The organism is Marivivens sp. JLT3646, from assembly GCF_001908835.1.
Taxonomy (GTDB): domain Bacteria; phylum Pseudomonadota; class Alphaproteobacteria; order Rhodobacterales; family Rhodobacteraceae; genus Marivivens; species Marivivens geojensis.
On record NZ_CP018572.1, the window covers coordinates 1667884 to 1779908 of the forward strand.

Below are 112025 nucleotides of genomic sequence, written 5' to 3' on the forward strand. Positions count from 1 at the left end.
CTGTCCGCAAGCGTCCGGGCATGTATATTGGCGGCACGGATGAACGGGCGCTGCACCACATGGTCGCAGAAATCCTCGACAACTCTATGGACGAGGCCGTTGCAGGTCACGCCAATCGGATCGAGGTCGAACTACATGCGGACTACTCGATTTCGGTGCGCGATAACGGTCGCGGGATGCCCGTCGATCCCCACCCGAAGTTCCCTAGTAAATCCGCGCTCGAAGTGATCCTGACCGTTCTGCACGCGGGCGGTAAATTTTCGAACAAGGCCTATTCGACCTCTGGTGGTTTGAACGGCGTTGGCTCTTCGGTCGTGAACGCATTGTCGGATTCAATGATTGTGCAGGTCGCGCGAAACAAAGAACTCTACGAACAGAAGTTCTCGCGCGGGGTGCCACTTGGCCCTATCGAGAAGATCGGTGCAGCCCCAAATCGCCGCGGCACGACTGTGACCTTCCACGCAGACCCTGACATCTTTGGCTCGCAGAAATTGAAACCTGCTCGCCTGTTCAAGATGACGCGGTCCAAGGCCTACCTGTTCTCTGGCGTTGAAATCCGCTGGAAATCTGAAATCGACGACGGGGAAACCCCGACCGAGGCCACGTTCCGTTTCCCGAACGGCCTGTCGGACTTCCTCAATGAATCGCTCGAAGGGGTCAGCACCTATTCCGAAAAACCCTTCGCTGGTAAAGTCAGCTTTGAAGAGAAATTCGGCGTGCCGGGGTCGGTCGAATGGGCGATCAACTGGACGCCGTCGCGCGATGGCTACCTCCATTCCTACACCAACACCGTTCCCACGCCCGAAGGCGGCACCCATGAAACGGGGTTCTGGGCTGCGATCCTCAAGGGCATCCGCGCCTACGGAGACCTAGTGAGTAACAAAAAAGCCGCGCAAATCACCCGTGAGGACCTGATCACCGGCGGCTGTGCTCTCTTATCTATCTTTATCCGAGAGCCCTCTTTCGTCGGCCAGACCAAAGACCGACTGTCGACTGAAGAAGCTGCGAAATGGGTGGAAAACTCTGTTCGCGACCACTTTGACAACTGGCTTGCGGCCGATACCAAATCGGCGGGCGCGATCCTTGATTTTCTGGTTCTACGTGCCGAAGAACGTCTGCGCCGCCGTCAGGAAAAAGAGACACAGCGCAAAACGGCGACCAAAAAACTCCGCCTACCGGGGAAACTCGTCGATTGTTCGGCGACCAACCGCGAGGGCACCGAGCTGTTCATCGTGGAAGGTGACTCTGCGGGGGGCTCTGCGAAAATGGCGCGGGATCGCAAGACCCAAGCGCTCCTGCCGCTGCGTGGTAAAATCCTGAACGTCCTTGGCGCCGCGTCGAACAAACTCGGCACAAACCAAGAGATCAGCGACCTGACCCAAGCGCTCGGCGTTGGGCTGGGCACGAAATTCAACGTCGATGATCTGCGGTATGACAAGGTCATCATCATGACCGACGCGGACGTGGACGGGGCGCACATTGCCTCGCTCTTGATGACGTTCTTCTTTACCCAGATGCGTCCGATGATTGACCACGGGCACCTCTACCTCGCTTGCCCGCCGCTGTTCCGCGTCACCCAAGGGGCAAAGCGCGTCTACTGTCTGGACGAGGCCGAAAAGAACGCCGTGCTGGAAAAAGGGCTTGGCGGTAAGGGCAAAATGGATGTGTCCCGCTTTAAAGGCTTAGGCGAAATGGACGCCAAAGACCTCAAAGAGACCACCATGGACCCCGCGTCCCGCAAACTCATCCGCGTCACCATCGACGAGGACGAACCGGGCGAAACCGGCGATCTGGTCGAACGCCTCATGGGCAAAAAACCAGAACTACGGTTCCAGTATATTCAGGAGAATGCGCGGTTTGTTGAAGAGTTGGATGTTTGATTAAGGAGTTGCCAAAACACCCTGAGGTTGCGTAACATCACTAAAAAATTAACTTAGAGTGATGCATGACAACTGTATTTTTAAGCTGGAGCGGCGAAAAAAGCCAAAAAATTGCGAATGAACTCAAGCAATGGATACCATCCGTTCTGCAATTTGCTCGACCATACTTTACCCCATCTGACATTGAAAAAGGCAGAAAATGGAGTGAAGAGATTTCTACGAAACTAGCTGAAACAAATGTAGGCATTATTTGCCTAACCTCCGATAATTTAAATAAACCCTGGTTGCTTTTTGAAGCAGGGGCTCTTTCTAAAAACTTGGATGCGGCAAAAGTAAGTTCGCTAAAGTTTGGCGTTTCAGACGCCGATTTACCGGGCCCTCTCGGAACCTTGCAAAATACTAACTTCGAAAAAGAAGATTTCAAAAGGTTGATGTCTAGCATTAACCGAACTGGTGGCGAGCATGCTTTACCAACAGAGACGTTTTCAATCGTATTCGAAAAATGGTGGCCAGATCTTGATGAAAAAATCAACGAAATACTTAATTTAAAAAGCGCCTCTGAACCTACAGAAATTAGAAGCGATCGCGATATACTAGAAGAAATTCTCGCGATGACCCGCAAAAATTTCAAGTCATCTCCAAGAAATACTGGCATCGAAACGGATGCGCTTGATGATCTATTTGAAAACATCACGCTCATTGCGCTCGAAAACACAACAATTCAAAACACACAAATTCAACAATCAGTTCGCCAATCGATGCCAGTCCTGCATCATATGGCTCGAAGAAGCAGCAATTTTGAATACTATGCCGAACGTATTTCCGAGTTATCCAAAATTAACGAGTCCTATATCCCATTCTAAGGATATTTCACTCCTGAATGCTCTCCAGATACCCTGCAAGGGCCAGCAACTCGGCGGGCACGGGGGTGCGGTCGACCATGATGATCTCGCCCATGTCGCCCGCTCCGAACTCTGGCATCGGGTTGTCGGGGGAGTGGTGCAGGCCGTCGATGGTGCTCATCACCGCGTTCACGTCAAAAATGCCACCGTTACGGGCTGCAATCTGGGTCAAATCGGGCGGCATTTTCGCGAGGCCAGCGGCGGCAAAGCCGTTCCCCTTGGCATCCTCACCATGGCAGGCGGCACATTCGTCGGCGAATATCTTGCGGCCATCCGCGACCTCTTCGACGCAGGCGGACAGACCAAAAGCGGCAAGAAGGATAATGGCGGGTTTCATGACTGCTCTCCCCTGTGTTTGTTACCCCTATTGTCCCAAAGCGCGGGGCAAAGGTAAACAGGAATTGCACGCCCCTGTCCGATCGGTCTAACGTCCCGCAGGGGCAGGAGGAATTTTCATGAACAGTTCGTATATTGTGATGCTATTCGCAGGGATCGGCGTCCCCGTTTTGGCAGCTTTAAACGCGGCTCTGGGGCGCACAATCGGGTCACCTGCGGCGGCGGGCTCGGTGCTGTTCATTGTCGCGTTCTGCGTCGCGCTGGTGGTGGCCTTGTTCACGGGGCCAGAGGGCTACGGCAAACTGTTGAGCGCACCGAAACATTTGTTCCTCGCAGGGTTCCTGATCGCCTTTTACCTGCTGTCGATCACGTGGATCGCGCCAAAGATCGGCATCGGCAACGCTGTATTTCTTGTGCTGATCGGCCAGTTGATTTCGGCCGCGGCGATTGACCATTTTGGGCTGTTTGGCGCGAACCAGACGCCGATCTCCCTGACCCGCGCGGCAGGGATCGCGATCATGGCTGTGGGTGTTTTCGTTACACAGAAGGTGTAACAGCACCCGCGTCGAGGCGCACAATACGGTCCATCCGCGCCGCGAGGTCGTGGTTGTGCGTGGCGATGAGGGCCGAGAGGCCCGTCGCACGAACGAGCGTCATCAGCGCCTCAAATACGCGATCAGAGGTGTCAGGGTCGAGGTTCCCCGTCGGCTCATCCGCGAGAAGCAGCGCAGGCCCATTGGCGAGCGCCCGACAAAACGCGACACGCTGCTGTTCGCCACCCGAGAGTGCCGCAGGACGATGAGACGCACGTTCGGCAATCCCGACAGTATCGAGAAGCTCCAGCGCTCGCGCCTTGGCCGCGCGTTCGCTGACACCATTGGCCAGCTGCGGAAGGGTGATGTTTTCGAGAGCGGTGAATTCCGGCAGCAGATGGTGAAATTGATAGATAAAGCCGACCCCAGCCCGACGGATCGCGGTGCGCCGCCGATCAGAGAGGCCCGTCATATCTTCGCCCCCGATCATCACGGTACCCGTATCAGGCGTGTCGAGAAGCCCCGCGATATGCAGGAGCGTTGATTTCCCCGCACCGGAGGGCGCGACAAGGGCAACCACCTCGCCCTCGCGCACCGTCAGATCAACGCCGCGCAGGACCTGCACTTCGTTCGGTTTTCCGTGGTTGTAGCCCTTGGTGATGCCCGAAAGTGCGAGGGTGTTATTCATAGCGCAGCGCCTCCACCGGGTTCATGCGGGCTGCACGGCGTGCAGGCAAAAGGGTGATCGTCCACGACAGACCGAGCGATAGCGCGACCGCCGAGACGACATTCGACAGGCGCAGTTCGGCGGGAAGATGATAAATGCCGCGGATCGACGGGTCCCAGACACCACCGCCAGAGACATAGTTAATCAGGCTAAATATCGGATCGATGTAGATCGCAAAGAGACACCCAAGGATCACGCCCGCAATGGTGCCAACGGTCCCAATGCTCGCCCCGCAGATAAAGAACACGCGCAGGACGGACCCTTCGGTCAGGCCCATGGTGCGCAGGATGCCGATATCGCGGCCCTTGTTTTTCACCAGCATAATCAGGCCCGAAATGATGTTCATGGAGGCGATCAAAACGAGGATCGCCATGAGGACGAACATCACGTTATCCTCGACCGTGAGGGCGCGCAGGAATGCCCCCGCACTGTCGCGCCACGTCCAGATCAACGCGCGATCCCCTGCCGCAATCAGGATCGGGGCCAGCAGATCATCGACGGATTCTGGGTTCTCGACCATCACTTCGATTTCGTCTGCGACACCGTCCTTGTTAAAGAACAACTGCGCCTGCGCCATCGGCAGATAGACCCGCGTGCGGTCGATGTCCCAACGGCCCGCGGTAAAGATATAAACCACCTCATAGGCGCTCACCCGTGGGCTGGTGCCAAAGGCGGTGCGGGTGCCATTCGGGGAAATCAGCTTTATCGTGTCACCAATGGTCACGCCAAGTTCGCGCGCCACGCCAGACCCAATCGCGATACCATCCTCAAAGCGGGATATATCACCCAAAGCGACTTCAGGTTCGACGATGCGCGGAATGGTCAGCAGATCGTCGTAGGAGATGCCATAAACCTCTACCCCTGCGTTTGCGTTGGTAAAGTTCGCCATGACCTGACCGCGCACCAACGGCGCAGCACGGGTCACGCCCTCCACGCCTCGAAGGGCCGCGGCCATATCGGCGGCGTTTGAAATCGTGCGGCTCACCTGCCCGTTCTGATCGACCTCCATCGTTTGATAGACGGTCACATGGGCATTCGCGCCAAGGATCGTATCCACGAAATCAGAACGGAATCCCGACCGGATCGCCATAGTCGCAACCAGCGCAAAAACAGCAAGCATGATGCCAATGAGGCTGATCCACGTCATCACCGAAACGCCACCCTCTGCACGGCGGGCGCGGATGTAGCGCCACGCGATCATCCACTCAAAGCGGGAAAACGGTGCGGTGGATCGTGCCTTTGGCAGTTCGGTCATAACGGCTCCTGTCTGTCGGAACGGACCTTATGGAAAGGGCACAAAGGGTCAAGTCACTCTCCCGTGGCTTGCGCGCCTTTGTGCCCAAAATAGTCAGAATAGCGCGGGGACAGTGCCCCCGCCCCAGATTACGCGCCTTTCGGGTGCGGATGCTTTGCGTAGATCTCTTTGATCTTCGCGATAGCCTCAGCGGGCGCCATCTCAACGCTTTCGCCGGTACGACGCGATGTCAGTTCGACAACGCCATTCGCCAGACCACGCGGACCAACAGTGATGCGCCATGGCAGACCGATCAGGTCCATCGTCGCGAATTTGCCACCAGCGCGTTCGTTGCGGTCGTCATAGAGCGGCTCGAACCCAGCAGCGGTCAGCTCAGCATAGAGGCTCTCACAGGCCGAATCCGCCGCATCGTCACCCTGTTTCAGGTTCACGATACCAACGTGGAACGGGGTCACGCCTTCAGGCCAGATGATGCCCTTTTCGTCGTGGCTCGCCTCAATGATCGCACCCAGCAGACGCGATACGCCGATGCCATGTGACCCCATGTGAACTGGAACCTTGTTGCCTTCGTTGTCGACAACGGTTGCGCCCATGGCGTCCGAATATTTGGTGCCAAAGTAGAAAATCTGCCCCACTTCGATACCACGAGCCACACGACGACGTTCTTCTGGCACCTCGTTAAAGGCAGCCTCATCGTGGGTCTCATCGGTGCGGGCGTAACGGCTGGTGAATTCTTCCAGAACCGCCTGACACTCTTCACGGCTATCGTAGTCAATCGCACGATCGCCAAAGGTCAGATCGGTGATTTGGCTATCGTAGAACACCTCGGACTCACCCGTTTCCGCGAGAACGAGGAACTCGTGGGTGTCATCGCCACCAATCGGACCAGAGTCCGCACGCATCGGGATCGCCTGCAGGCCCATACGCTCGTAAGTGCGCAGGTAGCTGACGAGGTGACGGTTATACGCGTGCAGCGCGTCCTCTTTGGTGAGGTCAAAGTTGTAACCGTCTTTCATGTAGAATTCGCGGCCACGCATCACGCCGAACCGCGGGCGGACTTCGTCGCGGAACTTCCACTGGATCTGGTAGATGGTCAGCGGCAGGTCCTTGTAGCTGTTCACATGGGCGCGGAACACGTCGGTGAACATCTCTTCCGCGGTGGGCGAGAACAGCATGTCACGGTCATGACGGTCCTTCATCCGCAGCATTTCAGGGCCGTATGCGTCATAGCGCCCAGACTCGCGCCACAGATCCGCCGGCTGAAGCGTCGGCATCTGCATCGGGATGTGACCCGCTTTGATCTGTTCATCATGAACGATGTTCTCGATCTTACGAAGAACTTTGAACCCGAGGGGCAGCCAAGAATAAATCCCCGCGGCCTGCTGCTTGATCATACCGGCACGCAGCATCAGGCGGTGCGATACAATCTGCGCTTCGGCAGGGTTTTCTTTCAGAACAGGAAGGAAGTAGCGGGAAAGGCGCATATCACGGTCCAGCAATTTAATGACAAGGTTACCCCTTCCGCTATCGGAAACCGCCCCCATGGGCAAGTCAGACCTCGCGATCCCTGCCTTTGTGCCGCAAATATCCCGGGGGAGGCCACCGCAGGTGGACGGGGGCAGCGCCCCATACCCCGCATCTAACCCCGCGCAGGACTTGATTTATCTGGCCAGAAAGCTGACATAGACGGTAGCGTGGATGAGGGGCGTGGCATGGGACTTCCAGTCAAAGAACAGGTGAAATACTGGGGCATCGCCACAGCTATTTTGGTGTTTTTGCTCTATTTTCTCGGCAACGTGATCCTGCCCTTCGTTTTAGGCGGCGCGGTCGCCTACATGCTCGACCCCGTTGCGGATCGGTTGGAGCGGGCGGGCTTTAGCCGCGCGGCCTCTGTCGGGGTGATTAGTATCGGCGCAACGATCCTCTTTGTCATCGCGGCTCTCTTGATCATACCCGTGCTGATCCAACAAACCGCGTCGCTCTTTAATTTCATTGGTACATCGGTCGATACTGCCCCCACAGTTCTGCGTGACCTCGACAAATGGCTGACCGATACCTTCCCTGCCCTCGCGCAGAATGACATCACCTTGTCCGGCAGCCTCAAAAACGTGGCCGCCACCGTGCAGAGCAAAGGCGGCGATTTCCTGAATGGTGTGCTCTCTTCAGCGATGAGCCTCATCAACGTAATCGTCCTCTTGGTCGTCGTGCCCGTTGTGGCGGTCTATTTGCTCTATGATTGGGACAATATGGTGGCCCAGATCGACAGCCTTTTGCCGCGCGATCATTTGAGCCAAATCCGCGGCATCGCGACCGAGATCGACAAAACGCTTGCTTCTTTCATCCGTGGGCAAGGCACCGTCTGCCTGATCCTCGGCATTTTCTACGCAGTAGGCCTCATGGTCGTGGGCCTTCAGTTTGGCCTCGTCGCAGGTGCGATTGCGGGGCTTTTGACTTTTATCCCTTACGTCGGCGCTCTGGTCGGTGGCCTTTTGTCGATCGGCCTCGCGCTGTTTCAGTTCTGGAATAGCGTTGAAGTGATCGACGGCGCGACCACGACATTTGCCACCGATTGGCTGCGGATCGGAATTGTCGCTGTGATCTTTGGCGTCGGCCAGTTCCTTGAGGGGAACTTCCTAACGCCGAAACTCGTCGGGAGCTCAGTCGGCTTGCACCCTGTTTGGCTGATCTTTGCGCTGTCGGTCTTCGGTACATTGTTCGGTTTCGTCGGGATGCTCGTCGCAGTGCCGGTGGCTGCGGTCATCGGCGTTGTGGCTCGTCACGCCATCCGAAGCTACAAAAATGGACGCCTCTATCGGGGCTTTAGCGATACTGAATGACCCCACGCCAACTGTCCTTTGATCTGCCCCCTAACGTGGCGTTGGGCCCTGACGACTATTTCGTGTCAGAGGCCAATGCCCACGCCTATGTTATGGTCACGAACCCTGACGGCTGGGCCGATGGCAAGCTTGCCCTGATCGGCCCTAAGGGAAGCGGCAAAAGCCACCTTTCGCGGGTGTTTCAGCACCTCACAGGTGCCACGGTTTGGAAGGCTGGGGACATTGGCGCGACGCTCGACCTACCCTCGTGCCCGATAGTTGTTGAGGACATGGAGGCCCTGCCTCCCCAGTCCGAAGAACCTCTGTTTCACCTGCACAATCACCTGCGCGCGCAGCGGTTACCCCTGCTGCTGACCGCGACAACACCGCCGAGCCGTTGGAGCATCTCCCTCCCCGACCTTGCTAGCCGTATGCAAGCAGCACCCACCGTCCACATCGCGGACCCCGATGATCGTCTGCTGAGCGCCGTGTTGATGAAGCATTTTGCCGATCGCCAACTGACCCCGAAACCGGCGCTGATCTCATACCTCGCGGGTCGGATTGAACGGTCGTTTTCTGCCGCTGACGACATCGTTTCTGCCCTCGACAAAGAGGCTCTTGCGACGGGGCAACCGATTGGAATTAAACTAGCTGGTAGGCTGCTGGACAATCCATCAGAATAGGCGCGATAATGGTCACATAATCGTTGCAATTGCGCAGCATAAGGCCGCCATGACACTCGCAAATTTTCTGACCGCAAAGTTCCCCGAAGCCGTTGAGGCCGATTTTGACCTCACCAGCCCATCGCGTTTCTATAACCGAGAGTTAAGCTGGCTTGGCTTCAACTGGCGTGTTTTGGAAGAGGCCGAAAACCTGCGTGTTCCGCTGTTGGAACGCCTGCGGTTCTTGTCCATTTCGGCAACCAACCTCGACGAGTTTTATACCGTGCGCGTGGCGGGTCTGCGGGAACTCGCGCATGCGGGCAACATGACCCCTGCGCTGGACGGTCTGACACCTGTCGAACAACTCGCGCTGATCAACGCGGACGCCCGCGATCTGATGATGCGCCAACAGTCGACGTTCAACGCGCTCAAAGGCGAACTGGCCCAAGAGAAAATCCATATCCTGTCGCGAACTGACCTGATCGAAGGTGACGCAGAGTTTCTGGAAAATGTGTTCCTGAACAACGTGTTCCCTGTGCTTTCTCCACTAGCCGTTGACCCCGCGCACCCCTTCCCGTTCATCCCCAACACGGGCTTTGCGCTGGCGCTGCAGCTGGAACGGACAGCAGACAAACGGTCCATGCGGGCACTCTTGCCTGTACCGCATCAAATCGACCGCTTTATCGCGCTGCCGACGGTTGACGGGGATCGGTTCCTGCCGCTCGAAGAACTACTGCTGTTGCATATTCACCGCCTTTTCCCAGGCTATAAGGTCAAAGGCGACTGTGCGTTCCGCGTGCTTCGTGACAGCGACCTTGAAGTCGAAGAAGAAGCCGAAGATCTGGTGCGCGAATTTGAGGTCGCCCTCAAACGCCGTCGCCGCGGCGAGGTCGTTCGAATGAAGATGACCGCGGGCGCGCCCGACGGGCTGCGCAACATGATCATGCACGAACTTCACGTCGACGAATCCGAGGTGGTGATCGTGGACGGTATGCTCGGTATGGCCGACCTCAAACAGCTAGTCCTCGACAGCCGTCCCGACCTCTTGTGGTCGCCATACACGCCACGCGTTCCCGAACGGGTTCAGGACCACGGCGGTGACATGTTCAAGTCAATCAAACAAAAGGACATGCTGCTGCACCACCCCTACGAAACCTTCGACATGGTGGTGCGGTTCCTGAAACAAGCCGCTGCCGACCCGAATGTGGTCGCGATCAAACAGACGCTGTACCGCACGTCCAAGAACTCCCCAATTGTTGAGGCGCTTTGCGAGGCGGCAGAGGACGGCAAATCCGTCACAGCGCTGGTCGAACTCAAGGCCCGCTTTGACGAGGCTGCGAACATTCGCCAGTCACGCCGTTTGGAACGGGCTGGTGCGCATGTTGTGTATGGTTTTACCACACTGAAAACACACGCGAAAATTTCGACAGTGGTGCGTCGTGAGGGGGATCAACTGGTCACCTATACCCACTACGGTACGGGCAACTATCACCCGATCACCGCAAAGATTTACACCGATCTGTCGTTCTTTACCTGCGATGCGGCCTTGGGTCGGGACGCGACCAAGGTGTTCAATTACCTGTCAGGCTATGTGCAGCCAGACGGGCTAGAGAACCTGACGATTGCGCCGATGGGTCTCAAGCAGCGCCTCATCGAAATGATCGACCTAGAGATCGAACATGCCCGCGCGGGCCGCCCTGCTGCGATCTGGGCCAAGATGAACAGCCTCATCGAAGAAGACGTTATGAACGCGCTTTACCGCGCAAGCCAAGAGGGGGTGAAGATCAGCCTCGTCGTGCGTGGCATCTGCGGCATTCGTCCAGGTATCAAAGGACTGTCGGAAAACATCCGCGTCAAATCCATCGTCGGTCGGTTCCTCGAACATTCACGCATCGTCTGTTTTGGCAATGGCGGCGGGCTTCCGGGCAAAGAGGCACGGGTATTTTTCTCGTCTGCGGATTGGATGGGGCGTAACCTCAACCGTCGTGTTGAGACACTGGTCGAAGCCAAGAACCCAACCGTCAAAGCGCAGATCGTCGATCAGATCATGTCGGCCAACATGGCGGACATCGCGCAGAGCTGGATCATGGGACCGGATGGTAAATTTACGCGGGTCGCCGTGCCCGAGGATAGATTCGCCTTTAGCTGCCATAAGTTCTTTATGGAGAACCCGTCGCTGTCTGGTCGCGGATCGGCTGGGGCCACGGGTGTCGTGCAACTAACGCACACCGAAGATTGACACCGCCCCCCTCCCCGTCCAAAGGTCGGGGAGGACCGGAGAATCCATGACGACCACGACCCAGACAGACGACACCGACTGGGGCCCCTTTGGGCGGCCTTTGTTTGACGATCCTCAAGCCAAAGCGCTCGCGCGTGTCGGCGTGTTGGACGTTGGCTCTAACTCTGTTCGTATGGTGGTCTTTGACGGCGCTGCCCGTAGCCCTGCCTATTTCTACAACGAAAAGGTTATGTGCGCTCTCGGTGCTGGACTTCGTGAAACGGGACGGTTGAACCCGACAGGCCGCGCCCGTGCGCTCGCCGCGATCCGACGCTTTGCCGCTCTTGCCGAAAGCATGGATGCACCCTTGACCGCCGTTGCCACGGCTGCCGTGCGCGAAGCCGAAGATGGCGATGAATTCAGTCGCGAAGTACTGGAAAAAGCAGGCGTCAAGCTGCACATCATCGATGGTCGCGAAGAGGCCCGCCTGTCAGCGCAAGGCGTTCTTCTAGGGTGGCCGGGCAGTTTCGGGATGGTCTGTGATATTGGCGGCTCGTCAATGGAGTTGGCGGATATCAAAGATGGCAAGGTTGGCCACCGCCTCACGTCGCCCCTCGGTCCGCTGCGGCTCAAGGGGTTCACGTCGAAACGCGACCTAAAGGCCCATGTCAAAGAGATCATGCAGGGTATGCATGCCGAGATGGACTATGAGACAGGGATGCGCCTGTTTCTGGTCGGCGGCTCATGGCGTGCGATTGCGCGCATCGACATGGAGCGGCGCGGCTATCCCCTGACCGTTCAACATGAATACCGAATGACCGCCCGCAACGTCTCCACGACGGCGGATTACATTGGCTCTGCAAACCTCGACGACCTGCGCAGCCGTTGTGGTATTTCGTCCGAGCGTATGGCGCTGGTGCCTATCGCGATCCACGTGCTCAAGGAACTGGTAAAAACCTTCCGCCCCAAAGATATCGCTGTGTCGTCCTATGGTATCCGCGAGGGTCTTTTGTACGAACAGATGCCCCAAGAGCTACGCGACCGCGATCCGTTGATTGAAGCCAGTCGTTATGCGGAATCAAAAGACGCGCGTTTGCCCGGATTTGGTAAAGTTCTCTATGATTTCGTGACGCCGCTGTTCCCCAATGCAAATTGGCAGAAATTGCGCATCATCAAAGCCGCCTGTCTGTTGCACGATGTGACATGGCGCGCCCACCCTGATTACCGAGATGAGGTGGCATTCGATAACGCGACGCGCGCTAATTTGGGCGGGCTGAAACACGAAGAACGGGTGTTACTCGGCCTCTCGCTGTTCCATCGCTATTCCAGCAAACGTCAGGGTTCGCGTCTGGAACCTCTATTTGCCCTGCTCGATGAACAGCAAATCCGTGAGGCAGAGATCCTAGGTCGCGCGATGCGCTTGGGCGCAATGCTGTGGCTCAAGGCCGAGGGAAATCCGGGACAGTTTATTTGGAAGCCCAAGAAGCGCGAATTGGAACTGGTGCTGAACGCAGAGACAGAGCCGCTCTGGGGTGAGGTTTCTGAGGCCCGTTATAACTCTCTAGCCAAGGCGATGGACGCGGTGTCTGCAACCGTCCGCATCCTGCCCAAAACGTCATAAATTAAGGTCGATCGTCACGGGGAAATGGTCAGACGCGGTCAATAAGGCCTCGCGCAGTTCTGGCGTGCCGTAGCAGACAGGGTTATCGAACGGATGCCAAATCCGCCACCGCGGGCTATGGTCCAGTAACTCTGGCGACACCATGACATAGTCGAGCAAAGCACAGAGGTAGTTGTCATCCCCACCCATCCGAAACCGCGAAGTCGTCGGCACAGCGCCTAGTTTTTGCGTAAGCGCTGCCCGCGCGTGGGGATCAAACAGGCGTGGCTGATCACCTTCGCCTATAACGATCTCAATACTCGACCGACCAAAGAGTTTTTCATATTCGTCCAGCCCAGGTCCGTCGTTGAAATCGCCCAGCACGATTAAGTTATCGCCCTGCGCCAAATGGTGATCAATCCGACGCCGCAGCCAGAGACATTGAGCCAATTGCTTGCGCCTGTTCTCAATCGCAATCCGCATTTGTTCGTGGATATTGCGGGCTCCGTGAGGCGCTTTTGATTTCGCATGAACGCCGATCAGCCGCAACTCGTGCCCCGCCTTAGTCCGCAATGCGACCTCGTTCGGGGGCTTGGACCATTGCACGAGATCGAGATCGGCATCGACGTCCAGATCAATCTCAAACGCCGCATCGAACCTCGGGGCGTCGGGATGAGATAACGGATCGTGCCGCGCCTCAAACACATCAGGATCATAGAGCAGAGTGATCTCTTGCTGGGTGTCGTTCGAAAACCCGATCAGTGCCTTTCGCGCCCGTAACCCATATTCGACGGCAAAGTTCTGGAGGGCGATCACTCCGCTGCGTCGACGATTGTCGTCTGGGGCCTCAATCACCATCACGGCATCGGCGTCTAGCGCAGTGAACACGATCCCCAAGGCATCGAGCTGTTCGCCCCGTTTCACATTCAATCGTCCCGACCAACGCTGATCGTGCAAAAGCCGCCCTTCATCATCAAACAGGTTGGTAAACCATTCGACGTTGTAGGTGGCTATCCTCATGCGGCTTTGCCGTTGATCTGATCCCACGCGGTATTCACGGCGATGAGACGCGCTTCGGCGAGTTTGATCGCCTCTTCGGGGAGGCCCCGCGCCATCAGACGGTCAGGATGGCTTTCGCGCACGGCATCGCGCCAGACCTTGCGAATGTCGTCGAGTGGCATATCAGGCGAAACGCCCAGCACGTCATAGGGATCACGCTCTGCATCGGGCACGAACTGCGCGCGGATGGTGCGAAACCGACGGTCATCAAACCCAAGGATCTCTGCCACACGCTGCAAAAACGCATCCTCGGCTTCGTGATATTCGCCATCGGCCATCGCGATATGGAACAAACCTTCCATAAGGTCGCAGAGCGGTGCGCGATCATCACCGAACATCTTTGCGACGCGAGCAGCATAGTCCTCAAACCCTGCAACGTCTTGTCGGGCAAGGTTAAATAGCTTTGCCGCTTGCGCCTCGTCCTCGGGCGCGATGGTGAACACCTCGCGGAATGCGGCCACCTCGTCACGGGTCACGAGTCCATCGGCCTTGGCCATTTTGGCGCCCAAGGCAATCACCGCGATGGTAAAGGCTACCGACCGTTCGGGCGGCGTGCGGAATTGTTCAAACACAGCCGCCAACCCCTCGCCCTTGCGAAGAGCGGCCAGAGCATCAGCGATACGTGTCCAGATCGACATCGACGGGTTTCCCGTTGTGCTAGAATCGACAAAGTCACCTGCAATTATGCACAGACAAACCGTGTTCAACTGGTTGATGCAAGCGCCTGAGTGCTTACTTGACCTTAAATTAACTATAATTGTCGGGAATTACCATGTCTCTTGCCTCTGCCCTCGATCGCTTTTTCCGCCATGAAGCGGCGGGAGGGATCGTTCTCATGCTGTCCGCAGCCTTGGCGCTTATCGTCGCCAATTCTGGATTAACGGACCTCTACCACGGTGTTCTCAATACATATTTCGCCATCACCTTTGACGGTGAGGGGCTGCAAAAACCGCTGATCCTTTGGATCAACGACGGTTTGATGGCGGTATTCTTCTTCCTGATCGGGCTAGAGCTGAAGCGCGAGATGTTAGAGGGCAAGCTGAAAAACCCACGCGACGTGATCCTGCCAGGGATGGCGGCGGTCGGCGGCATGGTTGTGCCTGCGGCGATCTATGCGGCAATCAACTGGGGCAATCCTGAAACCATCCGTGGCTGGGCAATCCCTGCGGCCACCGACATTGCCTTTGCGGTCGGCGTGCTTGCGCTTTTGGGCACGCGGGTGCCGTCCGCGCTCAAGGTGTTCCTGCTGACGCTCGCTATCCTCGATGACCTTGGTGCGATTATCATCATCGCGTTGTTCTACACGGCGGACTTGAAAATCGACTACCTCTGGCTGGCGCTGATCCCGCTCGCGGGTCTGTGGTTCCGCAACTACATGGGCTTCCACCGCGTTGCACCGTCGGTCCTGCTGGGCATCATCCTGTGGTTCTTCGTTCTGAAATCGGGCGTGCATGCGACGCTGGCTGGCGTGATTACCGCGTTCTTTATCCCGCTCAAAGATAAGTACGGAAAATCGCCGCTGCATTCGGTCGAACATGGCTTGTCGGACTATGTGTTTTTCCTGATCGTGCCGATCTTTGCCTTTGCGAACGCTGGTGTTGTCCTCAAAGGGATCACGATTGACCAGATGTTCGCGCCGCTTCCTATCGGCATCGCGCTCGGCCTCTATCTGGGTAAGAAGATCGGTGTGTTTGGCCTGACGTGGCTGATGGTGAAATCTGGCATCGCTAAACTACCCTACGGCGTCAACTGGCGGCATATCTACGGTGTCAGCTGCCTTGCGGGCATCGGGTTTACCATGTCGCTCTTTATCGGTGGCCTGAGCTTTGGCGAAGGTGGCGTCCTGATGAACGAGGTCCGGATCGGCGTTCTGCTCGGTTCGATCCTCTCGGCGATCACGGGTTATCTGGTGCTGCGCAACGCAGGCAATCCAGAGGCCGAAAAAGCCTAACGCAAAAGGGGGCCTCGCGGCCCCCTTTTTTCAGTCTGATCGCTGATCTTAGCCGCGGACGTCGCGGATGATCTGCAGGATATCTTCGGCAGCTTTGGGGATGTTTGTCCCCGGACCAAAGATCGCCTTAACACCAGCTTTGTAGAGGTAGTCGTAGTCCTGCTGCGGGATAACGCCGCCGCAGATCACGATGATATCTTCGGCACCAGCGGCCTTGAGTTCCTCAATCAACTGCGGTGCGAGGGTCTTGTGACCTGCAGCCTGCGACGAAATCCCGATCACGTGCACGTCGTTGTCGATCGCGTCCTGTGCAGCCTCGGCAGGGGTTTGGAACAGCGGGCCTACATCCACGTCAAAACCAATGTCCGCAAAGGCGGTCGCGATGACCTTGGCGCCACGGTCGTGACCGTCCTGACCCATTTTCACGACGAGCATACGCGGGCGACGGCCTTCTTCTTCGGCGAATTGTTCGACCGATTTCTGAATAGCGGCAAAGCCTTCGTCGCCTTCGTACGCTGCGCCATAAACACCGGCGAGCGTCTTTACTTCGGCGCGGTGACGACCGAATTCTTTTTCCATAGCCATGCTGATCTCCCCTACGGATGCACGGGCGCGTGCGGCTTCGACCGCAGCAGCGAGAAGGTTTCCACCCTCTTTTGCGCGGCGGGTCAGTTCGGTCAAAGCAGCCTGACAGGCGGCCTCATCACGGGTGCCACGGATTTTTTCAAGACGCGCAACCTGCGATGCACGCACCGCGTTGTTGTCGATGTCCAGAATGTCGATCGGGTCTTCTTTGGCGAGGCGGTATTTATTCACGCCGACGATCACTTCGTCGCCACGGTCGATCATCGCCTGACGTTTCGCAGCCGACTCTTCGATGCGGAGTTTAGGCATACCCGAGGCCACAGCCTTGGTCATGCCGCCCATTTCCTCGACCTCTTCGATGAGCTTCCACGCCTCTTCGGCGAGCTGAGCGGTAAGGCTTTCGACGTAATATGAACCAGCGAGCGGATCGACGACCTTGGTCACGCCAGTTTCCTCTTGGAGGATCAACTGGGTGTTGCGCGCGATACGAGCCGAGAATTCGGTCGGCAGTGCAATCGCTTCGTCGAGCGCGTTGGTATGAAGCGACTGCGTGCCGCCCAGTGCCGCCGCCATCGCCTCGTATGCGGTGCGGACTACGTTGTTATACGGGTCTTGCTCTTGGAGCGACACACCAGAGGTCTGGCAGTGTGTGCGGAGCATCAGCGAACCCGGTTTCTGCGGGTTGAATTCCTTCATGATGCGGGTCCAAAGCAGACGCGCAGCCCGCAGTTTCGCGGCTTCCATGAAGAAGTTCATACCGATCGCAAAGAAGAACGACAGGCGCGGTGCGAACTGGTCTACATCCATGCCCGCCGCAATCGCGGTGCGCACATATTCACGACCATCAGCCAGCGTGTAGGCAAGTTCCTGAACAAGGTTCGCGCCCGCCTCTTGCATGTGGTAGCCAGAGATCGAGATCGAGTTGAACTTTGGCATCTCGGTCGAAGTATATTCGATGATGTCCGAAATGATCCGCATCGATGGCTCTGGGGGATAGATGTAGGTGTTGCGCACCATGAATTCTTTCAGAATGTCGTTCTGAATGGTGCCCGACAGAACCGATTTATCATGGCCCTGCTCTTCACCCGTGACGATAAAGTTCGCCAAAACGGGGATAACGGCACCGTTCATGGTCATCGACACAGAGACTTTATCCAGCGGGATGCCATCAAAAAGGATCTTCATGTCCTCAACGCTGTCAATGGCAACGCCAGCCTTGCCCACATCGCCGACAACGCGCGGGTGATCCGAGTCATAGCCACGGTGCGTCGCGAGATCGAACGCCACCGACACGCCCTGCTGACCCGCAGCGAGAGCCTTGCGGTAGAACGCGTTCGATTCCTCAGCGGTCGAGAAACCCGCGTATTGGCGGATGGTCCACGGACGGCCTGCATACATGGTTGCACGAGGGCCACGGGTGAACGGTTCGATACCGGGCAGTGAGCCGAGGTGCGGCAGATCTGCGGTGTCCTCTTGGGTATAAAGAGGTTTGACCGTGATGCCTTCGAGCGTGGTCCAGTTCAGGTCATCTAGTGGGCGATCGCGCAGTTCTTTCTGCGCGAGCTTAGACCAGGTATCTTTGTCTGCCATGATCGGGTCCTCCGATTGCCGAACGCCAATAGGCGTTGGTCACTTCTGTCTGTCTTGAATGGGTCGTGTCCAACCCATGCTGGGTTGGTATTTCGATAAGCCGCGCCTGTGCGATTGCGCCCTCGCGCAACTCCGTCAGATCGTCAGCATATGTGCGTTGCATCGCGGCGCGTTGATCGGCATCAAACGGCATCCAAGCGCCGCTGCCCTGCCCCAATCGGATCGCCCCGTCGAGGTCGCCACGGTTCACCAGTTCCTCGCGCAGTTTGCGCAGGCGCGGAGATGGGTTGCGCCAATCGTCTGCCTCAGACAGCGAAACGCGCTGGCCGATTAAATGCGACAGTTCCGCGTCGGGATGGCTGACCATCGCCTCAAACGGGAACACAACGATGTCAGTCTGCGGGAACACCCGTGCGACATCGCGGATCACATCACCCCAAGTGCGCGACTGAGACGCCAGACGGCAGATCAGATCGGTCTGCGGCATCGAATGGCCGTTCATCACCGCATAGGCGAGGACAGAGGCCCAATAGCTGTCGTAGCTACGAAGGCTGATCGCGATACGGGCAACGGGCACAGCCAGTGCCGCACGAAACCGCAACAACCGTTCGAGGACATCGGAATAGAGTGCACCATCACGCAGGTTATTGCGGGCCGACCCGAGGAGGTTCTCTTCGGTGATCATCAGGCGGTCATAGCCAGCTTCGGTCAAACGTCCGACCTCGCGGCGAATGGCAACGCGGGACCGTTCAGAGCGGCGTGCGATCTCAGCCGTCACGCGGTCGGGACGATGAACCAAACCATCGAACAGCCCTGCCCGCGTTTGTTTCGGTGTCCAAACGGCAGTACCACCGTGGGACAGTGTCCCGCGATGACGTTGGACATGACATTGGAACGATGTTGTGCCCGTACGATGGGCCCCCAAATGAAGACAGATTTCCACGGCGCGATCACCTTTTCGGCGTTGGGCCGCGCGTTGGTGCGCGGGATGGACGATAGCGATCATGCTGCGTCCCCCAATCTCACCAGAGGCTTAATGCTAAAATTGTTCGCACCGAGGGCGTCTGCCCCCTTAGAAACCTGAATTTCACACCCTATATTGAGAGGTATGAAACCAATTCTTCGCGCCAGTTTTACGTTCATATTCATGACTTTGGCAGGCATTCCTGCCGCAGCGCAGTCCGTCACGCCTGACGATTGGATTGCCGCGCCCGACCAATTTGTCGACGCATCAGAGATAAATTTGAACGATTTTCTGTGGCGCGCGCGGGCCATCGTTGTCTTTGCCGACACACCCTTTGATCCGCGATACATCGAACAGATGGACAATCTTGGCGCGGACATCCCTGCGCTCGTCGAACGCGATGTCATCGTCATCACAGACACCGACCCCGCTTCTGAGACCGCGTTACGCGAGCGGCTGCGACCACATGGTTTCATGCTTGTGTTGATCGACAAGGACGGCACAGTTGCGTTCCGCAAACCTGCCCCTTGGGACATGCGCGAAATCGGGAGGTCGATTGATAAATCCCCTCTCCGCCAGCAAGAGATCAACGCGCGGCGCATCACGCAATAATCCCCTCAACTAGGGCATAAAGCCCAACTGCCAATGCAGGTGCCCCAAGGGCGATCACAGGGGCGACATCGCCGCCCCCATGCAGCACAACCGCCCACCAGCCCGCATAGGCGACCACAAAGGCCGCCATCTGCGTAAGAACTGTTTGAGCGTCGCGCATCATTATTCGAACTCAATGATGACTTCGTCGACGGCCATGCTATCGCCAGCCGCTGCTTTCACCGCTTTGACGATGCCCTTGCGTTCAGCGCGGAGGATGTTTTCCATCTTCATCGCTTCAACAGTGCAGAGCGCTTGACCCTCTTGGACTTCGTCCCCTTCGGCCACGTTGACCTTAACGATCAGACCCGGCATCGGGCAGAGCAGCAGTTTCGAGGTATCTGGCGGCAGTTTCTCAGGCATCAGTTTCGCGAGTTCAGCCTGACGCGGGGTGCGTACGTGAACTTTGATGTCTGCACCGCGGAAACGAATGCGGAAGCCGTGGGTGATCTTATCGACCTTCAGAACCAGCGGTTCGCCACCAACGCTCAGACGCGCAAGGCTGTCACCCGGTGTCCAGTCGCTCTCGACCCGCAGCACAGTGCCGTCGATGGTGACGTTCGACCCATCGCGGTCTGCCGCGATTGTGGTCGCAAAATCTTCGCCCTGTAGCGACACAACCCAATCAGTGCCAACGCGACGTTCGTGGTTACCCAGACGGCCCGACACTTGGGTCCGACGGATTTCGGCCACGCGGTTCATCGCAGAGGCAGCCGCAGCAACCTTAACCAGCGCATCTTTCGGCAGGGTCACACCGTCGAAACCTTCGGGGTATTCTTCGGCGATGAACGCGGTGGTCATGTTGCCCGAGGTGAAACGCTCGTGGTCCATCACAGCCGCAACGAACGGCAGGTTGTGACCGATGCCTTCGACCTCGAATGTGTCGAGAGCAACGCGCATCTCTTCGATCGCAGCCGCACGGGTTTCACCCCATGTGCAGAGTTTCGCGATCATCGGGTCGTAATACATGCTGATCTCGCCGCCTTCGTAGACGCCGGTATCGTTACGCACGATGCCACCAGTGTTGGTTTGGCCTTCCACCGGCGGGCGGTAGCGGGTCAAGCGACCAATCGACGGCAGGAAGTTGCGATATGGGTCTTCTGCATAAAGACGGTTCTCAATCGCCCAACCGTTGATTTTCAGGTCTTTCTGTTCGAACGGCAGCTTTTCACCAGCAGCCACACGGATCATCTGTTCAACAAGGTCGATGCCCGTGATCAGCTCTGTCACAGGGTGTTCCACCTGCAGACGGGTGTTCATTTCGAGGAAGTAGAAGTTCCGTTCGCCATCGACGATGAATTCCACAGTACCCGCGGATGCGTAGCCCACAGCCTTGGCCAGCGCGACCGACTGTTCGCCCATCGCCTTGCGGGTTTCCTCATCGAGGAACGGCGACGGAGCCTCTTCGACCACCTTCTGGTTACGACGCTGGATCGAACACTCACGTTCGTGCAGGTATACGGCGTTGCCGTGGCTGTCAGCGAGAACCTGAATTTCGATGTGACGCGGCTGCGTGACGAATTTCTCGATAAAGATACGGTCGTCGCCGAAAGAGTTTGCCGCTTCGTTCTTTGAGGACTCGAACCCTTCGCGGGCTTCGGTGTCGTTCCACGCGATGCGCATACCCTTACCACCGCCACCAGCGGAGGCTTTGATCATGACCGGATAACCGATCTGGTTCGAGATTTTGACGGCCTCTTCGGCGTCTTCGATCAGACCCATGTAACCGGGAACAGTGTTCACCTGAGCGTCCTGAGCGATCTTTTTCGAGGTGATCTTGTCGCCCATTGCTTCGATGGCGCCAACCGGCGGTCCAATGAACGCAACGCCAGCCGCCGACAGGGCCTCGGCGAATTTCGAGTTCTCAGAGAGGAAGCCATAGCCCGGGTGAACCGCTTCGGCGCCCGTTGCCTTGATCGCTTCCATGATCTTGTCGATCACGATGTAGGACTGGTTCGCGGGCGGCGGGCCGATGTGGTAGGCTTCGTCCGCCATCTGCACATGCAGGGCGTGACGGTCAGCGTCCGAATAGACAGCAACCGTTTTGATGCCCATCTTGCGGGCGGTCTTAATGACACGGCATGCGATCTCGCCACGGTTGGCGATCAGGATCTTCTTGAACATGTGCTGGGGTCCTTTGAATGCAAAACCGCCGTGGGGGCGCAATGCACCCCACGGCGGTTCAGGTGGTTTAGACGCCCCGAAGGGCAGAATGGGTTAGCGGCAGGCCGAGGCGTAGCTGTCGCAGGTTGCGCCAGCGAGGCCGCCCGCTGCTGCGCCAATGACCGGATCGACACCGAGCGCATCTGCCGTGATCGCACCAGCGGCAGCGCCGGCAAGCCCACGTTCGAGGTCGGTATCAAGGCAGGCCGAGAGACCTGCAAATGCGACGAATGCGACGATCCAAATTTTGTTGACCATGAGTGACTGCCCTTTTCGTTTTTATTCTGCGCCAAAAGACCACGAGCAATGCGCGGCGAGGCCAAAGTAAGAAATAGGTCGAGACGGTCCTCTCCCGAAGTCGATCCGGTCTGGGGAAAGCCGGACCGACAAGGGGAAGGGTAACAGTCTTGACTGCTTGCCTTGGACGACCTGCTGGTTACGTCCTCAACACAGGCAGCGTGGCACGAAGTTTCGCCAGAGCCAAAGGCGAAATTTGTCAGGGCAGCCGCATGGGCTGTTTCCTGCCAAATCGCTGCCTTCATGGGCAAAATCGTGCCGATCCGTGTCATCTAACCCAGCACCCTCACTCAAAGAAATCGCTGTCAGGGTCAAAGACCGCTGGGAAACTGACCATCGCCTTATCGACGTCGATACGCAGAACGGCGTCATAGCTCTCTGGATCAAAGTCTTCGGGATATGCAGCGACGACCTCGCGGCCAAAGAGCCAGCTCAGACGGCCAGCATCCAGATTGCCGCGCTCAAACGGTTGGTCGCCGAAGTGGTGCCAGAGGGCAGCCATAAACGCCTCGTCCACGCGTTTATCCATGGCCTTACGGTCACGGAAACGTTCGCGGCGGGTCAGAGGGGTCACGCCACGCGGGTTGGCACGGCGAATAACAAATTGGAATTCCGAACCAGGGAAACGACCTGGGAAACCACGATGTTTCAGCATCACACGCGCCCTCCAACGACGGGCGCGAGGGTCAGGACAGCCCCGTGGGACTGTCCCGTTTGCGCATTAGTTGCCGTATTTGCCGGTGAAAACAGGCTCTGTTGAGAGCGGTGCTGGCTCAACATAGACGGTTTCAGTGGGGTGTTGGCGGGCAGAACAGGCTGCGACGACAACGAGTAATCCAAGCGCACAGAGCGCTTTGATGGAATGAGACATGATATGCTCCAGACACTGCCTATGGGGTTTGTCCGGTATTTGTTCCGGCTTTCCCCTAACTTGTTACGGGCTACCATTTGGTAACCTGCTGTCAGGATAGCAGAAATGCCGTTTCCAGCATATCGGGAGCCATGCAGATTTGCGCCCTGTGTCGGGCCTGCATCAATTCGGGTCATGATGAGTTCGAGCCTCGCAAGATATTGTGGAGTCATCAGAATGGCTCCCACATGCAGCGACCGTCTTCAATCACGAAAGGGTCAAAGAACTGGGTTATTTCGGGTGCGGTCTCTCCAAACGGGACAATTTCCGCCGAAAGTGAGATCACAACCTGCTCTACACCCTCGTCAAGTGAGGGAATCGCGACCGTCTCGCAGAGCGTCGCAATGTCAGCGGAGACATCAGCGTAATCGAGGTCGGCAATCGCAGGCGCGATAAAGCGGAACCGCGTCAGGCCCTCTTCGGCAATCACCTCATGCAAGGTCACAGACAGGCCAGACGGCATAGCGAAGTCTTCCGCTACCGCTGGAACAGCCAAGTTCCCTGCTAGAATGAGTGCACCAATGATCACCTGTGTCCCTCCCATGGTCGGATCACACCTCCGACTGAGTGATTTGCGACCGCGCCACCCAGCGCGCTCTTTTCGTCGTATCGGCCAGCAGATCAGCAATGACCGATTGAGTGGTGGTGGCAGGAAACGGTCCCGCCACCGATCCTCCGGCCCGCACAACAAGTCCTCCCTCTTGTGTGCGGACCTCGACAACCGGGGAAAAGCCGCGAAGCCCTTTCAGCGCGCGCCACAAATCCTGACGGATTTGAGTGGCAAGCCGGCCTCGTCTCAGCAACGGGAACGTCGTCTCTGCCGATACATCGAAATGTGCAGGCAGGCGGCGGGTGTGAGTAACCACACCCTCGTTGCGGATCGTATGCCAGCGGCTTTGCGCCATATCCCCTACTTCCGCCCTGAAATCAGAGCGGAATGTTGTCGTGTTTCTTCCACGGGTTCGTCAGCTTCTTATTACGAAGCGAAGCGAACGCGCGGGTCACGCGGCGGCGGGTCGAACGGGGCTGGATGACCTCGTCGATAAAGCCTTTTTCTGCAGCCACGAATGGGTTTGCAAAACGGTCCTCATAGTCTTTGGTCCGTGCCGCGATTTTATCAGGATCACCAAGTTCGTTGCGATACAGGATCTCAACTGCGCCCTTAGCACCCATCACCGCGATTTCCGCAGTCGGCCATGCGTAGTTGAAGTCACCGCGCAGGTGTTTCGACGCCATAACGTCATAAGCACCGCCGTAGGCTTTACGCGTGATAACGGTCACTTTCGGGACGGTCGCTTCGCCGTATGCGAACAGCAGTTTCGCGCCGTGTTTGATGACGCCGTTGTATTCTTGGCTGGTGCCCGGCAAGAAGCCCGGAACGTCGACCAGCGTCAGGATCGGAATTTCAAACGCATCACAGAAGCGCACAAAACGCGCAGCTTTGCGGGACGAGTCGATGTCGAGGCAGCCCGCCAGAACCATCGGCTGGTTCGCAACAACGCCCACGGTCTGACCTTCCATGCGGATAAAGCCCGTCAGGATGTTCTTTGCGTAATCGGCCTGAATTTCGAAGAAGTCGCCTTCGTCCGCGATTTTGCCGATCAGCTCTTTCATGTCGTAAGGCGTGTTCGGGTTATCGGGGATAAGAGTATCCAGCGATTCCTCCACACGGTCCACTTCGTCAAAGAACGGACGAACGGGCGGCTTTTCGCGGTTGTTGAGCGGCAGGAAGTCTACCAGACGACGCACTTCGGCCAATGCCTCAACATCGTTTTCAAACGCGCCATCCGCGACCGACGATTTCTTGGTGTGAGTCGATGCACCGCCAAGCTCTTCTGCGGTCACAACTTCATTCGTCACGGTCTTAACCACGTCAGGGCCGGTTACGAACATGTACGAGCTGTCACGCACCATAAAGATGAAGTCGGTCATCGCAGGCGAATACACCGCACCACCCGCGCACGGCCCCATGATCACAGAGATCTGCGGAACAACACCCGACGCCATAATGTTACGCTGGAACACGTCCGCATAACCAGCGAGCGAGGCAACACCCTCTTGGATACGTGCACCGCCAGAATCGTTCAGACCGATAACTGGCGCGCCGTTTTGCATCGCCATATCCATGATTTTGCAGATCTTTTCAGCGTGAGTTTCAGAGAGTGAGCCGCCAAATACGGTGAAGTCCTGAGAGAACACATAGACCATACGGCCATTGATGGTGCCCCAGCCCGTAACAACGCCGTCACCCGGCATTTGCTGTTCCTGCATACCGAAGTCGGTGCAGCGGTGCGCTTTGAACATGTCAAATTCTTCAAAGCTACCTTCGTCTAGCAGCAACTCGATACGCTCGCGCGCGGTCAACTTGCCTTTAGAATGTTGTGCATCAATCCGCTTTTGACCACCACCAAGCCGCGCAACTTCGCGACGGCCTTCGAGTTCTTGCAGGATATCTTTCATCTGGGGTCCCCTCCGACAGGTCGTTAGCGGGACCGTATGTGAAAGATTATTGCGCGACAAATGAAATCGGGCAAATTTGCAAATAGTTGGATTAGCAAGACTTTGCATTTGCAAATCAGCTAACTTTTCTCAACCGATCTGCTCGTCCCTTTCGCACAGATCATCCGTCAACTTTGCAGATAGACAGGGGCGGGTTTTGGGCGTAGCCAATCCACCATGAGCATTGATCAATCGGTCAAGATTTTGGACCGCACCACCCCGCCCCATACGCTGACGCTGGTTTTATTGGCTGGCATGTCCGCGCTCACCATGTCGATCTTTCTGCCATCCCTGAACGGTATGACAGTGTATTTCGGCACAGATTACAGCGTGATGCAGTTCGCCGTTTCCGGCTACTTTATCATGACAGCGCTTTTGCAGCTGATCATCGGCCCGATGTCGGATCGCTACGGGCGGCGGCCCGTCCTTCTCATCTCACTCGGCCTGTTTGTCATCGCGACCTTCGGCGGTATCCTTGCCTCGAACGTCTGGGTGTTCTTAGGCTTCCGTATGCTCCAAGCCTCTGTCGCATCCTGCATGGCACTTAGCCGCGCAGTCGTACGTGACATATATCCTGCAGATCAGGCGGCATCGAAACTTGGCTATGTGACAATGGGTATGGCGCTCGTGCCGATGCTCGGCCCTGTGATTGGCGGTGTTTTGGATCAAGCCTTTGGCTGGCAATCGGCCTTTGCCTTCCTCCTTGCCGCTGGCATCGGCGTCTTTGCCCTGACCTATTTCGACCTAGGCGAAACCGCCAAAGGCACCGGGATGAAGTTCCGCGACCAGATCAAAACCTATCCTGAACTGTTCCGCTCAGTACGGTTTTGGGGCTACGTCGCATGCACCGCGTTTTGCTCGGGTGCGTTCTATGCACTCCTTGGCGGGGCGTCGTTTGTAGCGGGAACCGTGTTTGAACTGTCGCCCTCCATGACGGGGGTTGCCCTCGGTGCGCCGTCGATCGGGTATCTCTTTGGGAACTTCTTGTCGGGTCGCTACTCGGTCAAACTGGGGATCAACAAACTCGCGCTCTTTGGCTGCTCGATCACAGTCACAGGCCTCATCGCCGCGTTGATCGTTACAACGACAGTCGTATCGCATCCTTTCGTGTTCTTCGGCTTCACCACCGTTATGGGCCTCGGCAACGGCCTGACGATGCCGAACGCCACATCGGGATCGCTCTCGGTGCGTCCGCACCTCGCAGGAACAGCGTCTGGCCTTGGTGCTGCTATTATGATGGCAGGCGGTGCGGGACTGTCGGCACTTGCGGGATCGCTCCTCGACCCTGCGCAACGCGAAGTGCCCCTACTCATCATCATGCTGATCAGCGCTTCGCTTTCACTTCTGTCGATCATCCTCGTGATTTATCGTGACCGCCGCATCGGTTCGGACTTGCTGGATTGAGTTTGCAAACGTAACTTTGCAGGAACTCTATTCTGCAAAGGTGCCCTATGGCTGTCCAGAAACTCTATGCTGGTGTGAAACTGCGTGAATTGCGCGGGCGACTGGGGCTGACGCAAAAGACCTTTGCCGAAAAACTGGGCGTGTCCCTGCCCTATCTGAACCAGATGGAAAACAACAATCGCCCCGTATCGACGGCGGTGGTTCTGTCACTGGCCCAAGAGTTCGGCTTTGACGTGACCGAATTGCAATCTGGCGACGAGGCGCGCCTGATCTCTGACATGCGCGAGGCCTTGGCTGACCCTGTATTCACGGGCTCTGCCCCATCGGTCGCGGACCTACGCTTGGTGGCCTCCAATGCGCCGACAATGGCGCGGGCGCTGTTGGACCTGCACGCGGCTTACCGTCAGACCCACGAACGGCTTGCCTCATTGGATGAGGCTTTGGGCCGCGAAGATGCCCGCCTGCAACCTTCCCCTTGGGAAGAAGTGCGAGACTTCTTTCACTACTGCGACAACTACATCGACGCCGTGGACCGCGCGGCAGAGAACTTTGCTCTCAATTCTGGCGACCTGCCAATCCGCGAGTCCGCCGTCAAAACGCTTGACGGGCGCGGCGTCACCGTGCGGTTCGATGATACCGAGGTTATTCGTCATTACGATGCGGCCACCCGCACTCTGACCCTGTCGCGTCGCGCAGCCGAAGGCACGCAGACGTTCCAACTGCTCTTACAGCTCGCGCTTCTGACCAAAGATCAACTGATCGAGGCCACACTCGACCTTGCGCGGTTCCAATCGCCAGAGGCACGATCCATCGCCAAAGTTGGCCTTGCGAACTATTTCGCGGGCGCGGCGCTCATGCCTTACGGACGGTTCCTTGAGGCGGCCCAAGAAACGCGGCACGACCTCGAACGGTTGGCGGATTGGTTTGGCGCTTCGCTCGAACAGGTGGCGCACCGACTATCGACCCTGCAAAGACCGGGGGCCAAGGGCATCCCGTTCTTCTTTGTCCGTGTGGACCCCGCAGGCACGATCACCAAACGCCACTCTGCCACCACACTGCAATTCGCACGATACGGTGGGGCCTGCCCGTTGTGGAACGTGCACCGCGCGTTTGAAAACCCGAACCGCTGGCTGCGCCAGTTGGCCGAGACACCCGACGGTGTTCGCTATTTCTGCCTCGCCCGCGACACGACGAAATCGGGGGGATCGTTCCACGCGCCCACACGCCGCTTTGCAATCGGTCTGGGGTGCGAGGTGAAACATGCGCGCGCGCTGGTCTATGCCGATCACATGGACATCGACACAGCCGCCGCCTTTGAGCCTATCGGGATTTCCTGCCGGATTTGTGACCGTCGCGATTGTCACCAGCGATCCGTGCCACCGCTTGAACGTCGCCTGACGGTCGATCCGGACCATCGCGCCGTTCTACCCTATCAGGTCGAATAAAAAGGGCGGCACCCTCGCGCCGCCCCATCTGATTAGGCTGTTGCCGCAGCTTTGAGCGCCGCTGCGATCTCGTCCTTGAGCTTCATGCGTTCTTTGCGCATTTCGATGATGAACATGTCATCCGCGGGTTCGACGTTGGTCTCTGCGAGGTGGATTTTGTCATTCACCTCTTCATAGCGATCAACGGTTTTCGCGAAATGCGCATCAGATTGTTTCAGCGCGTGCAGCGCATCAATCTGGGCTGGGAATTCTTCGTTCAGGCGGTGCGGAGTGTTCGACATAGTGGTCCCTTTCCTCAGGTTTCGATTCAACCTAGGCCCCGCGCAGCCGCCTCACTTTGACTAAAATCAATAAACGGGGGCGAGTTTAACATTCTGCTGCACTTTGCAATCTCAAGCTGCTTAGTGATAATTATTTTGGTCCTTTTGATTGAAATCACTGCAAAATAAAGAATTATCGCGTAGAGTTGTCCCATGGATGGAATTGACCCTCGTGAGGTCCAACAGACGGAGAAGACCTGTGCAACACCTTGGAACGCTTATCAGCGCCGCGATCTTCATGGCCATGTCGACTGCTGCTTCGGCATGTCCGGACTATAACCAATACGGCGCCGAATATCGGTATTCAGGTTCGGATCTTTATTCCGCGCGTCAATTCAGCGTTGTCGCAGGTGGTGACAACAACCTGCAATCCTGCGGTTTCAAGAACAACTCTGGCTATGTGATGACCGCGCCAGACTTTAGCTTCGACCTCTATAAAATGGGCGGCTTCGACGTTGAAATCAGCGTGCTCAGCAACTGCGACGCGATGCTATTGGTCAATGATGCCAATGCGAACTGGTATTATGACGACGACAGCAACGGTCAGGCTGATCCCAAAATCCGCATCAGCGGCAGCGATGGCTACCTCGACGTTTGGGTCGGCACCTATAACGGGGAATATTGCGACGCGACGCTCTACCTCGAAACCTTCTAAGACAAAGGGCCGCATGATGCGGCCCTTTCCTTTTATCGCTGGGATGTTTCCCAATTCGGATTGATCCAAGGCTCTGCGTTCTCAGCAGGGAGCGGTGTCCGACCAAGGATATGATCCGCGGCCTTTTCGCCTGTCATAATCGACGGAGAGTTCAGGTTTCCGTTGGTGATCCGCGGGAAGATCGAACTGTCAGCCACGCGCAAACCTTCTACGCCGATGACACGACATTCATGGTCCACAACCGCCATCGGATCGTTTCGGTCACCCATCTTACAGGTACCACAGGGATGGTAGGCCGATTCAACGTGTTCGCGGGTGAACCCGTCCAATTCATCATCGGTCTGACAGTCTTTGCCTGGTTGGATTTCCTTGCCTGCGTAGGGTTTGAACGCATCCTGAGCAAAAATCTCGCGCGTGAGGCGGATCGCGGTACGGAAATCGGCCCAATCCTTTTCGTGCGACATGTAGTTGAACAGGATTTTCGGCTTATCCTTCGGGTCCGCCGACCGCAGCGTCACCGACCCGCGTGACGGTGACCGCATTGGGCCAACGTGCGCTTGGAACCCGTGCCCTTCGGCAGCGGCCTTACCATCGTAGCGAACGGCGATGGGCAGGAAGTGATACTGGATATCGGGGTAATCCACGCCAGCAGCCGACCGCACAAAGGCCGCGCTTTCAAACTGGTTCGACGCGCCAAGGCCCTTTTTCGTCAGCAGCCACTGCGCGCCAATGATCCCTTTCCAGAACAGGTTCCAGTATTTGTAGAGGCTCACGGGTTGGGTCGCCGCCACCTGAATATACATTTCAAGGTGGTCCTGCAGGTTCTGACCAACGCCCGCACGATCCGCAACCACATCAATACCATGCTCGGCAAGGTGCGCGGCAGGCCCGATACCCGACAACATCAACAGCTTTGGCGAGTTGATCGACGAGGCCGCAATAATCACCTCGTTCGTGGCAGAGATCACTTCGGACCCGTTGCCTTTGTTGATCTGAACGCCCGTCGCCCGACCATTTTCGATCACGACCTTTTCGGCCAGTCCTTTGACGACCGTCACACGCCCCGTTGCAATCGCGGGTTTGAGGTAGGCGTTTGCAGCCGACCAGCGGCGCCCTTGCCAGATAGTGCTGTCGAACGGGCCAAAGCCCTCTTGTTGTTCGCCGTTATAATCGCCCGTCACAGGATAACCCGCCTGACGACCAGCCTCGACAAAGGCGCGGGTCAGTGGGTTCGTGCGCGGACCACGGGTCACATGGAGCGGGCCAGAGTTCCCGCGCCATGACGCGTCACCACCATGACCACCGTCATGCCAGTTCTCCATCCGCTTAAAATAGGGCAGCACATCGGCATAGGACCATCCATGCGCACCGCTTTCAGCCCAATGATCGTAGTCTTTGGCGTGACCGCGCACGTAGATCATCCCATTGATCGAGGACGATCCACCAATGACCTTACCACGCGGCGTCGCCATGACGCGCCCACCCAGATGCGGTTCAGGCTCTGTCTGGAAACCCCAGTCATAGAGTCCCATGTTCATTGGATAGGACAGCGCTGCGGGCATCTGAATGAACGGGCCAGCATCGGTGCCGCCGAATTCTACGACGATGACCGACTTGCCTGCCTCGGCCAATCGATAGGCCATGGCGCAGCCAGCGCTGCCCGCGCCAACGATTACATATTCAGCCTGCATTAGAATGGAGCCTCGCATTTGTTCATGGACACGTAGACGGTCTTCACTTCGGAATAGTGATTGATCGCCACTTTGGAGTTCTCGCGCCCAACGCCAGACAGTTTAGAACCGCCGAACGGGGCCTCCACTGGTGCGAGATTGTAGGTGTTGATGTAGCAGGTGCCTGCCTCGAACCCAGCGACGACGCGGTGCGCACGGGTCAGATCAGACGTAAAGACGCCTGCCGCCAACCCGAATTCGGTGTCGTTGGCACGGGCCATGACGTCTTCCTCAGTCTCGAAATCAAGGACCGACAGAACAGGACCAAAGATTTCCTCGCGGGCGATGGTCATATCGTCGGTCACATCCGCAAAGAGCGCGGGTTCGATATAAAACCCTTCGTTGCCGATACGTTTGCCACCTTTGACCAGACGCGCACCCTCTTCGATGCCTTTCTGAATGTAGCCTTCGACGATACCCAATTGGCGTTCGTTCGACATGGGCCCGATCGTCGTTTCGATTTGCAGCGGGTCACCAATGACAGCGTCATCCATGCGTTCCGCCAGACGTTTCAGAAACGCCTCTTTGATGCCCTTCTGGACGAACACACGGGTGCCATTCGAACAGACCTGCCCTGTCGAATAAAAGTTCGCATTGATCGCGCCGGAAATTGCGCTTTCCAGATCGGCATCGTCAAAGATGATGAGAGGGGATTTCCCGCCCAACTCCATCGTGACATGCTTCATACCTGCGGCAGCGGCGGCATAGACTTTTTGCCCTGTCGGCACCGACCCTGTGAGCGAAACTTTGGCCACGCGCGGGTCAGTGACCAGTTGCGCACCGACGGCGCCCAGACCTTGGATCACGTTATAGACGCCTGCAGGTGCGCCCGCCTCATGCAGGATTTCCGCAACTTTGAGTGCGCAGAGCGGCGTGGTTTCGGACGGCTTAAAGACCATCGTGTTGCCACATGCCAATGCAGGTGCGCCCTTCCAGCAGGCGATTTGGGTCGGATAGTTCCATGCGCCGATGCCAACGCAAACGCCCAGAGCCTCGCGGCGGGTATAGACGAAATCGCCACCGCCAAGAGGAATATGTTCGCCCGTCAGCGACCCAGCCAAACCGCCGAAATATTCCAACGCATCCGCGCCAGAGGTCGCGTCAGCAATCGTCGTCTCGGACAGGGGTTTGCCCGTGTCATAGGTTTCCAGAACAGACAGATCGTAGTTCCGATCCCGCATGATATCCGCCGCACGGCGCAGAATACGTCCGCGCTCTGTGCCCGTCATCGCGGCCCACTCTGCCTGCGCCCGTTTTGCCGAGGCAATCGCACGTTCGACGATCTCTGGCGTAGCCGCATGGACACGGGCAATCACCTTACCTGTCGCGGGATAGATGACTTCGATCAGCTCGCCTGCGGTGTCTTCGACATATTGACCATCGATGAAATGGCTTGCGGTGGGTTGGGTATCATAGGGCATCATTCGGCCTCCATTGGGAGTATTTCGGTAGCAAAGAAAAAGCGGTCATTCCCCACGGGGGAAGCGCTTGTTCTCTTCAAGAACGTTCAGGTCCATGTGGTTGCGCATGTATTGTTCAGACGCGAGCCGCAGCGGTTGGTAATCCCATGGGAAGTAGGCCCCATTACGAAGCGCTTCATAGACGACCCAACGGCGGGCTTGGCTTTCGCGCACAGCCGCGTCAAAGCGATCAAGGTCCCAACGCGCCAGCGATTTCGCCTTTAGATCCGCAAGGACGTCGGCGTGAGCGGGATCATCGGCGAGGTTGGTCAATTCGTTCGGATCGGTCGCGAGGTTGAACAGCTGATCTGGGTCCAGTGCACAACGGGTGTATTTGTAGTCGCCTTCACGAATGGACACGAGGGGCGCATAGGACCCTTCGGCGGCGTATTCCATAAGAACGGGTTCGGTGCGCTGACCACCCTGCCCCAAGGACACAAGGCTCTGCCCATCGGTCCACGGCATCACCTCATCCATGCTGACGCCTGCGAGGTCACACATGGTCGGGCAAACGTCGATGGTGGAAACGGGCGTTTCGACCAGACCCGGTTCCATCTGCGGGGCAGCGATCATCAGGGGCACGCGGGCGGACCCTTCGAAGAAGGACATCTTGAACCACATACCGCGTTCGCCCAGCATATCCCCGTGATCCGAGACAAAGAACACGATGGTGTTGTCGTCCATGCGAGTGCGTTTGAGCACGTCGAGAATTTCGCCAATCTTATCGTCTAGATAAGAGATGTTCGCGAAATACGCCCGACGCGAGCGGCGTACGTTCTCGTCAGTGATGTCAAAGTTGCGCCAATCGTTTGCGTCCATCAGACGTTTATTGTGCGGGTCGAGGTCCTCGTAGGGGATCGTCGGAACCGTCGGTTCCAGATGCTCGCAATCCTCGTAGAGGTCCCAGTATTTCTTACGTGCAACATAGGGGTCGTGCGGGTGGGTGAACGACACGGTCATCATCCACGGACGATCATCGAGCCCCCGCGACAGATCATAGAGTTTCTTGGTCGCGTTAAAGGCAACTTCGTCGTCGTATTCCATCTGGTTGGAAATCTCGGCAACGCCAGCGCCCGTGACGGAACCCATGTTGTGATACCACCAGTCAATCCGCTCACCGGGTTTGCGGTAGTCAGGGGTCCAGCCAAAATCGGCTGGATAGATGTCCGTGGTCAGGCGTTCTTCAAACCCGTGCATCTGGTCGGGACCGACAAAGTGCATTTTGCCCGACAATGTCGTTTGATAGCCCGCGCGACGCAGGTGGTGCGCATAGGTCGGGATGTCCGACGCATATTCGGCGGCGTTGTCATAGACGCGGGTGCGGCTCGGCAATTGGCCCGCCATGAACGAGGCCCGCGCAGGCGCACAGAGCGGAGAGCCCGTATAAGTGTTTTTGAAACGCGTGGACCGCGCAGCGAGCGCCTTGAGGTTCGGCGCATGGAGCCACTCTGCAGGGCCGTCAGGGAACAAAGTACCGTTTAACTGGTCGACCATAATGATCAAAATATTCGGCTTGGTCATTTCGTTTTCCCTAGTTCGAGATCAAGTGCAGCAAGCACATGTTTGGTCGCGGCTTTGCTGCTGGTTTTCGTTATGGTGAGGGCTTCGCGCAGATATATACCGTCGATCAATCCGCCGATCCGATAGGCTGCATCCTGCGCGTCATCGCCCAAAAGCGGGCGCAGGTTAAACATGAGATTCGCGTGCAAACGGCGCTGGTAGATCGTCAGCAGCCTTTTCGCTTCGCTCGAAGTTTGGGCAAGAACGTAAAAATTAAGCCAAGCCGCAATCACCTCGCGGCGGAAGTTAGACGTTCCGAATCCGGCCCGAATGATCGCCTCCAGCCGTTCGCGCGGCGTATCAGCCATAATCAGCGCACCGCGAACTTCCGCGGCGTAAACGGATAAAGTGTGTCGCATTGCAGCCAGAAATATCTGTTCTTTTCCACCGAAGTAGTGGTGTGCAAGTGCCGATGACATACCCGCACGTTTCGCGATCTGGCTAACCGTTACATCCAACGACCCGTTTGCCCCGATTTCATCAATCGTGGCTTTAACCAAAGCGGCGCGGCGTATAGGTTCCATCCCGAGCTTGGGCATCTTTTCATCCAAAATAGCTTGCCAAGTGAAACTAGGTGGTTGTTTATTGACTCGTCAATCAACAAAAAACCATCACCAACGGGAGACCAACATGAAACTCAAATCTGCTCTGTCCGTGCTTGCCATTTGTGCAGCAGCACCTGTGCTTGCTGATTGCGGCACCGTAAACATGTCCGATGTGGGCTGGACCGACATCACCACCACCACCTCTGCGTCCAAGCACGTGCTCGAAGCACTGGGCTACGACGTAGACGTAAAGATTCTCTCGGTTCCAGTGACCTACGCGTCGCTGTCCTCGGGTGATCTGGACATCTTCCTCGGTGCTTGGATCCCTGCTCAGTCGGGCGTTCTGGACCCATATCTGGCTGACAAAACCATCGACGTTCTTGCAACGAACCTCGAAGGCACCGTCTACACGCTGGCCGTTCCGACCTACACCTTTGAAAAAGGTCTGCAGTCTTTCGCTGACATCAACAAATTCGCTGAGTCGCTCGACGGCAAAATCTACGGCATCGAGCCGGGCAACGAAGGTAACACTTACCTCGTCTCGCTGACCGAAAAAGCGGGTTCTGGCCTCGAAGGCATGGAAGTCATCGAATCGTCCGAACAGGGCATGCTGGCTCAGGTTGCTCGCGCTTATGACAAGCAAGAAGACGTTGTCTTCCTCGGCTGGGCACCGCACCCGATGAACGCAAACTTTGAACTGTCCTACCTGCCGGGTGGTGAAGAGTTCTTTGGCGGCATCGGTACCGTTCAGACCCTCGCACGCGCTGGCTATGCCGAAGAGTGCCCGAACACTGGCAAACTCTTCAGCCAGATTTCGTTCACCCTCGACATGGAAAACGGCATCATGGGCCAGATCCTCGACGAAGGCGCTGATCCGGATGAAGCAACCATGGCTTGGCTGCAGGCAAACAAAGATGCCGTTATGGCATGGGTTGACGGTGTGACCACCGCTGACGGCGGCGACGCTGCTGCAGCTGTTTCGGCTGCATTCGGCTACTAATCCCGACCAAACGAAAGGCCCCGTTGATCGGGGCCTTTCTGTTTCCCTCAAACAGGCAAAGACCTGTCGCTGCATTTCAAAGGAGGTTTGGGTGATTAGTTTAGGTGAGTTTTGGCAATCGATGGCGGACGGAGAGCTGGGCAGCAAAATCCCTGTAGGGAAAGCTGCGAAGACCGTTTTCGATTGGCTACAAGATAATTTCGAATTCGTATTTGACTGGATTTCTGCGGTGATGGATTGGTTGATTGAATCCATCCTTGCCGTTCTGGAATACCCGCACCCTATCGTGATCATCGGTGCCTTTGTCGCGCTGACATGGGTGCTTCAACGCAATTGGAAGACCTGTGTTCTGATCGCTGTCGGGTTCCTCTTTATTCTGAACCAAGAATATTGGGACGAAACCCTTGAGAGCCTCACGCTGGTCTTATCATCTTGCCTCGTCTGTATGGCGATTGGTGTGCCGCTTGGCATTTTCGCTGCCCACAACCCCAAATCCTACCGTTTCATGACGCCTGTGCTCGACCTGATGCAGACGCTGCCTGCATTCGTCTATCTAATCCCCGCGATCGTGTTCTTTGGCATCGGCACCGTTCCGGGTCTCTTGGCGACCGTGATCTTTGTTCTGCCTGCACCGATCCGTCTGACCCACCTTGGCATTTCGTCGACCCCGCAAGCGCTCCTCGAAGCGGCGCGTGCCTTTGGCGCGACGAACCGTCAGGTTCTGTGGAAGGTCGAACTCCCCTCTGCCCTGCCGCAGATCATGGCAGGTCTGAACCAAACCATCATGCTGTCACTGTCGATGGTTGTTGTTGCCGCGCTCGTGGGCGCAAATGGTCTGGGCGTTCCAGTGCTGCGTGCGCTGGGTCAGGTGCGCACCGACCTCGGCTTTGAATCTGGGTTCGTGATTGTGGTCGTGGCCATCATCCTAGACCGCATGCTGCGGATGGAGCGTAAATAATGGCTAAAACCGCAGTAGAATTCGACAACGTTTCCATCGTTTTCGGCGATCAACCCGACCGTGCCCTCCCCCTCATGGACCAAGGTCAGACCCGCGGCGACATTCAGGCCAGCACGGGTCAGGTCCTCGGCGTGCATAACTGCTCGCTCACCGTAGCTGAGGGTGAAATCCTCGTCCTGATGGGCCTCTCTGGGTCCGGCAAGTCCACGCTTCTGCGCGCTGTGAACGGGTTGAACCCCGTGGTGCGCGGCTGTGTTCGGGTGTCGGACGGCAATGGCCTCGTTGATGTGACCCACGCCAAACCGGCAGACCTGCGCCATATCCGCCAGACCCGCGTTGCGATGGTGTTCCAGCAGTTCGGCCTTCTGCCGTGGCGGACCGTTCGTGAAAACGTCGGCCTAGGGCTGGAGCTTGCTGGGCAAACGCCTGCACAGCGCAAAGCGGCCGTCGATGCGCAACTCGAACTTGTCGGTCTGGCGGACTGGGCTGAACGCAAGGTAGGCGAACTATCGGGCGGTATGCAGCAGCGCGTCGGCCTCGCCCGCGCCTTTGCGACCGAAGCCCCGATCCTGTTGATGGACGAACCCTTCTCGGCGCTCGATCCGCTGATCCGTGCAAAGCTGCAGGACGAACTCCTCGACCTACAGGCCAAGCTGAAGCGGACTATCATCTTTGTGTCGCACGACCTTGATGAAGCGTTCAAAATCGGGAACCGCATCGCCCTGATGGAGGGTGGCCGCATCGTTCAGATCGGCACCGCCCGCGAGATCATCGCGAACCCTGTCGACGATTACGTGCAAGACTTTGTCGCGCATATGAACCCGCTCGGCGTTCTGACCGCACGTGATGTGATGACCACTGGATCGGGCGACGGCGTTGAAATCGACGCTGAGCTGCCAATCCGCCAGATCATCGCGCAGCTTCAAACGGACAAGGTCCTCACGGTCGTTGAGAATGGCACCGCCATTGGGCAAGTGACCGAAGCTTCGGTTCTAACGCGCCTGAGCCGCTAAGAGCCTCTGCAAGACAGCAAAACGCCGGTCCATTGGGCCGGCGTTTTTCGTTTAAACCTTTGTCTGGTTCACAACTGGCGTCACCTTGCGCCGTAATTGCGCCTCGCGCCATGTCATATAGCTGATCGCCCCGATGATGAGCGCACCACCTGCCAGAACAAAGGGATCAACTGCCTCACCAAAGAGAACCGCACCAAAGATGCTCGCCCAGACAAGCTGGAGGAAGGTCACAGGCTGCGTGACCGTCATGGGGGCAGAGGCAAATGCCTTGGTCATGCAGTAGTGCGCCGCAGAGGCAAATACAGCGACGCCACCGAGCCACATGACCTGATGCAGCTCTACGGGTTCCCAGACAACAATTGCGATCGGTGCGAGGCAGATCGTCACCACACCCGACAGCATCGCCACAACGACACCCGCAGGGGCGATCCCGCTCAGCTGTTTGGCCACAAGATAGGATAGGCCAAACGAGAACGCTGCGCCCAGCTGGGACAGGTGGCCGATTTGGATTTCGCGCATGCCAGGGCGGATCACGATCAACGCCCCGATCAACGCCACACCAATCGCGATCATACGACGTCGCGCAAATCCTTCGCCTAAGAGAAGCGCCGCACCTACCGTCACCACAATCGGGTTCAGATAGCCAATCGCCGTAACTTCGGCCATCGGGATACGTGCCATGGCAAAGAACCACAGGATAATCGCGACCGTATGCAGAGCCCCGCGCAGACCAAAGAGCTGCCATGCCCGCGCACCGATTCCGCCCTTGAGGTAAGGCCCGAGCGTTGGGACGAGGAATACAAAGCTCCACGCAAAACGGATGAATGCACTTTGCGCGGCGGGAAGGTCCTCGCCCAGATAGCGCACGATCACGTTCACCACGACAAAGCAAAAGCCCGTGGCAAGCATCCACAACACGCCCTGAACGGGCCGATCCTGAGAGGGTGATGAAACTGTCATTTCACCTTCATGAACCTGCGCGCTGACCGCCGCAAGTGGATTTGATCACATGTCTGCGAAGATCAATGTTGCGGCCACAGACCACATCAAAAGCCCCACGCAGGTATCAAGGATACGCCACGCCATGGGTCGCTCAAACACAGGCGCTAATAGCCGTGCGCCATAGCCAAGCGTGGTGAAAAAGAGGACAGACCCCGACATCGCGCCCGCCCCAAAGACCCATTCGCGGCCTTCGAATTGCGCCGATAGGCTGCCGATCAGCACCACCGTGTCGAGGTAGACATGCGGGTTCAACCACGTGAACGCGAGGCAGGTCAGCATGACCTTTGCCAGCGGAACGCGGTCGCCTTCGCCCGCGGTCATGACCGCCCCGCCACGCCATGCGGACAGGAACGAACGCGCGCCATACCATCCCAGAAACGCGACACCACCCCAGCGCAACAGCGGCATAAGCCACGGTAGGGCATCCACCGCTGCGCCGATCCCTGCAACGCCCGCCGCGATTAACACAGCGTCCGACAAGGCGCAGGTCGCAACCACCGCCAAGACATGTTCCCGCCGCAGTCCTTGCCGCAGCACAAACGCATTCTGCGCCCCAATTACGAGGATGAGCGCGATACCTGTTCGAAGTCCGATCCAATATTCCATGGGGTTGACCTAGCGCGGCACAACAGGATTAATCAAATTAAATAATCTGAGTTAGAATTAGTATTGCTAATGTATGATCCTGCCCAACTCTCCGCGCTCTCTGCCGTGATCCGATTGGGTGCCTTTGACGCCGCGGCCCATACGTTGGGCGTCACGCCATCCGCAATTTCGCAACGGATCAAGGCACTTGAGGACCGTATTGGAACCACATTGATCCAACGCGGCACTCCCTGCACCGCGACGCCGACGGGCGCGCGATTGGCGCGGCACTTTGATGACCTCACGATTTTGGAGACGGCGTTGGCTGCCGACATCGGACAAACGGCGGCCCCCGCGCGGCTGCGGGTTGCAGTTAACGCGGATAGCCTCGCCACGTGGTTTTTGCCTGCTATTGCCGACCATCCCATGCTGTTCGACCTCTTGATTGACGATCAGGACCACTCTGCCGATTGGCTGCGCAAAGGCGAAGTCTCTGCCGCCATCACAGGCGAGGCTGGCCCAGTTCAGGGCTGCGATAGTTTTCCCCTCGGCGCGTTGACCTACCGCGCAACTGCGAGCCCATCCTTTGTCCTTCAGCATTTCCCGAACGGCGTCACGGCCGAGGCGCTCGCGACCGCCCCTGCCCTGACATTCAACGCCAAGGACGCGCTGCAAAACCGCTGGGTGGAGATGATGGTCGGGAAACGGGTGCCGTTGAACACCCACCTCGTCCCATCGTCGAGCGCCTTTGTTGACGCGAGCCTGTTGGGCATGGGGTGGGGCATGAACCCTGCGGCGTTGGTTGATGGGTTGATCGCTGAGGGTAAACTGATTGACCTCTCGCCAGAGCGCCCCCTTCTCACCCCGCTACATTGGCAAGTGAACCGTCTGGTTGCGAAACCGCTGGCTGGTCTGACGGTTTCGATCCGCACGGCGGCGAAACAGACGGTCTAAATGAAAACGGCGCCCGAAGGCGCCGTAAATCAGGGATGATCCCAAGGATTAACCGAGCTGAGCAGCCACATCTTCTGGCACGTCAAAGTTCGCAGTGACGGTCTGAACGTCATCGTCGTCTTCGAGCGTGTCGATCAACTTCATCAGCTTCTGAGCCGTTTCGAGATCCACATCGGTTCGGTTCTGCGGTTTCCAGATCAGTTTCGCTTCGGTCGCTTCGCCGAGTTCGGCCTCAAGAGCTTCGGACACCTCAGAGAGGTTTTCCATCGCGCAATAGACCCAGTGGCCGTCCTCATCGGATTCCACGTCGTCAGCGCCAGCCTCAATCGCGGCCATCATCACGGTGTCCGCATCGCCGACGGATGCCGGATAGGTGATTTCGCCCACGCGGTCGAACATAAAGGATACCGAACCCGTGGTGCCGAGGTTGCCGCCACCTTTGGTGAAGGTCGAACGCACGTTCGATGCGGTGCGGTTCACGTTGTCGGTCAGCGCCTCAACAATGATCGCGATGCCGTTCGGGCCGTAGCCTTCGTAACGGATTTCGGTGTAATCGTCGCCATCACCCATTTGCGATTTCTTAATCGCGCGTTCGATTACGTCCTTTGGCATGGACTGCGATTTCGCAGCTTTGATCGCTAGACGCAGACGCGGGTTTTTATCAGGATCAGGGTCGCCCATCTTTGCGGCTACGGTGATCTCTTTGGAAAATTTGGAGAACATTTTGGACCGCGCAGCGTCTTGACGCCCTTTGCGGTGTTGGATGTTAGCCCATTTACTATGGCCGGCCATGGGGACCTCTTTTCAGTCTATCGGACAGTTCGCGTCTCTATATGTCAGTCAGGCGGCTGGCTGCAAGCCTCAGAGCGGCCAGATCAACGGGATGATCGCGGAACATAAGAACGCAAGCGATGCGTTAAGGGGCACACCGACCTTTAGGAAGTCCGAAAACTTGTAGCCACCGGGGCCGTAAACGAGCGTGTTGGTCTGGTACCCGATGGGTGTCGAGAAACTCGCCGAGGCGGCGACCATGACCGCAACGACCAAGGGCCGAGGGTCCACACCGATCGCGTTTGCAAGCCCGATCGCAATGGGCGTCATCACCACACCAACCGCATTATTCGACACCAATTCCGTCAGAACCATCGACAGCGTGTAGACTGCAAAGACGACGACATAGGGCGGCAGATCGGTCATAAACGGCGCAAGACCATTGCCAATGAGCGCAACAGCCCCCGAATGATCCAAGGCAGCGCCGACAGCCAGCATCCCAAAGATCAGCGCCAAGAGACTGCCATCGACGTGTTCGAACGCCTCTTCTGCATCAATACATCCCGTGAGCAAAACCACAGCCACAGCAACAATGGCCAACAACAAGATCGGCGCCACGTTGAACGCCGCCAAAATCACCACGCCAAACATCGCAGCAATCGCAATCGGCGCATGGCTACGACGATAAGCGCGGACCGAGGGTTTCGACACATCGCCGAGGCTCATGTCCGCAGCAAGTTTCTGAATGTCCTCAGGTGCACCTTCAAGAAGGAGCGTATCCCCCACACGCACGATCAAATCTTCGATCTGGTTGCCGATGTTTTTGTCACGACGGTGCACCGCCAGCGGATAGACACCATACCGACGACGCAGGCGCATCTGCCCCAGCTTGCGCCCAACCATCCGCGATTCAGGGGTAATCAGAACTTCGACCGTGGTGGTTTCAACGGCTGACAACTGGTCCATCCGGCGCAGTTCTTTGTTCCGCTGGAGGCCCAGCAGCTCTGCCATCGGTGTCCGCAGTACAACACGGTCCCCGACCTGAAGGGTAATGCCCGTCAGATCGCGCCGCAGCGACTGGTCGCCACGCACCACATCGATCAACCGCACGCCTTCGCGTTTGAACAACTGAACGTCTAGCACCTCACGACCAACAAGGTTCGATTCAGGTGGAATGACCGCTTCGGTAAAGAACCGCATCCGCGACCGATCCGACAAGAGCGAAGCCATGCTTGTGCGATCAGGCAGCAGCTTGCGCCCGAAAATCAAAAGATAAGCCATCGTCCAGAGTGAGATCACGATGCCAATAGGCGTGATTTCAAAGATTGAAAACGGCTCCATCCCCGACTGACGGGCCACACCATCCACCAACAGGTTGGTCGACGTGCCGATCAGCGTCATCGTGCCGCCCACAATCGCGCCATAAGACAAAGGGATCAGCAGTTTAGAAGCCGAGACGCCCAAGGTCCGCGACAACTGCACAAAGACGGGCAGCATCACAACGACCACAGGGGTGTTATTCACAAAGGCCGAGGAAACAATGACAAAGCCCATCAAACCCGCCAGCGCCAACTTGGGCCGCTCTTCAGCATGAGCTTGGGCGAATTCCGTCATCCGCGCGAGAGCCCCCGTCCGCACAAGCGCCCCCATGACGATAAACATTGCTGCAATCGTCCAAGGTGCGGGGTTCGACAACGACGACACGGCCACATCATAGGGCAAAATGCCCAAGGCCAGCATGATCGCAACACCCGTGATCGCCACAACTTCGGTCGGGTAGGTTTCCCGCAAGAACATGACAAACATGCCGACAACGATCAACAACGCGACGATGGCCTGACCTGTCTGTGACAGGTGTATTAGGTCGACCATGAAATTCCCCAAGCTATTGGCACTCTATAGTTGCCGCGCCGCATGTTCGGACGCAAGCCCCCTCAACTCAGAGGTGACGGACCGCTTTGTGACAACCGGCCTCCATGGCGCACCATTTCCACGCGGGTGGCTTTGCCTGTGCGATCATCAGTCTCCACATATAGACCCGATACAGTCACATCGCCCATCGCCGGTTCAAAACGGTTCTTCGCCATGCCCGTTATGAACCGACGCAGCGGCTCCGCCTTAGTCATACCGATCACGCTGTCATAATCGCCGCACATGCCCGCATCAGACTGAAACGCCGTGCCAGCAGGCAAAATCTGCGCGTCGCCTGTCGGCACGTGAGTATGCGTCCCCACCACGACCGAAGCCTTCCCATCGCAAAAATGACCCATCGCCATTTTCTCTGATGTCGCTTCGCAGTGCACATCAACCAATGTCGCCTGCACCAACCCACCTAACGGGAACTGACGCAATACCTGATCCACGGCAGAGAACGGGTCATCAAACGGGCGCTTCATGAACACTTGACCCAGTACTTGGGTCACGAGAACCTTTTGGCCCCGACGCGCGGTAAACACCCGCGCCCCTTTGCCAGGAGCCACCTTGGAAAAATTCAACGGACGAATGATCCGCGGCTCTTGTTCGCAAAAGGCCATCATGTCCTTTTGGTCAAAGGCGTGATCGCCCAAGGTGATCACATCCGCGCCCGCGTCCAACATCATCTTGGCGTGCTCGCCCGATAATCCCATGCCGCGCGTTGCATTTTCGCCGTTCACCACAACGAAATCGAGCCCCCACGCTTCCCGCATTTTCGGGATCGCATCCACCACAGCCGCGCGTCCGCCACGACCCATTACATCGCCAAGAAAGAGTATTTTCATGAAATACCTCTAGGCCCGCGCCAATAAATGCGCAACCTCCACCGCTCTCTGCGCTGCCTTTGTGCGTCAAATATCCCAGGGGTGAATGGGCCAATGGCCCAGAGGGGGCAGCGCCCCCTGCCCTTTACCCGACCTCAATCACACCGTTTTCGGTGACGATGAGGTTCAACGGCTGGTCCACGGGTTCGAGCGGGATATTCGCATCCTCTTGGGCGCTATAGGCAAACCCAATCGCGAGCGTTGCGCGTTTGGCGCGCAGCTGCTCTAGCGTGCGATCGTAGAAGCCACCGCCATATCCCAGACGACCACCTGTCCGCGAAAACGCGACAAGAGGCACGATGAGGATCTCTGGCTCGATCCACTCCCCACTCTCGGGGATCATTGCACCGAACTCTCCCGCGATGAGGGCGCAATCCGGCTCCCACTGGCGGAACTTGAGCGGCGTTGCGGCCCCCATGATCACAGGCACCCCGACAGGGCCGTGCGCTGCGGCTTCGGCCATTGCGGGCAGTGGATCAATTTCGGTCCGCATCGGCATGTAACCGGCGAGAGGCACACCACGATATCCTGCAAGAACCTCTGACAGATGTGCGGATGTACCGACGCCGGCCTGATGGGCCTCTTTACGGCGGGCAAAGGCGGCAACGCGGGCCGCGTTTTTTTGGTCTTCGAGCGTCATAGGAGCATCCATCCTGCCAAGCCAAGGAAAGCAAAGAACCCGACGACATCCGTCACCGTGGTCACAAAGGCGCCAGAGGCCAATGCAGGGTCCACACCTGCACGTTCGAGTGCGACAGGCACCATCGTCCCCGCAAGCCCAGCAACCACAAGGTTGATCACCATCGCCAGCGCGAGGACCACACCCAGCATAGGCGTTCCGAACCAGATATAACCGACCAAGCCCATGAGCACGGCAAAGACCAACCCATTCAAAAGGCCGACCATCATCTCTTTGCGGATCACGCGCCAAACGTTTGATCCTGTCAGGTCACGTGTCGCCATCGCACGCACAGCAACGGTCAGCGACTGTGTGCCCGCGTTACCGCCCATCGACGCCACAATCGGCATCAATACAGCCAAGGCGACGAGCCCCGAAATCGTCGTCTCAAACAGGCTGATCACCATCGACGCGAGGATCGCAGTTACGAGGTTCACGCCAAGCCACGGCAAACGCTGGCGCGTCGTTTCGAGCACGCTGTCCGACAGGCTACCTTCGCCCACACCTGCAAGGCGCAGGATGTCTTCTTCGTGTTCTTCGTCCAGAAGGGTCATCGCGTCGTCGATGGTGATGACACCGACGAGACGGTCATCCTCGTCCACGACGGGCGCCGAAATGAGGTGGTAGTGGTTGAACGCATGCGCCACATCAGCAGCCGTATCGTTCACGTCAAAGACGCGGAAGCTTTCCTCGCAAATGTCACGCAGTTTGGCGCTGCGGGGCGAAGAAAGGATACGGCCAAGGGTCGCGTAGGCCACGGGTTTAATCTTGGGATCGACCAGTACGACGTGGTAAAACTGATCCGGCAGATCGATACCCGACCGCATGAAATCAATCGTTTCTCCCACCGTCCAATGTTCGGGCGCGCGGACGATCTCCACCTGCATGTGGCGGCCCGCGGATTCTTCGGGATAGGCGAGCGCTTTTTCAACAACGACCCGCTCTGGTCCTTCGAGAATATCCAAAACCGCTTCTTGTTGGTCCTCGTCGAGGTATTCAACAAGGTCGACAACGTCATCGGATTCGAGTTCACGGAAGGCTTCGGCCAGTTCCGCAGGCGCGAGGCTCTCGATGATCTCTTCGCGGATACCTTCGTCGAGTTCGGACAGGATTTCCCCGTCCATCCCGCCTTTCCAGACATCCAGCAGGTCCCGCCGTTCGCGCGGCGAGATCTGTTCGATCACATGGGCAATGTCCGCAGGGTGCAAGGGATCAAGCAGGAAATCGACCTGCTCTGCGTCGCCCGCATCAACAGCCTCGAGAACCCCGTCAACGAGACTTTCTGTGACACCAAATGCCTCTTCTTCGTGGTCTTCGATCAGCTCGGCCATGACGCCCCCGTTTGTTGCCCCCAAAATACGTATTTGCCGTGCGGTCACAACACATAGAGGCTGCTTTTCTGCGATTTACGCAAAGGTTTGATCAGATTAGCATGACAGTATGACAAAACATCTTCTCATCGGGCAGACGCTCTCCTATTCGGGCAATCCTTTTTCCTCAGCATGGGAAGAAGTTAGCCATCATTCCTCTCGCGGGGCGGTGTTGATCGACGGCGATACAATCGCTGCCGTGGACGAAGCAGATGACCTGCGCCGCGCCCATCCAGACGTGCCCGTGACCGATTACGGTGATGCGTTGATCACCGCAGGTTTTGTCGATGCGCATATGCACTATCCCCAAACGGGCATTATCGCGTCTTGGGGCAAACAACTGATCGATTGGCTGAACACCTATACCTTCCCCGAAGAATCGCGGTTCCATGATTTGACCTATGCGGAGGAGGTCGCGGGACGGACGCTCGATCTCGCCTTGGCGCATGGGACCACGACCCTGACGAGCTTTTGCACCATCCACCCAGAATCGGTGGATGCGTTTTTCGGGGCCGCAACGACACGCGGGATGGCGGTATTTGCGGGTAAGACCTGCATGGATCGCAACGCGCCAGACACGCTGCGCGATACCGCTCAATCCGCCTATGACGACAGCAAACGGTTGCTGGAGAAATGGCACGGCGTCGGGCGCAACACCTATGCGATCACGCCACGGTTTTCGCCAACTTCGACACCTGAACAGCTCGAGGCGCTGGGCGCATTGTGGGCCGAACACCCTGATTGTCTGATGCAAACGCACCTGAGCGAACAGCTCCCTGAAATTGAGTGGGTGAAATCGCTATTCCCTGAGTGCCGCGACTATCTGGACACCTACGAACGGTTTGGCCTTCTGGGCAAAGGTGGCCTTTATGGGCACGCCATCCACTTGACTGAACGTGAGATTGCTCGCCTGTCCGAGGTTGGTGCCTCGGTGGTACATTGTCCGACCTCCAACACCTTTATCGGGTCCGGATTGTTCGACCTGATGGGTCTTGCGCAAACAACGATCCGTATCGGGCTTGCCACGGACACAGGCGGCGGATCGAATTTTTCGATGCTGCGAACGATGGCAGCGGCCTATGAGATCGCCCAATTGCGCGGAGTTGCCGTGCATCCCAGCCAGTTGATGTGGCTCGCAACCGAGGGGTCCGCCTCAGCCTTGCATATGTCGGGACAAATTGGTCATCTGGGTGTTGGCGCAAAGGCCGACATCACGGTGATCGATCTGGCCTCAACGCCTGTGATTGCGCAACGCAGCGCTCGTGCAAATGACATTTGGGATGCACTATTCCCGACCATCATGATGGGCGATGATCGGGCCATTCGCGATGTTTGGGTCTCAGGTCGGGCCGTTTAGCACGGCCCACCAAGGACCAGAACCCATTCGTTCTGATACCGACCAAGGCCAAATCGCGCGATCCCGTCGAGCAGCATATTCGCTCGATGACCTGGCGATGAGAGCCACGCGTTGAACACCTCAGCCTCGGACCGCTGGCCCCACGCGATGTTCTCGGCGACATAGCCCGAACAATAGCCCTGCGCCTTTGCGCGATCCCATGGCATTGACCCATCAGGCCCACGGTGTTCGTGCGACCCCGCCTCAACCAAGGTGCGCGCATAGGCATTCGCCGTCGCCGTCAGCACCGCGTTTTCTTCGACCGGACCCAGCCCGTTCTGCGCCCGAAAATCGACCAGCATTTTGCCAAAGCCCGTGGTCGCGGGCGTAATTGTAATACTGCTCATGTCTGGCGTTGCGGGGCCAAGCGGGATCGGCACCACAACGCAGCCAGACAATGCAGCAATCGATGCAGCGGTGAGTAATGTGTAACGCATGGCAATGCCCCCAAAGCCGTTTCGTTTATTGAATGAGCGCCTTCGCCAAACGGTTTTGCCGTCCGATCATCTGTTCAAGGTCAATCGACACCAAATGGCCGCCCTGAACAATCTGCCGCCCTTCTACAAAGAGTTCCTTAACACGAGTTGGCCCTGCAAGCAAAATCGCAGCCTTATCCCAGCTTCCTGCAGCCTCAATCCCATTCATATCCCAGATCGCAATGTCGGCCCGCTTACCAACGGCGATTTGTCCGCAGTCGTGACGGCCCAGAACCTCTGCGCCGCCGCGTGTCGCGATCCAAAGCGCCTCGCGCGAGGACATGGCATCTGCTCCACGCGCAACCCGCTGGAGGAGCATCGCCTGACGCGCCTCGGCAATCAGATTGCCCGCATCATTGCTCGCCGATCCATCAACGCCAAGACCTACAGGCACGCCTGCATCCCGCATATCGCGAAGCGGCGCGATCCCCGACCCAAGGCGGCAGTTCGAACAGGGGCAATGGGCGACGCCCGTGCGCGAACGGGCGAACATGTCGATCTCTGACCCGTCAAGCTTCACACAATGCGCGTGCCACACGTCCGACCCCGTCCACCCGAGGTCTTCGGCATATTGCCCCGGACGGCAGCCAAACATTTCAAGGCTATAGGCAATATCCTCGTCGTTTTCGGCAAGGTGCGTATGCAGCATCACGCCCTTATCTCGCGCGAGGATCGCCGCATCCCGCATCAAATCACGCGTGACAGAGAACGGCGAACAGGGCGCAATCCCCACACGAACCATCGCCCCGTCGCGGGCATCGTGGAAGGTGTCCACAACGCGAATGCAGTCTTCTAGGATTGCGGGTTCCTGTTCAACGAGGCTATCGGGCGGCAAGCCACCGTTGCTTTCGCCAATGCTCATCGCACCGCGAGTGGGGTGGAACCGCATCCCGATGTCTTGGGCCGCTGCGATGGTGTCATCGAGCCGCGACCCGTTCGGATAAAGGTAGAGATGATCCGAGGTCAGGGTGCAGCCCGACAGCGCCAGTTCAGCGAGTCCGATCGAGGCCGAGACATACATTTCCTCAGGGCCAAACCGCGACCAGATCGGATAGAGCGTCTTCAGCCACCCAAAGAGCAACGCGTCCTGTCCACCCGGAACCGCTCGGGTCAAGGTTTGATAAAGGTGGTGGTGCGTATTCACCAATCCGGGCGTCAGAAGGCAGCCGTCAGCATGGACGACCTTCGCGTCCCCGTGCGGCAAATCCGGACCAACTGCGGTGATCACACCGCCATCAATCAAAACATCGCCGGTGAATTCACGCGCATCATCATCCATCGTCAGGATGGTCGCGCCTTTGATCAGTGTCTGTGTCATGTTTGGCCCGTCTGGAGTGTCCGCCCCAGTCTACAGTGCTTTGTCAGACCCGTCAGTCTTAAAGAGCAACGGGCGTGTTCTGGCGTTCATATTTGAACACCGAGATCGTCGAATATTTTTCGACCTTGCACGTAAAACTGTGCCGCAGTTGTTCAATCAGCGCATCGCCATAACGGGTGAACTTGTTCATATCATTCACCGAGGCGCAGCCGACTTGGAGAATAATGCTCCCTTCTGCGTCAAACAGGATTTCTGCGGTCAGGATCGGTAGACGATCACCGTCTTTTTCCAAGGACTCGGTAAAAAACGCAGCCGCGAGTTTAGACGTCGGCTGGGACCCAAATTTGATGGCATAAAATCTGTAAAACATCGTGCCGTGCGAGTCCTTGGCTGGTGATCTGCCTCCATCAACGACACTTCAACCTGAATTTGCACCACGTTTAACCAAATGATTGTCGGACCTATCCAAACGAAAAGGCCACCCTGAGGCGGCCTTTGAGTGTGTTGTGTTCAGTTGCGATTAATCGCGATTGCCGAAAAGTTGCAGCAAGAACATGAACATGTTGATGAAATCGAGGTAGAGGTTCAGCGCGCCCATGATAGCGGCCTTGCCGAGCCATTCCTGATCCATCGCATACGCGTGCTGGATGTAATCGTTTTTGATTTTCTGGGTGTCATAAGCGGTCAGACCAGCAAAGATCAGAACGCCGAGGATCGACACTGCATATGCAATCGCAGGCGACTGCAGGAACATGTTGACGATCATCGCAACCAGAAGGCCGATCACGCCCATCACAAGGAACGAACCCATGCCGCTCAGGTCTTTTTTGGTGGTGTAGCCAACCAGCGACAAACCCGCGAAGGCGATCGATGTGATCAAGAACACCTGCGCGATCGATACGCCTGTGAAGGCCATAAAGATCCACGACATCGACAGGCCCATGACGGCTGCGTAGGCGTAGAAGTAAAGCTGCGCACCAGCAGCCGACAGGCGATTCAACGCAGCGCCAAAGAAGAACACCATGCCCAGCGGCGCGAACATAACGATCCAGCCCAGAATGTTGGGCTGCAGGGTCCGCGGGTCACGCAGGATCGAGAAGAGCGCATCGCTCGTCCCGAAGGCCCAAGCAACGATAAAGGTCAGCAAGGTGCCGACAGACATCGTCGCATAGACTTTGTTCATGTGGGTACGAAGACCCTCGTCAATGGCAGCGGTGCGGACACCGGCATTGGCGCGCATCGTGCGGAAATCAGCCATAAAATCCTCCAAGAGTAGCTGTGGTGGTGCCCCAATGGGGCTTTGGATACCATATTGGCATGGAGCTGCGAGGATTCAAGGCTTTATGCCCGATCAAAATGTCGAACGTGTCCAATGATCTTGCGCGTCCCAAACGGGGCGCTGCGCCTCGGCCATCGCATCCCGACGCGTCACACCGATATCGGCCAGCATATGATCATCGAGAGCACGTAGCTGGCGACGGCTCCGTCGCAGACCAATGGCACGGAAGATAACGCTCCAAAACCGACGGAATGCAGAGCGGTTCTCTAGGAGGGCCGAGTTACAGCAAAGGTCAGACATATCATTTCCTTTCGTGATACAAGCATGGGGTTCATCATTTCCCTTGATAATGCACGCCAGAATTGCATTATGAAAATGAATGTATTTGAAGCAAACCATCACGGATTGTGATCATGGCCCGAAATCTCGACCTAACTGCCCTACGCGCCTTTGCCACTGTTGCGGAAACGGGAGGTGTGACCCGCGCGGCGACCCTACTGAACCTGACGCAATCGGCCGTTTCGATGCAACTCAAACGGCTTGAGGAAAATCTGGGGCTATCGCTCTTGGATCGGTCAGAGCGCACCATTCGACCGACTTCAGAAGGCGAACAACTGCTCGGCTATGCGCGAAAAATGCTCGACCTCAACGACGAGGCCTTGGGCCGTTTGACGGCTGACAGCTACGAGGGAGAGATCACCTTGGGCGTGCCACATGACATCGTCTATCCCGTGCTGCCGCCTGTTCTGCGTCAATTTTCAATGGATTTCCCACGGATGCAGGTGCGGCTGATTTCGTCCTACACCAAACAGATGAAAGAACAGTTCGAACGGCACGAGATCGACGTGCTGCTGACCACCGAATACGGAACGCCTGAGGATGCAACGCTATTGCGGTCAGTGCCTCTGGTTTGGATCGGCGCGCCCGATGGAACTGCCTATCGCAATCGCCCGCTGCGGTTGGCACATGAAGCACACTGTATTTTCCGCCAGATCGCCCAGCGCAGTTTGGACACGGCGAACCTGCCGTGGGAAATGGCTCTTGATACGGATTCCACGCGAACAGCCGAGGCGACCGTTGCCGCTGACCTCGCTATTCATACAATGCTCAAAGGGACAGAGCCGCCGCAATTGGCCGAGATCGACCACAATGGCGCCCTGCCCGATCTGCCTGTGACGAACATCAACCTCTACATCCAAAAGGGCCGCAATTCGCCGGTGATCCCTAGCCTCGCGGACCTTCTGACCAAAGCCTACAGCGTTACAGCGTGATAACCACTTTACCCGTAGATTTGCGAGAGGCGAGCAGGTCTATCCCCTCCGCCGCTTGATCCAGAGGAAGGACATGGCTCACATGTGGCTTTAGTCGCCCCTGCGCATACCAATCGAGCAATTCAGCAAGGCTTTCGGTCAGGGCCTCAGGTGCGAATTTCAGATACCCGCCCCAGTAGACGCCAATCACGTCGACGTTTTTGACCAGAAGGTGGTTGGCAGGCACCTGCGGCACATCCCCACTGGCAAACCCGATTGCCAAGAGCCGAGCTTCGCGTTTTGCGGCCTTAAGCGCGGCTGTAAAGCTGTCGCCCCCGACCGCGTCATAAGCCACATCAATGCCGCCCAGCGCCTTTAGCTCTGCCGCTAAATCGGCATCCGCGTCGATCAAATGATCTGCGCCTGCCGCCTTTGCCACCGCCAGCTTCTCGGCCCCACGCGCCACCGCAATCACCCGCGCGCCGAGTTGTTTGCCGATCTCGACCGCTGTCAGACCAACGCCACCCGCAGCACCCAAGACAACGAGCGTCTCGCCTGCCTTTAGCCGTCCCCGCCGCGTGAGCGCGAGGTGTGAGGTGCCATAGGCCACCATGAACCCTGCCGCTTCGGTCGAGGGCATCGCATCGGGCACCGCAATACAGCGGTCCGCAGAAAAGACGCCGTGCTCTGCCAAACCGCCCTGCCCGCCAAAAACGGCCACGCGCTGACCGACCTTTGGCCAAGTGACACCCTCACCCTGTTCTGTCACCACGCCGCAGACCTCTAGCCCCAGAGTGAACGGCGGTTTTGGCGTGTCCTGATATTTGCCCTTGGTCATCAGCATGTCGGCAAAATTCAACCCACAGGCTTCTATCCGCAAAGAGACCTCTCCAGCCGCTGGTTGCGGCACGTCGATCTCGACCAACTGGGCGGGGCTGTCAAAATCGACGACTTGGAAGGCTTTCATACGGCGGGACTCCTTGAAGTTAACGGCTTTTTCCATAGCCTAAAGGATCAAATCCTTCTCGCCAACATGTGCGTTGGTGTGGACTATCGCACAGTCACTGAGCGAAAGAGCGGCACAACCTGTCCTAAAGGTCAGGTTCAAAACGCAACCGTTACGTGTTTATTATCAGGCGTCAAAACAAAAAATCGTCGCGCACGGTAACGGCCTTCGACTGTTGATGGGGCAACAGTGCGAAGTGTGAGTGCTAGGCGAAAACCCGAGAGGAAACCCTATGAGCCATCCCGTTGATATCCATGTCGGTAAACGTGTCCGGCATCGTCGTTGGATGATCGGCACCACGCAGCAGCAGCTTGCCGAAAAAGTCGGCATCAAGTTTCAGCAGATCCAGAAGTATGAAACCGGTATGAACCGCGTTTCCGCATCCCGTCTTTGGGACATCGCCCATGCGCTGGGCGTCGATGTGTCGTTCTTCTTTGAAGGTCTGGAAAGCAATGCTCCGGTCTCTGAAGGCAACATGCCCAACGACATTCTGTCGGACAAAGAAGCACTGGAACTTCTGCGGTCGTACTATGCGATCCCCGAAGCACAGCGCCGTCGTTTGTTCGATCTGGCCCGCGTGCTAAGCGACGCTGCCGCCTGAGCACTTGACCGATAGGCGCAGCCCGCGTTACCGCAGAAGCGGAATAAAGGGGACGCGTCATGTCGAATACAATTGATACAGCTACTGTGGGCGATCTGATCAGGGTCGCCCATTTGCTTGCCGATGCGGCGCGTCCCGAAACCCTGCGTTACTTCCGCAGTGCGGGACTGGATGCCGACAACAAACGTCCCGCCGATTTTGATCCCGTAACCGAAGGCGACCGCGCCGCAGAGCGCGCCATGCGCGATGTTCTGGCTCGCGAACGCCCCGATGACGCGATCTTTGGCGAGGAATATGGGAAAAAAGACGGCACCACTGGTCTGACATGGGTTCTCGATCCGATTGACGGCACCCGGGGTTATTTGTCCGGCACGCCGACGTGGGGCGTTTTGATCGCCGTCGGGCCAGAGAGCGGCCCTGTGGTTGGCGTGATCGATCAGCCCTATATCGGCGAACGTTTCATCGGCGCCCCGACACTGGCAGAGGTTACAGGTCCGATGGGAACATCGCTACTCTCGACCCGCGCGCCCCGTCCCTTGGCTGAAGCGATCGTCTTTACCACCTTCCCAGAGGTTGGCAGCACCAATGAGCGTGACGGGTTCACCGCTGTCGCGTCAAAGGCGCGTTTGGTCCGCTATGGCTGCGATTGCTATGCCTACGCTCTGCTTGCTGCGGGTCAGATTGATCTGGTGATCGAGGCGGGTCTACAGCCATATGATATCCAAGCCCCCATCGCCGTGATCCAAGCCGCTGGTGGTGTTGTTACCGATTGGCAAGGCAACCCCGCACACGATGGCGGCCGTGTGATCGCTGCGGCGAATGCTGCGATCCATGCCGAGGCGCTGGCGATCCTCAAACACATCGAAGGCTAAAAATCGAGCTTCAGCCAAATCACAGGAAACAGAATCGACCCATCCCCCGTGAGGTCGAGCATATCGTCACCTGAAAGAACGAAACCTTTATTGCGGAAGAACCCGACGGAGTTCCGCGTAGCAGGCCCATAGAGCCCTTTTAGGCCCGCAAGTTTGCTTGCCGCGATGATCTGGTTGAAAACTTCGGAGGCACAACCGTGCCGCACATGGTCTGGGTCAGCGACGAGCATCCTGACAGTGCCATAGCCTTTGGGCGTCTTTGACGTAACAGGCCCTTCACGAGACCACCCGCCAGCGGCGTAGATCACACCATCCTGTTCATAAACGTAATATTGGCCGCGAATGATCAAATCGACGGGGGGCCTTGCCATATATGGGACGGCCCGTTCGATAAGGGACGGCGCATAATCGTCTGTTAGCAGCTGATTAAAGCTACGGTTACAGAGCCGCGTGATCGCAGCAAGGTCCGATAGAACCGATTCCCTCACAATTCCCATAATAGAACGATACAACGAAAAAGACCGCGCTGGTGTCGCGCGGTCTACAATCGATGTCGATTAGACAAAGGGTAAGATTACTTAATCTTGCCTTCTTTGTATTCGACGTGCTTGCGAACAACCGGGTCGTACTTACGCACAACCATTTTTTCGGTCATTGTGCGTGCGTTTTTCTTAGTAACGTAGAAGTGGCCAGTACCCGCGGTGGAGTTCAGGCGGATTTTGATAGTGGTCGGCTTCGCCATGTCTCATCTCTCCTGATCGCGGGCCGTTATCAGAACGGCACATCGCGTGAATTCGTATGAAGCCCGCCTTTTACAGCCGCCCGCCCCCGAGTCAACCGCTATTGTAGCGGGAAACGTAAAGATTATGCGCGGACAGCCTATAAGCCGGATTTTGTCCAAGGGTTGCCCCTCTGGATGACCATTCATCTAGACGACCTGTTACCAGACCGCCTCTAGCTGCCAACCCGGACCTCTCGGGGTTAGGCGTCCCTGCCCCATAAGAGGCGCGAGGTCCCTATTTGGCATTGCACCCGGTGGGGCTTGCCGTGCCGGTCCTGTTGCCAGTCCCGCGGTGGGCTCTTACTCCACCGTTTCACCTTTTCCCTGCATGCAGGGTAGTCTGTTCTCTGTGGCGCTTTCCCTGGGGTTACCCCCGCCGGGCGTTACCCGGCACCGTGCCTTCTGGTGTCCGGACTTTCCTCGGACCCAAAGGCCCGCGGTCATCCAGCCATCCGCGCGTCATCGTCGCTATGCGGTTCTGCGGCATCGGTCAACGGGAAAGGTTGCTTAGCGCGCGCCAAAGACTAGCTCTGCGCTCTAAGCAACAAAAGTGTAGCGATGAAAACAGCAGTTCAGGTCGTTTGGTTCAAACGCGATTTGCGGATCGAGGATCACGCCCCGCTGTATGCGGCATCGCTGCTTGGCCTGCCTATCGTGCCGCTGTACATCGTCGAACCTGACCTATGGCGCCAACCCGACGCATCTCGTCGACACTGGCATTTTGTCAACGACTGCCTGAGCGAACTTAACGAACATCTCACCCAGCTCGGCCAGCCACTGATCATTCGTATCGGATCAACGGTCGACGTGTTAGCCCAGTTGCATGCCGAACATGGGATCGCTGGCATTTCATGTCACGAGGAGAGTGGGAACGACTGGACCTATCAACGTGACCGAGCCGTGATCCGCTTTTGCCGTTCTCAGGGTATCTCTCTGCAAGAGATGCCATCAAATGGCGTTGTTCGCCGACTCGCCTCACGCGACGATTGGGCTGCGATCCGCAACAGTCGCATGGCCGATAAAATCATCCCAAAGCCGCAGCGCCTCGCGCCCGCACCACATGTGCGCTCTGCACCTCTGCCCCAAAAAGACGACCCAATGTTCGGTCCGCCCCTGAGCGGCAGCACACAAACTGGCGGTCGACGTGCCGCCGTCGCAGACCTGAGATCATTTCTGACAAACAGGTCACGAGGTTACCTGCGCAATATCTCTTCCCCCCTTGCGTCGGACTATCATTGCTCTCGCATGTCGGCCCATCTTGCGTGGGGCACGATGTCGGTTCGCGAAGTCGTCCAATCCATCAGCAAATGGCGGAACCAACTCAACACGGTCGATAGGGCGTCCTACAGTCGAAATCTCTCCGCCTTTGGATCGCGTCTCGCGTGGCGGTGTCATTTCGTCCAGAAAATCGAGGACCAGCCCTCGATTGAGACACACTGTATGCATCCTGCGTTCGAAGCTCTTGACCGACATAACGACAGCCACCCCCATTTCGCGGCCTGGGCCGAAGGACGCACAGGTTTCCCCTTTGTCGATGCCTGCATGCGGAATTTGACCGCGACAGGCTGGATCACCTTTCGCATGAGGGCAATGTTGGTCAGTTTTGCCAGTTACCAACTCTGGCTCGACTGGAGGGTTACGGGACAACACCTCGCGCGGCTGTTTACCGACTATGAGCCGGGCATTCACTACAGCCAACTGCAGATGCAATCGGGGGTTACGGGGATCAATACGATGCGGGTCTATAATCCCATTAAACAGTCCCAAGAGCACGATCCAGACGGTCGCTTTATCCGGAAATGGATTCCTGAACTGGCTCACCTTCCAAACGAAGCAATTCATACCCCTTGGACGTGGGAAAAAACGTTTCTGGATCGGTCCGATTTTGTGCTGGGCCGCGATTACCCAATGCCTATTGTCGACCTTGCCTCGGCAACCAAAACGGCCAAAGATCAAATTACGTCGATCAAACGCGGCATCGGATTTAGCGATGTGGCGCGGGGGGTGCACCAAAAGCTAGGCAGTCGGAAGCGCCCACCGACCCGACGAAAAGCGGTAAAACGGGCAAACCCTGACCAACTTAGCCTGTTCTAAGTCCCGAGAGCCTTGCGGGTTCTGGCCTGCGGCGTTAAACGCGACAACGACCCAAATATTCGGAGAGGCCCATGTCGATCGACACGGATACCGCCCGCCGCGTGGCCAAACTGGCCCGCATCAAGGTGGAAGAAGACGCACTGCCCGCACTGGCGCAAGAATTCAGCGCCATCCTCGGCTTTATCGAGCAACTGGAAGAAGTGGATGTAGACGGCATCGAACCGATGACCTCTGTCACACCACAACGCCTGAAACGCCGCGACGACGTCGTGACCGATGGTAGCCAGCAACAAGCCGTGCTGAAAAACGCGCCCGATGCGCGTGAAGGGTTCTTTGCCGTGCCGAAGGTGGTGGAATAATGACCGATCTGAACAAACTCACCATCGCCGAGGCGCGTGATGCGCTGAAAAAAGGCGAAACAACTTCTGTGGCCCTGACCGAAGCCTGTCTGGCTGCCATCGACGCCCAAGGCGTTCTGAATGCTGTGGTTCATAAGACCCCAGAACTGGCGATGGAACAGGCCAAAGCAGCGGATGCACGCGGTTACGCTGATGCACCTGCCCTGTCGGGTATCCCTCTCGGGATCAAAGACTTGTTCTGCGTCAAAGGTGTCGACACCCAAGCCGCGTCGGGCATCCTCAAGGGGTTCAAACCTGAATACGACAGCACCGTCACAACCAAGCTGTTTGAAAACGGCGCGGTTATGCTGGGTAAGACGAACATGGACGAATTCGCCATGGGGTCATCGAACGAACATTCGGCTTACGGCCCGTCCGTGAACCCGTGGAAAGTCGATGACCGTCAACTGACACCCGGTGGGTCCTCGGGTGGTTCGGCGTCGGCGGTTGCGGCTGACCTCTGCATCGGTGCGATCGGCACCGACACAGGTGGTTCGATCCGTCAGCCTGCTGCCTTTACTGGCACCGTCGGCATCCGCCCGACCTATGGACGTGTGTCGCGCTATGGCATCGTCGCCTATGCGTCCTCGCTGGACCAAGCAGGCCCGATGACCAAAACGGTTCGTGATACTGCGATCATGCTGACCGCCATGTCAGGTCACGACATGCGCGACAGCACCAGCGCAGACATCGCCGTTCCCGATTTCGAAGCTGCCCTCACTGGCGACATCAAAGGCAAAACCATCGGTATTCCCCGCGAATACCGTCTGGACGGCCTGAACGCTGAGATTGCAGGTCTTTGGGACAAAGGGGCAGACCTGCTCCGTGATGCAGGCGCTAAGGTCGTTGACGTAAGCCTGCCGCATACCAAATACGCGCTTCCTGCCTATTACGTGATTGCCCCTGCTGAGGCCTCGTCCAACCTTGCCCGCTATGACGGTGTTCGTTTCGGGCACCGCGCCACCCTCGGCGCTGGCGACGGCATCAATGAAATGTACGAGAAAACCCGCGCCGAAGGCTTCGGCGCCGAAGTACAGCGCCGCATTATGGTCGGCACCTATGTGCTCTCGGCTGGTTTCTACGACGCCTATTACAATCGCGCCCGCAAGGTCCGCACTCTGATCAAGCGCGACTTTGAAAACGTGTTTGCAAGCGGTGTTGATGCGATCCTCGCCCCGACCACCCCATCGCCCGCCTTTGGCATCGGCGAAGTGTCGGATGCTGACCCAGTGCAGATGTACCTCAACGACGTGTTCACCGTGACGCTGAACCTCGCAGGTCTTCCGGGTGTATCCGTCCCTGCGGGACTGGATGCGAACGGCCTGCCGCTTGGCCTGCAGCTGATCGGCAAACCGTGGGAAGAGGCGGATCTGCTGAACATCGCCTATTCTCTCGAAGGGTCCACCGGATTTGTAGCCAAGCCCCAGAAGTGGTGGTAAACGGCGGTAAATCTGGGATTAGAGGTTCACGGTATGCGTGTGAATAAACTGTGGTTGGTTGGATCGGCACTTTCAGTGCTTGTCGCATGTGGAGAGACCGTTCCGGCCAGCAATGGTCCCGGCTTTGGTGATCCCTTGGATTGGCAGCGTGAAAACGCGCTGACGGGTGCGCCTGTACAGTCGACATCTCTGTCGTCGACCACAAACACATCACAAGCGATCCCGACGGGTCAGCTGATCTCTGCTGGTATTTTGCCTGAAACCTCTGGTGACGGCACCGCCACTTACGTGCGTAGCACAGGTGTCGAGGCTTCGCCAAGCAACGCGGCCCCGACCCTGATCGGCACGAGCCTGTCAGACGAACAGGACTTCGAAGCCGTCTCGGCTCGCGAAACCATCCAGTCCGACGCAGAACGCCGCGCAGCTCTGGCCTCGCAATACGAAGTGGTACAACCGACCGCGCTTCCAACCCGCGTCGCCTCTGGTCCGAACATCGTGGAATACGCGCTCACCGCGCCTAACACCAAAGGTCAGGAATGGTATAGCCGTTTCATGCTCTCTGGCGAAGGTCGGTTCCTACGCAACTGCGCCAAATACGCCAGCGCAGATGAGGCTCAGCGTGACTTCCTCGCCCGTGGTGGGCCTGACCGCGATCCGCGCGGGCTCGACCCTGATGGCGACGGCTTTGCTTGTGGCTGGGATCCAGCCCCCTACATCGCCGCAGCTCGTTCGAGCGGCAACTGATCCGCAAGGTGACATCCCCCAATTTCGGGCCGCGACGTGACAACGCGCGGCCCGACCTCGTTGTGATCCACTACACCGCAATGGCCGATTGTGATGCGGCCGAGCGGGTGCTGTGTTCAACCGAGTACGAAGTCTCCGCCCACTACCTCATCACGACCCAAGGCGACGTGATCCAACTCGTCGAAGAGGCCGATCGCGCATGGCACGCAGGCGCTGGTGCATGGGGCAGCGTCACGGATGTGAACTCTCGCTCCATCGGGATCGAACTCTCCAATATCGGCACAGCGCCATTTGCAGCATCTCAAATGGACGCGCTCGAAACCCTGCTCTGTGGCATCATGGATCGCTGGTCGATTCCCCCCGAACGGGTGATCGGCCACTCTGACCTCGCCCCAGGACGCAAAATTGACCCAGGTGCGCGGTTCGACTGGAACCGCTTGGCGCGTCAGGGACTTGCCATTCGTGCCAAAAAAAGCCCGCCAGCGCCCACCAATCCCGCGACCTTCGACGCGCTTCTGACGACGATCGGCTATCCGCAGGTGCCCGCTGATACCCGCCTCTCTGCCTTCCGCCTGCGCCACAGACCACATCACACAGGACCGCTCGACGGAACAGACATGGCGCTGGCGCTCGATCTGGCGAAACGGTTCCCCGCGACCTAACGCTTTGCCGCAAAGAACGATTTGAGCATCTCTTCGGCCTCACGCGCCGCGATGCCATCGTAGACCTCAGGCGCGTGATGACACTGGGAGTGCGAAAACACACGCGGGCCCTGCGCCACGCCACCCGACTTCGGATCAGCCGCCCCATAATAAAGCCGCCCGATCCGCGCAAACGAGATGACCGCCGCACACATCGGGCACGGCTCGAGCGTCACATAAAGATCATGCCCGACCAACCGTTCGCTCCCTACTACCGCGCAGGCCTCACGTATGGCCAGCGTTTCGGCATGCGCCGTGGGATCCGACAACTCTCGCGTCCGGTTCCCTGCGCGCGCCAGGACCGATCCGTCAGGCGCAACGATCACAGCGCCCACAGGCACTTCGCCGCGCTTTGCAGCCATCCGCGCCTCATCCAGCGCCTGATCCATATAGCTTGTGAATGTCATACCCTCTTGTGTGCCGCCGCCGCGCAATGCGCAAGCCCCCCGCCTTTGTGCTGCAAATATCCCGGGGGGTCTAAGGGGGGCAGAGCCCCCTTGCCCACTCAGTATTTTCACACCTGCCCTTCAGGGATGATTGCGCCGCAACCCGCTTAGGCGCTATGGGACGGGTATGAGCACGCAAACACCGGACGGCGACCGCATCGCCAAAGTTCTTTCTCGCGCAGGCGTCGCATCCCGACGTGAAGCCGAACGTATGATCGCGGAAGGCCGCGTAAAGGTGAACGGGGTCGTTATCGACAGCCCTGCCCTGAACGTGAGCAGCAGTGACCGCATTATCGTCGACGGCAAACCCGTGTCTGAACCCGAACCCGCGCGTCTGTGGCTTTACCACAAGCCCGCTGGCCTTGTGACGACAGAACGCGATGAGAAAGGCCGCGATACGGTCTTTGGCGCTCTCCCCGACGATATGCCACGCGTGATGAGCGTGGGTCGCCTCGACTTGAACTCCGAAGGGTTGCTTCTGCTGACCAACGACGGGGAACTGAAACGCAAGCTCGAATTGCCCGCAACGGGCTGGCTGCGTCGCTACCGAGTCCGCGTAAAAGGCGATGGATCGAAAATCGATATCGACGCACTGCGCCGCGGTATCACCGTAGACGGCGTCAAATACGCGCCCATGGAAGTTGGCTTTGACCGTCAGCAAGGCGCGAACGCGTGGTACACCATTGCACTGCGCGAAGGGAAAAACCGCGAAATCCGTAAGGCGATGATGGCCGTCAACGCCACTGTGAACCGCTTGCTTCGCGTGTCCTATGGCCCGTTCCAGTTAGGCAACCTCAAACCGGGTGAAGTCGAAGAAGTGAAACGCCGCGTTCTTCGGGATCAGATGGGTTGGGACAACGACCAAAACCCAACCGAGACGCCTAAACCAAAACCCGTGCGCTCCCGCAAACCACGTCCGCCACGTAAACCCTAACATTCAAGGCCTTGCTACCGACAGTTGCAGGGTCCATGTTATGTATTGGGAACTTGGGGGCTACCACACGCGCAACGTCATGCGGATGTTGCGTGCAGGGGCTAGTCCTCCTGATGACGTGTGGAAGGTTTTAATGCCCAAATCTGTTAAGAACATCGCGTTCGCGCTTTTGATTATGCTGCTCTTCGGCACAACCTTTGGCTGGATCGGAGGTCTGTAATGGCGCAGAAATTTGGCGGTAAATACAGCCCACAGGCCCAGCAGTCCCCTTCTGCCCCCGCAGCCCCCGATCATCGGGTCAAGGACGCGGCGGGTGCGCGTGCGAATGTTCTCTTTGTTCCAGCAGCCTTGTTGGGGTTCCTGTCAATCCGCGAAGGCGCAACATTGATGATCGTGGGCCTCACGGCCTCGGCGCTGATGTTGCTCTCCGCATGGCTCACCCGCGAAGGGCTCCGCGCCGAAGCCGCCTATAACGCTCGCGCCATTGCCCGCCGCCCTGCTCTTCCACGTAAAATTTTTGGCTCTGTCCTGATCGGGTTCGCGGTCGCTCTTGCCTCTATTCGCAGTGGATCGCCTGTGCTTGCCGCGCCCGCCTTTGGGATCGTGGCAACAGCGCTCTACCTCGTCGCCTTTGGCCTCGACCCGCTAAAGAACAAGCGCATGGAAGGGATTGATGACTTCCAGCAGGACCGCGTTGCCCGTGTCGTAGATGAGGCCGAAGATTACCTCGCCGCGATGGCTGACCACATTTCCACGCTTAAGGATCGCGCTCTGGACGGTCGGATTGCGACATTTCAATCCATTGCCCGCCGCATGATCCGCACCGTCGAAGAAGACCCCCGCGACCTCACAGGCGCCCGCAAATATCTGGGTGTTTATCTGATGGGGGCACGCGATGCTTCGGCCAAGTTTGCAGACCTTTACAAGAGAACGGGCGATCAGAGCGCCCGCGCAGATTACGAACAGCTGCTCATCGACCTCGAACAGAATTTTGCGGCACGCACCGACAAGATGCTGACCGACGATCGCAGCGATATGGATATTGAAATCAAAGTGTTGCGCGACAGACTGCAACGCGAAGGCGTAAAGCCGCTTTAATAAAGTCAATGTGACGGAGAACCATTATGTCCCAAGATATTCGCACCAAAGCCGAGGCCAGCTTGGCCAATGTTGAAAAAGTGACCGCCGTTGTTTTGGCAGAACCGGGCACAGAGATTGTGACCTTGGATCAGGCTGACGCGACCACCAGCGCCGAAATCACCAAACGCATTTCCGAACTCGACATGAGCGACACAAATTCCATCGTGCGTTTTGGATCCTCCGCTCAGGCAGAACTGCAAGAAATCTCGCAATCCATGCTGCAAGGCGTCCGCAATAAGGATGTTGGCCCCGCAGGTGACAGTCTTCGTAATATCGTCACCACAATCCGTGGTTTCTCGGTGTCTGAACTGGACGTGCGCCGCGAACGGACCTTCTGGGAAAAACTGCTGGGCCGCGCCGCGCCGATGGCTAAATTCGCAGCCCGATTTGAAACCGTTCAAGGCCAGATCGACAAGATCACCGATGATCTGCTGATGCACGAACATACGCTACTCAAGGACATCGAGAGCCTTGATGTGCTTTATGAACGCACGCTGACCTTCTATGACGAACTCGCGCTCTATATCTCTGCGGGCGAGGCAAAGCTGAAGGAACTGGACGAGGACACCATTCCCGCCAAAGAAGCCGAAGTTGCCGCAGCCCCCGAAGGTGACGGTGTTATGGTCGCCCAAGAACTCCGTGACCTGCGGTCTGCACGCGACGATCTGGAACGCCGCGTACACGACCTGAAACTCACCCGTCAGGTCACGATGCAGTCGCTGCCGTCGATCCGTCTGGTTCAGGAAAACGACAAGTCGTTGGTGACAAAGATCAACTCGACCCTCGTGAACACGGTGCCGCTCTGGGAAACCCAACTGGCGCAGGCTGTGACAATTCAACGCTCTGCCGAAGCGGCGAAAGCCGTGCGCGAGGCAAACGATCTGACCAACGAACTTTTGACCGCAAACGCCGACAACTTGCGTCAAGCAAACAAGGTCGTGCGCGAAGAAATGGAACGTGGCGTTTTCGATATCGAAGCGGTCAAAAAGGCCAACGCGACCCTTATCGCGACGATCAACGAAAGCCTCGAGATTGCCGACGAAGGCAAGCGTAAACGTGCCGAAGCAGAGGTTGAACTGCAGCGTATGGAGTCTGAACTCAAAGAGACCCTTGCCAGCGCCAAGGCACGCGGCAATGCTACTGGGTATAACATCGGCACTTCGACAGGCGCATAAATGAACGGATGGGGACGGCGAATTTCTATGGCAGCGGCTGGGCTTATCCTCGCTGCATGTGTGGACCTGCCGTCCCCACCTCCGACAATTGCACCGCCTGCACCCGTAGCCCCATCGCCAGAGCCGGCGTTGAACGGCCCATCGCAGCAGAGCCAACTGCTGTCGCTCTACTATCAGCGCCTCGAACGAAACGCGCTGGCCCAAGGGTTAATGCGGACGGATGACGGGCTTGTCGACGCGCCCTTTACCGACACGCAACTGACTGCAAATTTCATCCGCATTGCCCTGTTTGATGAATACACGACCAGTGGCGGATCACTTCGGGCACGAGCCACATCGTCCGTCCTGCGCCGCTGGGATCAACCGATCCAGATGAATGTTCAATTTGGCGCGAACGTGCCGACTGACATCATCTCGACCGACCGTCGTTATATCTCATCCTTTGCATCGCGGCTGGCCTCCATCACGGGCCTGCGCATCAATCAAGTCAGTAGCGGCGGCAATTTTCACGTTCTGATCCTGAACGAGGATGACCGTCTTGCCGCTGGCCCCCTGATCCGTAGCATGATCCCGTCGATTGACGACAGTTCGCTGCGCTATGCGGTGAATCTGCCACGCGATCAATTGTGCGTTGTGATTGGCACTTTCAAACCCGATGGTCACACCTATCAAAGCGCGGTCGCGATTATTCGCGCCGAACATCCTGAATTGATGCGACAGTCATGCTATCACGAGGAACTGTCGCAGGGGCTTGGCCTTGCGAACGACAGCCCGCGTGCGCGTCCGTCGATTTTCAATGATGACGACGAATTCGCGCTGCTCACCCATCACGACGAACTTTTGTTGAAAATACTTTACGATCCGCGCCTCAGCACTGGCATGACCGAAGCCGAGGCCACACCCATCGTCCGCCAGATCGCAGCAGAGCTGGTCGGTGGACCTGTGTAATTGAAAGGAGCCTCTTATGGGCATTTTGGATTTTTTGTCCGGTCAATTCATCGACGTTATCCACTGGACCGACGACACCCGCGACACAATGGTTTGGCGGTTTGAACGTGAAGGCCACGAAATCAAATACGGTGCGAAACTGACCGTTCGCGAAGGTCAGGCCGCAGTGTTCATTCATGAAGGGCAAATGGCGGATGTGTTCCAGCCTGGTCTTTACATGCTCGAAACGAACAACATGCCGATCATGACCTCGCTCCAGCATTGGGACCACGGGTTCAAATCGCCGTTCAAGAGCGAGATTTACTACATCAACACCACCCGTTTTTCGGACCTCAAATGGGGCACGAAAAACCCGATCATGCTGCGCGATCCTGAATTCGGCCCGACCCGCATTCGCGCTTTTGGCACTTATACGATCAAGGTGTCTGATCCTGCGAAATTCATGACCGAAATCGTCGGCACCGACGCCGAATTCACCATGGACGAGATCAGCTTCCAAATTCGCAATATTATCGTCCAAGAATTCAGTCGCGCGATCGCATCCTCGGGTATCCCTGTGCTGGATATGGCCGCCAACACCGCCGATGTGGCGGCATTGGTGAACAAGGCAATCGCACCGACCATCGCGGCCTATGGTCTGGAAATCCCAGAGTTCTATATCGAAAACATCAGCCTGCCAGAAGTGGTTGAGGCAGCACTCGATGCCCGCACGAGCCGTGGGATCGCTGGCAATCTAGACGACCACATGAAATGGCGCGCGGCAGAGGCGATGGGCAATCCTGCCTCTGGTGCAGGTGCGGCCATGGCAACGGGCATGGGCGCTGGTATGGGCATGGCGATGGGTCAGGCGATGACGGGTCCGTGGGGCGCTGTCCCGCAATCCGCACCGCAGGTCGCCCCTGTCGCGCCTCCGCCACCGCCCGTCGAAAAGGTCTGGCACATTGCAGAAAATGGCGAAACTAAAGGCCCGTTCTCTAAGGCTTCGCTGGGCCGCATGGCTGGTGACGGCGCATTGACCCGCGAAACACTGGTTTGGACCGCTGGTCAGGACGGCTGGAAGCCCGCGGGCGATACAGAACTCGCGCTCTTGTTCACCGTCGCACCACCTCCTCCACCCTTACCGTGACGTGACGAGCCGTTTGACCTGTGATGTGTCGTTCATTGATTTCCAAGCAGATAGGGCGGTGGCAAGGTCATCGCTCATCCTGCGGAACGAGGCCGAGTGGATTTTGTCCAACGCGACTTGAAAATCACCAACGGCAATATCCAACGCGATATTGCCGGCCATCATGTGAAACGCCGCATGCAGTCGACGGACCTGATGCGGACACGGTTGCAGTTGCTCTACTTTGGGGCGCGAATAAAACCATTCCCCAAAGGCACATCTATCGTCACGGCAGATGGTCCCAACTGGCAAATCGCGGTTCTTATCGGTAGCAGCCTTTGAGAGACGGTTCTTCCACTCCGCATGCGCAGCCAAAGCAGCATCGATTTGTGCCCCATCAATTTTCGCCTCAGTTCTGATCGTCATATACCAACACCTTTATGTATCATGGCTTTAGAACGGGTCAGCACATGGCTATATTAGTGGCAAAGCCCAAGGATTTTGAATGACTGTTCAAGAACACCGTTTTCCCTGTGAACAATGCGGCGCTGATCTGCGGTTTGACCCAGTGCAGAACAAATTGGTCTGCGATTTTTGTGGGCATAGTGAGGCCGTGGAAAAGGGGGACTATGCGGGAACTGCGATCAAAGAGTTGGATTTCGAACAGGCGATCCGCCACCAACTCCCTCAGGCCGAAATCGAAGAAACCCGTGTAAGTGCCTGCCCCAATTGCGGGGCACAGGTGGAAATAAACGAAAAAGACCACGCCGTTGAATGCCCGTTTTGTGCGACACCTGTCGTGACGGATACCGGCACCCATCGCCACATCAAACCCAAGGCGCTTTTGCCGTTTGGGCTTGATGAAACACAAGCGCGCGATGCGATGACGAAATGGTTAGGCCAGTTGTGGTTCGCGCCAAACGGATTGCAGGAATATGCTCGAAAGGGGCGCAAGCTCAACGGTATCTACGTCCCATACTGGACCTACGACGCAGATACAAAATCAAGCTACACTGGCGAACGAGGCGATGACTATTACACCACGCGCCGCGTCGTTCGAAACGGCAAATCTCAAACCATTCGCCAGCGTCACACCAAATGGCGGCGTGCATCGGGCCAAGTAGCGCGGTTCTTTGACGATGTTTTGGTACTCGCGTCGAAATCGCTGCCGAAACGCTACACGGACGGTCTTCAGCCGTGGAACCTATCCGAGCTTCAACCCTATTCGCCCGATTTTCTAGCAGGGTTCCGCGCAGAGGGCTATCAGATCAGCCTTGAGGACGGCTACACCGAAGCCCGCGCCTATATGGATGCGATGATCCTGAGGGATGTGAAATTCGATATCGGTGGAGACCGCCAGAAGGTGCACAGCATCAACACCACGATCAGCGATGTCACGTTCAAACACATCCTGCTGCCCGTTTGGCTGGCCGCATATAAATATCGCGGAAAAACCTATCGGTTTGTGGTGAACGGCCAGACAGGCAAGGTGCAGGGCGAACGCCCCTACTCTGCTTGGAAAATCGCCTTTGCAACAATCATCGGTCTGATTGTCGCGGCTGGCGTCGGATACATTGTAGCGCAGAACAAGTAAGTTTAATCAGATGACTTGACTAATTGGCGTTTTAGCGGCACCCAGAGGTCTACTGTTAACGCTACCAGATGAGGCCCGAAATGATCCTGTGCTGCGGTGAAGCCCTGATTGATATGTTGCCCCGCACCTCGACCGAGGGTGAGGCATGCTATGCTCCCTACGCGGGTGGTGCTGTGTTTAACACCGCGATTGCGCTCGGGCGTTTGGGGGCAGAGACTGGTTTCTACTCCGGTATAGCGCAGGACATGATGGGCGATCTGCTCACCGAAACGCTCGTCACCTCAAAGGTCGATACCTCGGCTGTTGTCTATTCGGACCGCCCCTCGACCGTGGCGTTTATCAAATTGGTTGATGGCCAAGCGACCTATGCGTTCTACGATGAGAACACAGCGGGCCGCATGTTGTCCAAAGATGACCTGCCGACTGAAGTTACAGCGGACACCCTGTTTTTCGGCGGCATCTCTCTGCCCGTCGATCCCTGCGGTGCAACATATGAGGCGCTTTGTCACCGTGAGGCCGCAAACAAGGTCATCATGATCGACCCGAACATCCGTCCGGGCTTTATTCGCGACGAAGCCGTCTACCGCGCACGGATCGAAGGTATGCTGGCTGTTGCCGACATCATCAAAGTATCCGACGAGGACCTGACATGGCTCTTTGGCGAAGGCGACATGACGGATCACGCCCGCAAGCTGATCAGCGGCGGGGCAAAGCTCGTTTGCATCACCGAAGGGGCCAAAGGTTCTTACGGTATCACCGCTGAGAACGTCGTTTTCGTCGAAGCGCAAAAAGCGACCGTTGTGGATACTGTCGGTGCTGGTGACACGTTCAACGCGGGCGTTCTGGCGTCTCTTCAGTCGGCAGGCAAACTAACCAAAGCTGCCGTCGCTGAACTGGACGAGGACACAATCCGCACCGCCCTATCGCTGGGCAACCGTGCCGCCGCCGTGACCGTCAGCCGCGCTGGCGCAAACCCACCGTGGAGCAACGAACTGTGAGAGCCTTAGTCCAACGCGTATCCGAAGCATCTGTCAAAATTAACGGCGAAACCGTCGGCGAAATTGGCCACGGGATGCTCGTTCTCGTTTGCGCGATGGAGGGTGACACAGACGAAAAACCGGCGAAGCTGGCATCTAAACTGTCAAAGATGCGCATCTTCAAAGATGACGAAGGCAAGATGAACAAATCGCTGGTTGATGTGGGCGGCAGCGCCCTCATCGTCAGCCAATTCACCCTGTCTGCCGATACCTCGCGCGGAAACCGCCCTGGGTTTTCGACCGCTGCCCGCCCCGACGAAGGCGAACGTCTCTATGAGATGTTCAAAGACGAGCTCGCAAAACTCGGCATCCCGACGGCCTGCGGTCGCTTTGGTGCGGACATGAAAGTGTCGCTGATCAACGACGGCCCAGTGACGATCTGGACCGAGGTTTAACAAAACCATTGCGCGAACTGGGGAATCGCTGCTAACCAGCGTCCCATGTCGATCCTGATGAAGAAAACCATGACCAAGATGACCACCGCTCTGGCGGGGGACGTTTTTGCATGGTCTGATCGGATCTAAGCAAAACAAACCCCGCCGGAGACGGATGGGGTTTCAGCGACACACTCAAAGCGTTCCCAATCCGCCTCCTCTGAAACAGAGAGTCAGATTATGAACGTGCATGTTGAACCGCCCTACGCCGCCCCAGTCGTCGCCATTGTTGGCGCAACGGGTGCTGTCGGCATCGAATTGATCCGCAGCCTAGAGAGCCGTGGATTTCCCATATCCTCCCTTCGTTTGCTGGCCTCTGCCCGTTCGGCTGGTCAGCGCATCGCCTTTCGCGGCAACGACCTGATCGTTGAGGAACTGACCGAGCAGAGCTTTGCAGGCTGCGATATTGTGTTCTTTTCCGCAGGAGCGACGATCTCGCGCCGTTATGCGCCGATTGCGGTGCGTGCGGGGGCTGTGGTGATCGACAATTCGTCGGCGTTTCGCATGGACCCAACCGTTCCGCTGATCGTGCCAGAGGCCAACGGACGCGCCCTCACCCCGCATGCGGGCATCATCGCGAACCCGAACTGCGTTGCCGCGATTGCCACGGTTGCCCTTGCGCCGCTTCAACGCAGCTGGTCGATCTCGCGCCTCAACATCGTGACCTATCAATCCGCTTCGGGCGCTGGTGCCGCCGCGATGGAGGAACTGCGTGACGCAACCGCCGCTGCCCTGAACGGCGAAGCCCATGCCCCAACCATCCTGCCGCATCCCTACGCCTTCAACCTCTTTAGCCATAACGCCGAGATTGACCCCGAAACGGGCTACAATGGCGAAGAACTGAAGGTCGTTGAGGAAACCCGACGCATCCTCGCCCATCCGCGCTTGCCCATTGGGATCACCTGCGTGCGTGTTCCGGTCCTTCGCGCCCATTCGCTCGCAATTTCGGTGCGGTTTGATCAGTATGTGTCGCCCGAGTCCGTGCGGGCGCAGCTAGAAAATGCCGCTGGTGTACGGCTTGTCGATAACCGTGACGCGAACCATTTCCCGATGCCGTCGGAAGCCTCGGGCATTGAGGATGTCCTCGTTGGTCGTATCCGCACAGACCTCGGTGATCCGACAGGTCAGACCATCGCGATGTTCGTGTCGGGGGATCAATTGCTCAAAGGGGCCGCGCTGAACGCTGTGCAGATCGCGGAAACGCTGCTCACTCAGACCGCCAAAGCAGCCTGAGATGCATGTCATCATGCACGGCGGCGCAAGAGGCTCAGCACAAACAGAGCCGCTGCCGTGCAGACAATCGATGGGCCTGCTTGGGTGTTGAGGGTAAAGGAGAGCCCCACCCCGCCAAGCGCCGCAATAATCCCGCAGAGGACCGCGATGACCGCCATCGCTTCGGGTGTGCGGGACAGGTTACGGGCGGCGGCAGCAGGAATGATGAGAAGCGCGGTGATCAAAAGCGCGCCGACGACCTTGATCGACACGGCCACGACACCTGCGAGAAGGAGCGTAAGAATAAGCTGTTCCCGACGCGGGTCGATGCCTGCCGCATAGGCCAGATCAGGCGATACCGTTGCCGTCAGCATCCGCGACCAGCGCCACGCGAGGACGCCCACGACCACAGCCGCCCCGCCCCAGATCACTGCCAGATCCGTTTTGCTCACCGTCAAGACATCGCCGAACAGATAGGTGTCCAGATCGACCCGCGCCGAGGGCACCAGTGCCACCGCCAACAGGCCCAGCGCCAAGGCTCCGTGAGACAAGACCCCCAGCACCGTATCGGCGGCAAACCCGCGCCCTGTCAGCGCCCAAAGACCAACGGCCATCAGCACCGCGACAACGCCCACGCTGCCCAAAATCGACACTTGAAAGCCCAGCGCAATCGCGACACCCAGAACTGCCGCATGGGCGGTCGCATCGCCGAAATAGGCCATCCGCCGCCAGACGACGAATGACCCTAAGAACCCTGCTGCTATCGCCGTTCCAACGCCAGCGAGGGCCGCACGCATGATGAAATCGCTGAGCATCAGTGTGCATCCTCGTGATGGCAATGGGGATGATCGTGGTCATGCCCGTGGTCGTGATCATGACGATAAAGCGCGAGTGCGCCTTTGGTCCCCGTGCCGAACAACTGACGATATTCGGGGGCGGCCGAAACGACCTCTGGCGTGCCTTCGCAACAGACGTGACCGTTCAGGCAAATCACGCGGTCCGAGGCGCTCATTACAACGTGCAACTCGTGGCTCACCATCAGAACCGCACAGCCGAGGCTATCGCGCAAGTCCTCGATCAATTGATAAAATGCCGCCGACCCTGGTTGATCGAGCCCCTGCGTCGCCTCATCCAACATTAGAATATCTGGCGATGATAGGATCGCCCGCGCCAGAAGAACGCGCTGGAATTGCCCACCTGACAATCCGTCCAAGGGGCGTGTGCCGATCCCCGCAACGCCCGTCCGCGTCAGCGCAGCCTCGGCCTCTGCATCCGTGACCCGCGTTGGCAGGTCCAAAAACCGCCGCACGGTCATTGGCATAGTTGCATCGACATGGAGCTTTTGCGGCACATATCCGATTTTCAGTCTCGCCTTGCGCACCACCTGCCCAGAGGTCGGCTGCAACGCCCCAATGAGCGTGCGGAGGAGCGTCGATTTCCCCGATCCGTTGGGACCGACAATGGTAACGATCTCGCCCTTCTGGATAGCAAAGCTGACATTGTGCAAAACCGTCGCCGCGCCGTGGCGGACGTGGATATTCTGGGCAGTCAAAAGGCTCATGCGTGGCCCTCTTGGCATGCAGGACAGAGACCTTCAGCCTCGATCACGGTCTGTTCGACGCTAAAGCCGCTGTCCCCGATCGCCTCCGATAGTACAGAAGGCGCGGTTTCCGCTTCGGCGACCTTGTGACAGGCGCGGCAAATCATGAACGCGGGATCGTGGGTTGCGCCGGGGTGAGTGCAGGCGACAAAGGCGTTGAGCCGCTCGATCCGATGCGCAAACCCCTGTTCGACCAAAAAACCGAGCGCGCGATAGGCCACAGGCGGCTTTGACCCCAACCCTTCGGTCGTGAGCCGTGCGAGCACATCATAGGCCCCCAACGCACGATGGGATTCGAGCAATATTTCCAGAACCCGACGACGCACAGGCGTGAACTGCGCGCCGCGTTCCTTGCAGGCGTTTTCAGCCGCCTGAAGCGCTGAATGGATACAACTGTTATGATCGTGCGGCGCAAAACCGCTGATTTTATGGGGCATGGCATCTTGTTATGTTATAACATCACCAGTATATCGACGCCGAACTCCATTCACAAGAGGCCCCGATGTCGATTCGACTAGCTACTGCACTCACCCTCGCCGCCACATCCCTACAGGCAGAGCCGCTGCGCATCGTGGCGGATACCGCGCCGATCCAGTCGATGGTGCAGGCCGTTGTGGGTGATCTGGCAGAAGTTGAGGTTCTCCTCCCCGCGGGAGCCAGCCCACATGACTACGCGATGCGCCCGTCTGATGCGATTGCACTGGAACATGCAGATGTCGTGGTCTGGGTTGGGCATGGGCTAACCCCGTTCCTTGAGGACCCGATTGAAACACTAGCCAAGGACGCGACCGTCGTTGAATTGTTGGACACCGATGGATGGTTACCGATTGAACTCGATCACCACGATGATCACGATGAACATGACCACGGTGCCGTTGATCCCCACGCGTGGTTGGCCCCCGATGTGCAGAGCACTTGGATCATGACGCTGGCCAATACGCTCGGCCAATTGGACCCTGCCAACGCGGCCACCTACCAATTTAACGCAGCCACACAGACCACGGCGATCATCGATACCCAATCCGCTGTTGAGGAAACCCTTGCGGATGTGCGCGGGGGTCAGTTTGTCGTATCACATGATGCGCTGGGATATTTCGAACGGGCCTTCGACATGCCTGCTGCGGGCGCCATCACGATCAGCGATGCCTCAGCACCGGGGGCAGCACATATCATCGAACTCCGCCAGATCATGCAGGATTTGGACGTGACCTGTATCCTCGTTGACCCTCAGACCTCGCCGAAATGGGCGCAGGTTGTGGCCGAAGGCACGGGCGCAAAGGTCGCAATGATCGACCCACAAGGCGCCGCCCTCCCTGATGGTCCGATCCGCTCCACTGGGATCATGCTCGACATTGCAACGGTGCTCGCGGACTGCCTCAAAGAATAGGCCCCAGAGCATTCGTATGCTCGTAAGAAAGTTGGTCACCTTTTTGCCGTATTGCTCAATACACCCGAGCATGTGGCAAAGAGGCACCAATGGACGAACCCAAACAGAACGACCGCCGTATTCAGATCGAAACGGCAGCCTATGGTTTGTTGTCACTCAAGGGCTACAAGGCGACCTCCATGCTCGAAGTGGCCAAACGCGCCAAGGCATCGAACGAGACGCTTTATAAGTGGTACGGCAACAAACAAGGTCTATTCCTGTCGATGGTCGAACGTAGCGTGGCCGCGTCCCGCGAACTGCTTGTTTCCAGTCTCGAAGGGGATCAGGACCTCGCGACGATCCTCGATACCTTTGGACCTCAACTGCTCCAGATGTTGACGAGTCAGCGCACGATTGTCCTCAACCGCGCTGCGGCGGGCGATGTACATGACACGGGCATGCTGGGCCGCACGATTAACGAAGGTGGACGCGATGCGATCCTGCCGATCCTCGCGCAGGTGTTCGACCGTTCAGAGCCTAAGGGCATGACAGGCTATGAAGCCGCAGAACTCTACCTCGACATCTTGATCAGTGACTTGCAAATCCGTCGTGTGATCGGCGTTCTGCCGATGCTGTCAGAGACCGAAGTCAAAGCGCGCTCTGACCGCGCCCGCGATATTGTCGTGAAACTGATCGCTTAACCCTGCGCCACGATCCACGTAGGCAGTTCAGCAATCGACGGCAAAACCACATCGGCATGGGGTGCAAGTTCTGGCGCCTCTGCCAATCCTGTGAGCACTGCCACCGTACGCATTCCTGCCGCCCGTCCGGCATGTAGGTCATGGGTGCTGTCCCCCACCATCACACAAGCCTCAGGCGCAAGCCCCGTCGCCTCGCAAAAGGCGATCAACTGGCCCGCTTCAGGTTTCCCGCCAAAGCCACTGTCGTAGCCTGCGATAAAGTCGAACCGATCCACTACATGAGACGCAGCGAGATGCGCACGCGCGGGTGCCTCGGCATCGTTCGTTGCAACACCAAGCTTTAGGCCCATGCCGCGCAGCCCGTCCAGATAGTCAGCCAAAGGTGCCGCTTCGACCTGCGGCGCGGTGGCGGCACGGGCATTCATACGAGCGATAAGCTCGGCTTTGGGCTGGGGCGGCAGATACGGCATGATCGCATCGGCAACCTCGGACGCGGTACTGGCAATCACGATGCTGTCCTTACGAAACCTACGGTTCGCAACGTCGTAGCCCATCACCTCTGCCAATTTCGCCAATCGCGCGGGATCGTCACCCACTTCCTCGGTCAAAAGACCCAGCGTCCATGCTCCCCACGTTGCGTTGAAATCATAGAGCGTGCCGTCTTTGTCAAAAACGATGCCTTTGATGGCAGTCATGGCTGTTCCTCAGGTCCAGTGGACGCTTTCAGCGCCAGGCAGTGCGTATCGCGCCTGAAGCGGGGTTTCGTAGGGCAACTCCAGCGCATCACACATCTGCACGACCCACTCATCGTCCATGGTCAGAAAATCGAGAACTGAAGCCAGAAATGCAGGCTCCGTGGCCTGCGTGCGGATGTCATCAATAGAAGCCCCCGTTGCGCCCAAAAACACAGGGCACAGGTCATCATTTGCGGCCAACCAGCCAAGGGCCCGAAGAGCGATTGTCTCTGCCTGTTCAAGGTTCATTTGGATTTCCAACGTCTGCGCAAGAGTTTCTTAACCATTTTCGCCGCATCCTTAACCCACAGCCGTGGAGAACCAGAATGGCGGGACGAATCCTCATCATCGATACAGTTGCCACGAACCGCATCGTGCTCAAGGTCAAACTGGCCTCTGCACAATATCAGGTGACACCCTGTGCCAATGTTGCAGAAGCCCGTGAGGCGATGAACGAAGGTGGCTTTGATCTCTGCCTGATCGAGATGACCCAATTGCCGCCTGCCCTGCGCGAGTTTTGTCAGGATTTGCGAGACACGGCGGACACTGGTCATATCCCGATCATCGCCACGGGATATTTCGATAGCCCATCTCAACGGCTCGACGCGTTGATCTGCGGGGCGGATGATGTGCTGGAAAAACCGATGTCGGATCAGATGCTTTTGGCCCGTATCCGCAGCCTTTTGCGCGCCCGCGCGGCGGACGATGAATTACGGCTGCGCGATGATACGAGCCGCGCGTTAGGCTTTGCCGAAGCAACGGAGGTTTTCGTGGCAGCGGGCGCTGTGACCCTGATCGCGGCCCAGCCAAACCACTCAACAACGTTCTGCCGCGAATTGGGGGCAGCGCTCGCTGCCTCGGTCCAGCAGAAAACGCCCGAAGATGTGCTCATGGCCCAAGGCAACGTGCCCGACCTATTTATCATCGACGCTCGCGGGTTCGACCCTGACACCGATGACCGCCAACTGTTCCGCCTCATCGCTGATTTGCGGAGCCGTACTGACACCCGCCACGCAGCCCAATTGCTGATCACCCCCTCCGCGGGCAGCGACCTATCCCCTATGGCGCTCGACGTTGGCGCGAATGATGTGGTGCCGTCCCACGCGACTGCTGCTGAAATCGGACTTCGGGCCCGCAAACTCATTCGGCGCAAGCAACGGATGGCGCAATTGCGGGATACGGTTCAGACAGGTTTGAAGGCTGCAGTGACCGATCCCCTCACGGGGCTCTACAACCGCCGCTACGCGATCCCGCACCTTCGCGCCATGGCCGAGCGTTCAAAATCCACGGGGCGCAGTTTCGCGGTTATGGCGCTCGACATTGATCATTTTAAGCTCGTGAACGACAGCTTTGGCCATAGCGCTGGGGATCGGGTCATTGCCGGCGTTGCTGAAATCTTACGTGACAATTTGCGCAGCGTGGATCTGGTGGCGCGGATCGGCGGCGAAGAGTTCCTGATCGCCCTCCCCGACACGCCCGTCGATCAAGCCCGCAAAATGGCAGAACGCATCCGCGACATCGTGCAGAACACGCCCTTGTCGATTGGTGCTGGGAAAATGCCCGTGGGGGTTACGCTGTCCATCGGCGTTGCCTTGGGCACGGGTGACGACTGTGATGTTACAGACGTTATCGAACGCGCAGATGCGGCCCTCTATGACAGCAAATCATCGGGCCGTAATGCGGTGACATTAGCGCGAACAGCGGCCTAACGGCGGTCCCCGCCATGCCTCAATTCGCGCTCTAGACGTTCCGCAAATCGTGCACGTTCATCGTTGTCCATCGCGGTGATCCGATTGAGCAACGCTTGTTGCCCTGCCTCCATTGCATTGCTGGCGCGGGCACGCTGCTCTGCAAACATCGCTTCAATAGCTGATGGGTCAAAATTCTCGGCGCGAACAGAGTCTAAAAAACCTTCCATCGCGGCAATGCGATCTTCATACCGCGGCGGACGAATATCGCGTCGGTCGCGTAATTCCGCACGGATCGCGCGGCGATCATCATCGCCCAAGGCCTCTGCAAAGGGCCCGATGGTCATATCAAACCCGCCAAAGGGTCCCGGCGAACGACCTTTCATGATGCCGCCTGCCACAACGCCGACGATCATCACGTTCAACGCAAGCGAGGCGATCAGTAGGATACGCAGGCCCAGCCGCATCCGGCTCTTTGGTATATCGGTGGTCATAGTTACCCCTCCAGCCCGAGAATATCTTCGGAGGCAAATAGTGATACATCGACACTATCGGCCCAAATTACATCTGTCACAGAGCTAAGGCTCGAGGGTGGAGAAATCCCGATCCAAAGCCCTGCCGCAGCCGCAGCCGCCAGACCAGAGGCCCCAGCCCATCCACCCAGCGCCGCCCAAAGCGAGGCCAAGAGCGAACGGCGGTCCTCTGTCGGCAAAGTGACCTGTTCAAACCCATCGGCCACGTCATCAATGTCGGCAAAGAGACGCGCCATAAAATCATCAGTCGGATCGGGATCGGCCGTTCGCGCAGAGGCGAACAGATCGTCGAGTTCAAGATCGGTCAGGTCAGTCCGTTTATCGGTCATCATCAAACCCCAATTCCGCTTTGCGCCCAGCAAGGATAGCAGCGAGGGCACGTTTTCCACGAGACGTCAGGCTTTCTACGGCCTCAACGCTTATTTCCATGATCTCGGCAATCTCAGGATTACCAAGCCCTTCTAGGTGACGCAAAGCCACCGCTTGCGCCTGTCGGTCTGGCAAGGACGCTAAGGCGTCCGCCAGCGCCCTTTGGCGCGCATCATCTTGCATCCGATCCGTGACGCTTGGCGTCGGGTCCTCGGGTTCTGCGATCTGATCAATCCCGACATTGCGTTTGCGCCGCCGCAATCGGTCGGTGCAGAGGTTTGCGACAACGCGATAGAGCCAGGTTGACACCTGTGCCTCACCCTGCCGCCACTCTGGTGCGATTTTCCACAACCGCATCAGCGCGTCTTGAACCACGTCTTCGGCCTCGGCACGGTCGGTCAACATGCGGTAGGCCTGCCCCAAGGCACGGGGCGTCAATCGGATCGCCAAGAGGCGCGCCGCCGCGCGGTCGCCGTTGGCGAAAGCCACCAAGAGCGCTCCGTCTGGTGCGTCATCATATTGATCAAAGGCCATATCCATTAACCGTCAGGGGTATCTGGTCTTTTCGAGTGCTGCAATCAGTGGCCCACCTGCGTGGCAGGCCACCGAAGATATTCTAGCAATTAGTGGCTTTGGCGACCAAAGAACCCACCGCGTTCGTGATCGCCGTGGCCTTCGCCACCACGCTGCATCCGCTGACCCATCTGGGCTTGCGCGGTCTGAAACTCTTCGGCAGTCACAGTGCCATCCGCATCCGCGTCGAGACGCGCGAACATCATCGCCAGACCCTGACCGTTGTTCGGCTGAAGCTCTTCAGCAGACAAAACGCCGTCACCATCGGTATCACGCTCTGCGATCATCATCTGGGCGCGATTTGCCGCCATCTGCTCCATCTGGGCTGTGACCATTGCGGCAACTTCATCTTGGCTCAAGGTGCCAGACCCATCGGTATCCGCTTCTGCAAACCTCGCGGCTGGCATCGCTTGCAGTTCTTCCAAGGTCAGCACGCCGTCACCGTCGGTATCGAGCGATGCGAAATCCATCGGCGCCTGCATCATACGGCCACCCATTCGACCCGCATCATCTCCACGACCAAAGCCTGCAGCCGAAACAGACGTCGCAGCAAGACCAGCAACAACTGCCGCAATGATAAATTTGGTTTTCATTTCTGTATTCCTTTTCGAGGTTTCTCCCCATGGCCCTCAACTGCCTGGGTTGACCTTAATACGGTGCAGCTCTGGCTTTCCGTCGCAGATTTTTTCTCTCGACCTCACAGCCTTTGCGACATCGGGCCGCAAGGACAGATTGCCCCCTTTATTTTTTATGCCGAAACGATCAGGAAGGAGCCTACGCCAAGGAGACCTGCATGACTCAACACGTCGAAGCCATCATCGAAGAACGCGACACCAAGACAGCGGTGCTGCGTGGTTTACGTCGCAAGTGTCCCTCTTGTGGCGAAGGACATATGTTTGTGGGTTACCTCAAGGTTGCCGACCAATGCCCCGTCTGCCGTGAAGAGCTTTCGCATCACCGCGCCGACGATGGCCCTGCCTATCTCACCATCCTGATCGTTGGTCACCTGATGGGCATCCTCATGCATGTGATCTTTATCAATTTCCGCCCCGAACCTCTGGTCATGGCAACTGGATTTACGGTTGGCTGTGTGGCGCTATCGCTCTATCTTCTTCCGAGGTTCAAGGGCTTCATTGTTGCGATGCAATGGGCGAAACGTATGCATGGGTTCGGCAACGCCTGATCCCGAAAGGGAACACGATGGACAAATCCGCACTTCGCAACGCCGCAACAATCATCGTTATTCGTGATCGTTTAACCAATCCCGCGGTCCTTATGGGGCAGCGCGGGTCCTCTGCGGCGTTCATGCCTGACAAGTTCGTTTTTCCGGGCGGCGCGATAGATCCGAACGATGGGTTGGTGCCGATGGCTGCCGCTTTGTCAGAGCCAACACAGTCCCGCCTGAACGAAGACAGCGACCTCACCGCCACCACGATCATCGCCGCAGCCATCCGCGAATTGTGGGAGGAAACAGGTCAGATCATCGGGACAAAAGGCGACTGGCCAGACGCCCCGCAAGGTTGGCGTGGCTTTGCCGCTGCGGGCTATCTACCTGATCCATCTGGCCTAGAGTTCGTCTTCCGCGCCGTCACACCCGAAGGTCGCCCTCGTCGGTTTGACGCACGTTTCTTGCTCGTCGATGCAGAGCGGCTCGCCACGGACCCCGATGATTTCTCTGGCGCTGAAGACGAATTGCGTCACCTGCAATGGGTGCCGCTGGATCAAGCGCGCAGCTTTGATCTACCGTTCATCACAGAGGTCGTTTTGGCCGAGATCGCAAAGAACCTACACAATGCGGGCGCACCCGACCTCGTTCCGTTTTTCCGCAACGATGATGAGGCCCATTTGGTCACGCGACTGGGCGGGAAATCCCCTCTCGATCAGTAGCGCTGCAGATAGTCCGTCTTATATCCGTTGAATTCCAGCATCGTGACTGCCGCACGATAGCGATCCGCGCTGATCGTGTCCCGCGCAAGGATCGCGCCCATTGATCCGTCAGGTGTACCGATAACGGCGGCTTGCCCATCTTCGGCCAGCCAGAGCACCCACATCGGATCAGCATCAACTGTATACCGCCCCTGCCCCAGATACCGCGCAGGGCCGCCTGCATAGGCATTCCCACCCGAACAGCCCGTCAGGATCATTGTGCGGTCAACGGAAAGAACGGGGTCACAATCGGGGGTATCGGCATTGGGAAATCCCGCGATGATACGCCAGTTTCCTTCAAACGCGGCAGGATCAAACACCGCCCGCGAGGCAATCGGAACGCTACGGTCCCGATAGCTGGTGATGGTTTCTGGCCCTGCCTTTGCACAGGCAATCAGGCTCGCACAGAGGACGGACAGGGCCAGAAAGGATTTCATCAGTAGGGCATCGGATGCTGACGGTGAATCGCGTCGATCTCTTTCATAACCTCATCCGAGAGCGATACCTGATCGCCCGCGAGAAGATGCGCCAGCTGCTCCGCCGACGTCGCACCAAAGATGGCCGAGATCGGGAACGGACGGCGACGCTGCCACGCCATCGCCATGTGTACAGGATCGATACCGTGTTTGGTCGCCAGATCGAGGTAGGCTTGGGTCGCAGCAAAGGCACGGTCGGTCTTGCGACCACCCAGATCACCGTTGAGCGACAGGCGCGACCCTTCGGGCACAGCGCCATTCTGGTATTTGCCAGTCAAAAGGCCAGCAGCCAAAGGCGAATAGGACAGAAGCGTTACATCTTCGTGCAGAGAGACTTCAGACATGTCCGTGTCGAACAAGCGGCACAAAAGCGAATATTCATTCTGGATGGAAGCCATACGTGGCAAGCCATGCTTTTCCGCAAGCGTGACCCACTTCATCGTCCCCCAAGCGGACTCATTAGACAGCCCCAAGGCACGCATTTTACCTGCCTTTACCGCACGATCAGCTGCTTCGAGCGTTTCGATCATGTTGGCTTCGACCTTCGCGGCATCCTGCTTCGACGGATCAAAGCCCCAGTTCTGACGGAAGTGGTAGCTACCGCGGTTCGGCCAATGGAGTTGGAACAGGTCAATGTAATCTGTCTGCAAACGCGACAAGGTCACATCAAGCGCCTCTTCGAACGACTTGCCGTTATACCCACCAGGGCGGAACCCACTGTCACCGCAAATCTTTGATGCCACGACAACGTCGCTACGGCGACCTGACTTCGTGAACCAATTGCCCAGCACCTTTTCGGAATCGCCCATCGTCTCTTTCAAGACAGGGTTCACTGGATACATCTCAGCAACGTCAAAGAAATTGATACCCGCCTCGAGCGCCATATCCATCTGGCGGAAGGCGTCGTCTTGGTCGGTTTGGCGGCTATAGGTCATTGTGCCGAGGCACCAATCAGAAACTTCGATACCCGTCCGGCCGAGTTGCAGCATGTTCATATGGTTAATCCCGCGTAGAAAAATTGTTAGCGCAACCCTAACCGTCCCGCCTGTCGACGCAACCCCTCGGGCGCTGTCATCACTCTGCGTTGGCGCACAGAAAAAGGGCGCCCTGTTCGGCGCCCTTTGGATCGGTTGGGATTAAAACGCGTATGTCGTGCCGACGCGGATGTTGGTCACGTCAGACTGACCGCTGTCCATCATGTCGCGGATCACCTCGACGCGCAGATCGGTTTTCGCGCCCAATTCGTAATCCAGACCGAGGCCAAAGTTCAGGCCGTCCGCGCTACCGCCGCTGTCGAGGTCATAGTTGGTGTAGCCCAGACCACCCATAAGAGCGATCACGCCTGTATCATGACGCGCCATCGCACGCAGACGCAGTGCACCGTAATCACCATCATTGGTCAGGCTGTAGTCAACTTCGGGGCCGAAAGTGACAGCGCCAGCGCCGAAACGCATTCCGCCCAAAACGGTGATACCGAGGCTCGCGTCGCCCGAATGTGGGTTCGCGTAATCAAAGGCGCCGCCAGCATAAATGTCTTGTGCCGAGGCAAATGCGCCTGCGCAGCAGAGTGCCGCAGAGAGGAGGAGGGTTTTCATTGGGTTGTTCCCGATTTTAGTGAACTGCTCTGACGCGAATAATACGCTAACCTGCGATCATACGGAAGAGTCCTTAGGCGCTGGCGTCCCGCACGATGCCCCGCTAAAAGGCGGATAACCGCGCATAGGATAGAACAATGGCAAGACACCTGATCACCTCGGCAATTCCCTATATTAACGGGATCAAACACCTTGGAAACCTTGTGGGTTCGCAGCTCCCCGCTGACCTCTTCGCCCGCTACCAGCGTGGTCGCGGTAACGAAGTGTTGTTCCTGTGTTCGACCGATGAACACGGCACCCCTGCGGAACTTGCCGCTGCAAAGGCCGGCAAGCCCGTTGCCGAGTATTGCGCAGAGATGCACGAAGTTCAGGCCCGCATCGCCGAAGGCTTCCGCCTCTCATTCGATCACTTCGGTCGGTCGTCGAGCGAACAAAACCACGCGCTGACCCAGCATTTCGCGGCAAAGCTGGCGGAAAACGATCTGATCCGCGAAGTGTCCGAAACGCAGATGTATAGCCACGCCGATGGCCGATACCTGCCCGACCGCTATATCGAAGGCACCTGCCCGAACTGCGGTTTCGACAGTGCACGCGGCGACCAGTGTGACAACTGCACAAAACAGCTCGACCCTGTTGATTTGATCAACCCGCATTCGACCATCTCTGGCTCGACAGATCTGGAAATGCGCGAGACCAAACATCTCTATCTGCGTCAAACCGCGATGAAGGATCAGTTGGACGCGTGGATCGATAGCAAAAAAGACTGGCCCGTTCTGACGACCTCGATTGCGAAAAAATGGCTGCACGATGGCGACGGCCTTCAGGACCGCGGCATCACCCGCGACCTCGATTGGGGTGTTCCTGTGAAAAAAGGCGGCGAAGATTGGCCGGGCATGGAAGGCAAAGTCTTCTACGTTTGGTTCGACGCACCCATCGAATACATCGCCTGCTCGCAGGAATGGGTCGATGCAGGCAAAGGCGCGGATTGGGAACGCTGGTGGCGCACCGATAAAGGCGCAGAAGACGTGACCTACACCCAATTCATGGGCAAGGATAACGTGCCGTTCCATACCCTGTCGTTCCCTTCGACCATCCTTGGGTCAGGCGAACCATGGAAGCTCGTCGATTACATCAAGTCATTCAATTACCTGAACTATGACGGAGGTCAGTTCTCGACCTCGCGTGGTCGCGGCGTGTTCATGGATCAGGCGCTGGAAATCCTGCCTGCGGACTACTGGCGCTGGTGGCTTTTGTCGCACGCCCCTGAATCGTCAGACTCTGAATTCACGTGGGAGAACTTCCAGCAGTCGGTGAACAAAGACCTCGCCGACGTTTTGGGCAACTTTGTCAGCCGCATCACCAAGTTCTGCCGTTCCAAATTCGGCGAAGAAGTCCCGGCTGGTGGCGCATTCGGTGAAAAAGAGGCCGCAGTTATCGCGGCTTTGACCGAACGCGTCAAAGCCTACGAAGGCTTTATGGACGCGATCGAGGTTCGCAAAGCGGCGGGCGAATTGCGTGCGATCTGGGTGATCGGCAACGAATACCTTCAAGACGCCGCCCCGTGGTCGACCTTTAAGGAAGATCCCGAAACCGCTGCCGCACAGGTTCGGTTCGGCCTGAACCTGATCCGTTTCTACGCGATCCTCTCTGCGCCGTTCATCCCTGATGCCTCTGACGCGATGTTGGCTGCAATGAAATCCGACGACAGCGCTTGGCCCGACGATGTGGCCGAAGCGCTGAACGCCCTGCCCGCTGGCCACGGCTTTGCTGTACCCGAAAACCTCTTCCGAAAAATCACAGATGAGGAACGCGAAGAGTGGCAAGAGCGCTTTGCTGGCGTCCGCACCTAAAAGAAAGCCCGCCAAACGGCGGGCTTTTTTAATCGAACATGTCGTGTTGGCTGCGCGGGGCTTCTAACCCTAGATGCCGCCACGCACTCTGCGTGAGCATCCGTCCGCGCGGGGTGCGCTGAATGAGGCCCTGCTGCAAGAGGTAAGGCTCGATCACCTCTTCCAGTGCATCACGGCTTTCGGACAAAGCGGCAGAGAGAGTTTCGATCCCAACAGGCCCGCCGCCGTAGCTTTCGGCCATCAGGCGCATATACCGACGGTCCGCCCCATCAAGGCCGAGTGTATCGACCCCCAGACGGTTCAGCGCACGGTCCGCAATTTCGCGGGTGACGCGCCCATTTCCCTCAACCACGGCAAAGTCGACAACACGGCGCAACAGACGCCCCGCGATACGCGGTGTGCCACGGGCGCGTTTCGCGATCTCATGCGCCCCGTCATCATCTGCAGGCGCCCCAAGCAGCCGCGCGCCACGGGTCACGATCTGGTGCAGTTCTTCGACATTATAGAACTGCAACCGCGTCGGGATGCCAAAACGGTCACGCAGCGGGGTGGTCAACAGGCCCAAACGAGTCGTCGCCCCAACGAGCGTAAAGGGCTGAAGTTCAATCCGAACAGTACGTGCCGCAGGTCCCTCACCGATGACGAGGTCCAGCTCATAGTCCTCCAGCGCAGGATAGAGCACTTCTTCGACTGCCGGGTTCATGCGGTGGATTTCGTCGATGAACAGAACGTCCCGCGCCTCGAGGTTGGTGAGGATTGCCGCCAGATCCCCCGCCTTGGCCAAGACAGGGCCAGAGGTCATGCGGAAATTCACGCCCAACTCGCGCGCCATGATCTGCGCGAGCGTCGTTTTACCAAGACCCGGAGGACCATGGAACAACGTGTGGTCCATCGCCTCGCCCCGCATTTTCGCGGACTCGATAAACACACGCAAGTTCGCCCGCGCATCGGCCTGACCGATAAATTCGTCTAGCCCCTGCGGACGCAGAGCACGGTCATTGTCAGAGGGTTTGCGGTCCGGCGTCAGTTCTTCGGTGCGGTCCATCGGTTAGCCTTTCGGGGCTAGGAGTTTCAGCGCCGCACGAATGAGCTGGCTGGTATCAAGGTCGGGCGTATCATTCAGCGCCTGCGCTACAGCGCCCGCAGCGTCAGAGGGCGAATACCCGAGGTTCTGCAAGGCCGACAGCGCCTCTGGCTGCGCGCTCGACACTTTGGGCGGGGCAGCGCGGGGTTTCGGCGCAGGTTCGGCCTCGATCACGTCATCAGAAACGGTGGCTTCTGTGCCTGTCATTGCCATCACACTTGGCGCTTTGCCTTTGAGTTCCAGAATGGCCTTTTGCGCGGTTTTCGGGCCGACACCCTTGGCGCGGGCAATCGCGGACCAATCCTCGAGCGCAATCGCGCGGCTCACCCCTTCGGGGCCGAGCGTGCCAAGGATCGCAAGTGACGCCTTCGGGCCAATGCCCTGAACGCCCGTCAGCAGACGATGCCATTCCTTTTCCACCAAGGTCGAAAAGCCGAACAATTGCATCAAATCTTCACGGACGAGCAGATCTGTATACAGCGCAACCGCCTGACCAATCGGAGGGATCGTCGCCATCACGCGATCGGAACAGTAAACAATGTAGCCGACACCGCGCACGTCGATCAGAACATGATCCAGACCTTTATAGTCTACGATCCCCGAAATCTTTCCAATCATACGCCAGCCTTTGCGATAGCGCGGGACAGGTGGCCCGCTGATTGACAATGATGTGCATGACAAATGGCAATCGCCAAGGCATCCGCCGCATCCGCGCCCGCGATTTTCACGCCAGGTAATTGCAGCCGCACCATGTGGTCGATCTGTTTTTTATCCGCGTGTCCAACCCCGACCACCGCCTTTTTCACGGCGTTGGGTAGATATTCCCCGACGCGCAACCCAGCCTGCGCAGGAACCAACAACGCAATCCCCCGCGCCTGCCCCAGTTTCAGGGTGGCAACCGCGTCTTTGTTCACAAAGGTCTGTTCGACCGCTGCAGCATCAGGCTGATAGGTCGCGAAGACCTCAGTCAGTTGGGAATAGAGCGACAATAGACGATCGGACAAATCCGCAGCGCCATCCGATTTACAGACCCCATTGGCAACGTGCGAAAGACGCGAGCCAGAGACATCAATGATTCCCCACCCCATATTTCGCAACCCCGGATCGATGCCGATGACGCGCATGCCTGTTCCTTTTTGTATGCTCTTTCGGTCACAAGTAGCACAAAAAGAGAACAAACGCCAAGTCGCAATATTAAGCAGATTTTCATGCCGCACCTGCGAGAGACGCAAAAACGACCCTAAAAACGACACTTCAAATTTCGGCCGCGACGGAATTCGAAGCTTAAAAACAAGGCCGTTTGTCCAAAAATAAGGCATTCCAAAAACGCATAAGAACTATGCAAAACCGACTATAGCTTTTGATTTTTTCCGCAACTAAATGGCGACCATCAAGACAACATCGCTGCACTGCGGCGACCCGACCCATGAAGGACAAAGCTATGGCTATGGTTGACACCACCACCGCGTACACTCCGCGTCTGGCCTATCAGGCCGTTTCGTTCGTCTACAACGTGATCACCAACATTCAACTCTGGAACGAATCTCGCAAAACCGTGCGTGTTCTGGAGAAACTGACCGAACGTGAATTGAATGACATCGGTCTGAACCGCGGCGACATCTATAACTTCGCTCGCACTGGGTCGTTCTAATCTGACCTAGTTCACGCACAATCGACGATACGACAAAGGCCACCTCAACGGTGGCCTTTTGCGTTTTCGAATGCTGAAACGATCATCGCATCATCAAAACGTTAGCGACCCCACGATCAATCTGGGCCGCCAATGTGCGGCTGACAACGTCTGCCTGCATGATCCATGCTCCCGAACGGTCGAGCATTGTTCCAGCCCGCATCATATCAATGCGTTGATTGTAAGCCATCTCACCAAGGTAAAGAAGAACGATGACCTTGAATGCAATCAGCGCGACGACCATCGTGAACAGCCCTTTGAACGGGATGTGGGGCGCACGGCGTCGGGCACGCGCTACGATCAGCCCGTCACTTTGAACCACATGATCTACGCCATTGGCCATACGGACCTGATAGGTCCGCTCTATTTGTTTCAGACGTGCATCGAACGTCGCTTTATTATCAGCCATAGGATTACCTCCGGCACGGCCCCCACCGCACAAAAACACCTAATATTTCGATAAAATTAGCTGCTAATTTCGTCCAATTTAGGGCCGTCCGAGCACTGATTTGGAAACATTACTCGAAAATGAGGGTCAGTGTTGTCCAATCACCGATGGATTCACGGTTTTTCAACCCAAATCCCTGCGCTTGGTAGGCTGCCAGCACAGAATCGGCCTGTTCGTTCAGAATGCCCGACAGGATCGACACGGTGCCCGATTTCGAATGGCGCGCCATGTCTGGTGCAATGGCGATCAGAGGTCCTTTGAGGATGTTTGCAAAGATCAGGTCATAGGGTGCGGCGGCGCCAATCTCTGGCGCGTCAAAGCCTGCGGCCTCAATACACAGAACGCTGCCCGACATGCCGTTGGCCGACAGGTTGGCCTCGGCAACCTCAACAGCGACTGCATCAATGTCGGATGCAAGAACAACTGTATCAGGCCAGAGACGCGCAGCACCCATCGCCAAGACAGCGGTGCCACACCCCACGTCGATGGTGTGTGCAGGTGCGTAACCTGCGTCCGCCAAACGATCCAAGGCGCGCAGGCAGCCCAAGGTCGTGCCGTGGTGTCCCGTACCAAAGGCCATCGCGGCCTCGATCAGCAGCGCGATACGATCCTCTGGGACTTTATCCGCATCATGGCTGCCGTAGACAAAGAAACGACCAGCCTCGACGGGAGCCAATTCACGCTTCACATGAGCGACCCAGTCGATCTGCGGCACTTCGGAAATCACAAAGTCCTTTGCGCCATGCATCGTCGATAACAGCGCCAGCCCTGCCCGATCTGGTTCTTCGACGAAATAGACGGCGACTTCGAACAGGCCCGAACCATCCTCGATCTCAAAGCTTCCAACGCCAGTGGGCTCTGGCCACAGGTTTTCGCAATCAGCGGCCAACGCCTCTGCCTGTTCGAGGGAGGGGACAACAGCGATGGCGGAGTAGGTCAGGTCAGTCATGATCGTATCGTCTTTATTCAGCAGGAGCGGCGACGGGCCGCGTGAAAATAGTCTCATGCCCAGCCATAGGATGACGCGGGATAAGAAGCGATAGGCAAAGCGAAACAAACGCCATGCAGGCCGCAAGGATGAACACGGCAAAAGGAGAATAGAGCCACAATAGCCCCAAGAGCACTGGCAGGAACACAGCCGCGATATGGTTGATCGTAAAGGCCACAGCAGCGGTCGGTGCAATATCCGCAGGATCGGCGATCTTTTGAAAATAGGTTTTCAGCGCGAGCGCGAGACCAAAGAAAATATGGTCCACGACATAAAGCGTGGCCGCGATAGCAACACCCCAGCCGAACCAATAGACACCCCCGTAGGCCAAGAACACACAGATCAGGCCCGTGTATTCAAAGACCAAAGCACGGCGTTCACCCCAGAGATGGACGATTTTCCCCAACACGGGCGCGATCAGCATGTTGGCGATCAGGGTGACGAGGTAGAGGCTTGTGACCTCATGCACCTCAAATCCGAACCGTTCGACCATCATGAAGCCAGCAAAGACGACAAAGATTTGCCGACGGGCACCCGCCATGAATTGCAGCGCGTAATAGAGACCGTATCGACGGCGCAGGATGAATTTCTTGATCTGGGGGTTTGGGGCTTCGAACTGCGGGAAAGCGACCATGCAGTAAATCGCGACCAGCGCGGTAAAGCCGCCTGACATGAGGTAGACCGTGTTGAACGACAGTTCAAAGCTTTTCCACGTCATGACAACCAGCACATAGGCCACCAAGGTCGCCGCCGATCCCGCCGACATCAACCAGCCCAGCGTTTGCGGGGCCTTGGCCTTGTCGATCCACTGGAGCTGGAGCGATTGGTTCACCGTCTCAAAGTAGTGGAACCCGATCGAGCTGAAGGTGGTGATCATCAGGATCCCGCCCAAGGTCGGGAACCATGCTGTTACTGCCGTAGACACGCCTAAGAGCAGCAGCGCCGAAAGGCCCAGCACCTGTTCGCGCACCACCATCAAGATCAAAATCACGCCGATGGCGAGGAACCCTGGGATTTCGCGGACGGTGTGCAACAGGCCGATGTCGTCGCCTTGGAAGTTGGCGACCTCGACGACGAAGTTGTTCAACAGCGCCGACCAGATCGAAAACGCAACGGGCATTCCCATCGCCATCAGGAACAATAACGCAATCGGACGTCGCCACAGGGGCAACTGGTCTGCGTCATTCAGTGGGAAAATGCGTCTCATGTCCGCCCGATACGCCTTTTTATGGGCTAAGGCGAGTGATTTTACCGCCCCGCCCTGTCTGATCTGGGTCAAAGATTTCGCATTTCAGAGTCCAGTATTCAGACATTCAGATGTATAGAGAAGCATCGTAGCGGGGAGGCTAATATGGATTTACTATCCATCGTCGAAACTTTGGGTGAAGGCCGCACGGCTCTTTTGATGGGGGTCATCACGGGCATCACCTTTGGCGTGGCCGCACAACGGTCGCGGTTTTGCCTACGCGCTGCAACCGTGGAGTTTGCCCGCCGCCAGATGGGGGACAAGGTCGCAGTCTGGCTGCTGACCTTCTCGACCGCGGTGGTCTGGGTGCAAGCGGCAGGGCTATTGGGCTACATCGACATTCCTGAGGCACGCATCATGGCCATCCCCGGCAGTTGGTCAGGCGCGATTGTCGGCGGTCTAATGTTCGGTGTCGGTATGATCATGGCGCGGGGCTGTTCGGGGCGTTTGCTGGTTCTAGCCGCGACAGGGAACCTGCGTAGTTTGGTGTCGGGTATGGTCTTTGCCGTGGTTGCGCAGATGACGATGGGTGGCTGGCTCAAGGCGCCGCGTGACTGGATCGCTTCGCAATGGATCACCTCAGGCGGACGCAATGTAGACCTTTTAACCACGCTGCACTTGCCAGAATGGGGCGGTTTGGCCTTTGGTCTGATGCTCGCCATCCTCGCCCTGATCATCGCCCGCAAGAACCGAATAGGCGCCAGCCGCCTGATCTTTGGGGCGGGCGTGGGCTTTGCCGTGGCGCTGGGTTGGGCGCTTACAACAGCATTGAGCCGCGTGGCGTTTGACCCTTACCCAATCGAAAGTGCTACGTTTACCGGCCCTTCGGCCAACACGTTGATGTTCCTGCTCGATAGTGGAAACGCTGTTCTGGAATTCCCTGTGGGCCTCGTTCCGGGCGTATTCATCGGCGCGTTCTTCTCCTCGGTCCTTACCAAAGAGTTCAAATTCCAAGGCTTTGAGTCGGAGGCCAATATGCGGCGATCCCTCACAGGGGCAGCCCTCATGGGGTTTGGCGGGATGCTGGCGGGTGGTTGCGCAATCGGCGCGGGCGTCACAGGTGGGTCAGTCTTTGCGGGCACCGCATGGCTCGCGCTGACCGCATTCTGGATCGGCGGGATGGTCACCGACTTCCTTCTCGATCAGCGCATCGCGCGCGTGTCGGAGCTTTAACCGACGAGCCTCGGCGGGTTGACTGCATTGCGATGACGTTCCTCAACGCCAATCCGCAAACCTCGTCCGATCCGGTGGACCAACTCTGACCACGCAGCAGCCTGCAGCGGGTTGAGGTGACGGCGCAAGACGGAGTCGAACAAGCCAAGCCAAACGTCGAAATGTTGCGGTCGCACGTCGCCCGCATGCATGTGCGCACGCATCGGATTGCCGTCGTAGACCTTGTCGAAAAAGATCACATTGCGCCAAAAATTGACAATCTTGGCCTCATGAGCGGTCCAGTCCGTCACGTGCTTGCTAAAGATCGGCCCCAATCCGGGATGGGTTCGCACGACGGCATAGAATTCGTGAACAACCAGTTCGACCTCTTGCTCAGAGATCGGGAAACGGGGCGACAGTAACGACATGGCCCGTCCTTTCAACGTCGGAAACCCCCAATCGGTGATCGCCCCCAACGCACGACCGATCACACGATAAACTTTAGCAAAGCCAATCTGAGCCCACATTGACAAAGAACAAGATGCGGCAATTTTAGTCAGGTGGCCACATAGACTTTACGCCAATTCCTGCCCGTCCTATAAGCCGCCCATGATGGCACGTAACCCGATCATTATTCGAATTACGAACCCGGCTCTCTGAAACCAGAGCGGCCGGGCCAAGGTGTCTGAGACTTCGCACCGATCCTACCCATCCTGACCGAATTTTCGTGAAAAGGACGCCACCATGTGCGCCGACACACCTGACTACAAAGACACCCTAAACCTGCCGGAAACAGAATTCCCGATGCGTGCTGGCCTGCCGCAGCGCGAGCCCGAATGGCTTGCCCGTTGGGCCGAGATCGGCATCTACGATCGCCTTCGTGAAAAATCTGACCGCACTCCGTTCATCCTGCACGATGGCCCTCCTTATGCGAACGGCCACCTGCACATCGGTCACGCGCTGAACAAGATCCTCAAGGACTTTATCGTCCGTTCGCAGCAGATGCTGGGCAAAGATGCGCGTTACGTTCCGGGTTGGGATTGTCACGGTCTGCCGATCGAATGGAAAATCGAAGAAAAATACCGTGCTGAGGGCAAGAACAAGGACGAAGTGAACGTTGTCGACTTCCGTCAAGAATGCCGCAAGTTCGCCGAGGGCTGGATCGACATCCAACGTGAAGAGTTCAAACGTCTGGGCATCACCGGCAACTGGGCCGATCCTTATCTGACGATGAACTTCCACGCGGAACGTGTGATCGCCGAAGAATTCATGAAGCTCTTGATGAACGGCACGCTCTATCAGGGATCGAAACCTGTGATGTGGTCGCCCGTTGAGAAAACCGCGCTGGCCGAGGCCGAGGTCGAATACCACGACCACACCAGCCATCAGGTTTGGGTGCGGTTTAAACCTGTCTCGGGTGGCGAAAAGGTATCAGACGACGACTTTACCGTCGTGATCTGGACAACGACCCCGTGGACCATCCCGCAGAACCGCGCTGTCGCGTATGGCCCGACCATCGAATACGGTCTCTACAAAGTGACCGAAGTTCACGAGCACTCTGCCGCGACCGTTGGCGAGGTTGTCCTTCTCGCCAATTCGCTGGCCGAGTCGGTGATGCAGGGCGTTCGCGTCACTGCTTTCGAAAAAATTGGCGATGTCTCTGCTGATGCCCTCGAAGGCATGATCCTCGCACACCCCTATCGTGGTGTCGAAGACGGCAATGGCGAATGGGACTACGACGTCCCAATGCTACCCGGCGATCACGTGACCGAAGAGGCTGGCACAGGCTTTGTTCACACCGCGCCGTCGCACGGTGACGACGACTATCAGCTCGGCCTGAAATTCGGCCTGCCGATGACCTACAACGTGACCGAGGATTCCTCTTACCGCGCTGACCTGCCGATCTTTGCTGGCATGCATGTGATCCTGCCCGATGGTAAAGAAGGTCCTGCGAACGTCGCCAACATCAAACAGATGGCCTACACGGGCGCACTGTTTGGCAAGGCGAAGATGAAGCACTCCTACCCGCACTCGTGGCGGTCCAAGGCTCCGGTGATCTATCGCAACACGCCACAGTGGTTCGCAGCCATTGATAAGGACGTGAACGATGGTCAGGACACCTATGGCAAGACCATCCGCGAACGTGCGCTGACCTCGATCGACCAACTCGTGAAATGGACCCCGCAAACGGGTCGCAATCGCCTTTATTCAATGATCGAAGCACGTCCTGACTGGGTTCTGTCGCGTCAACGCGCGTGGGGCGTTCCGCTGACTTGCTTCGTCAAAAAAGACACCCTGCCGACCGCAGATGATTTCCTCCTGCGCAACGCGGCGATCAACGCTCGCATCGCTGAGGAGTTCGAGGTTGGTGGCGCCGACGTTTGGTATGTCGATGGCTTCAAAGAGCGCGTGTTCGGCAACGATGCGAACCCTGACGACTACGACCAGGTCTTTGACGTGCTCGACGTTTGGTTCGACTCGGGTTCGACCCACGCATTCGTTCTGCGCGACCGTGAAGACGGCACAGCGGACGGCATCGCTGATCTTTATCTCGAAGGCACCGACCAGCACCGCGGTTGGTTCCATTCGTCCATGCTTCAGGCCTGCGGCACCAAAGGTCGCGCGCCCTACAAGGGCGTTTTGACCCACGGCTTTACGCTGGATGAAAAGGGCATGAAGATGTCTAAATCCATCGGCAACACCGTCGCCCCCGAAGACGTATGTAACGAATACGGCGCAGACATCCTGCGTCTGTGGGTGGCACAGTCCGACTATACCGCTGACCTTCGCATCGGCGATAAGATCATCAAGGGCGTTGCGGACAGCTACCGTCGTCTGCGCAACACCATGCGCTTTATGCTGGGGTCGCTCAACGACTTCACAGAGGCCGATCGCGTTGATCCGAAAGACATGCCAGAACTGGAACGCTGGGTACTACATCGCTTGGCTGAGTTGGATGAGGTCGTTCGCAAGGGCTATGCCGAATACGATTTCCAAGGCGTATTCCAAGCGCTCTTTAACTTTGCGACCGTGGACCTGTCTGCCTACTACTTCGACATCCGCAAGGACGCGCTCTACTGTGATGGCGATACCCTGAACCGCCGCGCATCGCGCACGGTTCTCGACATCCTGTTCAACCGTCTGACCACTTGGCTGGCCCCGATCCTCGTGTTTACGATGGAAGAGGTCTGGCTCGAGCGTCACAAAGAGGACGGCGCGTCGGTGCATCTGGTCGATATCCCAGAAACACCTGCAGAGTGGAAAGACGAAGCCTTGGCCGCAAAATGGGCTGGCATCCGCAAGGTGCGCCGCGTTGTGACTGCAGCACTGGAAATCCAGCGCCGTGATAAGGTCATCGGTGCAAGCCTTGAGGCCGCGCCTGTCGTCCACGTTGACGACAAAGACGTGCTTGAAGCGCTGAAAACCGTGGCGTTTGACGACCTCTGCATCACCTCTGGCGTCATGCTCACAAACGACCCTGCCCCTGCTGAAGCCTTCCGCATGGGCGAGGTTGAGGGCGTGGCCGTCGTCTTTGAAAAGGCGGACGGTGAGAAATGCGAACGCTGCTGGAAAATCCTTCCAGACGTTGGCACCCACAGCCACGCGGGCGTCTGCGGACGCTGTGACGCGGCACTGGGATAACAGATCTGGGCGCCTTCGGGCGCCCTTTTCACAACGAGGAACCACATGATCACGATCGTCACCACAGCCGCAGACCGTCAGGCCTGCTATGACATCCGGACCACCGTTTTTGTGGGCGAACAGAACGTGCCGCCAGAACTGGAACTGGACGATCTAGAGGACCAATGCACCCACTTCCTCGCGCGGCTAGACGGAGTGCCGATGGGAACCGCACGCCTGCTCGACCGTGGTTATGCCAAGGTGCAGCGCGTTGCCGTGATGAAAGAGGCTCGTGGAACCGGCTTGGGTAAACGGCTGATGGAGGCTCTGCTCGATCACGCCCGCGACATTGGTTTCACCGAGGCCCGCCTCGATGCGCAGGTCAGCGCCATTCCGTTTTATGAGAAACTAGGCTTCACCGCTGAGGGGCCAGTGTTTGACGATGCAGGAATCCCGCATCGCCTGATGACAAAGCCGCTTTAACCATCTTTGCCGTAGATCACCTGCTGCATAGCGCCTGCCGAAATCAAGTAAACAGAGGTAATCACCAGACCGTAATGCGCCCAGCTTTCGGGATGGAAATCGACCCAAGCGGCCCAGCCCGCAAATCCTGTCCACGCCAGCGCCATCGGCAAAGTCACGAACCGCCAGCGAGCGGTGCGCGTCGGGTGAACGAATTTGATCGGCAAGAACATCGCAATCGACAGCACGACCACGAGGCCGAGGATCACCCAGTAATCGGGGCGGATCGCAAAGACGACCAATACCAGCATGTTCCAGCATCCCGGGAAACCAGAGAACGAATAGTCCTTTGTTTTCATACGGGTGTCCGCGAAATACAGCGCAGATGTGAACGTGATCACCATGATCGCCACCCAGCCCGTCCAACCCGGCAACATTTCGGGGTGTTTGAACAGCGCGTAGGCGGGCACAAAGACGTAGGTCAGATAGTCGATGATCAGGTCCAACAGCACGCCGTCATAGATCGGGCTATTGGTTTTGACATCGTATTTCCGCGCCAACGGCCCATCGATCCCATCCACAAAGAACGCGACGACCAGCCAGAGGAACATCAAGCTCCAATTGCCATCGACGGCAGCGAGCATAGCGAGCATCGCAAAAACTGCGCCAGTTGCGGTGAGAAGGTGAACGCCGAGGGCTTTGTGTGATAGTGTCATTGGGGCTAAATGACCGAAAGCAACCCTAGGGGCAAGGGTTCAGTCACGTGATCCCGCCCCTGCGCGAGGGTGCGCTGATCGATAGACCTCCATCAATCGGGCGGTATCGACCGCCGTATACATCTGCGTGGTATTGAGCGAAGCGTGACCCAATAATTCTTGAATGGCCCGCAAGTCCCCGCCCGCGTTCAACAAATGCGTGGCAAAGGAATGGCGCAGCGCATGCGGGGTTGCCGTCGCAGGCAGGCCAAGCTGCATACGTGCCTGCGCCATGACCTTTTGGATCATCACAGGCGACAGTTGTCCGCCGCGTACGCCCCGAAACAGCGGGGCGTCAGGGTCGATTTGATGCGGGCAGTCTCGCACATAGGCAGCCACCGCATCACGGGCGGCGTCGATCACGGGCACGATACGCTCTTTCCCACCTTTGCCGACGATCCGCAGGACGCTGGGCAAAGGATAGTCGCTCCCCTTGAGGCCCAAAGCCTCTGATATCCGCAAGCCACAGCCGTAGAGCAGCGTCACGACCGCCGTATCCCTAGCGGCCACCCAAGGTTCGCGGGCTTGAAGCTCCACTGTGTCGAGCATCGCTTTGGCGGCGTCTTCTGCCAGTGGTCGGGGTAGTTTTTTCTGGAACTTGGGGGCGCGGGTCATAAGGACCGCTGAAGGGTCGAACCCCTCTCGCTCTGCCATCCATTTCACAAAGGATTTCACCGCAGACAGCATCCGTGCCAGCGACCGCGCCGCAACACCACGCCCGCGTTCATGCGCCATCCATGACCGCATATCAGAGATGGTCAGTCGCGACAGCGCTGCCGTGCCCTGTTGATCACCGTGGTGGTTTTGCAGGAACCCAAGGAACGCGAGAACGTCTGTTTGGTAGGCCTTGATCGTGTTTTCGGCCACACCATCCACCGCCCGCGCATGGTCAAGCCAACGGGCAAGCGCATCGGTAAGAGCCGGAGAAATCACTCAAGCCAGCGCCGCATGGCGCGTTCAAAGACAGAGCCAAAGAACCCAAGAAGGTCCGTGCCCTGCTGTGGCGAAAACTGATGCGGGTCCTCGGCCCCCATCGCCAGCATACCCGGCAAGCGACCCGGACCGAAGTCCAGACGCAGACAAGCCTCGGAGCGAATGTAATCCGCTTTTTCACCGTAGAGGCTGTTTTCCTCTGGCTGCACTTGACGCAAAAGCACCTGACGCAGCGGGGCATTGCGGCCCTTGGTCATGTAGTCCGCGATAAATCCGGGCTTCACAACAGAGAGCACATCGCCAAGGCTGCGCACCGCGTCATCCGCCTGCTCTGCCCCACTTTCGAGAACCAGACGCATGGAATCGACGCGCAGGATTTCCGCGACTTCGGTGCCGAGGTCCTGAAGGAAGGCATCGAACTTCACGGGTTCCATCATGCGCAACACAGCGCGATGGATTTGATTGGTGCCTGCGAGGTTTTCATAAGCAGCGGCGATCACGCTGCGGTGGGTATCCTCTAGGCGGTCCAGACGCGCCTCGAGCCGAGCCATCGCAATGCCGCGCAGATCAACGATATTGCCGCCCATCGCCTGCTCGTTCGCAGAAACGAGCGCGCGCATCAGATCAGTATCTTCGAGAACGACCTCAGGATCGGAAAGAATAAAATCCCGCACTTTCGGATCGATTTCCGGATTACCGCTCATCACTGACCTCATACTGCTTTGCGCAAACCCTAACAGGTTTTTGCGAGAGGTTGTGTAAAAAATCGCCTCATCGCGCAAGTCAGCAGAAAACTGCGACTACGGATTGTGCAGGTTTTGCCACAGGTTAGCGGCACCACTTAACGCAAATAGGGGCAGCCATTCTGGCCACCCCTAGATGTAGATCGGATCAGGTGAAGATTAGAGAATCTTCTGGCCTGTCTTTGCCCAGTCCGCTTCGAACTGGGCGAGACCTTTGTCGGTCAGAACGTGGTTCGCCATCGCTTTGATCACAGCCGGCGGAGCGGTCATAACGTCAGCGCCGATTTTCGCACATTCAGACACGTGGTTCGCGGTGCGCACAGACGCCGCGAGGATCTGGGTCTCATAGCCGTAGTTGTCGTAAACGGTGCGGATATCTTCGATCAGCTGCAGACCGTCGAGGTTGATATCGTCAAGACGACCGATGAACGGCGAGATGAAGGTCGCGCCAGCTTTTGCTGCCAGAATCGCTTGGTTCACCGAGAAGCAAAGCGTCACGTTCACCATGATCCCACGCGAGGACAGTTCCTTACAAACGCGCAGACCAGCCCAGGTCAGAGGAACCTTGACCGCGATGTTATCCGCGATTTTTGCGAGCTTTTCGCCTTCGGCCAGCATGGTCTCAAAGTCCATGGATACAGCTTCAGCCGATACAGGACCATCAACCAGTTCAGCGATTTCCTTCGTGACTTCGAGGATATCACGGCCCGATTTCAGGATCAGCGACGGGTTGGTGGTCACGCCATCAACCATACCGAGGTCGTTAAGTTCGCGGATTGCATCCACGTCAGCGGTATCTACAAAAAATTTCATGGGATTTGCCTCACAGTGTGGGTTGGCCTTTGTCGGGTCAGCGTTTACCTCAGGTAGGGCGAAACCGAAACCCCGAAATGAGTGCGCTAACATGAGAGAGTTCTATGCAGAGGGAGAGCTGGTATCTGTGCTGACCGCGCAGCCTCTCGACCGTCTGCTGGACTACAAGGCACCTGAGGGGGGATGTTGGCGCGGGGCATTCGTCGAAGTACCTCTTGGCCCACGCAAGGTTTTAGGCGTGATCTGGGGCGATGGCATAGGCGGGTTCGACCTGTCCAAAGCGCGATCAGTCAATCGCGTGCTCGATGTGGCGCCCATGCGCGAAGAGATGCGTCAGTTCCTGACTAAGGTCGGCGCCTATACCCTGACCCCCATGTCCGCGATGCTACGGCTCGCCACACGTGCGCCTGGATTGGGCGACGCACCATCCATGCGCAAAGTGTACCGTTTGGGCGATGTTGCCCCCGACCGCATGACCGACGCCCGCGCCCGCGTATTAGAGGTGCTGCGCGATTATGGCGGATTGGCCTTTACCCTGTCCGAACTGGCCGAAATGGCGGGAACATCGTCCTCGGTCATCAAGGGCCTCGTCAAACAAGGCGCAGTCAGCGAAGAGGACAGCCCGCGTGATCTGCCCTACCCTCGGCTCGATCCTGACTACGGCGCGAAAGACCTCAGCGACGATCAAGCCGCAGCCGCCGAAACCCTGCGGGCGAAAATGCGATCGGGTGCCTATGGAACCACGCTCCTCAAAGGCGTGACAGGATCGGGCAAAACCGAGGTTTACCTTGAGGCCGTGGCAGAGGCGCTCCGCGTTGGGCGACAGGCGCTGGTCCTTTTGCCAGAGATTGCCCTAACCTCTGAGTTCATCACGCGGGTTGAGGCTCGTTTCGGGATGAAGCCTGCGGAATGGCATTCGGGCGTTACAATGACTGAACGCCGCCGCTGCTGGAAAATGGTTGGCAATGGCGACGCGCAACTCGTGGTCGGCGCACGCTCCGCGCTTTATCTGCCCTATCGCGACCTCGGCCTGATTGTCGTCGATGAAGAACACGACACCTCCTACAAACAGGACGACGGCGTTCTTTATAACGCACGTGACATGGCCGTCCTTCGGGCCTCTCTCAACACCGCGCAGGTGGTTCTGGCCTCTGCGACGCCAAGCCTCGAAAGCTGGGCGAACGTTGAGGCAGGTAAATATGATCGGATCACGCTGACCTCGCGGTTTGGCGATGCGGTGCTGCCCGTCATGAAGGCCATCGATATGCGGGCCGAGGATGTCCCCTCTGGCCGTTGGATTTCTCCGAGCCTGCGATCCGCCATCATCGACCGTATGGAAAAGGGCGAACAATCGCTCGTCTTTCTAAACCGCCGAGGCTACGCGCCGCTCACCATTTGTCGCGCCTGTGGGCATCAGATCGCCTGTGATCATTGCGACGCTCGGATGGTGGAACATCGGTTCCTAAAACGGCTCATGTGCCACCAGTGCGGCGAAACCAAACCCATGCCGGAGGTCTGCCCGAATTGTCAGGCAGAGGGCAAACTGAACCCCGTTGGTCCGGGTGTGGAGCGTATGGCCGAAGAAGTGGCCGATCTATTCCCTGACGCGAAGATCGCGGTTTTGTCATCCGACCTGTTCGGATCAGCCCGCGCGCTCAAGGAAAAGATCGAAGAGATCGGGCGCGGCGAAACCGATATTATCATCGGCACGCAATTGGTCGCGAAGGGGCATAACTTCCCGCGATTGACGCTTGTCGGCGTGATTGATGCTGATTTGGGGCTGCAGGGGTCCGACCTCCGCGCTGCCGAACGGACATTTCAACTGATGCGTCAAGTTGCAGGGCGTGCGGGCCGCGCTGAGACGCCAGGCATTGCCTTGCTCCAAACCTATCAGCCCGAACACCATGTGATCCGCGCGATCCTATCGGGCGACGAAGAAGAATTCTGGAAGGCCGAAGCCGCAGAGCGTAAGGCGGCAGGCGTGCCTCCGTATGGACGCATGGCTGGCATCGTCATCTCTGGCCCCGACATGCAAGAAGCTTTTGACCTCGGAAATGCTTTGGCACGGCGGGCCGACCCGCTGACCCGTATCGGCGCGCAAGTCTTTGGCCCTGCTCCTGCCCCGATTGCCCGCATCCGTGGCCGTCACCGTGTTCGCCTACTGGTCAAGGCCGACAAAACCGCACCGCTACAAGGCGCACTCCAGCAATGGGTGGCGCAGGTGCGCGTGCCCAACAACGTCCGACTGTCGATCGACATCGACCCGCAAAGTTTTTACTGATCCGCCTTCGGACGCCCAAAGAGCCCTGCCAAGGCGCGGCTGACGATTTGCGAAACTGTCGGCTTTGACGCCACACCCCACGGCAACGGGCGGCATACCTCTAGCGCGGCCACACCGACCCGAGCGGTTAATGCGCCGTTGATCACGCCCTCACCGAAACGGCGCGACACCTTGGCCAAGGCTCCACCGCCCGCGACGGTTCCGATCAAGTCATCACCCACCGCAACGGCCCCCGTGGCAACCAGATGCGTCAGCACCGTGCGGGTCAAACGCCAGCTTCCGAAGGTGCCAGAGCGCCCTCCGTAAATCTCTGCGATACGACGGATCATCCGAAGGTTCGCGGTCAGCGCGGTGATCAGGTCGGCCAAAGCCAAGGGTACGATCGCAGTGACGGTCGCGACCTGACGCGCTGCGGCTTCGACCTCTGCGCGGGCCCTGACATCGAGCGGCAAGAGGAGCGTTTGTTCTGCCAATTGCAAAAGACCGTCAGCGTCCATCACCTCGGCTTCTCGGTCTGAGAGCTGGGCCAATCCCCACTCCAAATCCGCGCGATTTTTATAAAGTTTCTTTATATCCGACAGCACATTACGCGCCAAACCTAAATTACCGCTCGCGATAGCCTCTTGCGCCTCTTTGTGCACCTTATCCAGACGCCGTAACCGTCCGAACGCTGCCAGTTCCCGCAGCGAGATCAACGCCATAACTGCAACAAAACCAGCGACCAGAACCGTAACGACCAACCCTAAAATGGGCGACCGAGCGAGGAGTGCGTTCACGTAATCCCACGCGGCCAAGGACACGACAAAGCCGATCAGCGAGACGAGGAGCGACCAGAACCACTTTGCCAGACGCGAAGGTTTGCGCACCGACAGCGCCGCCAACTGCTGCATCGCGACGGGGCGTCCCGTGTCGAATTCATCGACAGGCGGAGCTTCTGCTGGACTCGGCGACGGAGTGTCGAGGTCGATCAAAACAGGGCCATTGGTCGTCATAGTCGATCCCCCAACAAAAATTGCGCAACACGGTCCATGCGGATGTGCGGCGGACCATCTCCCGGTCGGAGGGTGAGCGGCGCGGGTGCGAAATTCATCACGGAATAATCGGCATCCAACCATTTTTCATCGCCTGCACGGGCTGGAGCGAGAAGATGCGCAGGATCGTCAGGCAAGGCACCGGGGTAAAACGCAGCCTGCCGTCCATCAGACAGCAACTGCCCCCGCACCACATCAATGGTCGCACCATCGTGTTGAACACTGTCCTCGGTCGTTGTGCGCAGCGCCGCAATCGACATCGCAGAGGTGTGAGCCCCCGCGAAATCCGCGCGATCCTTTGCTTCACGCAACAGGGCCTGCGTGATCGCTGTCAGCTTGGTGTGTTGGCTGTGGTGGAGGTGGTCCGCCTTGGTCGCAGCAAAGAGGATTTTATCCACCCGCTTTCCACCCAAGAGCCGCGTGAGCCACGCATTCCGACCCGGTCGAAACGCCGCCAGAATATCAGCCATCGCAGTCCGCAAATCTTCTACCGCACGGGGGCCATTATGGATCGCGCCCAGAACATCCACCAAAACGATTTGTCGATCTATTCTTGCAAAATGATCCTTAAAGAACGGCTTTATGATCTTATTCTTGTAACTTTCGAACCTTCTCTCAAATTCTCGGTAGAGAGATCCTCGTGGCGCACGGTCGATTTCAGGCAACGGCGCAAAGGTCAAAACAGGTGATCCTTCCAGATCACCGGGTAAGAGAAACCGCCCTGGCGACAGGTCCGAAAACCCTTCCTCTCGGGCTGCATTCAGATATGCGGTAAAGCTCGCGGCCAAGGCCCCTGCGGTCGGTTCATCGTGCGGCTCTGCGCCCTTCGCCGAATGGATCGCATCGCGCGCGGCCAGCGCAACACTGCGCCCTTCCATCCGAGCCAAGGTCTCATGTGACCATTCCGCATAGGATTTTTCGAGCAGACCAAGGTCGAGCAACCATTCGCCGGGGTAATCAACAATATCGATATGAACCGTGCGCGGCCCAGTCACGCCCGCAAGGAACCCCGTCGGCTGAACGCGCAAGGACAGGCGCAATTCGGAAATGCGGCGTGTGCCCTCAGGCCAGCTCGGATGTGGCGCGGTTAGCTTAGCTAGGTGATCCTCAAACGGGAACCGAGGGATCGTGTCATCGGGCTGAGGCTGAAGATAAGCAGAACGGATCGCACCGCTTGCCGCAGGTACCAGTTGTGGCATCCGACCACGATCCATCAGGTTCGCCACCAGCGAGGTGATAAAGACCGTCTTGCCTGCGCGGCTCAACCCTGTGACACCCAAACGGATCACGGGATCGGAAAAAGGGGCCGTTACAGTGTCGGTGACCGTCTCAAGGCTACGGGCCAGACCATCGGCAAGTGTCGAAAGAACCAAATCAGTCTCCTGCTCTATTAGGTCATAGATAAGCACTTGAGGCGGCTCTGTGTAGGGGCGCTGCCCCCGCCCGCCTACGGCGGCCTCCCCCGGGATATTTTGGGCACAAAGGCAGACGGGCGCGGGATTGATTTTCGGGGCTGCGCGGCCTAATAGGTGGCCATGCCTCGTTACGCGTTTCAGATCGAATATCACGGTGCCCCTTTTGTCGGCTGGCAAAGGCAAGCAGAGCAGTTGTCGGTGCAAGGCGCGATTGAAGCGGCCTTGGCCAAGTTGGAGCCACGCGCCCATACCATCGCAGCGGCAGGTCGAACCGATGCGGGTGTTCACGCGACCCATCAGGTGGCGCATGTCGATCTAGAACGGGAATGGGAAACTTTCCGTTTGATGGAGGCGTTGAACTATCACCTCAAGCCGTTGCCGGTATCGATCGTCCGCACCGAACAGGTTGCTGACGATTGGCATGCGCGGTTTTCAGCAAATGAGCGTCGGTATCTGTTCCGGATCATCACCCGTCGTGCGCCGCTGGTGCATGAGGCAGGGTTGGTTTGGCAGGTTCGGCAGCGGCTGGATGCGGCCGCGATGCAAGAGGCGGCCAATCGGCTCTTGGGGCGACACGATTTTACGACATTCCGGTCGTCGATTTGTCAGGCCGACAGTCCGATGCGGACATTGGATGAATTGCGCGTTGAAGAACTGACGCGCCCTGATGGGCAGGAAATACGATTTTACGTGCGGGCGCGGTCGTTCCTACACAATCAGGTGCGGTCTTTTGTTGGCACGCTCGAGCGAGTTGGCGCAGGGCAATGGACGCCTGATGATGTTGAAGCGGCTCTTCATGCACGGGACCGCGCGGCCTGTGGCCCCGTTTGTCCACCGCATGGGCTATATCTTGCCGGTGTGGGTTACCCCGACGACCCATTTGCTTGACCTGAATGTGATGTGCCGTAGCTCTACCTGAGGTGCATTCCTGTTCTCAGCGGGATAGGTTAGGGTTAAGCAAACTCACCAAGCGGGTGGGTGATTAGGGGCAGAAAAACGCGTGTCAGGACACTTCAAAACACTCGTATCGAGCATTTCCATTGCCATCCTCGCGCAAGCAGCAGTGGCACAAGACCTGACCATCGCGGTGGATGTCGCTGATCTGGAACCCGTGTTGCGGCAAGCCTCGCTGGTCGCCACGGTGCTCTCGACCGAAGACGCCCCACTGGCCCAAGATTTGATCGCAGCCGCGCGGGCCGATTATCAGCGGATTATCGCGGGTTTGTATTCCGAGGGGTATTACGGCGGCACAGTGTCCATTCGCATCGATGGGAGAGAGGCTGCCTCGATTGCGCCACTGGACGCGCCTGAAACAGTCAGCGCGATCTCGATTGAAGTGAACGCAGGCCAGCGGTTCACCTTTGGACAGGTCAGCGTTGCGCCTTTGGCGGACGGGACCGTTTTGCCTGATGGATTTGCCGCAGGTCAGACGGCGCGATCTGGAGAGGTAAAGGCGGCAGTTGCAGCGGCGGTCGCGGCATGGCGGACGGAGGGACACGCAAAGGCGGCTCCGACATCGCAGCAGATCACCGCGCGCCATTCCGAGGCCGAATTGAACGTAGCCGTCGGCATTGATGCAGGGCCGCAAGTGTCGTTTGGTCCCCTGACGGTTTCGGGCAACGAAGATGTGCGGACCGACGCCATCACGCGGATCGTGGGCTATCGGCAAGGCACCGTGTTTTCCCCTCATGAGGCGGAGAAGCTGGCGGATCGTTTGCGGCGCACGGGGGCTTTTTCTTCGGTTGCGGTGATAGAAGGCGACGCGCTGATCGGAACAGCTTTGCCGATTGAGTTGCAGGTGTCCGAAAAGCTCCCGCGCCGTCTGGGCTATGGCGTAGAGATGTCGACTGTCGATGGTCTCACCCTGTCGGGCTACTGGATGCATCGCAACATGTTCGGTGGGGCGCAGCGGTTGCGGGTCGATGGGATCGTGTCGGGGATCGCTGGCGAAACAGGCGGAATCGATTATGGGACGACTGTCACCTACGCCTACCCGCGCCCCTTTTCGATTGATACCGAAGCCGTTGCGACCTTAGCCCTCGAACATGAGGATGAGCCTGATTACAAACTCGATCAGTTGACAGGATCGGTGATTGTATCCCGACTGTTTAGCGACAATCGCGCGATTGAGGGCGGTATTGGCTTTGTCACCGCCGAAAGCGAAGACGCCAACGGCACCCGCGAATACACGCTTTTGACGCTTCCCATGGCGGGCACTGTTGATCGACGGGATTCCACGTTGAACCCAAAGAACGGTCATTACGCGACTTTGGACCTCACGCCCTTTGTCGGCTTTGGCGATGCGGGCACGGGGGGAAGGCTCTATTTCGATGGGCGCTATTATAGGTCCGTCGGCACCGACGATAACGTGACCTTTGCCCTGCGCGGCCAATTGGGATCGGTCATGGGTGTGTCCATCGCAGAAGCGCCCACCGATTACCTGTTTTACTCTGGCGGCGGCGATAGCGTACGCGGTGAAGGGTACAAATCGCTTGGCTATACCACAGGTGGCCAGACCACAGGCGGGCGCAGCTTTGCCGCGATTTCGGCGGAAACCCGTATCGATGTGACACCCTCCATCGGGATGGTCGGCTTTGTCGATGCAGGCTTTATCGGCGGCGGGTCGGTTCCCTTTGACGATGGCGAATGGCAGAGCGGTGCGGGCCTCGGCCTGAGGTATAACACGGGGATCGGGCCAATTCGCCTCGACCTTGCGACGCCGACCTCGGGGGATGGTGCGGGGCAATCTATCAATCTTTATGTCGGTATTGGGCAGGCGTTCTGATGCGGAAATTTCTGTTCCTCCTCGCACTGGCCCTGCCGATCCCCGCTGCGGCCCAAGACACTGTTGAGGCCGACCGTGGGTTGATCGTCGACTTTCTAACCGACAACTTGTCGGGCGCGGGTCGTGAAGTGCAAATCTATGGGTTTCAAGGCGCGCTGAGTTCACAGGCCAAAATCGACCGACTAACCATTGCGGACTCAGATGGTGTCTGGCTCGACGCTCAAGGACTGGTTCTGGATTGGAACCGCGCAGCACTTTTGGCGGGTCGGGTCGAGGTGAGCGACCTTTCGGCGGACAGCATCGCGATGGTACGCAAACCATTGACCGAAGCCCAAACCATTGACCCGAGCGCGAGCAGCGCACCCTTTGCCCTGCCCGACCTTCCCGTCTCGTTGACCGTCGATAACATGTCGATTGGCGCGCTGAGCCTCGGCGCAGACCTGATCGGAGAGCCTGTGTCGCTCTCCATCACAGGCGCCGCTGCCCTAGCAGGTGGCGCGGGATCTGCAGACCTTCGGGCGGAACGGATTGACGGGCAAACGGGCGAATTGATCCTCACGGGGTCCTTTTCAAACGAGAGCCGCGTTCTGGGCCTGACCCTTGCCCTGCGCGAAGGGGACGCGGGCATTGCCGCACGGCTCCTCGATCTACCGGGGTTGCCCTCCGTCGCGCTTAGCATCGATGGCACCGCTCCGCTGGATGCATACGAGGCAACGATTGCGCTGGATACTGACGGGCAGCCACGGTTGAGCGGGACGGTTGGGTTCGGCTCGGTCACGACCGTCGACGCAGCGACAGATAAGACCTTCCAATTTGACCTCGGCGGCGATGTCACTGCGCTGTTCCTGCCAGAATATCGCGACTTCTTTGGCCCTGACGTTCGGCTCGCCGCGGCGGGTCGGTCGACCGATCTCGGAACCGCCCTCTCGGCCCTGACGATCGAAACGCAGAGCCTTCGCCTGAACGGGTCGGCAAACTTGGATGAAACGGGCTGGCCGATTGATTTTGCCCTAACGGGCGACTTGGGTCGTGCAGATGGCGCGCCCGTTCTGTTGCCCATCAGTGGGGCACAAAACTACCTGCGGTCGGCAGCTTTGGACATTGGGTTTGATGCCACAAACGGCGACCAATGGAACGTAAAGATCGACGCGCAAGACTTTGTTAGAAAAGGTATTTCAATTCCAAATCTCACCCTAAACGGCGGTGGAACGATTGCCCCGGATCGTAGCGGATTGACTGCCGTTCTGACCTACGGTGCGACAGGCATTTCGCTCGATGATGCGGGGCTGACCGATGCGATGGGCGATGAGGTGAGCGGTGCATTATCGGTCGACTACGTGGCAAATGATCGAACGACCTTGCGTGAATTTTCGCTATCAGGCGCAGGGATCGATGCGCAGCTATCGGCTATTATCGACCCCACTGGGGATGAGATTGTCATCACACCTGACCTGTCCGTGGTGGTCAATGGTCTGTCTCGGTTCGCCACCCTTGCGGGGCTGCCCGACCTATCGGGTGACGCAGAACTGACCGCCAAAGGCACCATCCACCCGCTCCGTACAGCCGTCGATTTGGACGTTGTGGCACGCACTACCGACCTCTCGATCGGGCAACCGCAGGCGGATGCGCTTTTGGCGGGGGATGGTACTTTGACCCTCCGCGCCGTGCGGGATGAGGCCGGCACGCGGATCGAAGCTCTCGATTTCCAATCGGGCGATACGGCCCTGAACGGCGCGGTGGCGCTGACGGCGGATGGCGTGTTGGGACGTGCGACGCTCGGCACCCCTGCGGCTGGTTTGATTGAAGGGGCGTCGGGCGAATTGTCGGTGACGGTCAACGGCGCACGCGCGACCGACGGAACCCTAACCGCCAATGCCGTCCTCACCCGCGATGGCGACAGGATCGACCTGAGCGCTGATCTGCCAGCCGAAGGCCAAGGCCCGATTAACGTGAGTGCCGAAGTCACCGACCTTCGCCAATATGCGGGCCTTTCTGGCCTCGCGCTCTCGGGCGGCGCGTCTGTGACCATCAACGGCACAGCCCAAGCGGACGGCCAAACGTTTGACCTGACCGCCAACGCGACGACACGCAACGTGGCGATTGGGAATGCAAGCGTTGACCCGATCTTGACTGGCGCGGGGCAGTTGGCGACACGCCTGCGCCGCGATGACCAGCAGATCACCGTTGATCCGCTTACGCTGACCTTCCCGAACCTAACGGGCCAAGCGACCCTCGCGACGGATGGCACAACAGGTGGGGCAGAGTTCAACGTCCGCCTTGCTGATCTTGCCCTGATCGCGCCTGACTTCTCAGGTCCGCTCACGACCAAGGGCACCGCAACCCTGACAGAGAACGGCGCATGGCAGATCGATACCCAAGCCGACGGCGCGGCGGGCCTGTCGGCCAATGTCGCTGGACAGATCGTAGGGTCGAACCTCGACCTGCGGATCAATGGCGCGGCACCGCTGGCGCTCTTGAACGGCGTGTTGGAACCGCGCCGTTTGACGGGCACAGCAGGATTTAACCTTACCGTCTCTGGCCCCGCGGCTCTCGACGCAGTTACAGGGCAAATTCAGATCACCCGCGCAGAGCTATCAGCGCCGACCTTGGGCCAATCTCTGCGCGACCTCGACGGGACGATCACCCTTGCCAACGGATCAGCGCAGGTCGAGATGACTGGGGCATCCTCGCTTGGCGGCGGACTGGCCTTGCGCGGCCGCGTGGGGCTAAGCGGCGGGCTAAATTCAGCCCTAACCGTTGAAGCCAACAACATCGTCGTTCGCGATCCGACGCTCTATGAAAGCACCCTGTCGGGGGCGATTGCGATCAATGGGCCGCTTGCGGGTGGTGCGCAGATCAGTGGCACCATCGACGTGACGCAATCTGAAATTCAGGTACCCTCCTCGACCGTTGGGTCATTGGGCGATGTACCTGAGGTTACCCATGTCGGTGCGCCATCGGACGTCAGTCAAACCTTGCAACGTGCGGGGCTGACGGGAGCCACGGCGACCACGTCTGGCGGTGGCGGGCCTGCATATGACCTCGACATCACCATCAACGCCCCTGCCCGCCTCTTTGTACGCGGGCGTGGGTTGGATGCGGAGCTTGGCGGGAAACTGACGCTGCAAGGGACCACCCAGCAGATCATTCCCGCAGGTCAGTTCAACCTGATCCGCGGGCGGCTCGATATCTTGCAACAACGCTTTGCCCTGACCGACGGCGCGATCACCATGCAGGGCGACTTCATCCCCAAAATCCGTTTTGTCGCGACGACCGAGTCCCTGAACGGCACAACCGTCAACGTCATCGTCGAAGGCCCTGCCAGTGCGCCAGAGGTGAGCTTTACCTCTGCGCCTGAACTTCCCCAAGACGAGGTTCTGTCCCAGCTTCTCTTTGGTCGTGACATGTCATCCATAAGCGCATTCCAAGCTGTGCAGCTGGCCGCAGCCGTCGGCACCCTGACGGGGCGCAGTGGCGGTGGTCTAATCGACAAAATCCGTCAGGGGTCGGGCTTGGATGATTTGGACGTGACCACCGATGATGCGGGCAATGCGGCCTTATCGGCGGGCAAATACCTCAGCGACAATGTCTACACCGATGTTACCGTTTCATCGCAAGGCGACACCCAAATTAACCTTAACCTTGACCTCGGCGGCAACTTCACGGCCAAAGGCGGGTTTGGAACCACTGGCGACACGTCAGTCGGTGTTTTCTTTGAAAAGGATTACTGATGACGATCTCGCTCGACCTGACCGACCGCAAAGGGCTCCCTGATCCAATGCGGGTATTGATCACCGAATACCCACGTGACCTTTGGGCCAGAGATCCGAATTTCCACGGGTTGGTAAGCTTTTGGCTCGACCGTCATATGACCTTCCGCCGCCTCTTGTCCGCTATGACCACGGCCACCGAGGATGTGATGGACAAGGGTGATCCCAAACGGTTCGCCACCGCGATTTCCCGATATGGCTCTATGTTCGTCCAAGACTTACACGGCCACCACCAGATTGAGGATCAGCACTACTTTCCGATCCTGTCAAAGAAAGACCCACGCGTGACCCGTGGCTTTGATATTCTGGACAAAGACCACCATGCGATGGACGGCATCCTCTCTAGCTTTGTCGAAGTTGCGAACGGGGCGTTGCAAACCCTTGATCGCGGTCCGAAATTGATAACTGGCGCAGGTGCGCTTCATGCGGAACTCGAAAAACTGACCCGCCTGATGGACCGCCACCTCACCGACGAAGAGGAATTGGTGGTGCCCGTAATCCTCAAGTTCGGCGCCGACGGGCTTCACTAACACAATCTGATTTGATCATTTCTTTGATGTGGGGCAGAATTGGTCCCAATCAGACGCAGGAGTGCCGCACGTGAACGTCGAAATGCCAAAGGAACCAGCACACCAAACGGTGTATCGACGCCTTCGTGATATGATCCTCTGCGGAGAGATGGAGCCTGGTCAGGCCGTCACCATTCAGGGCCTCGTGGCTGAACTGGACGCGGGCATGACCCCCGTACGCGAAGCGATCCGCCGTCTGACCTCTGAACACGCGCTGGAATTCAAAGACAACCGTCGCGTTGGCCTGCCCGTTCTGAACCGCGCTGAAATTGACGAGATTTCCTTTGCGCGTCTGGCGCTCGAACCTCAGCTCGCCATGTGGGCCGCGGCCAAGATCACACCTGAACAGATCGACCAGCTTGCCGCCATCGACGAGGACCTGAACCGCGCGATTGATCGCGGCGATATTCAAACCTACCTCATCCAGAACTACCGTTTCCACAGCACACTTTATGCGGCTTCGCAGGCGGCAACAGTGATTGCGCTGGTGGATGCGCTCTGGCTCCGCCTTGGGCCGAGCTTGCGTGTTATGCGGGGTCGGTTCGGTACAGCATCGCTCGACGACCGTCACGCGGTCGCGGTCGAGGCCCTACGGGTGGGCGATATCCCTGCCGTGGGCGACGCCATTCGTTTGGATATTGAACAGGGGTTCAACCAGATCCGCCTGTCGATGCGCGACTAAACCGCCATCTCCATAAAGATACGATCAAACCCGTCGACCGTTGCGCGATGCGTAGTGGTGAACCCGTATTTTTGGTAGATCACAACATTCCGTGCCATTTTCGCGTTGGTATAAAGCGTCAGCTTTGACCGACCCGTTGACCGAGCGTGATCAGCCGCGAAATCAAGGAGCCTGCGTCCAATCCCCTGCCCTTGTGCCTCTGGCGAGACCGCGATCATGTCGATCTCAATCGCATCTCCATCGGGGAACATGACCAGACAACCGAGCATGGGATGACCGAGGACATACAACTGCCCCGCCTCAATCGCGGCCGCATAATCCGCGTCCATTGGCGCAGGGCGACGGCCGATCAGTGGGATATATTGGGCGTAGGAGGTTTCGACGATCTCTTGAACCGCTGGCAAATCGGCAGGCGTCGCGAGGCGAATGTCCGTCAAAACCGATCTTTCAGACCGAACCACAGCATACCGAGCACCAAGAGCGGATGCCGAAGCGCTGCACCACCGGGGAACCGTGGGCTAGGCACCGAAGCCATGATGTCGAACTTTTCCGCCTGCCCCGCGATAGCCTCAGCCGCGACCTTGCCCGCGAACGTCGCAAGAGCAACGCCATGACCAGAGAAGCCAGAGAGCGACAGGATATTGCCCGTGATCCGCTCCACATGCGGAAGACGGTTCATTGTGATCCCGAGCGTCCCACCCCACGCGTAGTCCACGCGGATGCCATTCAACTGCGGGAAAATCTGCGCCATCGCCTTGCGCACAACGCCTTCGATATCAGACGGGAATTTGTAGCCGTAACTTTCCCCGCCGCCAAAGAGCATCCGATTATCGTCCGACAGGCGGAAGTAATTGATGACGTATTTGCTGTCCGCCACGCAATGATTGCCCTTCATCACCAGTTCGGGATCAGCCAAAGGCTCTGTCGCGATGATGAAGTTATTGATCGGCATTACGCGGGCCGCGACGCGTTCTTGCATCCGCCCCAGATAGCCATTGCAGCCCATAACCACATAGCGGGCGCGGATGGTGGCACCTTCGGTATGAACGATTGCTGGCTCACCCTCTTCGACGCGGGTGACACGGGTTTGTTCATAGATTGTCACGCCTAAATCGCGGCACGCCCGAGCAAGGCCAAGCGCAAAGCGCAGCGGGTGAATGTGACCGCCCCCCATATCGATCGCGCCGCCATGATAGGCATCCGATCGACAAAGATCGTAGAGCTCATCCCGATCCAGTTTGCGGATTTTGTCATAGCCGTATTCGGTGTTCAGCTTGTCGACGTAAGCATGGGTATGCGGCACGAACCGCGCGCGGTGATCGGCCTCGATCACACCTGCGGCCCAGCCAGCGCCTGTGTCGTATTTCTGATCCAGCCCGCGCAGAACATCGACGGACTCTTGCGATAACGCCCAGAGTTTGCGGGCCAAATCCTTGCCCACCAATTCCTCTAGATCGTCCTGATGCAGCCGCTGACCGCCAGAGACCTGCCCCCCATTGCGCCCCGAGGCGCCGAAACCGACGCGCTGCGCCTCGACCAAAGTGACCTGATAACCCTGCTCTGCCAGATGCAGCGCAGTCGATAGGCCCATGAACCCACCGCCGATGACACAGATATCGCAGGACAAATCACCCCTTGCCGCGGGAAACGCGTCAAGGGGTTTAGCTGTCGCCGCATAATAACTGTCGGGGTATTCCCCAACGCGATCATTTGCGGTGAGAAAGTCCATTAGGCTGACTTCATCAGACCTGCGGCCTTCACTTTTTCATAAGCTTCATCGAGCGACTTGCGGGCACGACCGATCAGCTCGTCCACTTCGTCACGGGTGATAACCAGCGGCGGAGCGATGATCATACGGTCACCGACGTGACGCATGATCAGGTCGTTGCCGAAGCAGCATTCGCGGGTCATGAAACCAA

General features: G+C 57.8%; 117 protein-coding genes and 1 other RNA gene (2 of these 118 only partly in view). 51 read left to right on the forward strand and 67 right to left on the reverse strand.

Annotated elements, in window-relative coordinates:
- Both parE and BSK21_RS08295 read left to right on the forward strand, forming a co-directional pair.
- Positions 1-1880, forward strand: partial view of a DNA topoisomerase IV subunit B gene (parE, locus tag BSK21_RS08290; protein WP_067545938.1) — the 3' portion only. 79 nt of this gene lie to the left of the window's left edge; the window shows 1880 of its 1959 coding nt (coding positions 80-1959); its start codon lies off the left edge, out of view; it ends in the stop codon at positions 1878-1880.
- A 65-nt stretch (positions 1881-1945) separates the two neighbouring features.
- A complete protein-coding gene (locus tag BSK21_RS08295) occupies positions 1946-2743 on the forward strand; it encodes a TIR domain-containing protein (protein ID WP_074038996.1) in 798 nt (265 codons plus the stop codon).
- A gap of 7 nt (positions 2744-2750) precedes the next feature.
- Here BSK21_RS08295 and BSK21_RS08300 read toward each other — a convergent pair whose 3' ends face one another.
- Positions 2751-3119 carry a cytochrome c gene (locus tag BSK21_RS08300; protein ID WP_067545945.1) on the reverse strand — a complete coding sequence of 123 codons (369 nt, stop codon included), beginning with the start codon at positions 3117-3119 and terminating at the stop codon, positions 2751-2753.
- A 118-nt stretch (positions 3120-3237) separates the two neighbouring features.
- Here BSK21_RS08300 and BSK21_RS08305 point away from each other — a divergent pair, with 118 nt between their 5' ends.
- Positions 3238-3672 (forward strand): DMT family transporter, encoded by a 435-nt coding sequence (locus tag BSK21_RS08305; protein ID WP_067545948.1) that lies wholly within the window; start codon positions 3238-3240, stop codon positions 3670-3672.
- Here BSK21_RS08305 and BSK21_RS08310 read toward each other — a convergent pair.
- From BSK21_RS08310 to proS, 3 genes are all read right to left on the reverse strand, one after another.
- Positions 3656-4339: an ABC transporter ATP-binding protein gene (locus tag BSK21_RS08310; protein ID WP_067545952.1), complete on the reverse strand. Its 684-nt coding sequence runs from the start codon at positions 4337-4339 to the stop codon at positions 3656-3658. The genes BSK21_RS08305 and BSK21_RS08310 overlap by 17 nt on opposite strands.
- On the reverse strand, positions 4332-5633 hold the full coding sequence (locus tag BSK21_RS08315; protein WP_067545955.1) for an ABC transporter permease: 1302 nt from the start codon (positions 5631-5633) through the stop codon (positions 4332-4334). Before BSK21_RS08315 ends, BSK21_RS08310 begins: the two co-directional genes overlap by 8 nt.
- A 128-nt stretch (positions 5634-5761) precedes the next feature.
- Complete coding sequence (proS, locus tag BSK21_RS08320) at positions 5762-7117, reverse strand: proline--tRNA ligase (RefSeq protein ID WP_067546602.1); 1356 nt, start codon at positions 7115-7117, stop codon at positions 5762-5764.
- 228 nt (positions 7118-7345) lie between these two features.
- Here proS and BSK21_RS08325 point away from each other — a divergent pair, with 228 nt between their 5' ends.
- From BSK21_RS08325 to BSK21_RS08340, 4 genes are read left to right on the forward strand one after another with little or no spacing between them, the layout of a single operon-like run.
- The gene (locus BSK21_RS08325; RefSeq protein WP_067545958.1) at positions 7346-8470 is read left to right on the forward strand and encodes an AI-2E family transporter; all 1125 of its coding nucleotides are present in this window, start codon (positions 7346-7348) and stop codon (positions 8468-8470) included.
- The gene (locus BSK21_RS08330) at positions 8467-9132 is read left to right on the forward strand and encodes a DnaA/Hda family protein (RefSeq protein WP_067545961.1); all 666 of its coding nucleotides are present in this window, start codon (positions 8467-8469) and stop codon (positions 9130-9132) included. Before BSK21_RS08325 ends, BSK21_RS08330 begins: the two co-directional genes overlap by 4 nt.
- Positions 9133-9181: 49 nt before the next feature.
- Positions 9182-11350, forward strand: a complete 2169-nt coding sequence (locus tag BSK21_RS08335; protein WP_067545964.1) for an RNA degradosome polyphosphate kinase — start codon at positions 9182-9184, stop codon at positions 11348-11350.
- A gap of 46 nt (positions 11351-11396) precedes the next feature.
- The gene (locus BSK21_RS08340; protein ID WP_067545967.1) at positions 11397-12950 is read left to right on the forward strand and encodes a Ppx/GppA family phosphatase; all 1554 of its coding nucleotides are present in this window, start codon (positions 11397-11399) and stop codon (positions 12948-12950) included.
- Here the strand turns inward: BSK21_RS08340 and BSK21_RS08345 are convergent.
- Together BSK21_RS08345 and BSK21_RS08350 are read right to left on the reverse strand one after the other, a co-directional pair.
- Entirely contained in the window at positions 12945-13949 is a 1005-nt protein-coding gene (locus tag BSK21_RS08345; RefSeq protein WP_067545970.1) for an endonuclease/exonuclease/phosphatase family protein, read from the reverse strand. The two genes, BSK21_RS08340 and BSK21_RS08345, sit on opposite strands and share 6 nt — an antisense overlap.
- Positions 13946-14626: a molecular chaperone DjiA gene (locus BSK21_RS08350; protein ID WP_067545973.1), complete on the reverse strand. Its 681-nt coding sequence runs from the start codon at positions 14624-14626 to the stop codon at positions 13946-13948. Before BSK21_RS08350 ends, BSK21_RS08345 begins: the two co-directional genes overlap by 4 nt.
- A gap of 134 nt (positions 14627-14760) precedes the next feature.
- On the opposite strand from BSK21_RS08350, the gene nhaA reads away from it, so the two are divergent.
- The gene (gene nhaA, locus BSK21_RS08355) at positions 14761-15939 is read left to right on the forward strand and encodes a Na+/H+ antiporter NhaA (protein WP_067545978.1); all 1179 of its coding nucleotides are present in this window, start codon (positions 14761-14763) and stop codon (positions 15937-15939) included.
- Positions 15940-15987: 48 nt separating this feature from the next.
- Here the strand turns inward: nhaA and scpA are convergent, their stop codons facing one another.
- The gene (gene scpA / locus BSK21_RS08360) at positions 15988-18114 is read right to left on the reverse strand and encodes a methylmalonyl-CoA mutase (protein WP_067545983.1); all 2127 of its coding nucleotides are present in this window, start codon (positions 18112-18114) and stop codon (positions 15988-15990) included.
- Positions 18089-19120 carry a hypothetical protein gene (locus BSK21_RS08365; RefSeq protein ID WP_067545986.1) on the reverse strand — a complete coding sequence of 344 codons (1032 nt, stop codon included), beginning with the start codon at positions 19118-19120 and terminating at the stop codon, positions 18089-18091. The genes scpA and BSK21_RS08365 overlap by 26 nt, the downstream gene beginning before the upstream one ends.
- 102 nt (positions 19121-19222) lie before the next feature.
- Here BSK21_RS08365 and BSK21_RS08370 point away from each other — a divergent pair, with 102 nt between their 5' ends.
- Positions 19223-19690, forward strand: coding sequence for a DUF4174 domain-containing protein (locus BSK21_RS08370; protein WP_067545989.1), 468 nt, complete (start codon positions 19223-19225; stop codon positions 19688-19690).
- Here the strand turns inward: BSK21_RS08370 and BSK21_RS15895 are convergent.
- The 8 genes from BSK21_RS15895 to BSK21_RS08400 all read right to left on the reverse strand — a co-directional run bounded on the left by BSK21_RS15895 (position 19680) and on the right by BSK21_RS08400 (position 25559).
- Positions 19680-19853: a hypothetical protein gene (locus tag BSK21_RS15895; protein ID WP_156529502.1), complete on the reverse strand. Its 174-nt coding sequence runs from the start codon at positions 19851-19853 to the stop codon at positions 19680-19682. The two genes, BSK21_RS08370 and BSK21_RS15895, sit on opposite strands and share 11 nt — an antisense overlap.
- A complete protein-coding gene (locus BSK21_RS08375) occupies positions 19853-21853 on the reverse strand; it encodes an acetyl/propionyl/methylcrotonyl-CoA carboxylase subunit alpha (RefSeq protein WP_067545992.1) in 2001 nt (666 codons plus the stop codon). The genes BSK21_RS15895 and BSK21_RS08375 overlap by 1 nt, the downstream gene beginning before the upstream one ends.
- 93 nt (positions 21854-21946) lie before the next feature.
- Positions 21947-22150 carry a hypothetical protein gene (locus BSK21_RS08380; RefSeq protein WP_067545995.1) on the reverse strand — a complete coding sequence of 68 codons (204 nt, stop codon included), beginning with the start codon at positions 22148-22150 and terminating at the stop codon, positions 21947-21949.
- 325 nt (positions 22151-22475) lie between these two features.
- Entirely contained in the window at positions 22476-22844 is a 369-nt protein-coding gene (locus BSK21_RS08385; RefSeq protein WP_067545998.1) for a hypothetical protein, read from the reverse strand.
- 66 nt (positions 22845-22910) lie between these two features.
- On the reverse strand, positions 22911-23060 hold the full coding sequence (locus tag BSK21_RS16035; protein ID WP_167668772.1) for a hypothetical protein: 150 nt from the start codon (positions 23058-23060) through the stop codon (positions 22911-22913).
- 211 nt (positions 23061-23271) lie between these two features.
- Positions 23272-23628 (reverse strand): DUF6497 family protein, encoded by a 357-nt coding sequence (locus BSK21_RS08390; protein ID WP_231924679.1) that lies wholly within the window; start codon positions 23626-23628, stop codon positions 23272-23274.
- Between the two features lie 22 nt (positions 23629-23650).
- Positions 23651-24004 (reverse strand): hypothetical protein, encoded by a 354-nt coding sequence (locus tag BSK21_RS08395; RefSeq protein WP_067546001.1) that lies wholly within the window; start codon positions 24002-24004, stop codon positions 23651-23653.
- Between the two features lie 22 nt (positions 24005-24026).
- Positions 24027-25559 carry an acyl-CoA carboxylase subunit beta gene (locus BSK21_RS08400; RefSeq protein WP_067546004.1) on the reverse strand — a complete coding sequence of 511 codons (1533 nt, stop codon included), beginning with the start codon at positions 25557-25559 and terminating at the stop codon, positions 24027-24029.
- 216 nt (positions 25560-25775) lie between these two features.
- On the opposite strand from BSK21_RS08400, the gene BSK21_RS08405 reads away from it, so the two are divergent.
- Together BSK21_RS08405 and BSK21_RS08410 are read left to right on the forward strand one after the other, a co-directional pair.
- Positions 25776-27002: a multidrug effflux MFS transporter gene (locus BSK21_RS08405; RefSeq protein WP_067546007.1), complete on the forward strand. Its 1227-nt coding sequence runs from the start codon at positions 25776-25778 to the stop codon at positions 27000-27002.
- A gap of 47 nt (positions 27003-27049) precedes the next feature.
- On the forward strand, positions 27050-28447 hold the full coding sequence (locus BSK21_RS08410; RefSeq protein ID WP_067546009.1) for a short-chain fatty acyl-CoA regulator family protein: 1398 nt from the start codon (positions 27050-27052) through the stop codon (positions 28445-28447).
- A 32-nt stretch (positions 28448-28479) separates the two neighbouring features.
- Here BSK21_RS08410 and BSK21_RS08415 read toward each other — a convergent pair whose 3' ends face one another.
- On the reverse strand, positions 28480-28728 hold the full coding sequence (locus BSK21_RS08415; protein ID WP_067546012.1) for a YdcH family protein: 249 nt from the start codon (positions 28726-28728) through the stop codon (positions 28480-28482).
- Between the two features lie 283 nt (positions 28729-29011).
- Here BSK21_RS08415 and BSK21_RS08420 point away from each other — a divergent pair, with 283 nt between their 5' ends.
- A complete protein-coding gene (locus BSK21_RS08420; protein WP_232230423.1) occupies positions 29012-29422 on the forward strand; it encodes a hypothetical protein in 411 nt (136 codons plus the stop codon).
- Positions 29423-29454: 32 nt separating this feature from the next.
- Here the strand turns inward: BSK21_RS08420 and betA are convergent, their stop codons facing one another.
- Genes betA through betI form a run of 4 tightly spaced genes read right to left on the reverse strand, consistent with a single transcriptional unit; the run spans position 29455 to position 34711 of the window.
- Positions 29455-31113 carry a choline dehydrogenase gene (gene betA / locus BSK21_RS08425; RefSeq protein ID WP_074038998.1) on the reverse strand — a complete coding sequence of 553 codons (1659 nt, stop codon included), beginning with the start codon at positions 31111-31113 and terminating at the stop codon, positions 29455-29457.
- Positions 31113-32573 carry a betaine-aldehyde dehydrogenase gene (gene betB / locus BSK21_RS08430; RefSeq protein WP_067546016.1) on the reverse strand — a complete coding sequence of 487 codons (1461 nt, stop codon included), beginning with the start codon at positions 32571-32573 and terminating at the stop codon, positions 31113-31115. Before betB ends, betA begins: the two co-directional genes overlap by 1 nt.
- A 45-nt stretch (positions 32574-32618) precedes the next feature.
- On the reverse strand, positions 32619-34133 hold the full coding sequence (gene betC, locus BSK21_RS08435) for a choline-sulfatase (RefSeq protein WP_067546019.1): 1515 nt from the start codon (positions 34131-34133) through the stop codon (positions 32619-32621).
- Positions 34130-34711 (reverse strand): transcriptional regulator BetI, encoded by a 582-nt coding sequence (gene betI / locus BSK21_RS08440; protein WP_156529503.1) that lies wholly within the window; start codon positions 34709-34711, stop codon positions 34130-34132. The genes betC and betI overlap by 4 nt, the downstream gene beginning before the upstream one ends.
- A gap of 91 nt (positions 34712-34802) precedes the next feature.
- Between betI and choX the strand changes: the two genes are divergently transcribed.
- The 3 genes from choX (at position 34803) to choV (ending at position 37688) form a co-directional block, all read left to right on the forward strand.
- Positions 34803-35717 (forward strand): choline ABC transporter substrate-binding protein, encoded by a 915-nt coding sequence (gene choX, locus BSK21_RS08445; protein WP_067546021.1) that lies wholly within the window; start codon positions 34803-34805, stop codon positions 35715-35717.
- A gap of 121 nt (positions 35718-35838) precedes the next feature.
- Complete coding sequence (gene choW, locus BSK21_RS08450; protein WP_067546614.1) at positions 35839-36675, forward strand: choline ABC transporter permease subunit; 837 nt, start codon at positions 35839-35841, stop codon at positions 36673-36675.
- Positions 36675-37688 (forward strand): choline ABC transporter ATP-binding protein, encoded by a 1014-nt coding sequence (gene choV / locus BSK21_RS08455; RefSeq protein ID WP_067546024.1) that lies wholly within the window; start codon positions 36675-36677, stop codon positions 37686-37688. The genes choW and choV overlap by 1 nt, the downstream gene beginning before the upstream one ends.
- A 51-nt stretch (positions 37689-37739) precedes the next feature.
- Here choV and BSK21_RS08460 read toward each other — a convergent pair whose 3' ends face one another.
- Positions 37740-38648, reverse strand: coding sequence for a DMT family transporter (locus BSK21_RS08460; RefSeq protein WP_067546026.1), 909 nt, complete (start codon positions 38646-38648; stop codon positions 37740-37742).
- Positions 38649-38693: 45 nt separating this feature from the next.
- A complete protein-coding gene (locus BSK21_RS08465; RefSeq protein WP_067546029.1) occupies positions 38694-39296 on the reverse strand; it encodes a LysE/ArgO family amino acid transporter in 603 nt (200 codons plus the stop codon).
- Between the two features lie 69 nt (positions 39297-39365).
- Here BSK21_RS08465 and BSK21_RS08470 point away from each other — a divergent pair, with 69 nt between their 5' ends.
- Positions 39366-40229, forward strand: coding sequence for a LysR family transcriptional regulator ArgP (locus tag BSK21_RS08470; RefSeq protein ID WP_067546031.1), 864 nt, complete (start codon positions 39366-39368; stop codon positions 40227-40229).
- Positions 40230-40277: 48 nt separating this feature from the next.
- Here BSK21_RS08470 and BSK21_RS08475 read toward each other — a convergent pair whose 3' ends face one another.
- From BSK21_RS08475 to mgtE, 5 genes are all read right to left on the reverse strand, one after another.
- Positions 40278-41021 carry a YebC/PmpR family DNA-binding transcriptional regulator gene (locus BSK21_RS08475; protein ID WP_067546034.1) on the reverse strand — a complete coding sequence of 248 codons (744 nt, stop codon included), beginning with the start codon at positions 41019-41021 and terminating at the stop codon, positions 40278-40280.
- A gap of 69 nt (positions 41022-41090) precedes the next feature.
- On the reverse strand, positions 41091-42872 hold the full coding sequence (locus tag BSK21_RS08480) for an SLC13 family permease (RefSeq protein ID WP_067546037.1): 1782 nt from the start codon (positions 42870-42872) through the stop codon (positions 41091-41093).
- A gap of 62 nt (positions 42873-42934) precedes the next feature.
- Entirely contained in the window at positions 42935-43759 is an 825-nt protein-coding gene (locus BSK21_RS08485) for a TIGR00282 family metallophosphoesterase (protein WP_067546039.1), read from the reverse strand.
- Positions 43760-43883: 124 nt separating this feature from the next.
- Positions 43884-44438 carry a 5-formyltetrahydrofolate cyclo-ligase gene (locus tag BSK21_RS08490; RefSeq protein ID WP_067546042.1) on the reverse strand — a complete coding sequence of 185 codons (555 nt, stop codon included), beginning with the start codon at positions 44436-44438 and terminating at the stop codon, positions 43884-43886.
- A complete protein-coding gene (mgtE, locus tag BSK21_RS08495; protein ID WP_067546045.1) occupies positions 44435-45808 on the reverse strand; it encodes a magnesium transporter in 1374 nt (457 codons plus the stop codon). The genes BSK21_RS08490 and mgtE overlap by 4 nt, the downstream gene beginning before the upstream one ends.
- 109 nt (positions 45809-45917) lie before the next feature.
- Here mgtE and guaD point away from each other — a divergent pair, with 109 nt between their 5' ends.
- Entirely contained in the window at positions 45918-47204 is a 1287-nt protein-coding gene (gene guaD, locus BSK21_RS08500) for a guanine deaminase (RefSeq protein ID WP_067546048.1), read from the forward strand.
- Here guaD and BSK21_RS08505 read toward each other — a convergent pair.
- The 5 genes from BSK21_RS08505 to BSK21_RS08525 all read right to left on the reverse strand — a co-directional run bounded on the left by BSK21_RS08505 (position 47201) and on the right by BSK21_RS08525 (position 50616).
- Positions 47201-47680 carry a CAP domain-containing protein gene (locus BSK21_RS08505; protein WP_067546051.1) on the reverse strand — a complete coding sequence of 160 codons (480 nt, stop codon included), beginning with the start codon at positions 47678-47680 and terminating at the stop codon, positions 47201-47203. The two genes, guaD and BSK21_RS08505, sit on opposite strands and share 4 nt — an antisense overlap.
- A gap of 25 nt (positions 47681-47705) precedes the next feature.
- The gene (locus BSK21_RS08510) at positions 47706-49037 is read right to left on the reverse strand and encodes an 8-oxoguanine deaminase (RefSeq protein WP_067546055.1); all 1332 of its coding nucleotides are present in this window, start codon (positions 49035-49037) and stop codon (positions 47706-47708) included.
- Between the two features lie 58 nt (positions 49038-49095).
- Positions 49096-49407, reverse strand: a complete 312-nt coding sequence (locus BSK21_RS08515; RefSeq protein WP_067546057.1) for a hypothetical protein — start codon at positions 49405-49407, stop codon at positions 49096-49098.
- Positions 49408-49557: 150 nt separating this feature from the next.
- Positions 49558-50295 (reverse strand): Bax inhibitor-1/YccA family protein, encoded by a 738-nt coding sequence (locus BSK21_RS08520; RefSeq protein WP_067546058.1) that lies wholly within the window; start codon positions 50293-50295, stop codon positions 49558-49560.
- Positions 50296-50388: 93 nt separating this feature from the next.
- Entirely contained in the window at positions 50389-50616 is a 228-nt protein-coding gene (locus BSK21_RS08525) for a DUF1127 domain-containing protein (protein ID WP_067546060.1), read from the reverse strand.
- Between the two features lie 113 nt (positions 50617-50729).
- Here BSK21_RS08525 and BSK21_RS08530 point away from each other — a divergent pair, with 113 nt between their 5' ends.
- Entirely contained in the window at positions 50730-51587 is an 858-nt protein-coding gene (locus BSK21_RS08530) for a LysR family transcriptional regulator (RefSeq protein ID WP_067546061.1), read from the forward strand.
- Here BSK21_RS08530 and BSK21_RS08535 read toward each other — a convergent pair.
- Positions 51577-52533, reverse strand: coding sequence for an NADPH:quinone oxidoreductase family protein (locus BSK21_RS08535; RefSeq protein ID WP_067546616.1), 957 nt, complete (start codon positions 52531-52533; stop codon positions 51577-51579). The two genes, BSK21_RS08530 and BSK21_RS08535, sit on opposite strands and share 11 nt — an antisense overlap.
- A 271-nt stretch (positions 52534-52804) precedes the next feature.
- Here BSK21_RS08535 and BSK21_RS08540 point away from each other — a divergent pair, with 271 nt between their 5' ends.
- Both BSK21_RS08540 and BSK21_RS08545 read left to right on the forward strand, forming a co-directional pair.
- Positions 52805-53173: a helix-turn-helix domain-containing protein gene (locus BSK21_RS08540; protein WP_067546062.1), complete on the forward strand. Its 369-nt coding sequence runs from the start codon at positions 52805-52807 to the stop codon at positions 53171-53173.
- Between the two features lie 59 nt (positions 53174-53232).
- Complete coding sequence (locus BSK21_RS08545) at positions 53233-54045, forward strand: inositol monophosphatase family protein (RefSeq protein ID WP_067546064.1); 813 nt, start codon at positions 53233-53235, stop codon at positions 54043-54045.
- On the opposite strand, the gene BSK21_RS08550 is transcribed toward BSK21_RS08545, so the two are convergent.
- From BSK21_RS08550 to rnpB, 3 genes are all read right to left on the reverse strand, one after another.
- Positions 54042-54557: a GNAT family N-acetyltransferase gene (locus BSK21_RS08550; RefSeq protein WP_156529504.1), complete on the reverse strand. Its 516-nt coding sequence runs from the start codon at positions 54555-54557 to the stop codon at positions 54042-54044. The genes BSK21_RS08545 and BSK21_RS08550 overlap by 4 nt on opposite strands.
- A gap of 62 nt (positions 54558-54619) precedes the next feature.
- Positions 54620-54787: a 50S ribosomal protein L33 gene (gene rpmG, locus BSK21_RS08555; protein ID WP_007814563.1), complete on the reverse strand. Its 168-nt coding sequence runs from the start codon at positions 54785-54787 to the stop codon at positions 54620-54622.
- Positions 54788-54911: 124 nt separating this feature from the next.
- Positions 54912-55282, reverse strand: an RNA gene (gene rnpB / locus BSK21_RS08560) — RNase P RNA component class A.
- A 102-nt stretch (positions 55283-55384) separates the two neighbouring features.
- Between rnpB and BSK21_RS08565 the strand changes: the two genes are divergently transcribed.
- The 5 genes from BSK21_RS08565 (at position 55385) to BSK21_RS08585 (ending at position 60163) form a co-directional block, all read left to right on the forward strand.
- Positions 55385-56920, forward strand: a complete 1536-nt coding sequence (locus BSK21_RS08565; protein WP_067546077.1) for a deoxyribodipyrimidine photo-lyase — start codon at positions 55385-55387, stop codon at positions 56918-56920.
- A 71-nt stretch (positions 56921-56991) separates the two neighbouring features.
- Positions 56992-57279, forward strand: coding sequence for an Asp-tRNA(Asn)/Glu-tRNA(Gln) amidotransferase subunit GatC (gene gatC, locus BSK21_RS08570; protein ID WP_067546079.1), 288 nt, complete (start codon positions 56992-56994; stop codon positions 57277-57279).
- Entirely contained in the window at positions 57279-58757 is a 1479-nt protein-coding gene (gene gatA, locus BSK21_RS08575; RefSeq protein ID WP_067546081.1) for an Asp-tRNA(Asn)/Glu-tRNA(Gln) amidotransferase subunit GatA, read from the forward strand. Before gatC ends, gatA begins: the two co-directional genes overlap by 1 nt.
- A gap of 33 nt (positions 58758-58790) precedes the next feature.
- Positions 58791-59501, forward strand: a complete 711-nt coding sequence (locus tag BSK21_RS08580; protein ID WP_067546084.1) for a hypothetical protein — start codon at positions 58791-58793, stop codon at positions 59499-59501.
- A gap of 8 nt (positions 59502-59509) precedes the next feature.
- On the forward strand, positions 59510-60163 hold the full coding sequence (locus BSK21_RS08585) for an N-acetylmuramoyl-L-alanine amidase (protein WP_067546087.1): 654 nt from the start codon (positions 59510-59512) through the stop codon (positions 60161-60163).
- On the opposite strand, the gene BSK21_RS08590 is transcribed toward BSK21_RS08585, so the two are convergent.
- Positions 60160-60609: a nucleoside deaminase gene (locus BSK21_RS08590; protein ID WP_067546619.1), complete on the reverse strand. Its 450-nt coding sequence runs from the start codon at positions 60607-60609 to the stop codon at positions 60160-60162. The genes BSK21_RS08585 and BSK21_RS08590 overlap by 4 nt on opposite strands.
- 166 nt (positions 60610-60775) lie before the next feature.
- On the opposite strand from BSK21_RS08590, the gene BSK21_RS08595 reads away from it, so the two are divergent.
- From BSK21_RS08595 to BSK21_RS08620, 6 genes are read left to right on the forward strand one after another with little or no spacing between them, the layout of a single operon-like run.
- Positions 60776-61582 (forward strand): pseudouridine synthase, encoded by an 807-nt coding sequence (locus tag BSK21_RS08595; RefSeq protein ID WP_067546090.1) that lies wholly within the window; start codon positions 60776-60778, stop codon positions 61580-61582.
- A gap of 40 nt (positions 61583-61622) precedes the next feature.
- A complete protein-coding gene (locus BSK21_RS08600; protein WP_067546093.1) occupies positions 61623-61802 on the forward strand; it encodes a hypothetical protein in 180 nt (59 codons plus the stop codon).
- A complete protein-coding gene (locus BSK21_RS08605) occupies positions 61802-62680 on the forward strand; it encodes a 5-bromo-4-chloroindolyl phosphate hydrolysis family protein (RefSeq protein WP_067546098.1) in 879 nt (292 codons plus the stop codon). Before BSK21_RS08600 ends, BSK21_RS08605 begins: the two co-directional genes overlap by 1 nt.
- A 26-nt stretch (positions 62681-62706) precedes the next feature.
- Entirely contained in the window at positions 62707-63897 is a 1191-nt protein-coding gene (locus BSK21_RS08610) for a toxic anion resistance protein (RefSeq protein ID WP_074039000.1), read from the forward strand.
- Between the two features lie 27 nt (positions 63898-63924).
- Positions 63925-64845 (forward strand): DUF2927 domain-containing protein, encoded by a 921-nt coding sequence (locus BSK21_RS08615; protein ID WP_231924681.1) that lies wholly within the window; start codon positions 63925-63927, stop codon positions 64843-64845.
- Positions 64846-64861: 16 nt separating this feature from the next.
- Positions 64862-65971, forward strand: a complete 1110-nt coding sequence (locus BSK21_RS08620; protein ID WP_067546104.1) for an SPFH domain-containing protein — start codon at positions 64862-64864, stop codon at positions 65969-65971.
- Here BSK21_RS08620 and BSK21_RS08625 read toward each other — a convergent pair.
- Positions 65963-66376, reverse strand: a complete 414-nt coding sequence (locus BSK21_RS08625; RefSeq protein WP_067546107.1) for a CZB domain-containing protein — start codon at positions 66374-66376, stop codon at positions 65963-65965. The two genes, BSK21_RS08620 and BSK21_RS08625, sit on opposite strands and share 9 nt — an antisense overlap.
- 79 nt (positions 66377-66455) lie before the next feature.
- Here BSK21_RS08625 and BSK21_RS08630 point away from each other — a divergent pair, with 79 nt between their 5' ends.
- The 4 genes from BSK21_RS08630 (at position 66456) to BSK21_RS08645 (ending at position 70248) form a co-directional block, all read left to right on the forward strand.
- Positions 66456-67544, forward strand: a complete 1089-nt coding sequence (locus tag BSK21_RS08630; protein WP_067546110.1) for a TFIIB-type zinc finger domain-containing protein — start codon at positions 66456-66458, stop codon at positions 67542-67544.
- 80 nt (positions 67545-67624) lie between these two features.
- The gene (locus tag BSK21_RS08635) at positions 67625-68542 is read left to right on the forward strand and encodes a carbohydrate kinase (RefSeq protein WP_067546113.1); all 918 of its coding nucleotides are present in this window, start codon (positions 67625-67627) and stop codon (positions 68540-68542) included.
- Positions 68539-68976 carry a D-aminoacyl-tRNA deacylase gene (gene dtd / locus BSK21_RS08640; RefSeq protein ID WP_067546116.1) on the forward strand — a complete coding sequence of 146 codons (438 nt, stop codon included), beginning with the start codon at positions 68539-68541 and terminating at the stop codon, positions 68974-68976. The genes BSK21_RS08635 and dtd overlap by 4 nt, the downstream gene beginning before the upstream one ends.
- Before the next feature lie 219 nt (positions 68977-69195).
- Complete coding sequence (locus BSK21_RS08645) at positions 69196-70248, forward strand: aspartate-semialdehyde dehydrogenase (RefSeq protein WP_067546119.1); 1053 nt, start codon at positions 69196-69198, stop codon at positions 70246-70248.
- Positions 70249-70259: 11 nt separating this feature from the next.
- Here the strand turns inward: BSK21_RS08645 and BSK21_RS08650 are convergent, their stop codons facing one another.
- From BSK21_RS08650 to BSK21_RS08660, 3 genes are read right to left on the reverse strand one after another with little or no spacing between them, the layout of a single operon-like run.
- Positions 70260-71042 carry a metal ABC transporter permease gene (locus BSK21_RS08650; protein WP_067546122.1) on the reverse strand — a complete coding sequence of 261 codons (783 nt, stop codon included), beginning with the start codon at positions 71040-71042 and terminating at the stop codon, positions 70260-70262.
- A complete protein-coding gene (locus BSK21_RS08655; RefSeq protein ID WP_067546124.1) occupies positions 71042-71788 on the reverse strand; it encodes a metal ABC transporter ATP-binding protein in 747 nt (248 codons plus the stop codon). Before BSK21_RS08655 ends, BSK21_RS08650 begins: the two co-directional genes overlap by 1 nt.
- The gene (locus tag BSK21_RS08660; RefSeq protein WP_067546128.1) at positions 71785-72264 is read right to left on the reverse strand and encodes a Fur family transcriptional regulator; all 480 of its coding nucleotides are present in this window, start codon (positions 72262-72264) and stop codon (positions 71785-71787) included. Before BSK21_RS08660 ends, BSK21_RS08655 begins: the two co-directional genes overlap by 4 nt.
- 65 nt (positions 72265-72329) lie before the next feature.
- On the opposite strand from BSK21_RS08660, the gene BSK21_RS08665 reads away from it, so the two are divergent.
- Positions 72330-73214 (forward strand): zinc ABC transporter substrate-binding protein, encoded by an 885-nt coding sequence (locus BSK21_RS08665; protein ID WP_067546130.1) that lies wholly within the window; start codon positions 72330-72332, stop codon positions 73212-73214.
- 89 nt (positions 73215-73303) lie between these two features.
- Positions 73304-73894, forward strand: a complete 591-nt coding sequence (locus BSK21_RS08670; protein ID WP_067546133.1) for a TetR/AcrR family transcriptional regulator — start codon at positions 73304-73306, stop codon at positions 73892-73894.
- Here BSK21_RS08670 and BSK21_RS08675 read toward each other — a convergent pair.
- Together BSK21_RS08675 and BSK21_RS08680 are read right to left on the reverse strand one after the other, a co-directional pair.
- Entirely contained in the window at positions 73891-74589 is a 699-nt protein-coding gene (locus BSK21_RS08675; RefSeq protein WP_067546136.1) for an HAD family hydrolase, read from the reverse strand. The two genes, BSK21_RS08670 and BSK21_RS08675, sit on opposite strands and share 4 nt — an antisense overlap.
- A 9-nt stretch (positions 74590-74598) precedes the next feature.
- Positions 74599-74877, reverse strand: coding sequence for a DUF3572 domain-containing protein (locus BSK21_RS08680; protein WP_067546139.1), 279 nt, complete (start codon positions 74875-74877; stop codon positions 74599-74601).
- Between the two features lie 77 nt (positions 74878-74954).
- Here BSK21_RS08680 and BSK21_RS08685 point away from each other — a divergent pair, with 77 nt between their 5' ends.
- Entirely contained in the window at positions 74955-76337 is a 1383-nt protein-coding gene (locus tag BSK21_RS08685; protein ID WP_067546146.1) for a diguanylate cyclase, read from the forward strand.
- On the opposite strand, the gene BSK21_RS08690 is transcribed toward BSK21_RS08685, so the two are convergent.
- From BSK21_RS08690 to BSK21_RS08705, 4 genes are all read right to left on the reverse strand, one after another.
- A complete protein-coding gene (locus tag BSK21_RS08690) occupies positions 76334-76810 on the reverse strand; it encodes a periplasmic heavy metal sensor (RefSeq protein WP_067546149.1) in 477 nt (158 codons plus the stop codon). The genes BSK21_RS08685 and BSK21_RS08690 overlap by 4 nt on opposite strands.
- A 2-nt stretch (positions 76811-76812) precedes the next feature.
- Complete coding sequence (locus BSK21_RS08695; RefSeq protein WP_067546152.1) at positions 76813-77181, reverse strand: hypothetical protein; 369 nt, start codon at positions 77179-77181, stop codon at positions 76813-76815.
- Positions 77168-77758 (reverse strand): RNA polymerase sigma factor, encoded by a 591-nt coding sequence (locus tag BSK21_RS08700; RefSeq protein WP_067546155.1) that lies wholly within the window; start codon positions 77756-77758, stop codon positions 77168-77170. The genes BSK21_RS08695 and BSK21_RS08700 overlap by 14 nt, the downstream gene beginning before the upstream one ends.
- Positions 77759-77841: 83 nt before the next feature.
- Positions 77842-78384, reverse strand: coding sequence for an EF-hand domain-containing protein (locus BSK21_RS08705; RefSeq protein WP_156529506.1), 543 nt, complete (start codon positions 78382-78384; stop codon positions 77842-77844).
- 200 nt (positions 78385-78584) lie between these two features.
- Here BSK21_RS08705 and BSK21_RS08710 point away from each other — a divergent pair, with 200 nt between their 5' ends.
- Together BSK21_RS08710 and BSK21_RS08715 are read left to right on the forward strand one after the other, a co-directional pair.
- Positions 78585-78974, forward strand: a complete 390-nt coding sequence (locus BSK21_RS08710) for a DUF983 domain-containing protein (protein ID WP_067546163.1) — start codon at positions 78585-78587, stop codon at positions 78972-78974.
- A gap of 17 nt (positions 78975-78991) precedes the next feature.
- Positions 78992-79678, forward strand: coding sequence for an NUDIX domain-containing protein (locus BSK21_RS08715; RefSeq protein WP_067546166.1), 687 nt, complete (start codon positions 78992-78994; stop codon positions 79676-79678).
- Here the strand turns inward: BSK21_RS08715 and BSK21_RS08720 are convergent.
- The 3 genes from BSK21_RS08720 to BSK21_RS08730 all read right to left on the reverse strand — a co-directional run bounded on the left by BSK21_RS08720 (position 79672) and on the right by BSK21_RS08730 (position 81788).
- Positions 79672-80154 (reverse strand): lipocalin family protein, encoded by a 483-nt coding sequence (locus tag BSK21_RS08720; protein ID WP_067546169.1) that lies wholly within the window; start codon positions 80152-80154, stop codon positions 79672-79674. The genes BSK21_RS08715 and BSK21_RS08720 overlap by 7 nt on opposite strands.
- A complete protein-coding gene (locus tag BSK21_RS08725) occupies positions 80154-81188 on the reverse strand; it encodes an aldo/keto reductase (RefSeq protein WP_067546172.1) in 1035 nt (344 codons plus the stop codon). The genes BSK21_RS08720 and BSK21_RS08725 overlap by 1 nt, the downstream gene beginning before the upstream one ends.
- 141 nt (positions 81189-81329) lie before the next feature.
- On the reverse strand, positions 81330-81788 hold the full coding sequence (locus BSK21_RS08730) for an outer membrane beta-barrel protein (RefSeq protein WP_067546175.1): 459 nt from the start codon (positions 81786-81788) through the stop codon (positions 81330-81332).
- A 137-nt stretch (positions 81789-81925) separates the two neighbouring features.
- Between BSK21_RS08730 and metG the strand changes: the two genes are divergently transcribed.
- Positions 81926-83638 carry a methionine--tRNA ligase gene (gene metG, locus BSK21_RS08735; protein ID WP_067546176.1) on the forward strand — a complete coding sequence of 571 codons (1713 nt, stop codon included), beginning with the start codon at positions 81926-81928 and terminating at the stop codon, positions 83636-83638.
- Between the two features lie 28 nt (positions 83639-83666).
- Here the strand turns inward: metG and ruvB are convergent, their stop codons facing one another.
- Genes ruvB through ruvC form a run of 3 tightly spaced genes read right to left on the reverse strand, consistent with a single transcriptional unit; the run spans position 83667 to position 85846 of the window.
- Positions 83667-84683 carry a Holliday junction branch migration DNA helicase RuvB gene (gene ruvB, locus BSK21_RS08740; protein WP_067546178.1) on the reverse strand — a complete coding sequence of 339 codons (1017 nt, stop codon included), beginning with the start codon at positions 84681-84683 and terminating at the stop codon, positions 83667-83669.
- A 3-nt stretch (positions 84684-84686) separates the two neighbouring features.
- On the reverse strand, positions 84687-85340 hold the full coding sequence (gene ruvA, locus BSK21_RS08745; RefSeq protein WP_067546181.1) for a Holliday junction branch migration protein RuvA: 654 nt from the start codon (positions 85338-85340) through the stop codon (positions 84687-84689).
- A complete protein-coding gene (ruvC, locus tag BSK21_RS08750) occupies positions 85337-85846 on the reverse strand; it encodes a crossover junction endodeoxyribonuclease RuvC (RefSeq protein ID WP_067546184.1) in 510 nt (169 codons plus the stop codon). The genes ruvA and ruvC overlap by 4 nt, the downstream gene beginning before the upstream one ends.
- 317 nt (positions 85847-86163) lie before the next feature.
- Between ruvC and BSK21_RS08755 the strand changes: the two genes are divergently transcribed.
- Positions 86164-86373, forward strand: a complete 210-nt coding sequence (locus BSK21_RS08755) for a DUF1127 domain-containing protein (RefSeq protein WP_067546194.1) — start codon at positions 86164-86166, stop codon at positions 86371-86373.
- Between the two features lie 82 nt (positions 86374-86455).
- Here BSK21_RS08755 and BSK21_RS08760 read toward each other — a convergent pair whose 3' ends face one another.
- The 3 genes from BSK21_RS08760 to BSK21_RS08770 all read right to left on the reverse strand — a co-directional run bounded on the left by BSK21_RS08760 (position 86456) and on the right by BSK21_RS08770 (position 89055).
- Positions 86456-86821, reverse strand: coding sequence for a hypothetical protein (locus BSK21_RS08760; RefSeq protein WP_067546195.1), 366 nt, complete (start codon positions 86819-86821; stop codon positions 86456-86458).
- Positions 86822-86930: 109 nt separating this feature from the next.
- Positions 86931-87809 carry a 50S ribosomal protein L11 methyltransferase gene (locus BSK21_RS08765; RefSeq protein WP_067546197.1) on the reverse strand — a complete coding sequence of 293 codons (879 nt, stop codon included), beginning with the start codon at positions 87807-87809 and terminating at the stop codon, positions 86931-86933.
- A 13-nt stretch (positions 87810-87822) separates the two neighbouring features.
- Positions 87823-89055: an MFS transporter gene (locus BSK21_RS08770; protein WP_067546198.1), complete on the reverse strand. Its 1233-nt coding sequence runs from the start codon at positions 89053-89055 to the stop codon at positions 87823-87825.
- A gap of 144 nt (positions 89056-89199) precedes the next feature.
- Here BSK21_RS08770 and BSK21_RS08775 point away from each other — a divergent pair, with 144 nt between their 5' ends.
- The gene (locus BSK21_RS08775) at positions 89200-90267 is read left to right on the forward strand and encodes a YeeE/YedE family protein (RefSeq protein WP_067546201.1); all 1068 of its coding nucleotides are present in this window, start codon (positions 89200-89202) and stop codon (positions 90265-90267) included.
- On the opposite strand, the gene BSK21_RS08780 is transcribed toward BSK21_RS08775, so the two are convergent.
- Positions 90264-90773 (reverse strand): group III truncated hemoglobin, encoded by a 510-nt coding sequence (locus BSK21_RS08780; RefSeq protein WP_367639000.1) that lies wholly within the window; start codon positions 90771-90773, stop codon positions 90264-90266. The two genes, BSK21_RS08775 and BSK21_RS08780, sit on opposite strands and share 4 nt — an antisense overlap.
- A 217-nt stretch (positions 90774-90990) precedes the next feature.
- Between BSK21_RS08780 and ileS the strand changes: the two genes are divergently transcribed.
- Together ileS and BSK21_RS08790 are read left to right on the forward strand one after the other, a co-directional pair.
- Entirely contained in the window at positions 90991-93888 is a 2898-nt protein-coding gene (gene ileS / locus BSK21_RS08785) for an isoleucine--tRNA ligase (RefSeq protein WP_067546204.1), read from the forward strand.
- Positions 93889-93933: 45 nt separating this feature from the next.
- Entirely contained in the window at positions 93934-94350 is a 417-nt protein-coding gene (locus BSK21_RS08790) for a GNAT family N-acetyltransferase (protein WP_067546208.1), read from the forward strand.
- On the opposite strand, the gene BSK21_RS08795 is transcribed toward BSK21_RS08790, so the two are convergent.
- From BSK21_RS08795 to fsa, 4 genes are all read right to left on the reverse strand, one after another.
- Positions 94347-95045, reverse strand: coding sequence for a phosphatidylcholine/phosphatidylserine synthase (locus tag BSK21_RS08795; RefSeq protein WP_067546211.1), 699 nt, complete (start codon positions 95043-95045; stop codon positions 94347-94349). The two genes, BSK21_RS08790 and BSK21_RS08795, sit on opposite strands and share 4 nt — an antisense overlap.
- Positions 95046-95084: 39 nt before the next feature.
- Positions 95085-96017 (reverse strand): tyrosine recombinase XerC, encoded by a 933-nt coding sequence (locus BSK21_RS08800; RefSeq protein WP_074039001.1) that lies wholly within the window; start codon positions 96015-96017, stop codon positions 95085-95087.
- A complete protein-coding gene (locus BSK21_RS08805; RefSeq protein ID WP_067546214.1) occupies positions 96014-96721 on the reverse strand; it encodes a DUF484 family protein in 708 nt (235 codons plus the stop codon). The genes BSK21_RS08800 and BSK21_RS08805 overlap by 4 nt, the downstream gene beginning before the upstream one ends.
- A gap of 198 nt (positions 96722-96919) precedes the next feature.
- On the reverse strand, positions 96920-97573 hold the full coding sequence (fsa, locus tag BSK21_RS08810; RefSeq protein WP_067546217.1) for a fructose-6-phosphate aldolase: 654 nt from the start codon (positions 97571-97573) through the stop codon (positions 96920-96922).
- 91 nt (positions 97574-97664) lie between these two features.
- Between fsa and BSK21_RS08815 the strand changes: the two genes are divergently transcribed.
- Entirely contained in the window at positions 97665-99854 is a 2190-nt protein-coding gene (locus tag BSK21_RS08815; RefSeq protein ID WP_067546222.1) for a primosomal protein N', read from the forward strand.
- On the opposite strand, the gene BSK21_RS08820 is transcribed toward BSK21_RS08815, so the two are convergent.
- Both BSK21_RS08820 and BSK21_RS08825 read right to left on the reverse strand, forming a co-directional pair.
- The gene (locus tag BSK21_RS08820; protein WP_067546225.1) at positions 99848-100846 is read right to left on the reverse strand and encodes a YcjF family protein; all 999 of its coding nucleotides are present in this window, start codon (positions 100844-100846) and stop codon (positions 99848-99850) included. The two genes, BSK21_RS08815 and BSK21_RS08820, sit on opposite strands and share 7 nt — an antisense overlap.
- Positions 100843-102258, reverse strand: coding sequence for a YcjX family protein (locus tag BSK21_RS08825; RefSeq protein WP_067546227.1), 1416 nt, complete (start codon positions 102256-102258; stop codon positions 100843-100845). Before BSK21_RS08825 ends, BSK21_RS08820 begins: the two co-directional genes overlap by 4 nt.
- Before the next feature lie 162 nt (positions 102259-102420).
- On the opposite strand from BSK21_RS08825, the gene truA reads away from it, so the two are divergent.
- The 5 genes from truA to BSK21_RS08850 all read left to right on the forward strand — a co-directional run bounded on the left by truA (position 102421) and on the right by BSK21_RS08850 (position 110106).
- A complete protein-coding gene (truA, locus tag BSK21_RS08830; protein ID WP_067546229.1) occupies positions 102421-103188 on the forward strand; it encodes a tRNA pseudouridine(38-40) synthase TruA in 768 nt (255 codons plus the stop codon).
- Between the two features lie 175 nt (positions 103189-103363).
- Positions 103364-105085 (forward strand): autotransporter assembly complex family protein, encoded by a 1722-nt coding sequence (locus tag BSK21_RS08835; RefSeq protein WP_232230424.1) that lies wholly within the window; start codon positions 103364-103366, stop codon positions 105083-105085.
- Positions 105085-108816 carry a translocation/assembly module TamB domain-containing protein gene (locus BSK21_RS08840; RefSeq protein WP_067546235.1) on the forward strand — a complete coding sequence of 1244 codons (3732 nt, stop codon included), beginning with the start codon at positions 105085-105087 and terminating at the stop codon, positions 108814-108816. The genes BSK21_RS08835 and BSK21_RS08840 overlap by 1 nt, the downstream gene beginning before the upstream one ends.
- Entirely contained in the window at positions 108816-109385 is a 570-nt protein-coding gene (locus BSK21_RS08845; protein ID WP_067546238.1) for a hemerythrin domain-containing protein, read from the forward strand. Before BSK21_RS08840 ends, BSK21_RS08845 begins: the two co-directional genes overlap by 1 nt.
- Positions 109386-109455: 70 nt before the next feature.
- On the forward strand, positions 109456-110106 hold the full coding sequence (locus tag BSK21_RS08850) for a GntR family transcriptional regulator (RefSeq protein ID WP_231924684.1): 651 nt from the start codon (positions 109456-109458) through the stop codon (positions 110104-110106).
- Here BSK21_RS08850 and BSK21_RS08855 read toward each other — a convergent pair.
- The 3 genes in view from BSK21_RS08855 to BSK21_RS08865 are tightly spaced (each overlapping or abutting the next) and all read right to left on the reverse strand, a layout consistent with a single transcriptional unit that may run on beyond the window.
- Positions 110103-110543 carry a GNAT family N-acetyltransferase gene (locus BSK21_RS08855; RefSeq protein ID WP_067546240.1) on the reverse strand — a complete coding sequence of 147 codons (441 nt, stop codon included), beginning with the start codon at positions 110541-110543 and terminating at the stop codon, positions 110103-110105. The two genes, BSK21_RS08850 and BSK21_RS08855, sit on opposite strands and share 4 nt — an antisense overlap.
- Positions 110540-111835, reverse strand: a complete 1296-nt coding sequence (locus tag BSK21_RS08860; protein WP_067546243.1) for an FAD-binding oxidoreductase — start codon at positions 111833-111835, stop codon at positions 110540-110542. The genes BSK21_RS08855 and BSK21_RS08860 overlap by 4 nt, the downstream gene beginning before the upstream one ends.
- Positions 111835-112025: the 3' portion of an aspartate aminotransferase family protein gene (locus BSK21_RS08865; protein ID WP_067546246.1), read on the reverse strand. 1201 nt of this gene lie beyond the right edge of the window; only the last 191 of its 1392 coding nucleotides appear in the window; its start codon lies off the right edge, out of view — the gene reads right to left on this strand; the stop codon is at positions 111835-111837. Before BSK21_RS08865 ends, BSK21_RS08860 begins: the two co-directional genes overlap by 1 nt.

What these genes read in the sequence shown, in the direction of transcription:
- BSK21_RS08475 (WP_067546034.1), bottom strand. Translation starts at nt 41,021, where the DNA reads ATGGCCGGCCATAGTAAATGGGCTAACATCCAACACCGCAAAGGGCGT.
- rpmG (WP_007814563.1), bottom strand. Translation starts at nt 54,787, where the DNA reads ATGGCGAAGCCGACCACTATCAAAATCCGCCTGAACTCCACCGCGGGT.
- betA (WP_074038998.1), bottom strand. Translation starts at nt 31,113, where the DNA reads ATGCAGGCTGAATATGTAATCGTTGGCGCGGGCAGCGCTGGCTGCGCC.
- BSK21_RS08465 (WP_067546029.1), bottom strand. Translation starts at nt 39,296, where the DNA reads ATGGAATATTGGATCGGACTTCGAACAGGTATCGCGCTCATCCTCGTA.
- ileS (WP_067546204.1), top strand. Translation starts at nt 90,991, where the DNA reads ATGTGCGCCGACACACCTGACTACAAAGACACCCTAAACCTGCCGGAA.
- BSK21_RS08725 (WP_067546172.1), bottom strand. Translation starts at nt 81,188, where the DNA reads ATGAACATGCTGCAACTCGGCCGGACGGGTATCGAAGTTTCTGATTGG.
- BSK21_RS08590 (WP_067546619.1), bottom strand. Translation starts at nt 60,609, where the DNA reads ATGACATTCACAAGCTATATGGATCAGGCGCTGGATGAGGCGCGGATG.
- BSK21_RS08305 (WP_067545948.1), top strand. Translation starts at nt 3,238, where the DNA reads ATGAACAGTTCGTATATTGTGATGCTATTCGCAGGGATCGGCGTCCCC.
- betC (WP_067546019.1), bottom strand. Translation starts at nt 34,133, where the DNA reads ATGACCAAGCCGAATATTTTGATCATTATGGTCGACCAGTTAAACGGT.
- BSK21_RS08365 (WP_067545986.1), bottom strand. Translation starts at nt 19,120, where the DNA reads ATGATCGCTATCGTCCATCCCGCGCACCAACGCGCGGCCCAACGCCGA.
- BSK21_RS16035 (WP_167668772.1), bottom strand. Translation starts at nt 23,060, where the DNA reads ATGTCTCATTCCATCAAAGCGCTCTGTGCGCTTGGATTACTCGTTGTC.
- BSK21_RS08350 (WP_067545973.1), bottom strand. Translation starts at nt 14,626, where the DNA reads ATGTCGATCTGGACACGTATCGCTGATGCTCTGGCCGCTCTTCGCAAG.
- BSK21_RS08660 (WP_067546128.1), bottom strand. Translation starts at nt 72,264, where the DNA reads ATGCCCCATAAAATCAGCGGTTTTGCGCCGCACGATCATAACAGTTGT.
- BSK21_RS08400 (WP_067546004.1), bottom strand. Translation starts at nt 25,559, where the DNA reads ATGAAAGATATCCTGCAAGAACTCGAAGGCCGTCGCGAAGTTGCGCGG.
- mgtE (WP_067546045.1), bottom strand. Translation starts at nt 45,808, where the DNA reads ATGGCCGAGCTGATCGAAGACCACGAAGAAGAGGCATTTGGTGTCACA.
- BSK21_RS08515 (WP_067546057.1), bottom strand. Translation starts at nt 49,407, where the DNA reads ATGTTTTACAGATTTTATGCCATCAAATTTGGGTCCCAGCCGACGTCT.
- BSK21_RS08380 (WP_067545995.1), bottom strand. Translation starts at nt 22,150, where the DNA reads ATGGTCAACAAAATTTGGATCGTCGCATTCGTCGCATTTGCAGGTCTC.
- BSK21_RS08345 (WP_067545970.1), bottom strand. Translation starts at nt 13,949, where the DNA reads ATGAGGATAGCCACCTACAACGTCGAATGGTTTACCAACCTGTTTGAT.
- BSK21_RS08665 (WP_067546130.1), top strand. Translation starts at nt 72,330, where the DNA reads ATGTCGATTCGACTAGCTACTGCACTCACCCTCGCCGCCACATCCCTA.
- nhaA (WP_067545978.1), top strand. Translation starts at nt 14,761, where the DNA reads ATGTCTCTTGCCTCTGCCCTCGATCGCTTTTTCCGCCATGAAGCGGCG.
- betI (WP_156529503.1), bottom strand. Translation starts at nt 34,711, where the DNA reads ATGCCCAAGCTCGGGATGGAACCTATACGCCGCGCCGCTTTGGTTAAA.
- BSK21_RS08710 (WP_067546163.1), top strand. Translation starts at nt 78,585, where the DNA reads ATGACTCAACACGTCGAAGCCATCATCGAAGAACGCGACACCAAGACA.
- BSK21_RS08375 (WP_067545992.1), bottom strand. Translation starts at nt 21,853, where the DNA reads ATGTTCAAGAAGATCCTGATCGCCAACCGTGGCGAGATCGCATGCCGT.
- gatC (WP_067546079.1), top strand. Translation starts at nt 56,992, where the DNA reads ATGTCGATCGACACGGATACCGCCCGCCGCGTGGCCAAACTGGCCCGC.
- BSK21_RS08395 (WP_067546001.1), bottom strand. Translation starts at nt 24,004, where the DNA reads ATGGCGCAAAGCCGCTGGCATACGATCCGCAACGAGGGTGTGGTTACT.
- BSK21_RS08545 (WP_067546064.1), top strand. Translation starts at nt 53,233, where the DNA reads ATGTCGAATACAATTGATACAGCTACTGTGGGCGATCTGATCAGGGTC.
- BSK21_RS08420 (WP_232230423.1), top strand. Translation starts at nt 29,012, where the DNA reads ATGTCGACTGCTGCTTCGGCATGTCCGGACTATAACCAATACGGCGCC.
- BSK21_RS08610 (WP_074039000.1), top strand. Translation starts at nt 62,707, where the DNA reads ATGTCCCAAGATATTCGCACCAAAGCCGAGGCCAGCTTGGCCAATGTT.
- BSK21_RS08315 (WP_067545955.1), bottom strand. Translation starts at nt 5,633, where the DNA reads ATGACCGAACTGCCAAAGGCACGATCCACCGCACCGTTTTCCCGCTTT.
- BSK21_RS08595 (WP_067546090.1), top strand. Translation starts at nt 60,776, where the DNA reads ATGAGCACGCAAACACCGGACGGCGACCGCATCGCCAAAGTTCTTTCT.
- BSK21_RS08790 (WP_067546208.1), top strand. Translation starts at nt 93,934, where the DNA reads ATGATCACGATCGTCACCACAGCCGCAGACCGTCAGGCCTGCTATGAC.
- BSK21_RS08330 (WP_067545961.1), top strand. Translation starts at nt 8,467, where the DNA reads ATGACCCCACGCCAACTGTCCTTTGATCTGCCCCCTAACGTGGCGTTG.
- fsa (WP_067546217.1), bottom strand. Translation starts at nt 97,573, where the DNA reads ATGAAATTTTTTGTAGATACCGCTGACGTGGATGCAATCCGCGAACTT.
- BSK21_RS08690 (WP_067546149.1), bottom strand. Translation starts at nt 76,810, where the DNA reads ATGACCACCGATATACCAAAGAGCCGGATGCGGCTGGGCCTGCGTATC.
- truA (WP_067546229.1), top strand. Translation starts at nt 102,421, where the DNA reads ATGCCTCGTTACGCGTTTCAGATCGAATATCACGGTGCCCCTTTTGTC.
- BSK21_RS08530 (WP_067546061.1), top strand. Translation starts at nt 50,730, where the DNA reads ATGGCCCGAAATCTCGACCTAACTGCCCTACGCGCCTTTGCCACTGTT.
- choW (WP_067546614.1), top strand. Translation starts at nt 35,839, where the DNA reads ATGGCGGACGGAGAGCTGGGCAGCAAAATCCCTGTAGGGAAAGCTGCG.
- BSK21_RS08605 (WP_067546098.1), top strand. Translation starts at nt 61,802, where the DNA reads ATGGCGCAGAAATTTGGCGGTAAATACAGCCCACAGGCCCAGCAGTCC.
- BSK21_RS08625 (WP_067546107.1), bottom strand. Translation starts at nt 66,376, where the DNA reads ATGACGATCAGAACTGAGGCGAAAATTGATGGGGCACAAATCGATGCT.
- BSK21_RS08770 (WP_067546198.1), bottom strand. Translation starts at nt 89,055, where the DNA reads ATGAGACGCATTTTCCCACTGAATGACGCAGACCAGTTGCCCCTGTGG.
- BSK21_RS08310 (WP_067545952.1), bottom strand. Translation starts at nt 4,339, where the DNA reads ATGAATAACACCCTCGCACTTTCGGGCATCACCAAGGGCTACAACCAC.
- ruvC (WP_067546184.1), bottom strand. Translation starts at nt 85,846, where the DNA reads ATGCGCGTCATCGGCATCGATCCGGGGTTGCGAAATATGGGGTGGGGA.
- BSK21_RS08705 (WP_156529506.1), bottom strand. Translation starts at nt 78,384, where the DNA reads ATGAAAACCAAATTTATCATTGCGGCAGTTGTTGCTGGTCTTGCTGCG.
- BSK21_RS08565 (WP_067546077.1), top strand. Translation starts at nt 55,385, where the DNA reads ATGAAAACAGCAGTTCAGGTCGTTTGGTTCAAACGCGATTTGCGGATC.
- BSK21_RS08620 (WP_067546104.1), top strand. Translation starts at nt 64,862, where the DNA reads ATGGGCATTTTGGATTTTTTGTCCGGTCAATTCATCGACGTTATCCAC.
- BSK21_RS08460 (WP_067546026.1), bottom strand. Translation starts at nt 38,648, where the DNA reads ATGACAGTTTCATCACCCTCTCAGGATCGGCCCGTTCAGGGCGTGTTG.
- BSK21_RS08795 (WP_067546211.1), bottom strand. Translation starts at nt 95,045, where the DNA reads ATGACACTATCACACAAAGCCCTCGGCGTTCACCTTCTCACCGCAACT.
- BSK21_RS08755 (WP_067546194.1), top strand. Translation starts at nt 86,164, where the DNA reads ATGGCTATGGTTGACACCACCACCGCGTACACTCCGCGTCTGGCCTAT.
- BSK21_RS08780 (WP_367639000.1), bottom strand. Translation starts at nt 90,773, where the DNA reads ATGTGGGCTCAGATTGGCTTTGCTAAAGTTTATCGTGTGATCGGTCGT.
- BSK21_RS08655 (WP_067546124.1), bottom strand. Translation starts at nt 71,788, where the DNA reads ATGAGCCTTTTGACTGCCCAGAATATCCACGTCCGCCACGGCGCGGCG.
- BSK21_RS08300 (WP_067545945.1), bottom strand. Translation starts at nt 3,119, where the DNA reads ATGAAACCCGCCATTATCCTTCTTGCCGCTTTTGGTCTGTCCGCCTGC.
- BSK21_RS08410 (WP_067546009.1), top strand. Translation starts at nt 27,050, where the DNA reads ATGGCTGTCCAGAAACTCTATGCTGGTGTGAAACTGCGTGAATTGCGC.
- BSK21_RS08805 (WP_067546214.1), bottom strand. Translation starts at nt 96,721, where the DNA reads ATGAGCGGTAATCCGGAAATCGATCCGAAAGTGCGGGATTTTATTCTT.
- BSK21_RS08580 (WP_067546084.1), top strand. Translation starts at nt 58,791, where the DNA reads ATGCGTGTGAATAAACTGTGGTTGGTTGGATCGGCACTTTCAGTGCTT.
- BSK21_RS08415 (WP_067546012.1), bottom strand. Translation starts at nt 28,728, where the DNA reads ATGTCGAACACTCCGCACCGCCTGAACGAAGAATTCCCAGCCCAGATT.
- BSK21_RS08505 (WP_067546051.1), bottom strand. Translation starts at nt 47,680, where the DNA reads ATGCGTTACACATTACTCACCGCTGCATCGATTGCTGCATTGTCTGGC.
- BSK21_RS08695 (WP_067546152.1), bottom strand. Translation starts at nt 77,181, where the DNA reads ATGATGACCGATAAACGGACTGACCTGACCGATCTTGAACTCGACGAT.
- BSK21_RS08845 (WP_067546238.1), top strand. Translation starts at nt 108,816, where the DNA reads ATGACGATCTCGCTCGACCTGACCGACCGCAAAGGGCTCCCTGATCCA.
- gatA (WP_067546081.1), top strand. Translation starts at nt 57,279, where the DNA reads ATGACCGATCTGAACAAACTCACCATCGCCGAGGCGCGTGATGCGCTG.
- choX (WP_067546021.1), top strand. Translation starts at nt 34,803, where the DNA reads ATGAAACTCAAATCTGCTCTGTCCGTGCTTGCCATTTGTGCAGCAGCA.
- BSK21_RS08510 (WP_067546055.1), bottom strand. Translation starts at nt 49,037, where the DNA reads ATGACACAGACACTGATCAAAGGCGCGACCATCCTGACGATGGATGAT.
- BSK21_RS08685 (WP_067546146.1), top strand. Translation starts at nt 74,955, where the DNA reads ATGGCGGGACGAATCCTCATCATCGATACAGTTGCCACGAACCGCATC.
- BSK21_RS08615 (WP_231924681.1), top strand. Translation starts at nt 63,925, where the DNA reads ATGGCAGCGGCTGGGCTTATCCTCGCTGCATGTGTGGACCTGCCGTCC.
- BSK21_RS08720 (WP_067546169.1), bottom strand. Translation starts at nt 80,154, where the DNA reads ATGAAATCCTTTCTGGCCCTGTCCGTCCTCTGTGCGAGCCTGATTGCC.
- BSK21_RS08485 (WP_067546039.1), bottom strand. Translation starts at nt 43,759, where the DNA reads ATGAAAATACTCTTTCTTGGCGATGTAATGGGTCGTGGCGGACGCGCG.
- proS (WP_067546602.1), bottom strand. Translation starts at nt 7,117, where the DNA reads ATGCGCCTTTCCCGCTACTTCCTTCCTGTTCTGAAAGAAAACCCTGCC.
- BSK21_RS08820 (WP_067546225.1), bottom strand. Translation starts at nt 100,846, where the DNA reads ATGACGACCAATGGCCCTGTTTTGATCGACCTCGACACTCCGTCGCCG.
- BSK21_RS08760 (WP_067546195.1), bottom strand. Translation starts at nt 86,821, where the DNA reads ATGGCTGATAATAAAGCGACGTTCGATGCACGTCTGAAACAAATAGAG.
- BSK21_RS08765 (WP_067546197.1), bottom strand. Translation starts at nt 87,809, where the DNA reads ATGACTGACCTGACCTACTCCGCCATCGCTGTTGTCCCCTCCCTCGAA.
- BSK21_RS08680 (WP_067546139.1), bottom strand. Translation starts at nt 74,877, where the DNA reads ATGAACCTTGAACAGGCAGAGACAATCGCTCTTCGGGCCCTTGGCTGG.
- BSK21_RS08600 (WP_067546093.1), top strand. Translation starts at nt 61,623, where the DNA reads ATGTATTGGGAACTTGGGGGCTACCACACGCGCAACGTCATGCGGATG.
- BSK21_RS08370 (WP_067545989.1), top strand. Translation starts at nt 19,223, where the DNA reads ATGAAACCAATTCTTCGCGCCAGTTTTACGTTCATATTCATGACTTTG.
- BSK21_RS08860 (WP_067546243.1), bottom strand. Translation starts at nt 111,835, where the DNA reads ATGGACTTTCTCACCGCAAATGATCGCGTTGGGGAATACCCCGACAGT.
- BSK21_RS08325 (WP_067545958.1), top strand. Translation starts at nt 7,346, where the DNA reads ATGGGACTTCCAGTCAAAGAACAGGTGAAATACTGGGGCATCGCCACA.
- ruvA (WP_067546181.1), bottom strand. Translation starts at nt 85,340, where the DNA reads ATGATTGGAAAGATTTCGGGGATCGTAGACTATAAAGGTCTGGATCAT.
- BSK21_RS08840 (WP_067546235.1), top strand. Translation starts at nt 105,085, where the DNA reads ATGCGGAAATTTCTGTTCCTCCTCGCACTGGCCCTGCCGATCCCCGCT.
- BSK21_RS08470 (WP_067546031.1), top strand. Translation starts at nt 39,366, where the DNA reads ATGTATGATCCTGCCCAACTCTCCGCGCTCTCTGCCGTGATCCGATTG.
- BSK21_RS08645 (WP_067546119.1), top strand. Translation starts at nt 69,196, where the DNA reads ATGAACGTGCATGTTGAACCGCCCTACGCCGCCCCAGTCGTCGCCATT.
- BSK21_RS08385 (WP_067545998.1), bottom strand. Translation starts at nt 22,844, where the DNA reads ATGCTGAAACATCGTGGTTTCCCAGGTCGTTTCCCTGGTTCGGAATTC.
- BSK21_RS08295 (WP_074038996.1), top strand. Translation starts at nt 1,946, where the DNA reads ATGACAACTGTATTTTTAAGCTGGAGCGGCGAAAAAAGCCAAAAAATT.
- choV (WP_067546024.1), top strand. Translation starts at nt 36,675, where the DNA reads ATGGCTAAAACCGCAGTAGAATTCGACAACGTTTCCATCGTTTTCGGC.
- BSK21_RS08715 (WP_067546166.1), top strand. Translation starts at nt 78,992, where the DNA reads ATGGACAAATCCGCACTTCGCAACGCCGCAACAATCATCGTTATTCGT.
- BSK21_RS08775 (WP_067546201.1), top strand. Translation starts at nt 89,200, where the DNA reads ATGGATTTACTATCCATCGTCGAAACTTTGGGTGAAGGCCGCACGGCT.
- BSK21_RS08335 (WP_067545964.1), top strand. Translation starts at nt 9,182, where the DNA reads ATGACACTCGCAAATTTTCTGACCGCAAAGTTCCCCGAAGCCGTTGAG.
- BSK21_RS08525 (WP_067546060.1), bottom strand. Translation starts at nt 50,616, where the DNA reads ATGTCTGACCTTTGCTGTAACTCGGCCCTCCTAGAGAACCGCTCTGCA.
- BSK21_RS08540 (WP_067546062.1), top strand. Translation starts at nt 52,805, where the DNA reads ATGAGCCATCCCGTTGATATCCATGTCGGTAAACGTGTCCGGCATCGT.
- BSK21_RS08650 (WP_067546122.1), bottom strand. Translation starts at nt 71,042, where the DNA reads ATGCTCAGCGATTTCATCATGCGTGCGGCCCTCGCTGGCGTTGGAACG.
- scpA (WP_067545983.1), bottom strand. Translation starts at nt 18,114, where the DNA reads ATGGCAGACAAAGATACCTGGTCTAAGCTCGCGCAGAAAGAACTGCGC.
- BSK21_RS08535 (WP_067546616.1), bottom strand. Translation starts at nt 52,533, where the DNA reads ATGAAAGCCTTCCAAGTCGTCGATTTTGACAGCCCCGCCCAGTTGGTC.
- BSK21_RS08815 (WP_067546222.1), top strand. Translation starts at nt 97,665, where the DNA reads ATGAGAGAGTTCTATGCAGAGGGAGAGCTGGTATCTGTGCTGACCGCG.
- metG (WP_067546176.1), top strand. Translation starts at nt 81,926, where the DNA reads ATGGCAAGACACCTGATCACCTCGGCAATTCCCTATATTAACGGGATC.
- BSK21_RS08630 (WP_067546110.1), top strand. Translation starts at nt 66,456, where the DNA reads ATGACTGTTCAAGAACACCGTTTTCCCTGTGAACAATGCGGCGCTGAT.
- BSK21_RS08700 (WP_067546155.1), bottom strand. Translation starts at nt 77,758, where the DNA reads ATGGATATGGCCTTTGATCAATATGATGACGCACCAGACGGAGCGCTC.
- BSK21_RS08405 (WP_067546007.1), top strand. Translation starts at nt 25,776, where the DNA reads ATGAGCATTGATCAATCGGTCAAGATTTTGGACCGCACCACCCCGCCC.
- betB (WP_067546016.1), bottom strand. Translation starts at nt 32,573, where the DNA reads ATGCCCTATGATACCCAACCCACCGCAAGCCATTTCATCGATGGTCAA.
- BSK21_RS08520 (WP_067546058.1), bottom strand. Translation starts at nt 50,295, where the DNA reads ATGGCTGATTTCCGCACGATGCGCGCCAATGCCGGTGTCCGCACCGCT.
- BSK21_RS08635 (WP_067546113.1), top strand. Translation starts at nt 67,625, where the DNA reads ATGATCCTGTGCTGCGGTGAAGCCCTGATTGATATGTTGCCCCGCACC.
- BSK21_RS08340 (WP_067545967.1), top strand. Translation starts at nt 11,397, where the DNA reads ATGACGACCACGACCCAGACAGACGACACCGACTGGGGCCCCTTTGGG.
- BSK21_RS08675 (WP_067546136.1), bottom strand. Translation starts at nt 74,589, where the DNA reads ATGACTGCCATCAAAGGCATCGTTTTTGACAAAGACGGCACGCTCTAT.
- BSK21_RS08730 (WP_067546175.1), bottom strand. Translation starts at nt 81,788, where the DNA reads ATGAAAACCCTCCTCCTCTCTGCGGCACTCTGCTGCGCAGGCGCATTT.
- guaD (WP_067546048.1), top strand. Translation starts at nt 45,918, where the DNA reads ATGACAAAACATCTTCTCATCGGGCAGACGCTCTCCTATTCGGGCAAT.
- BSK21_RS08490 (WP_067546042.1), bottom strand. Translation starts at nt 44,438, where the DNA reads ATGACGCTCGAAGACCAAAAAAACGCGGCCCGCGTTGCCGCCTTTGCC.
- BSK21_RS08670 (WP_067546133.1), top strand. Translation starts at nt 73,304, where the DNA reads ATGGACGAACCCAAACAGAACGACCGCCGTATTCAGATCGAAACGGCA.
- ruvB (WP_067546178.1), bottom strand. Translation starts at nt 84,683, where the DNA reads ATGGACCGCACCGAAGAACTGACGCCGGACCGCAAACCCTCTGACAAT.
- BSK21_RS08480 (WP_067546037.1), bottom strand. Translation starts at nt 42,872, where the DNA reads ATGGTCGACCTAATACACCTGTCACAGACAGGTCAGGCCATCGTCGCG.
- BSK21_RS15895 (WP_156529502.1), bottom strand. Translation starts at nt 19,853, where the DNA reads ATGATGCGCGACGCTCAAACAGTTCTTACGCAGATGGCGGCCTTTGTG.